At 60.2% G+C, this 113,039-nt stretch carries 104 protein-coding genes and 2 tRNA genes (1 of these 106 running past the window's edge); 43 read left to right on the top strand and 63 right to left on the bottom strand.

Translation table 11 applies throughout. From position 1 onward, the window contains the following. Positions 1-332: 332 nt before the first annotated feature. Positions 333-405 (bottom strand) — tRNA-Glu (locus NW851_RS04085). A gap of 318 nt (positions 406-723) precedes the next feature. Here NW851_RS04085 and NW851_RS04090 point away from each other — a divergent pair. Both NW851_RS04090 and NW851_RS04095 read left to right on the top strand, forming a co-directional pair. Then, complete coding sequence (locus tag NW851_RS04090; RefSeq protein ID WP_414337123.1) at positions 724-1,452, top strand: HAD family hydrolase; 729 nt, start codon at positions 724-726, stop codon at positions 1,450-1,452. 13 nt (positions 1,453-1,465) lie between these two features. After that, on the top strand, positions 1,466-3,118 hold the full coding sequence (locus NW851_RS04095; protein WP_414337124.1) for a gamma-glutamyltransferase family protein: 1,653 nt from the start codon (positions 1,466-1,468) through the stop codon (positions 3,116-3,118). Positions 3,119-3,123: 5 nt separating this feature from the next. Here NW851_RS04095 and fabG read toward each other — a convergent pair whose 3' ends face one another. The 3 genes from fabG to NW851_RS04110 form a co-directional block, all read right to left on the bottom strand. Beyond that, positions 3,124-3,867: a 3-oxoacyl-[acyl-carrier-protein] reductase gene (gene fabG / locus NW851_RS04100; RefSeq protein WP_414334828.1), complete on the bottom strand. Its 744-nt coding sequence runs from the start codon at positions 3,865-3,867 to the stop codon at positions 3,124-3,126. 306 nt (positions 3,868-4,173) lie between these two features. Then, positions 4,174-4,884: a class I SAM-dependent methyltransferase gene (locus tag NW851_RS04105; protein WP_414334816.1), complete on the bottom strand. Its 711-nt coding sequence runs from the start codon at positions 4,882-4,884 to the stop codon at positions 4,174-4,176. 49 nt (positions 4,885-4,933) lie between these two features. Beyond that, positions 4,934-5,881, bottom strand: a complete 948-nt coding sequence (locus NW851_RS04110) for a sugar phosphate nucleotidyltransferase (RefSeq protein ID WP_414334817.1) — start codon at positions 5,879-5,881, stop codon at positions 4,934-4,936. A 119-nt stretch (positions 5,882-6,000) separates the two neighbouring features. On the opposite strand from NW851_RS04110, the gene NW851_RS04115 reads away from it, so the two are divergent. Then, positions 6,001-6,924 carry an NAD(+) kinase gene (locus NW851_RS04115; protein ID WP_414334818.1) on the top strand — a complete coding sequence of 308 codons (924 nt, stop codon included), beginning with the start codon at positions 6,001-6,003 and terminating at the stop codon, positions 6,922-6,924. 14 nt (positions 6,925-6,938) lie between these two features. Here the strand turns inward: NW851_RS04115 and NW851_RS04120 are convergent, their stop codons facing one another. The 15 genes from NW851_RS04120 to NW851_RS04190 all read right to left on the bottom strand — a co-directional run bounded on the left by NW851_RS04120 (position 6,939) and on the right by NW851_RS04190 (position 22,117). After that, positions 6,939-8,078 carry a glucose-6-phosphate dehydrogenase assembly protein OpcA gene (locus NW851_RS04120; RefSeq protein WP_414334819.1) on the bottom strand — a complete coding sequence of 380 codons (1,140 nt, stop codon included), beginning with the start codon at positions 8,076-8,078 and terminating at the stop codon, positions 6,939-6,941. Between the two features lie 125 nt (positions 8,079-8,203). Then, complete coding sequence (locus NW851_RS04125) at positions 8,204-9,802, bottom strand: glucose-6-phosphate isomerase (RefSeq protein WP_414334820.1); 1,599 nt, start codon at positions 9,800-9,802, stop codon at positions 8,204-8,206. 46 nt (positions 9,803-9,848) lie between these two features. Further along, positions 9,849-10,367, bottom strand: a complete 519-nt coding sequence (gene folK / locus NW851_RS04130) for a 2-amino-4-hydroxy-6-hydroxymethyldihydropteridine diphosphokinase (RefSeq protein WP_414337125.1) — start codon at positions 10,365-10,367, stop codon at positions 9,849-9,851. Then, complete coding sequence (gene folB / locus NW851_RS04135) at positions 10,364-10,735, bottom strand: dihydroneopterin aldolase (protein ID WP_414337126.1); 372 nt, start codon at positions 10,733-10,735, stop codon at positions 10,364-10,366. Before folB ends, folK begins: the two co-directional genes overlap by 4 nt. Beyond that, positions 10,722-11,624 carry a dihydropteroate synthase gene (folP, locus tag NW851_RS04140; protein ID WP_414334823.1) on the bottom strand — a complete coding sequence of 301 codons (903 nt, stop codon included), beginning with the start codon at positions 11,622-11,624 and terminating at the stop codon, positions 10,722-10,724. Before folP ends, folB begins: the two co-directional genes overlap by 14 nt. A gap of 520 nt (positions 11,625-12,144) precedes the next feature. Beyond that, on the bottom strand, positions 12,145-13,236 hold the full coding sequence (gene ychF / locus NW851_RS04145; protein WP_414334824.1) for a redox-regulated ATPase YchF: 1,092 nt from the start codon (positions 13,234-13,236) through the stop codon (positions 12,145-12,147). 231 nt (positions 13,237-13,467) lie between these two features. Next, the gene (gene rlmD, locus NW851_RS04150) at positions 13,468-14,862 is read right to left on the bottom strand and encodes a 23S rRNA (uracil(1939)-C(5))-methyltransferase RlmD (RefSeq protein ID WP_414334825.1); all 1,395 of its coding nucleotides are present in this window, start codon (positions 14,860-14,862) and stop codon (positions 13,468-13,470) included. 22 nt (positions 14,863-14,884) lie between these two features. Continuing rightward, positions 14,885-16,072 carry a GNAT family N-acetyltransferase gene (locus NW851_RS04155; RefSeq protein WP_414337168.1) on the bottom strand — a complete coding sequence of 396 codons (1,188 nt, stop codon included), beginning with the start codon at positions 16,070-16,072 and terminating at the stop codon, positions 14,885-14,887. 210 nt (positions 16,073-16,282) lie between these two features. Further along, positions 16,283-17,341, bottom strand: coding sequence for an ATP-grasp domain-containing protein (locus NW851_RS04160; RefSeq protein ID WP_414337127.1), 1,059 nt, complete (start codon positions 17,339-17,341; stop codon positions 16,283-16,285). 45 nt (positions 17,342-17,386) lie between these two features. After that, a complete protein-coding gene (locus NW851_RS04165; protein ID WP_414337128.1) occupies positions 17,387-18,118 on the bottom strand; it encodes an alpha/beta hydrolase-fold protein in 732 nt (243 codons plus the stop codon). Between the two features lie 155 nt (positions 18,119-18,273). Next, complete coding sequence (locus tag NW851_RS04170; protein WP_414337129.1) at positions 18,274-18,924, bottom strand: LON peptidase substrate-binding domain-containing protein; 651 nt, start codon at positions 18,922-18,924, stop codon at positions 18,274-18,276. A gap of 114 nt (positions 18,925-19,038) precedes the next feature. Further along, entirely contained in the window at positions 19,039-19,557 is a 519-nt protein-coding gene (ruvC, locus tag NW851_RS04175) for a crossover junction endodeoxyribonuclease RuvC (RefSeq protein ID WP_414334759.1), read from the bottom strand. Continuing rightward, positions 19,532-20,044, bottom strand: coding sequence for a CDP-diacylglycerol--glycerol-3-phosphate 3-phosphatidyltransferase (gene pgsA, locus NW851_RS04180; protein ID WP_414337169.1), 513 nt, complete (start codon positions 20,042-20,044; stop codon positions 19,532-19,534). The genes ruvC and pgsA overlap by 26 nt, the downstream gene beginning before the upstream one ends. A 77-nt stretch (positions 20,045-20,121) precedes the next feature. After that, positions 20,122-21,054, bottom strand: coding sequence for a nucleoside hydrolase (locus NW851_RS04185; protein WP_414334757.1), 933 nt, complete (start codon positions 21,052-21,054; stop codon positions 20,122-20,124). 76 nt (positions 21,055-21,130) lie between these two features. After that, positions 21,131-22,117 carry an ABC transporter ATP-binding protein gene (locus NW851_RS04190; protein WP_414337130.1) on the bottom strand — a complete coding sequence of 329 codons (987 nt, stop codon included), beginning with the start codon at positions 22,115-22,117 and terminating at the stop codon, positions 21,131-21,133. 201 nt (positions 22,118-22,318) lie between these two features. On the opposite strand from NW851_RS04190, the gene NW851_RS04195 reads away from it, so the two are divergent. After that, positions 22,319-22,969: a CDP-alcohol phosphatidyltransferase family protein gene (locus NW851_RS04195; RefSeq protein WP_414334755.1), complete on the top strand. Its 651-nt coding sequence runs from the start codon at positions 22,319-22,321 to the stop codon at positions 22,967-22,969. Between the two features lie 113 nt (positions 22,970-23,082). On the opposite strand, the gene NW851_RS04200 is transcribed toward NW851_RS04195, so the two are convergent. Further along, on the bottom strand, positions 23,083-24,510 hold the full coding sequence (locus NW851_RS04200) for a folate/biopterin family MFS transporter (protein ID WP_414337131.1): 1,428 nt from the start codon (positions 24,508-24,510) through the stop codon (positions 23,083-23,085). 349 nt (positions 24,511-24,859) lie between these two features. On the opposite strand from NW851_RS04200, the gene NW851_RS04205 reads away from it, so the two are divergent. Beyond that, complete coding sequence (locus NW851_RS04205; RefSeq protein ID WP_414334753.1) at positions 24,860-25,771, top strand: alpha/beta fold hydrolase; 912 nt, start codon at positions 24,860-24,862, stop codon at positions 25,769-25,771. A 10-nt stretch (positions 25,772-25,781) separates the two neighbouring features. Here NW851_RS04205 and NW851_RS04210 read toward each other — a convergent pair whose 3' ends face one another. Then, complete coding sequence (locus tag NW851_RS04210; RefSeq protein WP_414334752.1) at positions 25,782-26,237, bottom strand: HHL1-like protein; 456 nt, start codon at positions 26,235-26,237, stop codon at positions 25,782-25,784. A gap of 124 nt (positions 26,238-26,361) precedes the next feature. Here NW851_RS04210 and NW851_RS04215 point away from each other — a divergent pair. From NW851_RS04215 to NW851_RS04225, 3 genes are all read left to right on the top strand, one after another. Continuing rightward, positions 26,362-26,435: transfer RNA gene (locus NW851_RS04215), tRNA-Pro, on the top strand. Between the two features lie 198 nt (positions 26,436-26,633). Next, positions 26,634-27,917: an HD domain-containing phosphohydrolase gene (locus NW851_RS04220; RefSeq protein WP_414337132.1), complete on the top strand. Its 1,284-nt coding sequence runs from the start codon at positions 26,634-26,636 to the stop codon at positions 27,915-27,917. Between the two features lie 268 nt (positions 27,918-28,185). After that, positions 28,186-29,307 carry a methyl-accepting chemotaxis protein gene (locus tag NW851_RS04225; RefSeq protein WP_414337133.1) on the top strand — a complete coding sequence of 374 codons (1,122 nt, stop codon included), beginning with the start codon at positions 28,186-28,188 and terminating at the stop codon, positions 29,305-29,307. Here the strand turns inward: NW851_RS04225 and NW851_RS04230 are convergent. Beyond that, positions 29,304-29,714, bottom strand: coding sequence for a DUF4359 domain-containing protein (locus tag NW851_RS04230; RefSeq protein WP_414337134.1), 411 nt, complete (start codon positions 29,712-29,714; stop codon positions 29,304-29,306). The two genes, NW851_RS04225 and NW851_RS04230, sit on opposite strands and share 4 nt — an antisense overlap. Before the next feature lie 242 nt (positions 29,715-29,956). On the opposite strand from NW851_RS04230, the gene prfB reads away from it, so the two are divergent. Then, positions 29,957-31,088 (top strand): peptide chain release factor 2 gene (gene prfB, locus NW851_RS04235; protein WP_414334761.1). Its coding sequence is split into 2 segments (ribosomal slippage): positions 29,957-30,028 and positions 30,030-31,088, totalling 1,131 coding nucleotides; the frame shifts between segments, so codons are not numbered across the junction. On the opposite strand, the gene NW851_RS04240 is transcribed toward prfB, so the two are convergent. Further along, positions 31,085-32,089, bottom strand: a complete 1,005-nt coding sequence (locus tag NW851_RS04240) for an o-succinylbenzoate synthase (protein WP_414334748.1) — start codon at positions 32,087-32,089, stop codon at positions 31,085-31,087. The two genes, prfB and NW851_RS04240, sit on opposite strands and share 4 nt — an antisense overlap. Before the next feature lie 230 nt (positions 32,090-32,319). Between NW851_RS04240 and NW851_RS04245 the strand changes: the two genes are divergently transcribed. From NW851_RS04245 to cynS, 4 genes are all read left to right on the top strand, one after another. After that, a complete protein-coding gene (locus tag NW851_RS04245; RefSeq protein WP_414334747.1) occupies positions 32,320-33,873 on the top strand; it encodes a CmpA/NrtA family ABC transporter substrate-binding protein in 1,554 nt (517 codons plus the stop codon). Positions 33,874-33,975: 102 nt separating this feature from the next. Then, positions 33,976-34,806 (top strand): nitrate ABC transporter permease, encoded by an 831-nt coding sequence (gene ntrB, locus NW851_RS04250; protein WP_414334746.1) that lies wholly within the window; start codon positions 33,976-33,978, stop codon positions 34,804-34,806. After that, on the top strand, positions 34,803-35,687 hold the full coding sequence (locus tag NW851_RS04255) for an ABC transporter ATP-binding protein (protein WP_414334745.1): 885 nt from the start codon (positions 34,803-34,805) through the stop codon (positions 35,685-35,687). Before ntrB ends, NW851_RS04255 begins: the two co-directional genes overlap by 4 nt. Positions 35,688-35,747: 60 nt before the next feature. Continuing rightward, positions 35,748-36,194 carry a cyanase gene (gene cynS / locus NW851_RS04260; protein ID WP_414334744.1) on the top strand — a complete coding sequence of 149 codons (447 nt, stop codon included), beginning with the start codon at positions 35,748-35,750 and terminating at the stop codon, positions 36,192-36,194. Between the two features lie 56 nt (positions 36,195-36,250). Here cynS and NW851_RS04265 read toward each other — a convergent pair whose 3' ends face one another. The 4 genes from NW851_RS04265 to NW851_RS04280 form a co-directional block, all read right to left on the bottom strand. Next, positions 36,251-36,664: a hypothetical protein gene (locus NW851_RS04265; protein WP_414337135.1), complete on the bottom strand. Its 414-nt coding sequence runs from the start codon at positions 36,662-36,664 to the stop codon at positions 36,251-36,253. A 32-nt stretch (positions 36,665-36,696) separates the two neighbouring features. Then, on the bottom strand, positions 36,697-37,986 hold the full coding sequence (locus NW851_RS04270; protein ID WP_414337136.1) for a M16 family metallopeptidase: 1,290 nt from the start codon (positions 37,984-37,986) through the stop codon (positions 36,697-36,699). Positions 37,987-38,047: 61 nt separating this feature from the next. Next, positions 38,048-39,352 carry a M16 family metallopeptidase gene (locus NW851_RS04275; protein ID WP_414337137.1) on the bottom strand — a complete coding sequence of 435 codons (1,305 nt, stop codon included), beginning with the start codon at positions 39,350-39,352 and terminating at the stop codon, positions 38,048-38,050. 84 nt (positions 39,353-39,436) lie between these two features. After that, entirely contained in the window at positions 39,437-40,651 is a 1,215-nt protein-coding gene (locus NW851_RS04280) for a site-2 protease family protein (RefSeq protein WP_414335773.1), read from the bottom strand. A gap of 325 nt (positions 40,652-40,976) precedes the next feature. Here NW851_RS04280 and nrdJ point away from each other — a divergent pair, with 325 nt between their 5' ends. Together nrdJ and pheS are read left to right on the top strand one after the other, a co-directional pair. Beyond that, entirely contained in the window at positions 40,977-44,564 is a 3,588-nt protein-coding gene (nrdJ, locus tag NW851_RS04285; protein ID WP_414337138.1) for a ribonucleoside-triphosphate reductase, adenosylcobalamin-dependent, read from the top strand. A gap of 412 nt (positions 44,565-44,976) precedes the next feature. Beyond that, positions 44,977-45,978, top strand: coding sequence for a phenylalanine--tRNA ligase subunit alpha (gene pheS / locus NW851_RS04290; protein ID WP_414335728.1), 1,002 nt, complete (start codon positions 44,977-44,979; stop codon positions 45,976-45,978). A gap of 212 nt (positions 45,979-46,190) precedes the next feature. Here pheS and NW851_RS04295 read toward each other — a convergent pair whose 3' ends face one another. From NW851_RS04295 to NW851_RS04355, 13 genes are all read right to left on the bottom strand, one after another. Then, complete coding sequence (locus NW851_RS04295; protein WP_414335729.1) at positions 46,191-46,487, bottom strand: PipX family protein; 297 nt, start codon at positions 46,485-46,487, stop codon at positions 46,191-46,193. 197 nt (positions 46,488-46,684) lie between these two features. After that, positions 46,685-47,260: a TIGR04376 family protein gene (locus NW851_RS04300; protein WP_414337139.1), complete on the bottom strand. Its 576-nt coding sequence runs from the start codon at positions 47,258-47,260 to the stop codon at positions 46,685-46,687. 82 nt (positions 47,261-47,342) lie between these two features. Beyond that, a complete protein-coding gene (locus NW851_RS04305; protein ID WP_414335732.1) occupies positions 47,343-48,098 on the bottom strand; it encodes an ABC transporter ATP-binding protein in 756 nt (251 codons plus the stop codon). Positions 48,099-48,163: 65 nt separating this feature from the next. Then, positions 48,164-49,939 carry an MBL fold metallo-hydrolase gene (locus NW851_RS04310; protein WP_414337140.1) on the bottom strand — a complete coding sequence of 592 codons (1,776 nt, stop codon included), beginning with the start codon at positions 49,937-49,939 and terminating at the stop codon, positions 48,164-48,166. A gap of 227 nt (positions 49,940-50,166) precedes the next feature. Next, positions 50,167-51,648 carry a cellulose synthase gene (locus tag NW851_RS04315; protein WP_414337141.1) on the bottom strand — a complete coding sequence of 494 codons (1,482 nt, stop codon included), beginning with the start codon at positions 51,646-51,648 and terminating at the stop codon, positions 50,167-50,169. A gap of 107 nt (positions 51,649-51,755) precedes the next feature. Then, the gene (gene rpmA / locus NW851_RS04320; protein WP_414335737.1) at positions 51,756-52,025 is read right to left on the bottom strand and encodes a 50S ribosomal protein L27; all 270 of its coding nucleotides are present in this window, start codon (positions 52,023-52,025) and stop codon (positions 51,756-51,758) included. Between the two features lie 59 nt (positions 52,026-52,084). Further along, on the bottom strand, positions 52,085-52,492 hold the full coding sequence (gene rplU / locus NW851_RS04325) for a 50S ribosomal protein L21 (protein WP_414337142.1): 408 nt from the start codon (positions 52,490-52,492) through the stop codon (positions 52,085-52,087). A gap of 251 nt (positions 52,493-52,743) precedes the next feature. Continuing rightward, on the bottom strand, positions 52,744-53,493 hold the full coding sequence (locus tag NW851_RS04330; protein WP_414337143.1) for a photosystem reaction center subunit H: 750 nt from the start codon (positions 53,491-53,493) through the stop codon (positions 52,744-52,746). A 71-nt stretch (positions 53,494-53,564) separates the two neighbouring features. Next, positions 53,565-53,846, bottom strand: coding sequence for a chaperone modulator CbpM (locus NW851_RS04335; RefSeq protein WP_414336116.1), 282 nt, complete (start codon positions 53,844-53,846; stop codon positions 53,565-53,567). Then, positions 53,843-54,775, bottom strand: a complete 933-nt coding sequence (locus NW851_RS04340) for a DnaJ C-terminal domain-containing protein (protein WP_414337144.1) — start codon at positions 54,773-54,775, stop codon at positions 53,843-53,845. The genes NW851_RS04335 and NW851_RS04340 overlap by 4 nt, the downstream gene beginning before the upstream one ends. A gap of 127 nt (positions 54,776-54,902) precedes the next feature. After that, entirely contained in the window at positions 54,903-55,664 is a 762-nt protein-coding gene (locus tag NW851_RS04345; RefSeq protein ID WP_414336120.1) for a ChaB family protein, read from the bottom strand. 327 nt (positions 55,665-55,991) lie between these two features. Then, a complete protein-coding gene (locus tag NW851_RS04350; RefSeq protein ID WP_414337145.1) occupies positions 55,992-56,846 on the bottom strand; it encodes a M28 family peptidase in 855 nt (284 codons plus the stop codon). After that, positions 56,846-57,625 carry an HAD family hydrolase gene (locus NW851_RS04355; RefSeq protein WP_414333766.1) on the bottom strand — a complete coding sequence of 260 codons (780 nt, stop codon included), beginning with the start codon at positions 57,623-57,625 and terminating at the stop codon, positions 56,846-56,848. Before NW851_RS04355 ends, NW851_RS04350 begins: the two co-directional genes overlap by 1 nt. 144 nt (positions 57,626-57,769) lie before the next feature. On the opposite strand from NW851_RS04355, the gene lpdA reads away from it, so the two are divergent. The 3 genes from lpdA (at position 57,770) to NW851_RS04370 (ending at position 61,269) form a co-directional block, all read left to right on the top strand. After that, positions 57,770-59,152, top strand: a complete 1,383-nt coding sequence (gene lpdA, locus NW851_RS04360; protein WP_414337146.1) for a dihydrolipoyl dehydrogenase — start codon at positions 57,770-57,772, stop codon at positions 59,150-59,152. A 99-nt stretch (positions 59,153-59,251) separates the two neighbouring features. Next, the gene (locus NW851_RS04365) at positions 59,252-60,559 is read left to right on the top strand and encodes a class I SAM-dependent methyltransferase (protein ID WP_414337147.1); all 1,308 of its coding nucleotides are present in this window, start codon (positions 59,252-59,254) and stop codon (positions 60,557-60,559) included. A gap of 65 nt (positions 60,560-60,624) precedes the next feature. Continuing rightward, positions 60,625-61,269, top strand: coding sequence for a DUF305 domain-containing protein (locus NW851_RS04370; protein ID WP_414333772.1), 645 nt, complete (start codon positions 60,625-60,627; stop codon positions 61,267-61,269). Positions 61,270-61,457: 188 nt separating this feature from the next. On the opposite strand, the gene NW851_RS04375 is transcribed toward NW851_RS04370, so the two are convergent. Further along, positions 61,458-61,658, bottom strand: a complete 201-nt coding sequence (locus tag NW851_RS04375; RefSeq protein ID WP_414333773.1) for a hypothetical protein — start codon at positions 61,656-61,658, stop codon at positions 61,458-61,460. Between the two features lie 458 nt (positions 61,659-62,116). Between NW851_RS04375 and NW851_RS04380 the strand changes: the two genes are divergently transcribed. The 5 genes from NW851_RS04380 (at position 62,117) to NW851_RS04400 (ending at position 68,233) form a co-directional block, all read left to right on the top strand. Then, positions 62,117-63,886, top strand: a complete 1,770-nt coding sequence (locus NW851_RS04380; protein ID WP_414337148.1) for a dipeptide ABC transporter ATP-binding protein — start codon at positions 62,117-62,119, stop codon at positions 63,884-63,886. A gap of 148 nt (positions 63,887-64,034) precedes the next feature. Next, positions 64,035-64,787: a response regulator transcription factor gene (locus tag NW851_RS04385; RefSeq protein WP_414333777.1), complete on the top strand. Its 753-nt coding sequence runs from the start codon at positions 64,035-64,037 to the stop codon at positions 64,785-64,787. Positions 64,788-64,857: 70 nt separating this feature from the next. Continuing rightward, a complete protein-coding gene (locus tag NW851_RS04390) occupies positions 64,858-66,966 on the top strand; it encodes a TIGR00300 family protein (RefSeq protein WP_414333779.1) in 2,109 nt (702 codons plus the stop codon). A gap of 85 nt (positions 66,967-67,051) precedes the next feature. Then, a complete protein-coding gene (locus NW851_RS04395) occupies positions 67,052-67,405 on the top strand; it encodes a hypothetical protein (RefSeq protein WP_414337149.1) in 354 nt (117 codons plus the stop codon). A gap of 45 nt (positions 67,406-67,450) precedes the next feature. Next, the gene (locus NW851_RS04400; protein WP_414333782.1) at positions 67,451-68,233 is read left to right on the top strand and encodes an S-adenosyl-l-methionine hydroxide adenosyltransferase family protein; all 783 of its coding nucleotides are present in this window, start codon (positions 67,451-67,453) and stop codon (positions 68,231-68,233) included. A gap of 41 nt (positions 68,234-68,274) precedes the next feature. Here NW851_RS04400 and NW851_RS04405 read toward each other — a convergent pair whose 3' ends face one another. Then, the gene (locus tag NW851_RS04405) at positions 68,275-68,721 is read right to left on the bottom strand and encodes an Hsp20/alpha crystallin family protein (RefSeq protein ID WP_414333784.1); all 447 of its coding nucleotides are present in this window, start codon (positions 68,719-68,721) and stop codon (positions 68,275-68,277) included. A 301-nt stretch (positions 68,722-69,022) separates the two neighbouring features. On the opposite strand from NW851_RS04405, the gene NW851_RS04410 reads away from it, so the two are divergent. Next, complete coding sequence (locus NW851_RS04410; protein ID WP_414333785.1) at positions 69,023-69,289, top strand: 2Fe-2S iron-sulfur cluster-binding protein; 267 nt, start codon at positions 69,023-69,025, stop codon at positions 69,287-69,289. Positions 69,290-69,492: 203 nt separating this feature from the next. Continuing rightward, complete coding sequence (locus tag NW851_RS04415) at positions 69,493-73,617, top strand: hypothetical protein (RefSeq protein ID WP_414337150.1); 4,125 nt, start codon at positions 69,493-69,495, stop codon at positions 73,615-73,617. Positions 73,618-73,630: 13 nt separating this feature from the next. Here NW851_RS04415 and NW851_RS04420 read toward each other — a convergent pair whose 3' ends face one another. Genes NW851_RS04420 through ffh form a run of 3 tightly spaced genes read right to left on the bottom strand, consistent with a single transcriptional unit; the run spans position 73,631 to position 76,665 of the window. Beyond that, positions 73,631-74,692 carry a histidinol-phosphate transaminase gene (locus NW851_RS04420; protein WP_414333788.1) on the bottom strand — a complete coding sequence of 354 codons (1,062 nt, stop codon included), beginning with the start codon at positions 74,690-74,692 and terminating at the stop codon, positions 73,631-73,633. Between the two features lie 48 nt (positions 74,693-74,740). Continuing rightward, the gene (locus NW851_RS04425) at positions 74,741-75,199 is read right to left on the bottom strand and encodes a tRNA (cytidine(34)-2'-O)-methyltransferase (protein ID WP_414333789.1); all 459 of its coding nucleotides are present in this window, start codon (positions 75,197-75,199) and stop codon (positions 74,741-74,743) included. Between the two features lie 8 nt (positions 75,200-75,207). Then, positions 75,208-76,665, bottom strand: coding sequence for a signal recognition particle protein (ffh, locus tag NW851_RS04430; protein WP_414333791.1), 1,458 nt, complete (start codon positions 76,663-76,665; stop codon positions 75,208-75,210). A gap of 158 nt (positions 76,666-76,823) precedes the next feature. Here ffh and NW851_RS04435 point away from each other — a divergent pair, with 158 nt between their 5' ends. The 3 genes from NW851_RS04435 (at position 76,824) to NW851_RS04445 (ending at position 80,132) form a co-directional block, all read left to right on the top strand. Beyond that, on the top strand, positions 76,824-78,284 hold the full coding sequence (locus NW851_RS04435) for a carotenoid oxygenase family protein (protein WP_414333793.1): 1,461 nt from the start codon (positions 76,824-76,826) through the stop codon (positions 78,282-78,284). A 593-nt stretch (positions 78,285-78,877) separates the two neighbouring features. Next, complete coding sequence (locus NW851_RS04440; RefSeq protein WP_414337151.1) at positions 78,878-79,756, top strand: hypothetical protein; 879 nt, start codon at positions 78,878-78,880, stop codon at positions 79,754-79,756. Positions 79,757-79,847: 91 nt separating this feature from the next. Next, positions 79,848-80,132 carry a hypothetical protein gene (locus NW851_RS04445; RefSeq protein WP_414333797.1) on the top strand — a complete coding sequence of 95 codons (285 nt, stop codon included), beginning with the start codon at positions 79,848-79,850 and terminating at the stop codon, positions 80,130-80,132. Between the two features lie 192 nt (positions 80,133-80,324). Here NW851_RS04445 and NW851_RS04450 read toward each other — a convergent pair whose 3' ends face one another. From NW851_RS04450 to NW851_RS04465, 4 genes are all read right to left on the bottom strand, one after another. Then, positions 80,325-81,119 (bottom strand): transporter substrate-binding domain-containing protein, encoded by a 795-nt coding sequence (locus tag NW851_RS04450; RefSeq protein WP_414337152.1) that lies wholly within the window; start codon positions 81,117-81,119, stop codon positions 80,325-80,327. A gap of 5 nt (positions 81,120-81,124) precedes the next feature. Further along, positions 81,125-81,481, bottom strand: a complete 357-nt coding sequence (gene rplT / locus NW851_RS04455) for a 50S ribosomal protein L20 (RefSeq protein ID WP_414333801.1) — start codon at positions 81,479-81,481, stop codon at positions 81,125-81,127. 123 nt (positions 81,482-81,604) lie between these two features. Next, the gene (gene rpmI, locus NW851_RS04460; protein ID WP_414333811.1) at positions 81,605-81,805 is read right to left on the bottom strand and encodes a 50S ribosomal protein L35; all 201 of its coding nucleotides are present in this window, start codon (positions 81,803-81,805) and stop codon (positions 81,605-81,607) included. 117 nt (positions 81,806-81,922) lie between these two features. Beyond that, positions 81,923-83,149 (bottom strand): class I SAM-dependent methyltransferase, encoded by a 1,227-nt coding sequence (locus tag NW851_RS04465; RefSeq protein WP_414337153.1) that lies wholly within the window; start codon positions 83,147-83,149, stop codon positions 81,923-81,925. A 71-nt stretch (positions 83,150-83,220) separates the two neighbouring features. Here NW851_RS04465 and glcD point away from each other — a divergent pair, with 71 nt between their 5' ends. Beyond that, positions 83,221-84,711, top strand: coding sequence for a glycolate oxidase subunit GlcD (glcD, locus tag NW851_RS04470; RefSeq protein ID WP_414333805.1), 1,491 nt, complete (start codon positions 83,221-83,223; stop codon positions 84,709-84,711). On the opposite strand, the gene NW851_RS04475 is transcribed toward glcD, so the two are convergent. Next, positions 84,708-86,597 carry an AAA family ATPase gene (locus NW851_RS04475; protein WP_414337154.1) on the bottom strand — a complete coding sequence of 630 codons (1,890 nt, stop codon included), beginning with the start codon at positions 86,595-86,597 and terminating at the stop codon, positions 84,708-84,710. The genes glcD and NW851_RS04475 overlap by 4 nt on opposite strands. A 141-nt stretch (positions 86,598-86,738) precedes the next feature. Next, entirely contained in the window at positions 86,739-87,302 is a 564-nt protein-coding gene (locus NW851_RS04480; protein ID WP_414337170.1) for a phycobiliprotein lyase, read from the bottom strand. 416 nt (positions 87,303-87,718) lie between these two features. Here NW851_RS04480 and NW851_RS04485 point away from each other — a divergent pair, with 416 nt between their 5' ends. Then, a complete protein-coding gene (locus tag NW851_RS04485) occupies positions 87,719-88,000 on the top strand; it encodes a hypothetical protein (RefSeq protein ID WP_414335973.1) in 282 nt (93 codons plus the stop codon). Between the two features lie 184 nt (positions 88,001-88,184). Then, entirely contained in the window at positions 88,185-89,315 is a 1,131-nt protein-coding gene (locus NW851_RS04490) for a murein hydrolase activator EnvC family protein (RefSeq protein ID WP_414335975.1), read from the top strand. Here the strand turns inward: NW851_RS04490 and NW851_RS04495 are convergent. Continuing rightward, positions 89,306-89,956, bottom strand: a complete 651-nt coding sequence (locus NW851_RS04495) for an ABC transporter ATP-binding protein (RefSeq protein WP_414335977.1) — start codon at positions 89,954-89,956, stop codon at positions 89,306-89,308. The genes NW851_RS04490 and NW851_RS04495 overlap by 10 nt on opposite strands. Before the next feature lie 166 nt (positions 89,957-90,122). On the opposite strand from NW851_RS04495, the gene NW851_RS04500 reads away from it, so the two are divergent. The 4 genes from NW851_RS04500 to NW851_RS04515 all read left to right on the top strand — a co-directional run bounded on the left by NW851_RS04500 (position 90,123) and on the right by NW851_RS04515 (position 93,366). After that, positions 90,123-90,323 (top strand): DUF3285 domain-containing protein, encoded by a 201-nt coding sequence (locus tag NW851_RS04500; protein WP_414335979.1) that lies wholly within the window; start codon positions 90,123-90,125, stop codon positions 90,321-90,323. A gap of 188 nt (positions 90,324-90,511) precedes the next feature. Then, on the top strand, positions 90,512-91,645 hold the full coding sequence (locus NW851_RS04505; RefSeq protein ID WP_414337155.1) for a histidine kinase: 1,134 nt from the start codon (positions 90,512-90,514) through the stop codon (positions 91,643-91,645). 278 nt (positions 91,646-91,923) lie between these two features. Continuing rightward, positions 91,924-93,027, top strand: coding sequence for a serine hydrolase (locus NW851_RS04510; RefSeq protein WP_414336181.1), 1,104 nt, complete (start codon positions 91,924-91,926; stop codon positions 93,025-93,027). 117 nt (positions 93,028-93,144) lie between these two features. Next, positions 93,145-93,366, top strand: coding sequence for an RNA-binding S4 domain-containing protein (locus NW851_RS04515; RefSeq protein WP_414336183.1), 222 nt, complete (start codon positions 93,145-93,147; stop codon positions 93,364-93,366). Positions 93,367-93,369: 3 nt separating this feature from the next. Here the strand turns inward: NW851_RS04515 and NW851_RS04520 are convergent, their stop codons facing one another. Beyond that, positions 93,370-93,768 carry a hypothetical protein gene (locus NW851_RS04520; protein ID WP_414337156.1) on the bottom strand — a complete coding sequence of 133 codons (399 nt, stop codon included), beginning with the start codon at positions 93,766-93,768 and terminating at the stop codon, positions 93,370-93,372. Between the two features lie 8 nt (positions 93,769-93,776). On the opposite strand from NW851_RS04520, the gene NW851_RS04525 reads away from it, so the two are divergent. The 4 genes from NW851_RS04525 to NW851_RS04540 all read left to right on the top strand — a co-directional run bounded on the left by NW851_RS04525 (position 93,777) and on the right by NW851_RS04540 (position 96,679). Further along, positions 93,777-94,526, top strand: a complete 750-nt coding sequence (locus tag NW851_RS04525) for a WecB/TagA/CpsF family glycosyltransferase (RefSeq protein ID WP_414337171.1) — start codon at positions 93,777-93,779, stop codon at positions 94,524-94,526. Between the two features lie 44 nt (positions 94,527-94,570). Beyond that, positions 94,571-95,386 (top strand): cell division ATP-binding protein FtsE, encoded by an 816-nt coding sequence (locus NW851_RS04530; protein WP_414333366.1) that lies wholly within the window; start codon positions 94,571-94,573, stop codon positions 95,384-95,386. Between the two features lie 63 nt (positions 95,387-95,449). Further along, complete coding sequence (locus tag NW851_RS04535; protein WP_414337157.1) at positions 95,450-96,361, top strand: cell division protein FtsX; 912 nt, start codon at positions 95,450-95,452, stop codon at positions 96,359-96,361. 78 nt (positions 96,362-96,439) lie between these two features. Further along, positions 96,440-96,679, top strand: a complete 240-nt coding sequence (locus NW851_RS04540) for a DNA-directed RNA polymerase subunit omega (RefSeq protein WP_414333373.1) — start codon at positions 96,440-96,442, stop codon at positions 96,677-96,679. A 20-nt stretch (positions 96,680-96,699) separates the two neighbouring features. Here the strand turns inward: NW851_RS04540 and NW851_RS04545 are convergent, their stop codons facing one another. From NW851_RS04545 to coaBC, 4 genes are all read right to left on the bottom strand, one after another. Beyond that, entirely contained in the window at positions 96,700-98,583 is a 1,884-nt protein-coding gene (locus NW851_RS04545; protein ID WP_414333362.1) for a mechanosensitive ion channel family protein, read from the bottom strand. Between the two features lie 23 nt (positions 98,584-98,606). Next, positions 98,607-99,725 carry a calcium/proton exchanger gene (gene cax / locus NW851_RS04550; protein ID WP_414333372.1) on the bottom strand — a complete coding sequence of 373 codons (1,119 nt, stop codon included), beginning with the start codon at positions 99,723-99,725 and terminating at the stop codon, positions 98,607-98,609. A 199-nt stretch (positions 99,726-99,924) separates the two neighbouring features. Beyond that, positions 99,925-100,695 (bottom strand): hypothetical protein, encoded by a 771-nt coding sequence (locus tag NW851_RS04555; protein ID WP_414333360.1) that lies wholly within the window; start codon positions 100,693-100,695, stop codon positions 99,925-99,927. Positions 100,696-100,814: 119 nt separating this feature from the next. Further along, positions 100,815-102,044 carry a bifunctional phosphopantothenoylcysteine decarboxylase/phosphopantothenate--cysteine ligase CoaBC gene (gene coaBC, locus NW851_RS04560; RefSeq protein WP_414337158.1) on the bottom strand — a complete coding sequence of 410 codons (1,230 nt, stop codon included), beginning with the start codon at positions 102,042-102,044 and terminating at the stop codon, positions 100,815-100,817. Between the two features lie 332 nt (positions 102,045-102,376). Here coaBC and NW851_RS04565 point away from each other — a divergent pair, with 332 nt between their 5' ends. The 3 genes from NW851_RS04565 to NW851_RS04575 all read left to right on the top strand — a co-directional run bounded on the left by NW851_RS04565 (position 102,377) and on the right by NW851_RS04575 (position 105,504). Next, on the top strand, positions 102,377-102,745 hold the full coding sequence (locus tag NW851_RS04565; RefSeq protein WP_011432615.1) for an AbrB family transcriptional regulator: 369 nt from the start codon (positions 102,377-102,379) through the stop codon (positions 102,743-102,745). Positions 102,746-102,995: 250 nt separating this feature from the next. Next, entirely contained in the window at positions 102,996-103,778 is a 783-nt protein-coding gene (locus NW851_RS04570) for an Ig-like domain-containing protein (protein WP_414333358.1), read from the top strand. 10 nt (positions 103,779-103,788) lie between these two features. Next, positions 103,789-105,504, top strand: a complete 1,716-nt coding sequence (locus NW851_RS04575) for a helicase HerA domain-containing protein (RefSeq protein WP_414333356.1) — start codon at positions 103,789-103,791, stop codon at positions 105,502-105,504. Here NW851_RS04575 and NW851_RS04580 read toward each other — a convergent pair. From NW851_RS04580 to NW851_RS04590, 3 genes are all read right to left on the bottom strand, one after another. Continuing rightward, on the bottom strand, positions 105,474-106,718 hold the full coding sequence (locus NW851_RS04580; protein ID WP_414337159.1) for an FAD-dependent hydroxylase: 1,245 nt from the start codon (positions 106,716-106,718) through the stop codon (positions 105,474-105,476). The two genes, NW851_RS04575 and NW851_RS04580, sit on opposite strands and share 31 nt — an antisense overlap. Positions 106,719-106,724: 6 nt before the next feature. After that, positions 106,725-107,711, bottom strand: a complete 987-nt coding sequence (locus NW851_RS04585; RefSeq protein ID WP_414333352.1) for a methyltransferase domain-containing protein — start codon at positions 107,709-107,711, stop codon at positions 106,725-106,727. Positions 107,712-108,152: 441 nt separating this feature from the next. Next, positions 108,153-109,211, bottom strand: a complete 1,059-nt coding sequence (locus tag NW851_RS04590; RefSeq protein ID WP_414333351.1) for a glucokinase — start codon at positions 109,209-109,211, stop codon at positions 108,153-108,155. Positions 109,212-109,466: 255 nt separating this feature from the next. Here NW851_RS04590 and NW851_RS04595 point away from each other — a divergent pair, with 255 nt between their 5' ends. Continuing rightward, positions 109,467-110,084, top strand: a complete 618-nt coding sequence (locus tag NW851_RS04595; RefSeq protein ID WP_414337160.1) for a DUF3120 domain-containing protein — start codon at positions 109,467-109,469, stop codon at positions 110,082-110,084. A 17-nt stretch (positions 110,085-110,101) separates the two neighbouring features. On the opposite strand, the gene NW851_RS04600 is transcribed toward NW851_RS04595, so the two are convergent. The 3 genes from NW851_RS04600 to NW851_RS04610 form a co-directional block, all read right to left on the bottom strand. Next, complete coding sequence (locus NW851_RS04600) at positions 110,102-110,713, bottom strand: hypothetical protein (protein ID WP_414333347.1); 612 nt, start codon at positions 110,711-110,713, stop codon at positions 110,102-110,104. Then, a complete protein-coding gene (gene ilvN, locus NW851_RS04605) occupies positions 110,713-111,237 on the bottom strand; it encodes an acetolactate synthase small subunit (RefSeq protein ID WP_414333369.1) in 525 nt (174 codons plus the stop codon). Before ilvN ends, NW851_RS04600 begins: the two co-directional genes overlap by 1 nt. A gap of 173 nt (positions 111,238-111,410) precedes the next feature. Beyond that, positions 111,411-113,039, bottom strand: the 3' portion of a protein-coding gene (locus NW851_RS04610; protein ID WP_414333345.1) for a DUF3656 domain-containing U32 family peptidase. 858 nt of this gene lie beyond the right edge of the window; 1,629 of the gene's 2,487 nt are visible here — the last part of the coding sequence; its start codon lies off the right edge, out of view; it ends in the stop codon at positions 111,411-111,413.

The raw sequence follows: 113,039 nt of genomic DNA on the forward strand, positions 1-113,039 counted from the left end.
AGTGCTTGTGCAAAAGCCGACAAGGTTGCCTCTAGCTTCACGGCTTGCGAAGCAGACACCTTGAGCTTGCAGGAGATGGTCAAAACTTGGGTCATGCTACAACTATACGTCGTCCGCATTCCTCCCGACCCTGACCCTACGGGTACAGGGCGGGGCTCCTGTGGTTTCTAGCTGAAAAACAAGCCGTAAGTCTCTCGCCCCCAAGTCCCAAGCGATTGGACAACCGGGTCTGGCCTCAGCTCAAGTTGCAACAGGAGGCCGAGAACTTCCCTCGGCTCCTGGGCTGCCTGGAGTTGTTGTAGGGTTCATTTTCTCCGCCGGCCATTGCGCCATACCCCCAAGGGGATTCGAACCCCTGTCGCATCCGTGAAAGGGATGTGTCCTAGGCCTCTAGACGATGGGGGCGCTCATAAATGCAGCGATCCTAATCCTAGAGAAGGAGGGACGAGCTTGTCAACTTGACACGCCCCCACCCAAACAAGAGATTCTTGCTCCTGCTTCTGCGGCTGCGCTTGGCTGTTCCAGGTCGCCTCAGGCGTTCCTCCGCTTGCCAAGGTGCGGCGGGAATTTCTCTTGGCTCCTGTGTGGGGTGATGCTGAGTTTGCAGACTACGGTGAGGATGTGAGACAGTTTCAGGCGGTGAAGTGATGGCTGCAACTGGAGCATCCCTTGCTTCATCTCTCCAGCCTACGGAGGCAGGGGACTCATGCCATTGGACTGCTTATGCAACCCAAAGTTCTATTGCTGGGCAACGCTGGCACGCACGGGAACTGCGCCGCTGACGCAACTGCCGGCCTGCTTTTGGATATGGACGGGGTAATCGTGGATTCGGAGCCGATCCACGCCCGCGCCGGAGTCATCGCCCTGCAGCGCTGTCAGATCTCTCTGGATCTAGCTCCCATCTCCCTGCAGTTTAAGGGGCGCACCGACCAGGACATGTTCGAGTATCTCGTAGAACACCTGACGGACACCCCGCCTGCGGAACGATCCCTGCTGGTGCAGCGTTTGATCGAGGAAAAGGCCAAGGCTTTTGGAGAACTACTGGGAGAGGTGCCGCTGGTGCCAGGGGTGCTGGAGTTTTTGGCGGCTAGCCGCCGCCGCTTCTCGGCCCTCGCCCTCACCACCTCGGCCACCCGTCGGGATCAAGAGCAGATTTTCCAGCGCTTTAACCTGCACCGCTGGTTCGACGCCGTGATTACTGCCGAAGATATTCGGCGGGCCAAGCCCGACCCCGAGCCCTATTTGAAAACGGCTGCCAAGGTGGGCTTGGATCCCAGCCGGTGTTTGGTGGTCGAAGACTCCACCCACGGGATCCGCGCCGCCAAGGGGGCCGGCTGCTTGGCAGTTGGCCTCACCACTGCTTTCACTGCCGAGGAACTGCGCCGGGCGGGGGCCGATGCGGTGGTGAACAGCTTTGCCGAGTTGGCAGCACTTCTGAGCTTGCCTGTATAGGGAGCACAGACCCATGCAGGAGCCTCTCTCTCCAGCACCGGTTTTTTTACGGCAGGCCCTGGATCGCTATCCATTTGCCTCGCGGCGACGGGTGGTGATGGGCAAACGGGGAGCCGTGGCCACCAGCCAACCGCTGGCAGCAATGGCGGGTATGGAGATGTTCTGGGCCGGCGGCAATGCCGTGGATGCAGCCGTGGCGATGGCGGTGGCTTTGACGGTGGTGGAGCCGACTTCCAATGGCATTGGTGGCGATGCTTTTGCGCTGGTGTGGGAGGGAGGGGAGAAGGGCCGGCTGTACGGCTTGAATGCTTCCGGTCGCAGCCCAGCTGCCCTGACGCCGGAGCGCTGTGTCGGCCAGATTCCCGCTTACGATTGGTTGGCAGTAACGGTGCCGGGGGCTGTTTCGGCTTGGCAAGCCTTGCACCGGCGCTGGGGACGGCTGCCCTTCGAGCGCCTGTTTGGGCCCGCCCTTCGCTTGGCCTGCGAGGGGTTTCCGGTTTCTCCCCGGATTGCCCAACTGTGGCAGGCGGCGGAGGCCACCTATTTGCCGCTGCCAGATCCCCGCCACGAGGCCTTCAAAGCCGTTTTTTTCCCCCAGGGGCGTGCTCCACGGGCGGGGGAGCGCTGGAGCAGCCCTCTGCATGCACAAACCCTGGCGGAGATTGCCCATAGTGGCGGCGAGAGTTTTTACCGGGGGGAGCTGGCGGAGAATCTGCTGGCTTTTTCGGATGCCACCGGCGGTCTCCTGTCCCGCGCCGACTTGGCAGAACATCGGGCCGACTGGGTAGAACCCATCCATACCGATTACCGCGGCTACACCGTCTGGGAGATCCCCCCCAATGGCCAGGGCATTGCCGCCCTGATGGCCCTCAACCTTTTGGAGGGTTTTGAGCTGGGTCGGATCCCCTACGAGGCCGGCGAGCGCTATCACCTGCAGATTGAGGCGATGAAGCTGGCTTTTGCCGATGTGAGCCGACAGGTAGCGGATCCCGACTATCTGCGGGTGAGTCCCGCCCAAATGCTGGATAAACGTTATGCCCAGCAACGGCGGCTGTTGATCGGTTCTAGGGCAATCCCCTTGGCTCAGCCAGGGCTACCTCAGGGGGGAACGGTTTACTTGGCCACAGCTGATGGCGACCTGATGGTGTCTTTGATCCAATCCAACTTCGACGGCTTCGGCAGCGGCCTGCTGGTTCCAGGGACAGGGATTGCCCTCCACAATCGCGGCACCGGATTTACCTTGGAACCCGGTCATCCCAACCAGGTGGGCCCGCGCAAGCGCCCCTACCACACGATTATCCCCGCCTTTCTTTCCAAAGATGGGATCCCCCTCGGCCCTTTCGGTGTCATGGGAGGGACGATGCAGCCCCAAGGCCATGTGCAGGTGGTGGTGAATCTGGTGGATTACGGCCTGAACCCCCAAGCGGCTCTGGATGCGCCCCGCTGGCGAGTGCTTCTCGACCAAGGGATCCCGCAGGTGGCGCTGGAGAGCACGGCCCCCCCTCAGGTGGTGGGAGAGCTTGCTGCGCGGGGCCACGCGGTGCAGGTGGTAGCTGCAGAAGAGGACTACGGCCTTTTTGGCCGGGGACAGATCATCTTTCGCGATGGGGATCACTTAATCGGGGCTTCCGAACCCCGTGCCGATGGGTTGGCCCTGGCCTGGTAGAAGGATCAGCTCATCACCATGCCACCGTCGATGGCGAAAACCTGCCCGGTGATGTAGGCTGCCGCCGGGTCGGCCGCCAAAAAGCGCACCAGCCCCGCCACTTCCGCTGGGGATCCCAGTCGCCCCAGGGGGATCTGCGCCAGGATAGGGCCGGGATCCAACTTCTCGGTCATCTGGGTGGTGATAAAGCCGGGGGCAACGGCGTTGACGGTGATGTTGCGGCTGGCCAGCTCGCGGGCTGCTGTCTTGGTCAGACCAATCACCCCTGCTTTGGCGGCGCTGTAGTTGGCCTGGCCGGCGTTGCCCACCAGGCCCACCACCGAGGTGATATTGATGATCCGCCCCTGCCGCTGCTTGACCATGATCTTGGCGGCTGCCTTCAGGCAGAGAAAGACGCCGGTGAGATTGAGATCCAGCACCGCCTGCCAATCTTCCGGCTTCATGCGCAGCAGCAGGGTGTCGCGGGCCATGCCGGCGTTGTTCACCAGCACGTTCACCCGCCCCCAGCGCTCCATCACCTGCTCGAAGAGCTGCTCCACTTCTGCCGGCTGGGAGACATCGGCGGCCACGGCCATCCCTTCTCCCCCCAGGGCGGCGATCTCCTGCACCAGCGACTCGGCCTCGGCGGCGGAGCGGGCGTAGTTGACGACCACCTTGGCGCCAATCGCCCCCAAGTGCAGGGCAACGGCCCGGCCAATGCCCCGGCTGGCTCCGGTGACCACCGCCACCTGGTTGTGGAGCGAAGGCAAGGGGAGAAGCTCAGACATAAGCGGCAGGTTCCTCGTTGTTGGGACAGCCGCAACAGTATAGGATGCTTTGGCTGTGTCTGGGGCCAGGTTTTTTGTCCACTCCCCACCCTTCTCCTGAGGGAATAGTAAACCGGGGGGCTGGGCCAGATTCAGGATAGCGCTCCGCGCCGCTGGCGCGTTCGTGACAGCGTTGCAGAGCAATAACGACGCCGCAAACTGTTTCATTGATAATTGATATTTGAAACGACTATAAAAGTTATCTCAATATCTTGCAAATGCTCGGCTACTTTCCCGCTCATGAGCATGTCAAGGTTTGCGCTGAATCCAATAGGTGGTAAACAGTTCGCCACCGGCCTGTTTCTGAATTTTGCCCCCTAAGTCTGCGATGCGTCGCTCCCACTCTGTTAGGGGAGTGAAAATCGGTTCGGTGCCTTTGAATAGCTCGATGAGACCCCATTGTTCTGCCCACACCGAGTCAGGATTGACCACTTCGATGATCACCGGCGCAGCCGGTCGCAACACCCGCAGCAACTCTGCCCAAACCGCGTCGAAGTACTCAATCGGGTAGTAGTACAAAAATCCGGTGGCGATGGCCAGATCAAACTGCTCCGGCTCGTAGTTTTCCAGATGGTGGGCGGATCCCTGTTGCATCGACTTGAATAGCTTGGAGTTGAGCTGAGGTGCTCGCGAGCGAATAAAGCGTACGATCTCGCCACTCAGCTCATGGCCGTAAAAGTGGGCTTGCCAATCGTTCCAGGGATAAGTCAGGAAGCTCACCCCACAGCCCAAATCCAGGCAGGCTTCCCGTTTTTTGGGGGCACGCAACTGCCAAAAGGGGATCCCGAGGCGCTCTTGCAGATGATCTCGCTGCTGGGCTTGCCAAAAGGGCAGTTGCTCCAGATCTGGGGGAAGTTGCCAGCCTGGCCGACCCAGTTGCATTTCCAGCTCTCGGTTGAAGCGAGCGGCTACAGAAGCCAGGTAGGGATCCCAGCGTTCCCCGGTTTGCGGTAGCTCCATCTTTGGATGGCTTTTTTGTGGATGGTTGTGGACTTAACTGGCACTTAACCTACACTACCAAGACCCTTGACCCATAGGCTCCCGGCTGCAGGGATCCATTCACCCAACTGTGGCTGCCGAGGATGGTGCCGGCGGGGACTTGAGCTTGGGATCCCAGACAGGTGTGGGCGCCGATGTAGCAGGGGGCGTGCAGTTGGGCGTTGGGATGGATCTCAGCCGTTTTGTGCACCCATATCCCCGGCGCTTGTTCTTCCACATCCTTCAGGGGAAAATCCGTCATCCGGCCCAAGAGAATGTCCAGTTGGCCGTGGTAGTAGCTGGCCGGCGTGCCCAGATCCCGCCAGTAGCCTGCATGAAGGTAGGCTTGCATTCGTTGCCCTCGCCGGAGCAAATCAGGAAAGACGCGCCGCTCGAAGCTGAGGGGATCCCCGCTGGGGTAGTCTTTGAAAATGGCCGGATCGAGGACATAGGTGCCGGCGTTGATCGTGTTGGTGGTGAGGGTGAGGGCTTCGGCAGGGGTGGGCTTTTCCCGAAAAGACTGGATCTGGCCCCCTTCCCCCACTTCCACCAGGCCATAGGCGGTGATGTCCTCCACGCGGGTGAGGGTGAGGGTGGCAACGGCCTGGCTCTGCAGGTGGCATTGCATGAGCGCCTGCAAATCCAGATCCGTGAGGATATCGGCATTGAAGACCACCAAGGGATCCCCGCTGAAATAGGGCTGGGCCAGCACCAGGGCTCCTGCTGTATCCAAAGGCGTCTCTTCGGCAAGGTAGCGGAGCTTCACCCCCCAAGCAGCGCCATCTCCCAAAGCAGCCTCAATTTGTTGGCCCAAATACCCCACGCTGAGCAAAATGTCCGTCAGGCCGGCTCGTCGGCAGCGCCCCAGCAGCCATTCCAAGAAAGGCACCTCCAAAAGGGGCAGCAAAGGCTTGGGTTGCACAAAGGTAAAAGGCCGTAAGCGAGTGCCTTTCCCGCCCGCCAAGATCACCGCCTGCATACCCCCCCTCAACCCTAATTCCCTACCTGTAATATAGAGCAGCGCTTTGTCGGCGATCTGGCCGGCAGAAGAGCCTACAGAACTGATAGAGTTTTGGCACCTCTGCCTTGCCACCGCCCATGACCAAGCCCAAAGCCGGGATCCTCTACAACGATGCCAAGCCCGCCGCCAAACGCAGCAGCGAGGCCCTCTCCCGCTGGTTTCAGGAACAAGGCTGGGAAGTCTGTGTGGCCCCCAACTGGGGCGGCATCCTCGGCTACGCCAAGCCCGATAGCCCCATCTGCCTGACCAAAGTGGATAGCCTGGCCCCGGCTGGATTTGACGAGACCATGAAATTTGCGGTGGTGCTGGGGGGAGATGGCACCGTCTTGGCAGCAGCGCGGCAACTGGCCCCCAAAGGGATCCCCCTGTTGGCGGTGAACACAGGCCACCTGGGCTTTTTGACGGAGACTTACCTTTCTCACCTAGAAGAGGCTGCCAGCGCCGCCATCGCCGGGGAGTACACCCTGGATCGCCGCAGCATGTTGCTGGTGCAAGCCTACCGAGGGCAGGAATTGCGCTGGGAGGTCTTGAGCTTAAACGAGATGGTGCTGCACCGGGAGCCTTTGACCAGCATGTGCCATTTCGAGATCACCATTGGGGATCACTCTCCCCTGGATGTAGCTGCCGACGGAGTGATTTTGGCTACCCCCACCGGCTCGACGGCCTATGCCCTCTCGGCGGGCGGGCCGGTGATCACGCCGGGGGTGCCGGTTTTGCAGTTGATCCCGATTTGCCCCCATTCCATGGCCTCGCGGGCCTTGGTCTTCCCCGATTCGGAGGAGGTGTGGATCAGCCCCGTTACTCCTCAGCCGCTGGTTTTGGTGGTAGATGGGAATGCCGGCTGCTACATCCTGCCGGAAGACCAAATTCGAGTGGTGCGTGCCCCTTACTGGACGGATCTGATGCGCCTACGCCGACCGGAGTTTTTCCGCGTCATGCGAGAGAAGTTGGGGTGGGGACTGCCCCATGCTTCTAAGCCCACATCGGTGGAGTTGCCTTGAACCAGAAGCAGATCTCAGCTTTTGCCCAGCTTCAGCATCTGATCCACCACCCCCAGCGTTTCTTCGTAGAGGTAGTCGGGGCCGGGCCGCTGCAACTCAGCGGCCAACAGGGTATCGAGGGAATCCTGCTCCAGGGGAGCCACCTGGCGAATCACACATCTCTGAGCGCCCCCCATGGCTTCCATGCGCATACACCCTGTGGTTTCCGAACACAGCACGGTACAGGCATTGGCTTCTTGATTGCTGGCGGTGAGGCGCAGCCCGATGAGATCCCCCGGCTGGCTGATTTCCGAGGCCAAGGGCACAGCGGCCAATTCCGCCATCACCTGGCCGCCCGTTTGGGTTTGAAAGCAGAGGCGGTCGATCTTGTAATCGTGTTCTTGAGCCTGAACCCGCTCTGTGGGCGTCCACCCCAGGCGACCAGCCAGCCAGCCCAAAAAAAGGAACGCCTGGCAGGGATTGCCGGCTTTGTAGTCGAGGGTCACGCGATCCACAAGGTATAGGGACTCCCGCCGGTCGGGAGGGTCAAAGGCTTGGGCGGTGAGTTCCTGCCAGGGCAGCAGCCGCCGCCAGTTAAGATCCCCGCAGTGGCGCCCCTCGCCGACCAAGAGGTGGATCTCCTGCAGATCTTCTTCTGGATTGACAAAGCCGCGCGAATCGACGATGACCCGGTTGCTGAGGGCCACCAATTTTTGAAACAGCAGGCTGTTCAAGTCCAGATCCCCTTGCCACCACAAAAAGGTGGGCAAGTTGGGGATCAGCAGGGAAGCGATGGTGCTGCAGGCCCGCACAAAGGCCGATTCCGGCGCCTTCAGGGTGATGTATTCGCAACAGACCAACGAGCTGCGCTGCTCGCGAGTTACCGGACAATAGGCGGCCACCTGGGCCTCGATGGTGTCGTCTGCGGATCCCGCCCGTTTGGCTCGCAGGTCGATGACGCGACAGGGGTTCTGGGTGGCAATGGCCTCGACGGTGGGGGAGGGCAGCAACAGCGCGTCGTCCAGAGATTCATAGACCACTAGGGTAAAGGTGGCGGCGCGGGCGGCAACGCTCTCTCCCTTAGAAGACCAGATTTTGTTCAGCTCCTGCTCAATATCCTCGATGGAGACATCTTTCGGGGTTTGCAAAGGCAGGACGGCGGTGGATTGATCCATGGTCTCCTCCTGGAGCGGGCTCTTGCTCGATTCTAAGCAGATGGGCCGGCTGGCCGGGAAGGGTTTAAGGTGGGGTACAGATTGGCCGGCTCCAGCTTCTGCACCCGATCTGCGAAACAGCAGGCTCAGGCGGGCCGGGGCTGGATGGTCAGCTCTGAGGGACGGGCGGGATCCCCTACCAACAGCACGCCGCGACCGTTGGCGTGCAGGTGCCGCACAATCCAGTACAGGGTTTCGATGCGCTCCGGGCAGCCTAGTTTTTCTGCCAACTGGGGCAAAGTCAGGGATCCCTGCTGCGCCTGTACCGTCTCCAGCACCCGCCGTTGCAGCTCCAAGACGGCGCGGGCGGCTTTTTTGCCTGCCTCTACCCCCGGTTGATGGTAGGCGTTGATCCGGATGAGAGAAGCATAGAGGCCCACGGCTCGTTCGTAGAGGGCGATCAAGGCCCCCACTGAGCGGGCATCCACCCGTGGCAGCGTCACGGTAATGGAGTCGCGCCCGTTTTCGTAGAGGGCCTGGCGGGTGCCCTGCAACAGGCCGTCCAGGTAGTCGCCGCTGGTTACCTGCGGCTCCACGAAGGGGGAAGGGATCCCGGGCTCTCGATCCTGGAGCACCTCGATGAAGGTAACAAAAAAGTTGTTCAAACCATCCCGCAACTGCTGCACGTAGGCGTGTTGATCGGTGGTGCCTTTGTTGCCGTAAACGGCGATGCCCTGCTCCACGCGGTTGCCGTTCAGATCATGGGATTTGCCCAGGGATTCCATCACCAACTGTTGTAAGTAGCGGCTAAACAGCAGCAGGCGATCCTTGTAGGGCAAAACCACCATATCTTTGCGCCCTTGGCCCTGACCGACGATGTACCAAGCCATGGCCAGCAGGGCGGCAGGATTGCGCTCCAGGTGGGGCAGGCGGGTGGCTGCGTCCATGGTGGCGGCCCCGGCCAGCAAAGCCCGGATGTCGATCCCCTGCAATGCTGCCGGCAACAGGCCCACCGCCGAAGTTTCGGAGGTGCGTCCCCCCACCCAGTCGAAGATGGGGAAGACCGCCAGCCACCCCTCTTGCCGCGCCTGTTGCTCCAATTGGCTGCCGGGCCCGGTGATGGCCACCGCATGGTCAGAAAAAGGGATCCCGGCCTTTTGGTAGGCCAGCTTCACCTCCACCAAGCCATTGCGCGGCTCTGGGGTGCCGCCGGATTTGGAGGTGGTGATCACCAGGGTTTGTCCCAGCTTGCCCGCCAGCCGTCCCAGCACCCGATCAAACCCATCGGGATCCGTATTGTCGATGAAGTGGATATTCAGAGGAGGGTGCAGAGGAGCCAGGGCCTCGGCCACAAATTGCGGCCCCAGAGCCGAGCCGCCGATGCCGATGCAGAGGAGCTCGGTGAAACGCCCCCCGCCGCTGGCCGGGATGGCTCCACGATGGATCTGTTGGGCAAAGGTTTCCACTTGCTCAATGCAATCCTGAATGGCCTGCCGGATCTCCGGGGTGGGAGCCAGCTCCGGCGCCCGCAGCCAATAGTGGCCCACCTGGCGGCCTTCGTCGGGGTTGGCGATGGCCCCGGCTTCCAAAGCCTGCATCTCGGCAAAAGCCTGGGCAAAGCGAGGCCGCAGCGCTTCCACCTGAGGAGGAGTCAAGCGGATGCGGCTGATATCGACGAAAATCTCCAGGCTGGGATGGTAGTAAAGCCAGTTGCAGTAGTGCTGCCAGAGTTGAAGGCCGTCCATGGGATCCTTTTCGCCAAAAGCCGTAACCAGCTTACCAAACCCTTCTCTACTCCCAGCCGAGGGTCGTGCGCTCCAGCCAGGATCGATCCAAACTGACCAGCGCCTCTTCGACCCCGACGCCCGTCTCAGGGTGACGCCAGTTGGGGGCGATCTCACACAAGGGAGCTAAGACAAAGGCACGTTCCATCATGCGAGGGTGGGGCAACGTCAGCTCGGGGCTATTTAGGATCCGGTTGCCCACGGCCAGCAGATCCAAATCCAGAGTTCTGGCCTCCCAGCGGATGCGCCGCACCCGCCCCGCCTCCTGCTCGATGGCCAGCAGCGCCCCAATCAACTCCAGAGGGGACTGGTAAGGGGGAAAGGGATCCAACGCCACCACGGCGTTGAGGTAGTCGGGCTGGCCGGCTGGCCCCCCTTGGGCAGGGCTGCGGTAGAGGCTGGAGCGAGCCACCACCTGGCCCAACCTGAGCAACTTCTGCCCAGCCGAGCGCAATTGCCGCAGCGGATCCCCCAGGTTGCTGCCCAGGGCAATGTAGGCCAGGTCGGGATTCATGAGGCTTCTCATCTGCTGACGGATCGCCAGCGGTCGATCTCTACGTAGACATCCCCAAACAGCCCCGGCAGGGGAGCTTGGGGCTTGTGCACCCGCACCGTCAGGGCCTCCAGTTGGGGATAGCTCCGCCACAGCCGCTCGGCAATCTGGTCTGCCAAGGTCTCGATCAAGCGGTAGCGCCGCTCGGTCACCTCTTGCCGCACCACCTCATACACTTGGGCGTAGTCCACCGTGCCAGAGAGGTCATCCTGGATCGGGGCCAGGGAAAGCTGCATCTCCACATCCACCACAAAGCGCCCGCCCAAAACCGCTTCCTCAGGGCGGTAGCCGTGGCGGGCATGAAAGACAAGACCCTGCAGCACCAACCTAGCCTGGGTCACGGTGGAGACCTTCCCAAACAGCCAGGGCGGAGACATGAGCAGGGACGTTGTGGACTCGCACCAAGGCAGCACCCTGGCTGGCGGCAAAAAGATGCACGGCCACGCTGGCGCTATCCCGCTCTTTGGGCACGGCGATGCCGGCCAGCTTGCCCACAAAACTTTTGCGGGAGGCCCCCACCAACACGGGGTAACCGCAGGCAACCAGCCGTGGCAGGGCTTTGAGCAGGGCCACATTCTGCTCGGCGGTTTTGGCAAAACCCAAGCCGGGATCCAAAACCACGCTGGGCACACCGGCCGCCAGAGCCCGCTCCGCCTGGGCCTGCAGAAAGCCAAAAACCTCCCCCTCCAGGTCGTCGTAGTCGGTCTGCTGCTGCATGGTGCGCGGCTCTCCCCGCATGTGCATGATCACCGCCGGCACCCCCTTCTCGGCGCACACCTGCATCATCTGCGGATCGCGCAGCCCGGTGACATCGTTAACGATGTGCGCTCCCGCGGCCAGGGCCGCCGCCGCCACCTCCGTTCGGCGCGTATCGACGCTGATGGGGATCCCGGATCCTTCCAGGGCCCGGATCACAGGCAAGACCCGGTCGCATTCCACCTCCACGGATACCGGCTCCGCCCCCGGACGGGTGGACTCGCCGCCGATATCCACAATCAAGGCCCCCGCCGCCGCCATGGCCCTGGCTGCCTGTACGGCTGCTTCCACGGATCCCCACTGGCCGCCGTCGCTGAAGCTGTCAGGGGTTACATTCAGCACCCCCATCACCGCCACCCCGCGCCACGAGAGGCGGTAGCCCTCGGCCACCTGTTCGGCCCTGGGCAGGGGACGCCGAGAAGTTAAGCCGGTAACACGTGTAAGCAGTAGACCATGATCCCGTGCAACAAGCATGTCGCCTTATGCTGCTGGAGCAGAGACATTTTTCTGTAGCTCAGGATACTACAGCCTAAGCTCTGCACCTGCCTGAAATCCAATAAAGCGCTTTGGCCTCTCCAGCTTTTAGGAGCAAGCTCAGGGAAGATCTCCCACCGGCTTAGGCGCGGGGGGTGGCCTGAGCCGGCAGAGAAGCTCATCCCGTTCTAGAACATGATGTCGTCTTCCGAACGACCCCAGATGCACCAAATGATAGAGGCAAAGATCGCCATGTAAACCCAGGCCATCGGGCTATATTGCAGCAGATCCATCAATACATCCCTAAAACATTTGTTTATCTAGTCCAATTATTGTGATGTTTCGTTACAGCGTCAACAGTTCTCTCAGGAAAAAGCTCCTCCTCAGGCCAGACCGGAGCTGTGCTGGGATCCCTTGCCGGAAGGGGGCTAGGTTTTTTGGCCTACAGGGTATGGGCAGATTCTCAGTGCTGAGCAAAGCCGGTTGCCTGAGAGAAAGGCAGGGGGAGCTGGACATGAGCCTAGACATTGAAGCGGAAGTGCATCACATCCCCTTCCTGCACCACGTAGTCTTTGCCCTCGCTGCGCACCAGGCCCTTCTCTCTGGCGGCATTCAGGGATCCCGCCGCCACCAGATCGGCATAGGCCACCGTCTCGGCCCGGATGAAGCCCCGCTCGAAATCGGAGTGGATCACGCCGGCTGCCTGGGGGGCTGTGGCTCCGACGGGGATCGTCCAGGCGCGGGTTTCCTTGGGGCCGGAGGTGAAGTAGGTGCGCAGGCCCAGCAGCTCGTAGGTGGCCCGGATGAGGGATTTCAGCCCGCCTTCTTTCACTCCCAACGAATCCAGATAGGCCTGTCGCTCCTCAGGGGGCAGCTCCACCAGCTCTGCTTCCACCTGGGCTGAGACCACCACCACGCCCGCCCCTTCCGCCTTGGCAAACTGGCGCACCTGCTCCACCCAGGCATTGCCGCCGGCCAGATCCGTTTCCGCCACGTTGGCAGCGTAGATCACCTTCTTGCGGGTGAGCAGCCCCAGCCCTTTGATCAACTGCTCTTCTTCCGGGCTGAGGGGCACCAGCCGGGCCGGTTTGCCCTCGTCCAGAGCGGCCTGCAGCTTCTCCAGCGCCTGCAGCTCCGCTTGGGCAGCTTTGTCGGATTTGGCCTGCTTGCGCACCCGTTCCAAGCGCCGCTCGATCTGGGCCAGATCCGCCAGGGCCAGCTCCAAGTTGATGACGCCGATATCCCGCAGAGGATCCACCGAGCCGGCCACATGCACGATGTTTTCGTCCTGGAAGCAGCGCACCACATGCACCACGGCGTCCACCTGGCGAATGTGGGAGAGAAACTGGTTGCCCAGCCCCTCTCCCTTGCTGGCCCCTGCCACCAGCCCGGCAATATCCACAAACTCGATTTGGCTGGGGACGATCTCGGCAGAGCCGCTGATCTTGGCCAGCACCTCTAGGCGCTCATCCGGCACCGCCACCCGCCCCACATTCGGCTCAATGGTGCAAAAGGGAAAGTTGGCCGCCTCGGCTTTGGCATTTTCGCAGAGGGCGTTGAACAGAGTCGATTTGCCTACATTGGGCAGGCCGACAATTCCAGCTCTGAGCATCGAGATCGCGGAGGAAAAAGCTAGGGTAACGGCAAGGGGATCCGTTGCAAAACTTTAAGATCACTATTTTGACGTTAGCATTTGTCGCCTCCGGCTGGAGCACCTTCCCCGGTGACAGATCCGCTCCCTCACCCCCAACCCCTCTCCCAGCCCTCACCCCCAGCCCTCACCCCCAGCCCCTCTCCCAAAGGGAGAGGGGGGATAGGCGGAGAGAGGTTTTTGGGGTTGCCCTTAAACCCGCTCCAGAAAGGCGACTCCCTCTACATGCCCGGTTTGGGGAAAGAAGTCGGCAGCTCGCCATTGGGTTAGGTGGTAGGATCCCTCGGCCAGCAAGATTTGTAAGTCGCGCGCCAAGGTGGCCGGGTGACAGCTAATGTAAACGAGGCGCGGTGGCCGTCGCAGCTTTAAGATCTCGAGCACTTGGCGGTCGCAGCCACGTCGCGGCGGATCCAGCACCACAATGTCGGCAGGGGGCAGGGTTGGCAAAACCTGTTCCACCGTGCCCTCGAAAAACTGGACAGCAGAGAGGTTGTTGAAGCGAGCGTTGTAGCGGGCCTGGGCCACCGCTTCCGGCAACGCTTCCACCCCCATCACCCGTTTGGCCCGTTGCGCCAGCAGCAAGGTCAGGGTGCCGATGCCACAGTAGGCGTCCAGGACGGTCTCCTCTCCCCGCAGGTTCAGTTGATCGACTATCCAGGTAAAGAAGGCCTCCGCTTGCTCGGTATTGACCTGGAAGAAAGAGGTGCTGTCGATCCAGAGGGAAAAACCGGCAAATTCTTCCCGCAGGGATCCCCGACCGGCAATCACCTCCGTTTGCGGGCCAAAGATGGCGTTGGTGCGGGCCGGATTGAGATTGAGACAGACCCCCACCAGGTCGGGGTAGCGCTGCATCCAGCGTTCAGCCCAGCTTTCCAGATGGGGCAGGTCGCGGCTGCAACTGACCAAGGTCAACAGCACTTCGCGGGTACGGCGACCGATGCGCAAGCCCAGGTGGCGGAGATGGCCCTGGTGGCGGCTTTCGTCATACACGTTCCAGCCCGTTTCCTGGAGATCCCGCTTGATCTCTCTCAGGAACACGTCCAACCGCTCATCCTGCACGGGGCATTGGTTGAGGTTCACCAGGCGGTGGCTGCCCCGTTGGTAGTAGCCCACGCGCAACGGCTGGCCTGCCGCTTTGGCAATGGGGTAGGTGACCTTGTTGCGGTAGCGCAGCGGCTGCGGGGATCCCAAAATGGGGACAGGCTCCGGCAGGGTAAGGCCGCCAATCCGTTCCAGCGCATCCCTGAGGATCTGCTGCTTGGTGGCCAGTTGCTGAGCGTAGCTGACGTGTTGCCATTGGCAGCCACCGCACTTGTCAGCCACGATGCAGGCCGGTCGCACCCGTTCGGGAGAGGGAGTCATCAACGACCGAATTCGTCCGACCAAATAGTTGCGCTTGATCTCGGTGATCTGGGCCACCACCTGATCCCCCGGCACCGCCTGGGAGACAAACACCACCCGCCCTTGTCCCAGTCCCGCCGTGTGGGCAATGCCATCTCCTTGGGGGGTCAGATCCGTGATCTCCAGGGATAGGAGAGCGCCGGGTTTAACGGGATCCAGAAAACCAGAAGGGAGCGGCTGTTCCATTAAGCTGTTTCGCTAGAGTGGCTTATTCCTGGGTCAAAGCAGACAGAGAAGGCAAAACATCCTCTCGAAAAGGAACCTCATTTTGATTGACATTCTCCAGCTCGGCCAACATGAGAGGGTTAACCCGATTCAAATAAGGCACCAAAACCTGTTGCAGCCGTGGTCGATAAAAACGGTGGTAGCTGTACACAGGCGTAGCCGGAAATCCCCGCCGGATCTTATGGGATCCGCCGGCGCCGGGATCAAAGTTGCGGATCCCTTCGCGGATGGCCAGGGCAATCGGCTCGTAATAGCAAACGTTAAAGTGCAAAAACTTCACCTCTTCCCGACAGCCCCAGTAGCGACCGAATAGGCGATCTTCTTTACGAACACAAAAAGACATCCCCAGAATTTCTGTATTTCGTTCCCCGGCCACCAGCACCAGCCGCTGCCGATAGTTGGGATAGAGAGATTCAAAAAAGCGGCGGTTGAGATATTTGCTCCAGTTCCAGAATTGAGCGCAGGTGTTGCTGTAAAAATCATACATGAGAGAGAGCAGGTGCGGCGTGATCTCCTCTCCTGTGTAGATCTTGAGTTGTATGCCGCTTTTTTCCATCGCAGCCCGCTCCCGCTTAATGTTGCGCCGCTGGTTGGCATTGAACTGGCTCAAAAAGTCCTCGTAAGAGCGGTAGCCAGGGTTGTGCCACTGGTAGTTGTGGGTGATTCGAGGCGTCAATCCATCCGATTCTAATTGGGCCCGCCAGTCCAAATCCACATAAAGTAAGCTAAACACCGAAATATCATTATCTTGGCAAAAGCGGTCGATAATGGCCAACATCAACGGCCACACTTCTGCTGCCGAGTAGTCGGGGTGGACGAGAACGCGATAGCCGGTGGCCGGCGTAAAGGGGGCCATGCCGATCAACTTTGGGTAGTAGCGTTCCCCCAGTTGGCCGGCAACCGCAGCCCATTCTTGGTCGAAGATAAACTCACCCTGGCTGTGGCTTTTCAAATACAAGGGGGCAGCGGCGATCAATTGCCCCCCCGACTCCACCAACAGGTGACAGGGCAACCAACCCTTGTTGCGGCTGGCACAACCGGAAGCCTCTAAGCTGTGCAGCCATTCGTATTCCAAAAAAGGAGAGGTGCGCTCCGTCTGCAAAGTGTGCCAGGCAACCGCCGGGATCTCGCGAATATCGTGGCACCAGCGCCATTTCAAGCCGGTTGACATTTGCCTGCCCAGATAGACCAACTCGCCCTGCAGCTGCGTCAGCTTGGCTGTCCCCATACTCCTTGCAGAGAGGATCCGCCGCCTTTAAGTTCAACACGGGACAGGATCCCTGCGCTTGCTTGCCTGCTTAACCCACATAATATGTACAAGATTGGAAAACAGAGAACTGCTCCTCGACCCGGCGCCAGAGGGTACCTTTGTTAACGTATTTTATTCGCGATCCCTGGGCTCGTAGTAGTGGTTGGCCAATTCCAGAGCCATCTGAAACTTCTGCTCACGGGTGAGGTCGGCCTGCCGGGCGATCTGGGCAAAGCGGTTGACATCTGGGGGCAAGAAGTCGAAAGGCCGCTGTTCCCGCACAATATCTACGACCAAATCGCAAAGGGCCTGCTGGTAATCGTTGTAAAAAATCTCCCCCAAAGCCTTGAGGCGGCCATCGGGCACCGGATTGTTAAAGTCAATGGCTTGCAGCTCCCCTTGCTCGTCGATAAACAGCTCCACCGAGTTCATTTCATAGCCCAACGCCCGATTGATAATCCGGCACGTATCGATAACTTTTTTGCCCATCTCTGGCGTGAGAAACTCTGGATCAAATAAGTACTCGCTGGCATCGAACTTGCGAAAGATGTATTTAATGGGGATGATCTTTCGGCCAATGCAGAGGGCGCGAATCTGCCAGGGATAGGGGCTTTTAACCTTCTCCTGGAGCATCATCACCTGGGATCCGGAGCGGTCGTAAAAGTAGAGGAGCTGCTCCATGCTATAGGCAATTTCGACCCCGATGGCCTCCCGTCCCTCCGCCGGTTTGATGACAATCGGCCAGCCGAGATCTTCTGCCATCCCCTGCCAATCGAAAAACTTGTGATACTTAAAGTCTTCTGTTTTCAAAGCCGGAGCTTCCTTGGGAGGTAGAATGTAAGTCTTTGGAATGGAGATCCCCAGCTCTTTGACCACCATGTAGGCGGCATCTTTGTTGCGCAAGTAGTAGTAAAAGCTGAAGGGGTTGTTGATGATGTATACTCCCCTGAAGGCAAAGCCCATGAACAGGCCAATTGCTTGGGGGTAAAGGTAGCTGAAGCGGTCTAGGATGAGGCGGTACTTGGTGCGGTAATCCAGGTTCACCTCGTGGATGGTGACATGTTCCGCCCGGATCTTGTAGGCTTGGCCGTTGTGGGCTTGAACGGGGGGAAGAGCGTTGAGGCGGGCCAGGGTGTCGTCCCCAAAAGGCTCGCTGAAGTGCAGGCTGCCAACCCAGTAGTCTTCGATCATCCAGGCTCCCTCATCAAAAGCTCTCTCAATCCTCTGCAAGGGATCCTACGCGAAGGCGCGGATTTGGGCTTGCCAAGTGGGCCAGTCGTGATCCCCTTCCCACACCTCCAGGTGATGGGGGATGTCGTTGCGGCGGAGGACTTCTGCCAGGCGCAGGTTGTCGTTGAGGCAGTGATCCCGGTGGGCGGTGAGCAGTTTTAGCTCGGTATTTTGCCCGCCCAGTTGATCCCAGAGTTGTCGGCTCATGTTGGACATGTAAGCCAAGGGGTTGATGAAGTACAGCTCCTGCTCCGCCTGCTGGGGATCCCAGCCGGTGATGGGGCCGAGAGCAGCCACATCGTAGGGCCCTCCCAGCGCCAGACAACGGCGCACCAGGCCGGGGTGCCGACAGGTGAGGTTGACGGCGTGGGTGGCCCCCAGAGAGAAGCCTGCCACCACCAGAAAGTCATTTTGTGCTTCTGCTTTGGCATAGGGGATCAGCTCTTCTACCCAGTGCTGCTCCAGCAACAGCCAGCGATCCCGCCGTTGGGGCACGTCCAGCTCGCGGTTGAACAAGGTCTCCCAATCCAGGGTTTCCACGCAAAAAGCCTGCAAATAGCCCTGTTCCAGATGATGGCCGAGGCTGGCGATAATGCCGCGATCTTCCAAGTCGAAAAAACGCCCGTTGCTGGTGGGCAGGCAGATGAGCGGGTAGCCGTGATGCCCAAAGTGGAGCATCTCCATTTCCCGGCCCAAGATCGGAGAGGGAAAACGCAAGTAGCGGCGAGCGTAGGACATGAAAAACGGGGAAGGGATCCTCAAAACATACCCAACTTTCTCTTCTGCGGGGGAAAAGTTGTGCCTTGCCTGGCCAAGAAAGCCAAGCTGCAACCTTAAAATCCACAAGAGTTGCCAGAACAGATGGGAGCAGAGCTGGCCGGTTGACAGGCACCTCAGGAGATTTCTGTAAACAGATCCTTGAGGGCTGTGCGGGCGGCCAGGTGCTTGCGGGTGGACTCGAGAATTTCGGCTTCGCGGCGCAGCCGGCTTTCGGTGTTGACCATTTCCAGCAGCGCTTGCTGCTCCTGAGGGGCTCCCTGGAAGTGGCTGGCCACCCAGTAGGACAACTCTACAGGGGTGGTGGGAAGCTGCTCCGGCAGCTCGGTATCGCGCTCCATCAATTTGCCCGAAAGACGCACCACGTCCTGCAGGAGAGTCGTAACCTGGCGCGCCCAGCTCTGCAGCTCCTCGGAAGAGGTGGTCGGCTCATCCTCGATCCATTCCACCAGCCCCACCCGGAAGGGCTTTTCCCGCACGTAATCCAGGACGCGGAAGCGCTGCTGCCCCAAGGTCAAAATGTCCATGCGGTCATCCGGCAACCGCTGCACCTGCAACACCTCAGCACAACAGCCTATCCGCACCGGGGATCCCGTCTGGGGATTGAACATCAGCACCCCGAAGCGGCGATCCGTCTCCAGGATGGTGTTGATCATTATGCGGTAGCGGTACTCGAAAATGTGCAGCGGCAGGGGGCGGCCCGGAAACAGTACCACCTCCGGCAAGGGAAACAGGGGCAGCTCGCGAACATCCACGGAAGAAGGCATAGGGCTTGTGCTTCTCGCTGTACTGAGTCTAGCCCATCTTGAAAGGCCTTCGGCCCGCCAGCGCGAACGGCCAATCTGGTCGCCTTTGCTGAAGTCGAACGGGGCCGGGATCCCTCAAAAGAAGCGGTGGTGCCAGACCGTGATGGCGATAGCCAGGGCATCGGCGGCATCATCCGGACGGGGCAGGTTGGGCAGGTTGAGCTCGCGGGCCACGGCGGCTTGTACGGCCTGTTTGTCGGCGCGTCCGTAGCCTGTCAGGCTTTGCTTGACTTGGGCAGGGGTAAACTCCACCGGCACCAGGTGATGTTGGGCCAAGGTGAGCAGGATCACGCCACGAGCTTGAGCGATGGCAATGGTGTTGCCCATTTTGTAGAAAAAGAGCTTTTCCAGCCCCACCTGATGCGGGCGCAGTTGGCACAGCAACTGGCTCAAGTCCTCGTACAGCGTTTGCAGCCGTTCCGGCATCGAGTGTTGGCTAGGGGTGCTGATCACCCCATAATCCACGGGTTTTAACCCGGCAGATCCCGCCAGAATGCAACCAAAACCCAAAGTTCCCAGGCCCGGATCCAACCCGAGGATGCGCTGCTCATCATAGCGCTCCGCGCCGCTATCGCGACGGGGAGGATTTGGCAACACCATCGTTGTGCAAATAGGTCAGGCCAGAGATCAGGGTGAGAACCACCGCCACCCAAAAACAAGGGATCCCGCCCGGCCACCCCAAAATCAGCAGAGCAATGGCCAGGATTTGGGTCACGGTCTTGGCTTTGCCCCAGAGATTGGCGCCGCGGATTTGGCTTTGGTTAGCCCGCCAACCGGCAATGACCAGCTCTCGCCCCACCAGCAAAAAGACTCCCCAGGCCGGGATCCGCCCCAACTCCAGCAGGCCCAGCAGGGCCGCCACCACCAGCAGCTTATCCACCAAAGGATCCAAAACTTTGCCCACATCGGTGATCAGCCCATAGCGGCGGGCCAAGTGGCCGTCCAGCCAATCGGTTGCCGCCGCCAGCAAAAACGCCCAGAGGGCCAGCCGCTCTCCCAACGGGGATCTCAGGCTCAGCCCCAGCAAAACAAAGGGGATCCCTGCCAACCGCAGCAGGGTAACGGCGGTGGGCAGGTTCACCCACGCCAGTTTGACACTTTGGACGGCGCCGGGATTGTCCACCTCAGATCTGGCCTCAAGGATAAAGTTAACCAGAATTATCGGTAACGGCCCAGGCGCTCGGTGAGCAGGTGGTAGAACCCTTCAGGATCTACTCCAAAAGCCACCTGGACATTGGCGGGACGGCCGCTGGATCCCCAGCGATCCACCACCGTCCGGCCCAGGTTCAAGGGGCTGGCCGTTTCCACCTCGACATAGCAGGGCTTGAGTTCAAACAACTGCGGCTGCAAGAGGTAGGCGATAACACAAGGGTCGTGCAAGGGCCCCCCCGGCAACCCGTAGCGCTCCACATCGACCTTACCGTAAAAGGTGAGCATGTTGGCCACCGTCTGCCCCACCTGGGTGTTGAGGGCGCGAATCCGCTCGATCCGCTCCGGCGTGCTGAGGACTTGTTGGGTGACGTGCAGACCCAGCATCACCACCTCTGGGATCCCGGCGCTGAGCACGATCTGGGCGGCGTGGGGATCGGTGAGGATGTTGAACTCGGCTGCCGGGGTGACATTGCCCTCAAAGGCAGATCCTCCCATGAACACCAGCCGCCCGATGCGCTCCACAAGCCGGGGCTGCTGCACCAGGGCCACCGCCAAGTTGGTCATCGGGCCCAGCAGCGCCAGGGTAACCGGCTCAGGGGCAGCCATCAGGGTCTCGATGAGAAATTGCACCGCGTGCCGGGATCCCAGCGGCATCTGCGGCTCCGGCAAATTGGCGCCGTCGATCCCGCTTTTGCCATGCACGTCCTCAGCAGTTTCCAGGGGGCGCAAGAGGGGGCGAGGGCAGCCGGCATAGACTCCCATCTGCGGCTGACCGGCCAACTCGCAGATCTGCCGCGCGTTGCGGCTGGTCTTCTCCACAGAGACATTGCCAGCCACCGTGGTAATGCCCAGCAACTGCAGCTCAGGTGAGGCCATCGCCAGCAGCAGGGCCACCGCATCGTCTTGGCCGGGGTCGCAATCGATGATCAGGGGCACCATAGGGATCCCGGTAGCGGCTTACTCCCCCAGTGTAGGCTTTTCTGCTGCGCTGGAGAGCAACTGGGGTGGGGCAAGTCTAGGCAGAGACGGGATGATCGCCTTCGATAGCCCGCACCTGATTGACAAAGAATTCTTCCAAAGATTGCCGCTGCCAATGCAAATCGGTCACCACCGCCCCCGCCTGGCTGAGAAGGGTCAGCAGCTCCGGCAGGGATCCGCTCCATTCCCCCGACCAATGGGATCCCTGGATCGAGAAGTGCTCGAGGCGATCGCGGAACTGGTCGATGGCGCCGCCGTGCCCTTGCACGCGGTAGCTTTTGCTTTGGCCCAGCAGCTCGTCCAAGGTTCCCTGCTGCACCAATTTGCCGCCGACGATCAGGCCGACGCGGTTGCAGATCACCTCTACATCCCCCAGGATGTGGCTGTTAAAGAACACCGTTTTGCCCTGTTGCTTGAGGGACAAGATGATCTCCCGCATCTGGTAGCGGCCCATGGGATCCAGCCCCGACATCGGCTCATCCAGAAACACCAGCTCCGGGTCGTTGATCAGGGCTTGGGCCATGCCGGTGCGCTGCAGCATGCCCTTGGAGTAGGTGCGCAGTTGTTTTTTGCGGGCCGTATCTACAGAAAGCCCCACCAGCTCCAGCAGTTGCGGGATCCGCTCCTTGAGAAGGCTATCGGGCAGGCGAAACAGCTTGCCGGCAAAATGGAGAAATTCCCATGCTGTCAGGTAATCGTAAAAATAGGGGTTCTCCGGCAAATAGCCCACCTGTTGCTTGATGGAGCGATCCCCCAAAGGTTTGCCCAAGAGCGTGCCGCTGCCGCTGGTGGGCTCCACAATCCCCAGCAGGCATTTGATCGTGGTGGTTTTGCCGGCCCCGTTGGGCCCCAACAGCCCAAAGGTCTCGCCGCGGGCCACTGTCAAAGAAAAATCCTTGAGGGGGCTGACCACCTTGTTCAACCAAAAGCCAGTGCGATAGGTTTTGGTCAAGCCGGAGATGGCGATGGCCGGTTCGGGATGGAGGTCAGTCGCCTCTAGCGCAGGAGCAAGAGTCTCGCTCATGGGGGTGTCCGGGGTCAGGGTTGCTCAGCCTTCTGGAAGCGCCACTTGCTGGGTTGACCAGTGCTTGGCCCCTTCTTTCTTAAGTTTACCCAGCGGGCTTGGCCCAGCTTAAGTCTGTCTCAGCCTACACGCTCGCCTTCTGGATCTGGGATGATGAGTTCCAAGTTAGCTCCCAACGGGCGACTCTCAAAGGAGTGTTCCTTGCTGGATAAAACCCTGAGGCAGTGGAAGGAGCGGCTCTTGGCTCCGGTGCTGCAAACCCCTCTCCAACGGGTGCATCCCCTAGTCATTACCTTGTCGGGGTTTGCGGTGGGCCTGGCCTCTGGCGCAGCAGCGGCCTACGGGGCTTATGGATGGGGGCTGGGCCTGTGGCTGCTGAACCGGTTGATGGATGGGCTAGATGGCACCTTAGCTCGGCTGCAGGGGCGGCAAAGCGATCTGGGCGGCTACCTGGATATGCTGCTGGATGTGGTGGTGTATGCGGTCGTTCCCCTGGGGCTGGCCTTTCACCAGGGATCCCTGGCAGGCTATGCATTTCTGGCCCTGATGCTGGCCAGCTTTTACATCAACCTTTGCGCTTGGATGTACCTGGCGGGGCTGCTGGAAAAACGGCGAAGGGTTGTTTGCATCAACGGGACAGAGTCCTTAGGGGAACTGACCAGCCTAACCATGCCGCCTGGGCTGATCGAGGGCAGCGAAACCATCTTTCTCTACAGTTTGTTTTTCCTTTTCCCCGAGTACATGGTGGGTTTGTTTGGGCTGATGGCGATTCTGGTGCTCTTCAGCGCTGCGCAGCGGTTGATCTGGGCGCTGGGATCCTTTTCTGCTCCAAGGTCAGACTGGCAACAGTAAAACGGTTCGTCACCCAGCTTCCTAACTCCCCTCTCCCTCTGGGAGAGGGGCTGGGGGTGAGGGAAGCGGGGCGGAGTGATTGGGGAGTGTCTTCATCAGGTTTGAAACCAACTCTAATTCAAGTCGGTTTCGACCAGAGCGACCCCTTCTATCGCCAATTCTGCCTCTTCTGCTCGCACATCCCGCAAAAAAGCTTCCAGAGAGGCTTGGGCTTCCGCCTCTGAATAGTGCTCCGCACCGCTCAGGCGATCGGCTCCTTCCGGCAGCCAGCCCAAAAACGGCAAGGGCAAGAGGGTGGAAAGGTTGGTCAGGATCAGCAGCAGCCCCAGCCGGCTGAAATCGGTCTCCGTCACCCCCAGCCCATGCATCAGCAGGGATCCCAGCTCTTGGGAGAGAAACCCCGCCAGATTAAAAGCCGACATCAGCAGGGCAAAGAGGGTGGCCTCGATCCCAGGGGGGCAAAGGCGGGCGGCCAAGACCAGCACCGGCATGAAGGCAATTTGCCCGGCCACCGTCAGCACCAAGCTGTCCCCCAAGCTAAACCAGTGATCGTCGATGCCCCAATCCCGATTGAGGTGATAGACCAAAATGAGGCTGGTCAGGCCCAATCCCGCCGAGAGCACCGTCATCCAGCCGAATAGGGGCCGCAGTGGGATCCGCCGCAGATACACCTGGAAGATCCCGACCCCCAGCAGGCTGGCCATGCTGGTTGCCAAGCGCACCTGACCCAAAAATTCCGGCCCAAAGCCGAGGTCGTTGGTAACAAAGTAAAAAAGAGCCACATCGGCGCTGGGAGTGGCCTGCCAAACGAATACAAACAGCACCGGCAGCAGAATGCTGGGCTGCCGCAGCGCCCGCCACACCTGGCGCACCTGTTGCTGCAAGGGATCCCAGCCTTGAGACAACGCCACCGGCTGATCGACAATCACCCAAGCCGCTAGAGCGATGAACAACGGCAAAAAGGCCGTCAGCCCAAACACCACCTGCGGCGAATAATGGGCCAAGAGCGCCCCTCCCAAATAGGCGGTGAGCAGGGATCCCAAGGCCGTTGCCCCCCAAGTCAAAGATTGCAGCGTGCCCGTCCCTGCCCAGTCATGGCCATGTACCCGCTCCACCACCAGCGAATCCACGATCACATCTCCCACCGCCACCGCCAGGGATCCCAAAACCATCCACAGGGTGGCCAGCCCAGCCGTCGGCGCCCACAGCGCCATGCCCAGCCAAGCCACGCACCCCAGAAGCCCAGAAAGCAAGAGGTAAGGACGACGGCGGTAGCCCGCTACGGGCACGGTATCCGACAGCAGGCCGTAGAGGGGTTTGAGGATCCAGGGACTCATGGCAACGCCCATCAACGCTGCCACCTGCGACGGGCTGAGGCCCAAGCTATCTTTCAGATAAAAGCTGGTGGCCAGCCGTGCCAAGCCCAGCGCCCCCTGCACAAAGTACACCAAGAGGATCCCGAATAGCTCTGGTGTCCAGTGGATATCCCGCAGCGGGGTCAGGGTGGAGGAGCGCAGCCGTTGCAGCAGAGGATGGAGCATGGGGGGTGCAGAGTTGCGTAGTGTTACATTTGCGCAGTGTTGCCTCGGCAACCGCAAAACCATCAGAAATCTTAACAGTCCCTTTACTCTAACCCGTCCAACCGGCTTGCGGGCACCAGGGGCCACGCTCTAAAACAACTGGACTGGTGGATACTTGCCCAGATTCCGAGCCCGCACTGGTCGGCAGCAGCCGGATGTGAGCATTTGGGAGTCATTTCTAGTCTAGAGAAGCCGTGACTTCCCTCTCTCTGGGAGAGGGGTTGGGGGGTGAGGGCCAGAAGACGAGGCTATTCCAGAGTGGCAGTAGGATGAAGGAGTAGTCTCAGAACATTTCCACCTCTTTCTGGCTGTGTTCACTGCTTCTCCTGCCGGTTGGGCGGCTGATGTCATCGCGCCTTTTGCTCCTCAAGTCTGGAGCTGGCGCGGCCATGCCATTCGCTACGTGGTGCAGGGATCCGGATCTCCGCTGGTCTTGGTGCATGGCTTTGGGGCTTCCATCGGCCATTGGCGGCACAACATCCCCGTGCTGGCTGAGGCGGGATACCGGGTCTATGCCCTGGATTTGCTGGGGTTTGGTGGCTCGGCCAAGCCTGCTCTCCCCTACAGCCTAGATCTGTGGGCGGAGTTGCTGGCGGATTTTTGGCAGCAGCACGTGCAGCAGCCGGCGGTGTTTATTGGCAATTCCATCGGGGCCCTGCTCAGCTTGATGATGGCCGCCCAACACCCTCAACTGGCCGCAGGGGCGGTGCTGCTCAACTGTGCCGGCGGCCTGAACCACCGCTCCCACGAGCTCAACCCGATTTTCCGCGTTTTCATGGCCGCCTTTACTGCCCTGGTAGCCTCTCCGGCGACCGGGCCGTGGGTGTTTGATCGGGTGCGGCAGCGGCAGCGGATCCGTGCCACCCTGAAACAGGTATATCGCAACCCCGCCGCCATTACCGATGAGCTGGTGGAGCTCCTCTATGCCCCTTCCTGTGATGTGGGCGCTCAGCAGGTGTTTGCTGCCATCCTCACCGCTCCTCCCGGCCCCACTCCCGAATCTCTGCTGCCCCAGGTGCGCTGTCCGCTGTTGGTGCTCTGGGGAGAAGAGGATCCCTGGACGCCCATTCAACGGGGATGCGGCTTTGAAAACCATGTGCAGGGGATCGACTACCAGTTTTTGCCCATTCCCAATACCGGCCATTGCCCCCATGACGAACGCCCAGAGGTGGTTAACCCTCTGATTGTGGGCTGGCTGCCCAGAGCCTTTGCGGCTGTTTGACAGGCTGTCCTCAGGTTTTTGGGGAAGTTTTTTGAGCAGATAGGCCCAACCAACTCCGTATTTTGGTCATCCAAACTTGAAGGGGCGAGGGCTGGGGCCGGATCGCCACCTGGATCGGCTCGTCTTGGAAGTCTGGATCTTTGAGGCGAAACCCAAACTCTAGGTCATCTTTCACTTTACTAAGACGGGGAAACAGCCTCACGGCTGCTTTTTTGAGCTCTTCTTCATTTTGGAAAATGGCCTGGTGAATGGCACCGGAACGCCCCACCGCCAGGGATCCCACCGGCAGCCAGGGGTTGGGCTTGCCGGGCGCGGGCTGGCGATGTCGAACAAAGATGTTGAACTCCGGCATCCCCTTGGCTTTCAGCTCGTCGTAGCGTTTGGCGGCTTCCTTGCGCTTGGCCGTGTTGGCTTTGGCCGGCTTTTTCTCCGGCCTGGATGGGCTGAAACCCTTGGACTGACTCATACCTGGCTTGACAAGAGGGGTGTTTTTGCAGCTTAGCGCAGATTGGATCCCTTCCTTCCAGGGTTGCTCCGACCGGCGTGCTATACTTATTGAGCCTTGGTGGGCGGTTGAAGAAGCCTACCAGCGGGATGTAGCGCAGCTTGGTAGCGCACTTCGTTCGGGACGAAGGGGTCGCAGGTTCGAATCCTGTCATCCCGATGGGCTTGGGCAAAATCGCGTTGGCCTCCCGGCTCCCCAGCCGGGAGAATATGTAGAGTAGACGGGCCTTGGCAAGGAGAAGGGGCAACGGCGCTTGGGGAGTGCCTCAATTGGGCTTGAGATAACCCAAGACCTGGGTGCTTTGGGTGTTGTTGGGCTGGTCTCGCCCAACGGGATTGGGGCAGCAGCAGGAGCCGCATGGCCCTGCTACCGTTCTATTGTGAACGCGCTGCTGCCAAACTCTGCCATGGAGAACCAACCGTGACCCACCTGGCCACCCCCTTCGACCTTCACCCCCGCGAAACCGGGTTTGATACCCCAGATGCCCTGCGTCTCAGCCAACGCCTCATTCAAGTGGGGATCGCCCTTTCTTCGGAAACGGATCTCAGGCGCCTGCTGGAACTGATTGTCGCCCAAGCCCGCGAGCTGACCTGCTGTGATGGCGCCAGCTTGTTCATCCGGGAGGGAGAAGAGTTGCGCTTTTTCGTGGTCAACCGCAACGAGGAGCTGCAGGATCTGCGCCTGCCCCTCACTCCTTCCAGCATTGTGGGCTATGTGGTGCTCACTGGGGAGAGCTTGAACTTGCCGGACGTCTATCGCTTGCCACCGGGCTTGCCCTATGCCTTCAACTCCCAAGTAGATCAGCAAACCGGCTACCGCACCCGCTCTTTGCTCACGGTGCCGCTGCGGGATCCCTCAGGAAACATCCTCGGCGCCCTGCAACTCTTGAACCGTCTCAGGCCGGATCGCCCTGCTGACCCAGCGCCCAACCAGGTGGCTGACTGGAGCCAGCCGTTTTCTGAGTTGGAAGTCCGGGTGGCCGAAGCCCTGGCTTCCCAGGCGGCGGTTGCCTATCAAAATGTGCGCTTGCGGGAAGAGCTGAAAGCCGCTCACCTGGAAACGATTTTCTGTCTGGCCCAGGCTGCCGAATACCGGGATCAAGACACCTCGTTTCACCTCAAGCGGATGAGCCATTATTCCCGCATTCTCGCCAAAGAGTTGGGCCTCTCCAGCCGAGAACAGGAGCTGATTTTCTACGCCAGCCCCCTGCACGATGTGGGCAAAATTGGGATCCCGGATGCCATCTTGCAAAAGCCAGGCCCCCTCACCTCTGAAGAGCGCCTGATCATGAACCGCCACCCTGAGATTGGCTACGAGATCCTCAGCAAGTCCGACTCGGAGCTGATGAAAAAAAGCGCCATCATTGCCCTCACCCACCACGAAAAGTTCGATGGCAGCGGCTACCCGCGGGGCCTCAAGGGCGAAGGGATCCCGCTGGAAGGGCGGATTGTGGCTTTGGCCGACGTGTTCGACGCCTTGGCCAGCCGCCGCCCCTACAAAGCAGCCTGGGATCTAGACGAGATCTTTCGCTTTGTGGAAAACAACAGCGGCAGCCACTTCGATCCCCACGTGGTGGCAGCTTTTAAGCACGGGCGCGGCGAAATCCTGGAGATCTACCACCGCTATCAAGAGGCTCGCTAACCCCAGATCCCCTTAGCCCCTGGGTTCAGAACAGGTTCCTCGCCTGCCCACCAATAAAGCACAAATAAATAAAGAAAGAGGATCTCTCCGCACAATCCCGTATAGGCTTGTAGCCAGCAGACAAGATCTCAAGCCAAACTAAGGGTGGCCGGCTCTGTTTGCCACCGGTTCGCTGGAAAGGCGAGCAGAGCTCTGCCTCTGTGCTCCTCTATACATAGCACATTCTTGGCCACTTGTCTCTGCCCAACCCGCGCCGAGGATCCCTGTGATGGCTACCCTGACCAATCCGCCCACTCCCACCCTCTCGATCAACACCAAGCTGCGCGATCTGGCTCTGGTCGACTTTCAGGTGAGCGAGTCCACCACCTGCGAGAACGTGGTGCGCCGCCTAGAAGATGATCCCAGCCTTTCGGGGGTCATCGTGCTGGATGAGCGGTCGCGGGTGCAGGGGATGTTGACCCGCCGCGCCATTTTGGAGTGGATGCTGAGCAAGCCCTATGGCCTAGACGTGTTTTTGAAGCGGCCCATCAGCTCCATGGTGGAGTTCCACGGACGGGGCTTTTTGCTGCTCCCCGGCGACTGCGATGTCATCGCGGCGGCCAGCCAGGCCTTCCAGCGGCCCCAGGAGACCATCTACGACCCGGTGGTGGTACAAGTTGGTTCCCAGGACTACCGCCTTTTGGATGTGCCGGTGTTGTTGGTGGCCCAGTCGCAGGTGCATCTGGCCACGCAGCGGAAGCTGCAAGAACAGCAGGAGGAGATGCAACGGATCTTGGCCGAGCTGGAGCAAGAGAAAAACCGCAGCCTTCAGTATGCCCGCGATCTGGAGCGGCAAAAGGCCGAGATCCTCAGCCAGAACATCGCTCTAGATCGGGAGCGGCGCCAGGCCCAGCAGCGCTCCGAAGAACTGGCCCGCCTCAACGCCCGCATCATCGAGATCAGCTCGGTGCTCTCGGAGAAGGGCAAATCCACCTTTGCCGCCACCTTTGCCGGAGTAGAGGCCGTTCGCCGTCTATCTCAGGAAATTGCCGACAGCAACCAGGAGCTCTCCCGCGAGCTCAAAGAAATCAACACCATCGTTGACTTGATCGTAGAGGTGGCGGGCTATATTCGCCTGCTCTCCTTTAATGCGGCTGTGGAGGCCAACCGCAGCGGCGGAGGTGGCGGTTTTGGCGCCATTGCCCAGGAGATTCGCAAATTGGCAGGGCGCACCACCGAAGCCAGCAACCGCATCCGCGGCTTGGCAGAGCGCATCCAACGCCAAAGCCAATCCACCCTGCAATCAGCCCAGGCCAGCGCCGAGATGGTGCAATCCCTTTACCAGCAGGCCCAGTCGGCCCAGGCGGCTCTGGAGGAGTTGCAAGCCCTCTTGGAGCGGGCCCAGGTTTAGCCTTTTTTGGGAGTGGTCTGGCCCTCGCGGATCTCGTAGGTGTAAAACTGCCCTGCCACCGCCAGAGTTTGGAAGTGGTAGGTGGGCAAAGAGATCCCCAGCGGGCCAAAGTTAAGCAACGACAAATCGGTGCTGTAGAGGCTGAAGAGGATGAAGTTTTGCCGGCGGGTCTGGTGCAGGAACAGCTCTGCCAACTCCGGTTGCAGCTCTTGCACAAGGGCGTGACATTCCTCAATGAGGGTGGGCAAAAAAGCCGGGAGCTGGGCGCAGTATTCCCGCGTGGCATAGGCAGCCAACTGTTCCCCTGCGTAGGCCCTGTACGCTTCCGGGGTGGGATTGGTGATGGCCAGAGCAGCCACACCCCCGGCCAGAACCAGTCCGGAAAGCAAGGAAAAGACCCTCAGCATAGCGGCCTCCGAAACAAGATTTTCCATTCTGCTACGGGCTTGAGGTGCTTCGACAGGGATCCTTCGGCAAAAGCCATCGCCTAAGGCCGCCCTGTCGCCTCCTAGAGCCGGCGCGGGATCACCCAATTGGCCAGGAATGCGGTTCACGGTGTTGCAGCAAACCTGCAAAAGAGCTGGATCCCTTGGTTGAATTGCTAGCCTACAGGCTAGGATGGGAGCCGATGCGCAGCTTGATGCTCTCTATGGAACTGGCCGATCTGAGACGCACCCTAGAATCGCTCACCTCGCGCCTGAGCAGTGCTCAGGACTATCTTTGACCTGCCCCGCCTAGAGCAACAGATCGCCATTTTGGAGCAAGAGGCGGCGCAGCCGCAGTTTTGGAACGATGCCGAGGCGGCCCGCCGCCACCTGCAACAGCTCAACAGCCTCAAGGCCTCCTGGGATCAAGTCCACCGCTGGAAGGATCGCCTGGAAGATGCCACCAGCGCCCTGGAGCTGTTGCAAGAGGATCCCGACCCGGAGCTGTTGGCGGAAGTGTCCGGATCCCTGGCGGCGGTGGAGCGGGAGCTCGGCCAATGGGAGCTGCGGCAACTGCTTTCCGGCCCCTACGACAAAAACGGCGCCATCCTCACCATTACCGCCGGCGCGGGGGGAACCGACGCTCAAGACTGGGCAGCGATGCTCCTGAAGATGTACACCCGCTGGGCGGAAAACCAGGGCTACAAGGTCAGCCTCTCGGAATACTCGGAAGGGGCAGAGGCCGGCATCAAGTCGGCCACCCTGTTGATCGAGGGGCCCTACGCCTATGGGTATCTTTCCGCCGAGAAGGGCAACCACCGCATGGAGCGCATCAGCCCCTTCAACGCCAACGGCAAGCGCCAGACCAGCTTTGCCGGCGTCGAGGTCATGCCCATCCTGGAGGAAGAGAATGAGTTCGAGCTGAGGATGGAGGATCTGGAGTTCGAGACTTCTCGTTCCGGCGGGGCAGGCGGCCAAAACGTCAACAAGGTGGAAACGGCGGTGCGTGTCATCCACAAGCCCACCGGCATTGCCGTGCGCTGCACCGAGGAGCGTTCCCAACTGCAAAATAAGGAGCGGGCCATCCAGATCCTGAAGGCGAAGCTCATCGAATTGGAGGAGGAGAAGCGCCGGCAAAAGCTGGCCGAGATCCGCGGCGAAATGGTGACCCAGGGCTTTGGGGGCCGGATCCGCACCTACACCTTCGATCCTTACAAGTTGATCAAAGACCACCGCACCAACGCCGAAACCTACAATGTCGAGGCGTTTATGAATGGCGAACCGGAGGAGCTGATGCACTTTATCCAGGCCTACCTGCGGCAGGAACATGCCAAACAGCAGGCTGCTGCAGTCTAGGGCCGGCTGTGGCGCTCCCACACCGCCTGCATCAGGGCTGCCCGCTCCGACGCCGAGATCGCGCCCAATTGAACGGGATCCCACTCTGGGAAAAACTCCCCCACCCCCCATCCCAAGGCTCTGGGATGGGCTGTTTTTGCCTGCAGGGATCCCGCCCAAACTAGGCCGTGCCAAGCGCCAATAGGGGTTTCCAGGGCCGAGGAAAACACCAGATCCAAGCCCGGGTGTTGGCTGAGGTAGTCCCTCAGGGCAAGACCGGATCCGACCAAAGAGGGCTTGACCACCAGGATCCCTTGCCAGCCCGACCGGTGGACAGCTTGCAACTGCTCCAGGCCGGCCACTGACTCATCCAGAGCAAGGGGAGTTTGAAACTCGCGGCTCAGTTGGATCAAGTCAGCGTGCTGCTCCGGGGGCAGAGGCTGCTCGAAAAACTCGATCTTGCCCGGCCACTCCTGATTGAGCTGGTCGCAGAGGGCCAGCCAGCGCCGCGCCTCGGCTAGGGTCAGCCCCCCGTTGGCATCCAGGCGCAGCCGGGCTCCGGGCGGCAGTTGCTCCAGCCAGCTTGCTAGCTTTTTCCACTCCTGCTCAAAGGCATCCACCCCCACCTTGCCTTTGTAAACCGGGTAGGAACCTACGGGGACGGCTTTTCCCAAAAGCCCACAAAACGCAAGCCCCGAGAGATCCCTGGCCAGCCAGCCGGGATCCCGACAGGCCAGCCAGGCGCATTCCAAGCCAAAGCGAGTGGCGGGCAGAGTTGCTGGGATCCCTTCAATCTGCACCTCGGATAGCTCAGCCGGCAACTGCTGGCAAAACGCCAGCGCTTGCTCCAAAGTCTCGCTGCCCAACCAGGGGAGGGGAGCAATCTCCCCATAGCCCTGCTGACCCGTCTCCAGATCCGTCAGCCGGATCAGGATCCCTTCGCGGACAGACCATAGGCCGTAGCGGGTGCGCAAGGGCTGCCGAAAAGGACGCCGGTAGAGGCAAAACTCGAAGCTCAGCACGTTTTTCTCTGCCTTTGAGGATCGTCCGGATAAGGAGCTACGGGTAAAGAAGGAATCTCAGAGCCTAGAGAGATGCTGCAAGTAAGACAGCTAGGCCCATGTTCTTACTGTAGTTGAAGCTACAGAATCAAGTTGAAGACATAACGTAACTTTCACTGAGTATCTCCTTACTACGATTGAGGTGAGGAAAGAAGCGTTGGTTCACTCTTTTGGCAGAAGAGAGAGGCTCTATGCAGTTTTCCACTGACAAAGTCTTCACCCTTGACTCACAACGGTGTCCCTGTGGTGGTTCACATGCTCCACAGGATCACAGTGAATTCCTTGCTTCCATGCCACAAAGTCCAGCGGATCTGGCGGATGACTTAATCAAGATGGGAGTTTATCGGCCGCAGGTGTTGAAGCTTGCGGATCAGATCAGCCGCACTGAGATGCTAGAGACGCTGGTCTTGGAGCGCTTTAGTCGGCGTAACCCAGAAAAGGAGCCAATTTTACGGGAGCTGATTTGGCAAGCGGGCGGTCTAGATCAAGCGATGGTAGCGGCTTTTGGACCTCAGGCAGCCGAATTTTTTACGGATACCCTTCGGACAGGGTCTTATTCGCGGCGGCGTTTTTTGACTCAGGTGTTGGTGGCAGCTTCAGTGATTGGGTTGGCAGCCACTCAAGGACAACAGGAACTGTCTGTTCAAGCTCAGGGATCCCTTGAGAAAACGGATCTGAGAATTGGGTTTATTCCCATTACCTGTGCCACCCCGATCATCATGGCCAAGCCCCTGAAGTTCTATGAGAAGCATGGGTTGAATGTGCAGTTGGTGAAAATGCCTAGTTGGGTTGCGGTGCGGGATTCTGCCATCGCCGGAGAATTAGATGCTTATCACATGCTCTCCCCAATGCCTATTGCCATTACCTTGGGCCTAGGATCTACAGCTTTCCCGATTAGGGTGGCTAGCCTCGAGAACATCAACGGCCAGGCCATTACCATTGCCAACAAGTACAAAAACACTGTGAAAGGCCCTGCTGACTTCAAAGGTTTCACAATCGGCGTTCCCTTTCCATACTCAATGCATAACCTACTGCTACGCTACTACCTAGCTGTCGGAGGTCTCAATCCCGACACCGATGTACAGATTAACCCTGTGCCGCCGCCGGATAGTGTAGCTCGCATGGCGGTAGGGGATATCGATGCCATGTTGATGCCAGACCCGTTTAACCAACGGGCGGTGTTTGAGGGAGTAGGCTTTATCCATATGCTGAGTAAAGATCTTTGGCCAGGACATCCCTGCTGTGTTTTCGCTGCTGGTCAAAGCTGGATTGATGCGAACTCAAACACCTTCCGAGCAGTGAACAAAGCGATCATCGACGCAGCCAGCTATGCCAGCCAGTCAGGAAATCGAGCCGAGATCGCCAAGGCTATTTCTCCGCGGGAGTTTCTGAATCAGCCAGAGGCGGTGGTGACTGCCGTGCTGACGGGTCAATTTGAGGATGGGTTAGGCAATAGCTTCAACATTCCTAATCGGATTGATTTTGATCCCTACCCCTGGCAGAGCTTTGCTTACTGGATCATTAGCCAATTGGTGCGCTGGAATCTCCTATCAGAGGCGGACGCAGATTATCCTCAGATCACTCAGGATATCTTCCTGACAGACTTGGCCCGTGAGCTGGCTCGAGAGCTAGGACAAAACCCGCCTACCGAAAACCTAAGGGTTGAAACCCTGAAGTTTGATACCTTCGATCCTAGTAATCCTGTCGCTTACATTCAAGCTCAAATCGAGAAGTTTGGGGTTTAGACCCTCAGATAGGGATCCCATCTGTTTAAACTGAACAGTTGATGACGATCCCATTGCACTAAAATTTTCTCTAGATTTTTTCCTTAACCCGTTGGAGGTACAATGTCCTTTCTTCCCGCTATGCCAGGGCGATGGATTCGTTCGATCCTACCGGGTACTAATCGGCAGGCATTTGCTTTGTTTATGATCTCTTTGCTTTTGATTTTGGTAGTTTGGGAGGCCGGAGCACGCGGCGGAGTATTTTCTCCATTAATTCCCCCTGCCAGTAGAACCTTGGTAACTATTTGGGGGTGGGTTTCGGATCCCTTTTACGATTATGGCCCTAACGATAGAGGCATTGGTTGGCATCTGCTGGCAAGCTTACAGCGAGTGGCGATTGGATTTACCATTGGCTCCTTGATCGCCATCCCTCTTGGAGTACTGGTGGGTCTTTCGGAGGTGACTTCACGGGCAATTGATCCCTACATTCAGTTGCTAAAGCCAGTTTCACCACTAGCGTGGCTGCCTCTGGGTTTAGGCATTCTGAAAAGCTCAGAAAGCGCCGCCTTGTTTGTCATTGCTATTACTAGCATTTGGCCCACCCTAATTAATACTAAGTTTGGGGTAAGTAATGTGGATCGAGCTTACTTGGATGTGGCTCGCTCTTTAGGGGCGTCCCGTTGGCGTACTATCCTTAAGGTAATTCTGCCTGCAGCAGCGCCAAGCATCATAACCGGCTTGCGCATCAGCATCGGTATTGCCTGGCTGGTAATCGTAGCTGCCGAAATTCTGGTGGGAGGTACTGGCCTGGGTTATTTTATCTGGAACGAATGGAATAACCTTCAAATTACCAGTATCATTACTGCAATTGTTGTTATCGGTGTTGTGGGTCTTCTGCTAGATTGGTTGTTTGTATTGTTGCAACGTTGGGTCGCATTTTGGGTGAGGTCATGAAAGTTACTTCTCCTTCCTATACCTCGAGTTCTGCTGGCTTGGAGCGGATTCCGCAGTTGCAGTTGCGCCAAGTCACCAAGATCTACCCCGGTCGTCGTGGCTTTATGGATCGGCTCATTGGTCGTGCTTCGGTTGATTACGTCGCTCTTGCACCCATCGATTTAGTGGTAGAAGCCAACACTTTTGTCTCGATTATCGGTCCTTCTGGTTGTGGTAAGTCGACATTGCTTAATATCATTGCAGGTCTCTCACAGCCCTCTACTGGACAAGTATTGATCAATGGTCAAGAGGTTCATTCCCCCGGATCTGATCGTGGCATTGTCTTTCAAAACTATGCTCTTATGCCCTGGATGACAGTAGGAGAAAACATCCGTTTTGCTGTCGAAACTGTACACCCGCAGATGACTTTGGCTCAGCAGAAGCAGTTGGTACAATCTTTCATAGACCTAGTAGGGTTGCGGGGGGCAGAAAAGAAATATCCTCACGAATTATCTGGAGGGATGAAGCAGCGGGTAGCAATTGCTCGAGCTCTGGCAACTGATCCACAAATTTTGCTCATGGATGAGCCATTTGGCGCTTTAGATGCCCTGACGCGAGGATTCCTTCAGGATGAAGTTGAGCGAATTTGGGAGTCACAACGGAAAACTGTCATCTTGATTACCCACAGCATTGAAGAAGCACTGTTGCTGTCGGATCGAATTGTCATGATGACTCGGGGGCCAGAGGCTCGCATTGCTCAGATTCTAGATGTCCCGTTTACCCGTCCTCGCCATCGAGACAGCTTAGATCAGCAGCCAGGCTATCATGCTCTCAAGGCAGCTATGGAACATCACCTTTCTCAAGAAACTCGTGCTGTTGAGGAATCACGGATCCGGGTTTGAGGAATAAACTGTAGTAGGAGCTTTCACGAAGCCGATACATCTGAAATTTAGGAGGCTACAATGAGCACAACCATCCCAGAGATTACTAAGAAGCTATTGGCCGCTAAAGCTGAGAAGGGGCTAACCTTTGCTGATTTAGAGCAGAGGATAGGCCGAGATGAGGTGTGGATTGCAGCGGTTTTTTATCGTCAGGCAAGCGCCTCTTTAGAAGAAGCGAAAAAAATTACTGAGATCTTAGAACTGGACGCTGTTGTAGCAAAAGAATTGACTGAATGCCCACTGAAAGGTCTAGGGCCAGTGGTGCCGACAGATCCTTTGATCTATCGCTTCTACGAGATTGTACAGGTATATGGCATGCCAATAAAAGCAGTAATTCATGAGAAGTTTGGCGATGGGATTATGAGCGCTATTGACTTTACCTTAGATATACAAAAGGAAGAAGACCCTAAAGGAGATCGCGTTAAAGTGATCATGTCTGGTAAGTTCCTGCCCTACAAGAAGTGGTAGAGGTAGGATACATGAGCCGAGTCTTAACTGCCTGTAAAGTCAAGCTAGTAGTTGAGCTAGGAACCTGGGGGTGCAGTTTTCCTAAAAAGCCCACAAAGAGCAAGTCCGCAGAAAGCAAGCCCGTAGAGATCCCTGGCCAGCCAGCCGGGATCCCGACAGGCCAGCCAGGCGCATTCCAAGCCAAAGCGAGTGGCGGGCAGAGTTGCTGGGATCCCTTCAATCTGCACCTCGGATAGCTCAGCCGGCAACTGCTGGCAAAACGCCAGCGCTTGCTCCAAAGTCTCGCTGCCCAACCAGGGGAGGGGAGCAATCTCCCCATAGCCCTGCTGACCCGTCTCCAGATCCGTCAGCCGGATCAGGATCCCTTCGCGGACAGACCATAGGCCGTAGCGGGTGCGCAAGGGCTGCCGAAAAGGACGCCGGTAGAGGCAAAACGCAAAGGAAAACCCCTTTTCCAACTGCCCATGCAAGACGGAGTCCCCTTTCTGGCTCGGAATTTTAATCAAAACACCAGCTCAACTTCTGCCAAGGCAGCTTCCGGCCCCACCAGGGCAATGGCCGGGTTGGTCAGATAGGTTTTCGCAGCTTGATGGAGCTGCTCTGGGGTGAGCTGCCTGACCTCTTGCAAGTACTGCTGGTCGAACTCCATGCCCAAGCCCAAAATCTCGTACCAGCCGGCCAGTTGCGCCACTTGGGCATTGGTTTGTTTGCTGAGGGCGTATTGGCCCAATAGCTTGCGCTGGGCCATTTCTATCTCTTCTGGGGGGAGCGGATTGGCCTGCAGACGGTGGATTTCTGCCTGCAGGCGCTCCAGGGCTACCTGGGTGTTCTCCGCCGCAGTGCCCATATAAACCCCAAAAGGAGCGGGATCCCGACGGGTGGCAAAAAAAGCCGAGACCTCATAGGCCAGGCCGCAGCGCTCCCGCAGCTCCACAAACAGGCGGCTGGACAGACCGCTGCCCAGGTAGGTGGCCAGCAATTTCAGGGCTGGATAATCCGCAGAAGCCGCAGGGGATCCGCGAAAGCCGATCAAGAGGGTCGTCTGCTGGGTGGGCTGGGGCAGCTTCAGCAGTTGCGGCTCCCTCAGAGGGGGTAGGGGAAGATCCAGGTCTTTTGGAGAGGGGCCGGGAACAACCCAGTCTCCCAAAGCAGCTTCCACTTGGGCAGCCATCTGCTCCGGCGGCTCTGGGCCGATCACCACCATCACCATTCCATCGGGACGACAGTGGGCCGCATGATAGGCTACCAAATCCTCGCGGGTCAGGGATCCCACCGTCTCCAGCCGTCCCAGCCCCGGTAGGGCGTAGGGGTGATCCCCGTAGAGGGCTTGCCGCACCCGATCAAAAGCCAAGCTGAAGGGCCGTTCCTGTTGGGCGCGAATGGCCTGCAGCATCAAATCCCGCTCCCGCGCCACCTCCGCCTCGGGAAAGCTGGGATCCCGCAGGAGCTCCGCCAGCAACCCCAGCAGCTCAGGAAAATCCGCAGCCACACAGCGCAGGCTGACCTCGAAACAGTCGGCAGAGCTGTCCACCCCCAGCGAGGCTCCCAGCGATTCCACCCAAGCGGCAATGGCCTGAGAGTTGTGCCGATGTGTCCCTTTGGTGAGGACAGCCGCCGTCAAGTGGCTCACCCCCGCCTGCTGCGGTCGCTCTGACCGGCTGCCGCCGCGGAAAAAGCAGTGGGCCGCCAAGATCTCCACCGTTGGGTTCTGGCCCAGCAACAGCGTGAGGCCATTGGCCAAAAGGACGCGCTGTAGACGGCCACGTTGGGTGGCAAACAGGGTAGCGTTCATGCAGGCAAGGGATCCCCGTCCAAAATCCGAAAATCAAGGGTCTGGGGCGTCGAGGTAGCGCTCAACGACAAGCCAGTTGCAGCTCCGAGACTGCCGCCGGATCCAGAGCAGTTGGCTTGAGAAGGGTGACCACATGAGCTTCCGGAGACAAGTATTGCTGGGCCAGTTCCCGGAGCTGAGCCGGGGTAAAAGATTGCAACAACTCCAGGTACTCTTGAATGCGTTGCACCCCACTCAGCGTCTCGTAGTAGCCATAGATACTCGCCAGTTGACTGGGAGACTCGGCGGAGAACAAGAACTCATGGGTGAGCATACGTCGGGTGCGATCCAACTCCGCTTGGCCGATGCCATCCTGCTGTAACTTTTCAATCTCGTGCAGGATGGTCGCCTCCACCCGCGCCACATCCTCCGGCTCCAGTTGGGCACTGATACAAAAAAGCCCTCCCTCCTTCAGCACCAGCGAAGAACAGCCAATGGCCCTCACCCAGCCCCGCTGTTCCCGCAGCAGATGAACCAGCCGCGAAGTACGGCCATCTCCCAGCACAGAAGCCAACATCTCCAAGCCACAGGCCTCTTGCCAATCGTCAATGCCGACGGTGGGCCAGGCCAATTTCAGGCGGGCTTGCTCCAAGCGGACATGGGTGCTCTCCCGGCGCAGGATCCCTTGGGGACGAGGCTGCGGCGGCATGGGGGGGCTGACCGCTGCCGGCCCGGCGGCAGAGCCACCAAACTGCTCCTCCACCAAAGCCAGCGCCTTTTCAGGTTCGAGGCCACCCGTCACCACCACCGTCATGGATTCAGGCCGATACCAGCCGCGGTGGTAGGCGCGCAGCAGCTCAGGAGTCAGTTGCATCAGGCTTTCTGGCGTGCCCAACACCGGTCGTGCATAAGGGTGCTCCCCGTAGGCGGTCTCCATCAGAAGCTGATAGGCGGTGTAGTCGGGGTTGTCGGCGGCGCGGCGAATTTCCTCCAGGACCACCTGCCGCTCCCGCTCAAACTCCTGATCCGGGATCCCGGCCCGCAAAACCACCTCTGCCAGGTAAGGCAAGGTATCGGCCAGGTCGGCAGCGGCCACCGTAATGTAGTAGTGGGTGTAGTCTTGGCTGGTGGCCGCATTGGTAACTCCCCCCCGTCCTTCAACGGCCCAGTCCAACTCACCGGGGGCCAAACGCTCGCTGCCCTTAAACACCATGTGTTCCAGAAAATGGGAGATGCCCAGGCACTCCGGCAGCTCATGGCGTGCACCTGCCCGTACCCAGACATCAACAGTAACAGAATCGGCAATCGGGATGGGATGAAGGATGACGCCTAGCCCATTGCTCAGTCGGTGGGTGTAGGCGGGCAAAAGACGAGGAGCGCGATTCAAAATTCTTAACTAATAGAGAACACTCTTAATTATAGAGGGAAAAGGTCGCCGCGAAATAGCATTTGAGACTACTTTTCTTGGCATTTAAGGCTCGTTGTGCAGATCTGGGGATCCCTGCCAAGAGAGACTGGGGGATCCCTCGCCGGCCAGATTGTCCTCCACCTGAAATCCAGGGGGCCACTCTTGGCTGTCTCGCACCCGTTGCACCACCTCTTGGGGCAGCAGAACCCCCAACTGCCGGGCAGCCATGGCCACCACATCGCCCCGATCGATCAAGCCGGCAATGGCACCGCTGGGCGTGAAGACCAAAATGCGGCGCGGTTCTGCCTGGCGCATCATCTGAATCACCTGGGGGATGGGGGTCTCCTCTCGTACCCCCTGCAGTTGCTCCATCGGCTTGAGAATGGCCTTGAGGGTGAGGCGATCCCACTGGCTGCGCTCGATGTCGTTGAGCAGTTCTGGCCTGACCAACCCGCGGTAGCGGCCGTCTTCCTCGGCGAAATAAATCTCTGCTGGCTGAGCTGGGGCTTCCGGCTTGAGGGAAGAGGGCACCAGGTAGCGATCCACAAACTCCCGCAGGCTCATGTTGGCATCCAACACCCGAAACTGGCGGGTCATCACATCGGCAGCCTTCAGGCGGGCCAACACCTGCTGGAGCTGGGCATACTGGCTGTAGCGGCGGGCGGTGTTCAAAATAAACAGTCCAATCAGTCCCAGCCAGAGGCCATTCAGGCTGCCAGCAAAGACCGCCAACAACCCTAGCCCCAACAGGCCAAAGCCGACAAATTGTCCGGCCCGAGCCGCCCAGATCATGCCCTGTTGGCGATCCCCTGTCCAACCCCAGATGGCCGCCTTGAGCATTTGCCCTCCATCCAGAGGCAGTCCCGGCAGCAGATTAAACAGGGCAATCGTCAAGTTGATGGCAGCCAAGTTGGTGAGGGTTGAGGCCAGCATCGACTCCGGCACAGCCCAAGCCCGGGCCAGGCTGAAGATGAGGAACAGGCCCAGGCTGAGGAGGGGACCTGCCACCGCCACGCAAAAAGCGCCGAGGGGACGGGGGACTTCCCGCTCAATCGCTGCCATGCCCCCAAAAATAAACAGGGTAATGGAGTTAACCCTTACTCCGTAAGCGCGGGCCACCAGGCTGTGGGCCAGCTCATGGGCCAGCAAGGAGAGAAACAGCCCCAGCGCCGTCACCACGCCGTAGGAGAGCACCAGCAACAGAGCCGCCGGAAACCAGGTGTAGTCGATGAAAAAGGGGATCCCCCACAAGCTACCGATGCGCAGGCGACTGGTCATGGCCTTCAACTCCCTACACAGCTTTTTGCCCAGGAGGGCGCAGTTTTAAGACGGCAGGCAACCCTTCTGTCTGGGGATCCCTTCCTTTCCACTCTAGCCCTTTCCAGGCCTTGGTAACGGATCCTCCCACCTTGGGGGAGCTGGGGAAGACAGCCAGAGCACACGACACCCCCTGCCCCTTGACGATTGTGATAGCCTAGTTGGGCATTTGGATGGCCGGCGGGTCGGGCAACTCCTCTGGGACAGCCCTGGCCGGCAAGGAAAATCAAAACAAAAAGCCAGTTTCGTCGGGCTCCACGGGCAGCTTTGCAGGAGGGGTGTGGCTATGGTGTCGATTTCGTCCCGCTCAAGCGAACAGAGCAAAGCGGTGCCCTTGCTACAAGGGCAAGCGCTAGATTCTGGGGGCGAGTTCCCAGCAACAGCTCCGACGGCCGCTCCAGTGTTCTACCGCACCTACAGTCGGCGGCGCCCGGATGGCAGCCGCGAGACCTGGAGCGACGTCTGCGATCGCACCCTGGCCGACATTGCCCGCCTAGGACGCTTCACTCCCCAGGAGCGGGAGCTGGTGGAACGTCTGCAGCGGCAGTTGAAAGCTTTGATCTCGGGCCGGGCCCTGTGGGTGATGGGCACCGACTGGATCCAGAAGCCGGAAAACTACTCTGGCGCCTACAACTGCACCAGCACCACCGTGGTGGACTGGCGCTCTTTTGGCCTGATGATGGATCTGGCCATGATGGGCTGCGGCACGGGGGCGGTGCTGGAGCCCCAGTTCATCAACCGCTTGCCCCCCATCCTCAACCGCCTGCAGGTACAGGTGGTGGGATCCCTCGGCGCCACGCCCCGAGAGCAGCGGCAGGAGCACACCCGCATCCAGCGGCAGGGATCCCGGGTGTATATCCAGGTGGGGGATAGCCGGCGGGGCTGGGTGGAGTCCTACCAGGCGCTGCTGGAGCTGGCGGCGGATCCCAGCTTGGGCGGCGAGGTCCAGGTGACGGTGGACTTGAGCGATGTCCGCCCTGCCGGCGAGCGGCTACAGGGGTTTGGGGGGGTGGCCAACCCCATCAAGCTGCCCGGCCTCTACGAGCGCTGTGCCGCCATCCTCAACAAAGCGGTGGGCAGACAACTGAACTCGGTGGAGTGCTGCCTGCTCATCGACGAGGCGGCGGTGACGATTGTGGCGGGGAACATTCGGCGGTGCTTACCTGAAAACGCCTTGGTGCACACCTCACAAGGTCTGGTGCCCATCAAGGATGTGCAGGTAGGCGATTGGGTTCAGACCCCTCTTGGGTTTCGTCGGGTGGTCAACAAGTTTGACCAAGGGATCCAAGAAGTTTACGAAATAGAGACCAATGCCCTTCCTTTCTTTTCAACTTTGAACCACCGCCATGCGGTTTTGGCAGACGCTCGGGGGAACATCGCATGGAAAAGTACCCACGAGTTAGTCGAGGGGGATCGTCTGCTGCACAACACCCAAGTTCTCCCCGGCACCATTACCCACCTCCCTGAGGACTTTACGGCACCTCGTCCAAGACAAAGCCCCACCGCAAAGCCCCTGCACATCCCGCCCCTGACACCAGAGGTGGCCTGGCTCATTGGGTTTACCCAGGGGGATGGGTATGTTGCGCTGGGGCGCGATCTCCACGGCAAGCCCTACGGTCACCTGGAGTGGAGTGCCAATACCCTGGATCCCGAGCTGCTTTCCCGTCTCCAAGCAAAGCTGGAGCAGGCGCTAGCCGCCTTCGGGCTGACAGCTACCTGCAGCTATGGGCCAGGGGAGAACAGGGCAAAGTTTGTGTGTTCCTGCATCCCGCTGGCGGAGTATTTCGAGCGGCACATCAAGAAACCAAAGCAACCCCTGCAAGTTCCCGACTTTATCCTGCGCGGCACCGTTGAGGTACGGTCAGCTTACCTGGCAGGCCTTATCGACAGCGATGGGTCAACCCGTAGTCATCCCCCCCAATTGCTGACAACTGTCCACCGCTCCTTTGCCCTGCAAGTGGCGGCTGTTCTCTCCAGTCTGGGTATTGCAGGCCGACTCAAAATCCTCCCCCCCCAGCAGGAGAACTGGCAGGTTCAATACAGCCTTACCCTACCGGCGTTCAAGGATCGGTACAACGCCTTGGTGGCTCCCTACTCAGCTAAAGGGAAGTTGCCCCAAGGGCTGGAGATGCATGGCTTTACGATTCCGGGTTCCCTGCTGCAGGAAGTATACAGCTACACTGAGATGCGCGGCATGGGCTGCCAAGGAGCTCGGTCGGTCGAAGCCAACTATGAACGATACTTGGCTGAGTCGGGGTTGGATTTGGATATCCCCGTTACAGTTAAGGGCCTAGGCAGCCATGACTGGGTACGAACCTACGACATTGAAGTCGAAGAGGCCCATTGCTTTTACTGCAATGGCTATCTCACCCACAACAGCGCGGGCATGCGCCAATTTGCCGCCGACGACGAGCTGGGATCCAGCGCCAAGGACAACCTCTGGCAGCAGGACGAGCAGGGCAACTGGAGAATTGACCCGGAGCGGGATGCCCTGCGCATGGCCAACCACACGCGCGTGTTCCACCGCAAGCCAACGCGAGAAGAGTGCATTGCGGCGGTGCGCAAGCAGTTTTACTCCGGCGAGGGAGCCATCCAGTGGGCGGGGGAAGCTGTGGCGCGGGCCAATGCCGACCTGCTCGCCACTCCAGAATTGAAACAGACCTTCCTCAACATCTATGCTTCCCAAGGCCCAGAGGAAGCTCGACGCTGGCTAAAACACCACTGGCCAACCCTGCCGGAGGCTGAACTGGAGCACCGGCTGCGGCGGTATGGGTTAAACCCTTGCGGCGAGATCATTGGATGCGACTTCCACTGCAACCTGGCTGAGATCCACCTCAACCGGCTGGATCCCCACAACCGCCAGGAGCAAGAGGAGGCCTTCACAGCCGGGGCCCTGACGGTGGCGGCGCTATTGCACCATCGCTTTGTCGAGCCTCGCTTCCAGCGCTCGCGGGAGTGGGATCCCATCGTCGGCGTCTCGTTTACCGGTCTGTTTGACTTTTGCGTCAAAGCCTTTGGGGTAGACTGGCTGCGCTGGTGGCAAGAAGGGAGGCCGGATACGCCCCTGGGGCGGGAGTTCAAGCAGCAGGAGCAGGAATACCTCAGCTTTTGGAAGGAAGTTGTCCACCGCGTGGTCTGGGACTACTGCGACCGCCACGGGTTGCGCCGTCCCAACCGCTGCACCACCGTGCAGCCCGCCGGCACCAAATCCCTGCTCACCAACGCCTCGCCCGGCTGGCACCCGCCCAAGGCCCAGCGCTACATCCGCCGCATCACCTTTGCCAAAAACGACCCCGTGGCCCTCGCCTGTCTGGACTACGGCTACTCGGTGGTGCCCGCCCAGTCGGACAAGGACGAAAACGGCAACCTGCTCAACGACCCCTTTGATCCCCGCTGTACCGAGTGGCTGGTGGAACTGCCGGTGGAGGTGGAGTGGGCCAACTTGCCCGGCGCCGAGGAGATTGAGATTGAGCGCTTCTCCGCCCTGGCCCAGTTTGACTTTTACATGCAGGTGCAAAAGTACTACACCACCCACAACACCTCAGCTACCCTTGAGCTGCGGGAGGACGAGATCGAAGCGCTGGGATCCCGCATTTACGAGGCCATCCGCGACGACGAGGGCTACATCAGCGCAGCGCTGTTGGCCCGCTTCGACGCCCCCTTCCCCCGCCTGCCCTTCGAGAAAATCGACAAGGCCACCTACGAGCGGCTGGTGGCCGAGGTCAACACGAGACGAAGGACAGACGACTTCTTCGCGGCCCTGGCCCGCCATGACCACCACCTCGCCCTGGCAGCAGAGGGGCCGGCAGGGTGTGATGCTTTGGGGTGTCTGTTGCCAGATACGGACTCCGCCCCGCTATCGCCAACCAATTAAGGAGTAGGTAGCCCTTTGCAACACGGTGGAGTAGCTTGGTAGCCCCGTACTAAGCGCTCCGCGCCGCTGACGCGAGTAGTGCGGGGCGGAAAAGCCCGTTCGCGTTAGCGGGACGTAGTCCTTGAGCGACTTGAGTCGCTTGCCAATGCTATAGTCGTTGCTAAGCAAGCACCTACCCCGGTGAAAAACCCGGACAGTGCTGTAAGTCAACAAGTAAGCGGAACCTCAAGGCTTTGCCTTTAGGAACCGTCTAGGGGCGTCTTGACAGCGCCTTTGCGAGTCCATCTATGGACTGCGTAAGAATCCCTCGACTTTAGTTGGGGGAGTGTCAAGACCGGGCTTCCTCCTGTGATACTTTTGTAGGGACTTATTCAGCCCTTCGGGGATCCCTTCTGCCCTTGGAATTGGCCCCATGCAAGACGCAAAAGACACGCTCCGCCAGCAGCTTCTCACCCTGCAAAGTGAGGCGCTTGCCCAAGTGGAACAAGCCGCCGATCTGGAGGCTCTGGAGCAGCTCCGCATCGACTACCTGGGCAAAAAGGGCAAGCTCTCCAAGATCTTGGGAGGAATGGGGAAGCTGCCCCCAGAAGAACGGCCTGCGATTGGCGCTTTGGCCAACACCTTCAAAGAGTCTCTCCAATCCAGCCTGGAGCAGCGCAAGCAGGCCCTTGGCGAAGCTCAACTGCTGCAGCGCCTAGAAGCAGAGCGGCTGGATGTCACCATGCCGGGGCCGCGTCGGCCTCTGGGGCGGATCCACCCTTTGCAGGCCACCATCGACCGCATGCTGGATATTTTTGTGGGGATGGGCTACACGGTGGTGCACGGCCCGGAGATCGAGACGGAGTACTACAACTTCGAGGCCCTCAACACCCCTGCCGACCACCCGGCGCGGGACATGCAGGATACCCTCTACCTAGAAAAGGGCTATCTGATGCGCACCCAAACCTCTTCGGTGCAGGTGCGCTACATGGAGCAGCACCAGCCGCCGCTGCGCATTGTCCATGCCGGGCGAGTGATGCGCCGCGATACCGTCGATGCCACCCACTCTGCCGTATTTCACCAGATGGAAATTTTGGCGGTGGGCGAGAACCTCACCTTTTGCGACCTGAAGGGTACCCTCAAGGAGTTCGTCACTCGCCTGTTGGGCCAGCGAGAAACCCGCTTTCGCCCCAGCTATTTTCCCTTCACCGAGCCTTCCGCCGAGATGGACGTGCGCTTTGGCTCCAAGTGGCTGGAGATTTTCGGCTGTGGCATGGTGGATCCCAATGTGTTTCAGGCGGTGGGCTATGACCCGGAGCGCTACACCGGGTTTGCGGCAGGGATCGGCATCGAGCGAATGGCCATGCTCCTACACGGCATTCAAGATATCCGGCTGTTCTACAGCAGCGACCTGCGCTTTCTGTCCCAGTTTTAGGTTTTATCGTCATTTCAAGGCTTCGTTTGCGCCAGCGACGCGGGGCGCTATTCTCGACTCCCCTCTCCCTCAGGGAGAGGGGCTGGGGGTGAGGGGAGTGGCGAGGGACGCGTGGGAAGTGTCTTAATCTAGTTTGAAGTGGCCATAAGCGGCTGTCTGGGGGGACGTAACCCTTGCCCTAAGGTCATGCCAGACTCTCAGAAGGAGCCCCGCTAGGAAAAGGTTTGCTTATAGATCAACTGCAGTTGTTCTAGCTCGTCTTGACGAGCGGCGCGGCGCAGCAGGCGCATCTGCTCTTCGATGAGTTGGCGAGCCTCGTTACGGCTAATCGGATCAAAGACCAGCTCCTCCACGGCAGCAGGATCCCCGTTGTTATCCGGCGGCTTGAAGTAAACCCGAAAAAAGAGCCTTTGAGCATAAAGGGTGGTGAAGATGGCCTGACTTTCGTCAACCCGACACAGGCTGTAGAGCAAACCAAATGTGGGGTGATTCAGATACAACTCATTCATGCCCAATAGCGTATCACTCTTGGTGGAGAAGAGGGGCTTTCCTTCTCGTTCGGTGGCGGAGCAAGTCTCCGAAGCGATTTTGCTCCGGCTCTTAAGACCGAGAGCTGAAATTATAGGTTCCACCCAGCTTGATTTTGGTTTGGCTGTTGCAACTGGATTCGAGGTTAACAAAGTTTTTCTGGGCACAGGTCGGGCTGCTACCGCCGCTGCTGTTCCCCCACCTTTTTCTTCATGTCATCCAATTCCTTATCTACCGCCAGCCGCATCTCCAGCCGACGAAATTCTTCCTCCAATTTATCCTCCTCAAACAGCTTTTCCCAGGGGCTAACCCGCTCGGCGGCAGTTTTGGCTTGTGCGGCTTTGACTTCTTGTAGCTTGGTTTGTACCTCTTGGCGGCGCTGGGCAATTTGCGGCAGTAGAGCTTCCAGTTGCCGGATTTTCTCCTCTAGGGACTTCCCTTGGTTGAACAACCGGCTCCCTTGCTGCAGCAGTTCGGCTTCGCGTCGGCGTGCCCCTTCGGCCAGATCGGGGCGGTTGGCCTGCTCAGCTTTTTCGATGCGAAAGTGCCAGGTCTTGATCTCCTCGCCCAGCTTGGCGAGAGCTTCGCTGAGGGCCTGCTTCTGAGCGCGGCTTTCCTGCAACAGCCGTCGAGTTTCTTCTTCCTGCTGGCGCAACTGCTCGTCGAGGGCTTGCAACTCGATCTCGGGGTGGGCCCTGAGGAATTCCTCTAGGCGGGTTTCCAAAAATCGGATGATATCTTCGATGAATTTCATGGGCCGATCCTGCCGAGCGCTCAGTTGCGTTTAGGCTAGCGCAAGCCGGCTCGTTCCCGATAGGCCCCCCTTGGATCCCGGCCTAGGCCAGCAAATGCCCATCGGCAACTCGGATGATGCGCTGGGCGACCTGGGCCACTTTCAGGTCATGGGTAACCACGACAAGGGTAATGCCCTGGCGGTGGAGCTCGGCAAAAAGGTTGAGCACTTCCTGACCGGTGTGGCTGTCCAGGGCTCCTGTGGGCTCGTCAGCCAACAACAGTTGCGGTCGGTTGACGACGGCCCGGGCAATGGCCACCCGCTGCTGCTGGCCCCCAGAGAGCTGGGCTGGGCGCTGGTGCAGTTTGCTCCCCAAGCCCACTTGTTCTAAAGCTTGCTTGGCCCGCCGGCGCTGTTCTGGCTCCGGGATCCCGGCATAGGCCAAGGGGAGCATGACGTTTTCCAGTGCTGTCAGAACAGGCAGCAGATGAAACTGCTGGAAGACAAAGCCGATCTTTTGGTTGCGAATCCGGGCCAGCTCCCGATCCGTCAGGGTAGAGACTTCCACGCCGTCCAGCCAGTAGCGCCCTGAGCTGGGCCGATCCAAACAGCCCATGAGGTTCATCAGGGTGGACTTGCCGGAGCCCGAGGGCCCCATGATGGCGCAATACTCTCTCGGCCAGATCGTTAGGTTGATGTCGTAGAGGGCCTGAAAGCTGCCTTCCGGCAGCGAGTAGACCTTGTTCACCCCAGCCATCTGCACCACGGGCGGGCGGGGTGGGATCAAGGCGTCGGCTGATCGCTCCAGGGATCCGACCGGCCCCTGACGACGAGCTGCCCAGGGTTGTTGCTCAGGCATGGTGGCTACCGCGACTTGTCCCATTCTAGCCTTTGGGCTGCTGTGGCTTCGGGGCTTGTTGGAAGCTAACCGGAAGAGCGGATTTCCAGCGGCTGATGGTAAGGACAGCTTCCTTGCGGATCCACCCGGAGGCGGTAGAGGGGAGAGCGCTCTTGGTCGCAGCGAAAGGCTTGGGCTTGTGAGGTCAAGATCTGGCGGGCAAAGCGGCAGTTCTGGCACTTTCTGCCACCGTTATGGGTGGAGGCAGAAGTCTGTTTTGGACGCGACATGATTCCTGCTGGGGCGGGGGCAGCCTCTGCCGGACGGATCAGCTCCCGTGGAGCAAGGCCGCGCAGCACCAGTTCGGATCCCTGCCAGCGGGCTTCCACCAGGCCGGTATCGGCCCAGGCGGCCCAGCGGGGATCCTGGGCGATCTGGGGCGGCAGACGCACCTGCACTCCGGCCAAGGCGCGGGGCGGGCCCTGTTCCTGCCAAATTTCTTCCACCTCCCCCTCGTAGCGCACCGCGGGATCCCTGACCTCGGCAGGAGCATCCGGGGGCTGGATCGGGGTTTGCAGGCGCCCGTCGGCCAGCTCTAGCCAATGGCCAGACTGGGGGCAGTGGACATGGTAGCGATTGCACAGCTCTGGCAGATCCGCCAGATCCTGCGCTTGCTGGGGGCTGGCGTGCACCAAAACCAGATGTTGGGGGCGAAAGGTGTGGATGATCTGGGTGAGATGCCCGACATCGTTGTGGCTGTGCCAGGTCATCCATTCCACCGCCAGGCGGGAGCGCAGCGGTGCCGGCCAACGCTCAAACGGGGTGGCCAGCTCCACTTCCGGCAGCCGCAGCAGCAGACAGGAGCGCTGCGGTTGGGCCAACAACCTCGACCAAATGGGATCCCAGGCCTTGGGATCAGCATCGGCATCGTACAGCAGCAGGCCTTGGGGCAGAGGATCCGCCTCCGTGAGGGGCTGCACCTGTGGCTGTAGGCGGTCTTCCCAAAACAAGGGCTGGTAGGTGGCGAAGTTGCGCACCGGCTCCGGCAGGTAGGGGAGCAAGCGTTCGTAGAGCTCGCAGCCTGCCGCCAAACCCGGCGCCACCCACACCTTCAGTGCTTGGGGAGATTGGGTAAAGCGGTGGTGGGCCTTGAGGAGAAAGATCAGCTCCTGCCCCAGCCCCAACACCGGCAGCGGCAACAGCACCGTTTGCCCCGCTTCCAGGGCGCTGAGCAACCGCTCCACCAGGCGATTTTCCAGATGACGACGGGGCGGATGGCGGGTGGATCCCAGCGAGGCTTCGATGAGCAGCACGTCCGGCTGCCAGTGGCGCAAAGCGGCGAGATCCAGGCCGGGGGCAAAGCGAGTTGAGGCCAGGGAACAGTCGCCGGTGTACACGCAGGTTTGGGCTGGAGTGGTCTGGGTATTTTGCAGCAGGGTTGCCGCCGCCCCTGGCAGGTGCCCGGCCGCAAAGAAAGTAAGCATCAGGTGGGGCAAGATCTCCCGCGCCCGGCCAAAGGGCAGCGCCCGAAAAGGGGGAAAGCGAATATCCCGGTCGTAGCCTGGCCAAACACCGCGCTCCCACAACCCGCCGGCCAAATGAGCCGTCACCGGGGTGGCGTAGAGGGGCACCTGCGGGTAGCGACGATGAAAGGCGGGCAGCCCCTGCAGATGGTCAAAGTGAGCGTGGCTGCAGATCACCGCGTCCGGGATCCCTGGCAGGGCCTTGAAGAGGGAGGAAGCAGGCAAACCGCAATCGAGGAGCAAGCGGTGGGATCCCATCTCCAGCCAGTAGGCACAGCCTTGCTGCCGGGGATCTGTGCCCAGGGGAAACAGTCGAAGGGGGGGTCTTTCTGACTCCACAGGTGTGCCGTTCTTAAACCCAGAAAACTGCGTTCAATTCTGCAAACATCAGGGGCAACTTGGCCAGGGATCCCGCCTCTCCACCGGTACGCCTCCCCGGAGAGTTGGGGGCAACCTGTGCCGAGTCAATCGTTGTATGTTTCTCACAGCATAGCGTTTGCCCACCAGCCGCTGCGGCAGCCTGCAATTCCATCTCTGCAGCAGCCAATGGATGTTGGCTGGGCAGTTTAGGGGTTGGCGCTCTCTTCCGTCGCCGCACTGCTGCTGGACAGGGCAAAGCCGGCAAAATCGTGATCGTCGGGGCGCACTGTCAGGATCATCAGGTTGTAGAAGGCCCAAACCAAGCCAAAGATCAGCTCCGGCCAGCTCGGATCCCAGTTGCCGGCAAAGCGCAGGGATCCCACCCCCATCGCCAGCAAGGTCAGCACAATAGCCAGCGCCTGCGGGCCGAGGGAAAGCTGGGACGGCTGTTCAGGATAGGGGATCCCGCCTCGCAAGCTCTGCACCAGCGCCTGGATAGACTGGAAGAACTGGCTGCCCGTCTGCCGTTCTGACCGCCACGCGGCCCCCCACAGCGAGGGGGGAAAGGCCAGCAGCCAGGTGATCCGCCCCAGCAGGGCATAGGGCAAAAACCAGGCGAAAAAGACCCTGTCAAAGGCCGGCACCGGCATCCAGCCCGTGCAGAGAAAGAGGATGGGCACCGCCAAATAGGCCAGCTCCGCCACCCCGCCGGCGGCCCAGAGGGCCAGCCACAGGTACTGGAAGCGCTGCTGCTGCGTGGTGGCCTTGCCCCAGAAGGGGTTTTCCCGCAAGGCCGAAAAAATCGCCAGCAGAGCCACGCGGCGGTTGCGCAAGGGCAACAAAACGCCGGTGACCTGGGCCTGGCGCACCAGGTGGGACTGCCAGCCGCGGCAGTGCATCTGACACCCCAACTGCACAGGGCGGCGGATATCGATCTGCGGGATCCCCTCCAAAGCCGCCCGCCGAATGAGACAGCCGGATCCCAGCAGCGGTGCCGCCTGGTAGCCTTGGGATCCCACCGCCAAAAGCTGCTGTAGGGGGTGGACGGCCTGGGGCCGGCCCAGGGTGCGCAGCATCGCCTGCACAAAGCCGGTGGCATTGGCGATGGGAGCCCGCTCTGGCGAGTCGTAAAACAGGGGCAACGTCTGCCACAAAAAATCCGGCTCGACAAAATGGCCCGGCTGCAACAGGAGCAGATACTCCCCTTGGATCTGGCCGCATCCCAGCATGTAAGCCAGGGGATCCAGGGTTGGCCTGGGGCAAGGCCAGTACTCGCAGGGGATGGCCCGCGCCACCTTGGCCATCTCCGCATCTTCCACCCGATCCACAACATGGACAAACAGCCGCTCCCAGGGGTAATCCAGGCGCAGGGCCGAGAGCACCGCCTGCCGGGTCGCTTCCACAGAATCCCGCTGGCGCATCACCAGCACATCCACCCGCGGCAGTTGAAAAAACGCCCGCCGCAGCACCTCCGGCGTCGGCACTCCCTTTCGCGGCACCTGGGGATAGCGGCTGAGGATAAAGCCCACCGCCGCCAGCCAAACGTACAGCTCGGCCCCCCAAAATACAAGGGATCCCAGACCGGTCAGCCCGGCTGTGATGCGCCAGTAGAGGTATGCCACCCCGGCAATGAGGTGGAGCAACCCCACGCCACGAAACAAGTACACCCGCACAGCCCCAGATCTCACAGGCGCTCCACACAGAATTGGGCATTGGGCCAAGCTGGGATCCCTCTGTTGGCTTGGGGGGGATGGGACAAATGGGCTGTCCTGGCCAGAACGGGAAGAAAGGCCACCTATTGGGCAGCCGCCTCAGCCGGGTAAACGCTCACCTTCTGCCGCCGTTTGCCGTAGCGCTCAAAGGTGACAATGCCGGTGGCTACCGCAAACAAAGTGTCATCGCCGCCGATGCGCACGTTCACCCCTGGGTGAAACTTGGTGCCCCGCTGTCTCACCAGGATGTAGCCGGGATGCACCAGCTCGCCGCCAAAGCACTTCACCCCCAGCCGCTTGGCATTGGAGTCGCGGCCGTTGCGGGTGCTGCCGGTTCCTTTCTTGTGAGCCATAATGCCTCCTGTGCAAGTGTGTCGTCGCCGAAGATAAGTTGGGATCCTAAGTTTAGGGTCTATTCCTTCGCCTCGGGGATCCCGGCTGCAGCAATTGCCATCTCAGAAGTGGATGGCGAGGCAGCCTGAGCGGCGGCCAGTGGCGCCCCGTTGAGTTCGATGGACTCGATCAGCACACGGGTGAGCGGCTGCCGATGGCCTCTTTTCTTGCGGGTCTTTTTCTTCGGCCGCATCTTGTAGACGATGATTTTGTTGCCGCGGCGGTGCTGCAGAACCCGCGCCCTGACCACGGCCTCGGCAATATAGGGATGGCCTAGGGTCACCTGTCCCTCATGGTTAATCAACAACACCTGGGACAGGGTCAAAGGGCTGTTCTCTTCTGTGCCGGGCAGGCGATCGATGTCGTAAAAGCGCCCCGGCTCTACCCAAAGCTGCTTGCCACTGGTTTCCACAATCGCGTAGGTCATGCCTTTTCCTTGCCGTACAGGTGCCCCTGCGGGTCTTGAAACCTGATCCGAGCATTGACAGCGACCTTTAATGCTAGCGGAAAAACCTGCCCTCTGTCAGCTGGGGCTATTCCCTCACCCCTATCCCCTCTCCCAAAGGGAGTCAGCCCAAGCGCTCCGCGCCGCTCACGCGAACACCCCCGGCCCCTCTCCCAAAGGGAGTGCTCCCTCACCCCCGCCCCCTCTCCCAAAGGGAGAGGGGAGTTGGAGCATCACTCGGTTAGCTTCTCCCAGGCGGCCTGAAGGGCAGCTTGCATGCGCTGGGCGGCGCGGCTGAGGCGCTGCTGCCAGGTTGTCCATTTTTGCTGCAAAAACTCTGCCGCCTCATCCAGCAGGGAGAGGTCGAACTTGCCCCCTTTGGCCAGCTCGTCCCGCACCTGCTTGACCTTGACGCGCACCACCTCCGGCGGATCCTGGGGGCCGACCAGGGCTTTGAGGCGCTCCCCCATGCGCTGGATGAGCTGCTTGACTTGGCGGGATTTTTCGCTCCAAAAGTTCTTTAGGCCCTCAGTCTCCGATTTGAGGCGCTGGGGAGCATCTTCCTTGACCACCACCGCGTCCACGTCGATGGCCTCTACATCCTCAGGTAAGAGGACGGCGCGCCCTCCCCAGGGCTCAGCAATGCTGCCCCCCAGGATGTAAGCAGCAATGGATCCGGTCTCCCAGTCGAAGAGAAAATCCTCGATCCAACCCACCGGCTGATCCCCAATGCGCACCGTTCGCCGGTAGAGGGAGCTGAGGGGCGTTGCCGGGGTGGCGAAAACGGCGGAGTAGGTCAGCAGCGCGTCCGGCCCGATGAGCGAGATCTGCTCCAGGGGAGTGTAGCCCTGCTGGCTGGTGAAGTAGCAGACCCGTCCCTGGGGATCGACCCAGATTTCTTCGACGGTGCCCAGGGCCGTGGCGGTGCTGCCATCCAGGGCCAGCAGGCCCACCACTTGGCTGCGTCGGATGATCTGTTCCATGAGGAGTTCTCCTTAATTAAAGTTGACAAGGAGCAGGGTTCAGTGGGGTTGTCGTAGGGGTTCCGGGATCCTCAAAACCCGCGGTAGTGGTGGAGCTGCGCCCTGAGGCGGGCAATTTCCTGGGCCATGTCCAAAACCATCGCCGCCCCAACCCAGTTGAGGCCCAAGTCGCGATGCAGACGGATCATCTGGAGCAGGCGCCTGAGCTGCTGGGGGGTGAGGTAGCTGCTTTCGGCTTCCACCAAACCGTGGGCCAGCAGCCACTCCAAGAGGTGGGGCGGGATCCCAGCTACTTCGCTGGCCTGCTCAAAGGTATAGAGGCGTTCTTCCAACCGCACAATGGCCAAGCTCATAGCCTCACCTCCTGCAAGTAGGCGCGGGGATCCCAGCTCCGATTTTGCCGCAGTTTCTCGTAAAGATCCCGCTCAGTGGGGGAGAGGGATTTGGGCGTGACAACCTTTAGCCGCACCAGCAGGTCGCCTCGCTGCCCTTGGGGATCCCGCCAGCCTTGGCCGCGCAGCCGCAGGGTTTGGCCGCTATCGACGCCGGCAGGGATCTTCAGTTGCACCCGACCGGTGGGGGTGGGCACTTCCGCCGTGCCGCCCAAAACCGCCTCATCGGGCGTGATGGGCAGCTCGCAGAGCAGGTTGTCGCCGTCAAAGCGGAAGAAGGGGTGGGGAGGCAGCTCCAGGGTGAGGTAGAGATCCCCCCTCGGCCCGCCGAAGGGGCTATATTGGCCTTTGCCCTTGACGCGGATGCGGCTGCCGGGTTTGGCGCCGGCAGGGATACGGATGGTGAGGGTTTCGCCATCCACGCTCAGCCGCTTTTGGGTGCCGTGGAAGGCTTCTGCCCAGGTGAGGCCTAGCGTGGCTTCTACGTCTTGCCCTGGCAGATCCACCGAGACAAACGGCCCAAACCCGGTGGTGAAACCCTGGAAGCCGCCGCGGCGGGATCCCATGCGGCCCAGCAGCTCGTTGATAAAGTCCTCGAAGGTGGCGTACTGGGCAAATCCCTCCATGCCCGGCCCTGCCGCCGCACCGCTGCCCACCCGTTGCCAGTACTGGCCAAACTGGTCGTAGCGCCGCCGCTTGTCCGGATCCGAGAGCACCTCGTAGGCTTCGTTGATCTCCTTGAAGCGCTCCTCGGCTGCCTTGTTGCCGGGGTTAACGTCGGGGTGATACTGGCGAGCCAGCTTGCGATAGGCGCGCTTGATCTCCTCTAAAGAAGCATCTCGGCTGACGCCCAGGATCTGGTAGTAGTCCTTGAAATCGCTCGCAGCCATAAGCTCACCCCTACGAAATCAGGTTAAGGCTTTTCAGGATACTTCTCAGAATGTAAAGTGGGTATTGAAGAGACGGAGCCACGGCGGGGCAGTTGGCTCTGCCCCTGCTGTTGAGAAGCTATCTGGGCTAGGGCTTGCGCCTGGAAAAGATCCCCTTGTCGTCCCTTGTGAAAACTTGTTTAACCTTTTCCCAAGCCTTGAGCAGCGCTTGGGCGACGGGGTTGCCCTCTGCCTTGGCCTGGTTATAGGCTTCCACAAAGGTTTGCTGGGCTTCTTCTGAGAGATCGGCGCGGATTTCTGGGGAGATGGTCTCCGGCGTCAGGTTGCCTTCTGGCTCACTGGGCAAGTTCAAGTCGGCAGTGGCCACCTCTTCGCCGCCGGCACTTTGCAACAGCAAGTAGATTTCGCCGGCTTTTTCCTCCGGCACCTGCACCACCAAGAGGAACTCACCTGCTTGCACCCGGGTTTGGTAGATGGCAGCTTTCTCCTGCGGCATGCCCAGGGCAATGAGGGCGGATCCCAGCCCCGCTCCCAGCGCCCCGTAGAGAGCGCCACCGGTTGCCCCCAGCAGCGCCGCTCCCAAGGGCCCGGCGGCCACCACCGCTCCCAAAAAGGGAATAAACAGCACCCCTACCCCTGTAAGTAGCCCCAACAGGGATCCAAACAGGGATCCATAAATGGCGCCGCTGGTCAACCCGTCGAGAACCACATCCTTGCGGGTGATAAAGCCGCTGATTTTGGCTTCCGTTTGAAAATTGCGGCCAATGATGGAGATGCGATCGTTGGGGATGCCGCGGTTGAGCAGGCGCTGGATGCACTCTTGGACTTTGGCTTCTTCTTTGAAAACGGCAGAGACGCACTTTTTGGGGGCTTGGGCGAAGGCACTCATAAAAGCTCCTGGGAAAGTTTTGGCCGAGAAGGTTGAGGGCAGCTTTTGGCAAGCTTTTCCCCTCTTTGCCCATGCCGCCCATTATCTCCCTCTGCCGCCTCAGGGGAAGTCGAGGGATCGCGAAACTCCTGGAGCGATCTCCGTACTGAGGAGGCCTGCCCAAGCGCCCCGCGCCGCTGGCCTTCACCCCCAGCCCCTCTCCCTCAGGGACATCCCAAGCGCTCCGCGCCGCTCACGCGACCACCCCCAGCCCCTCTCCCTCAGGGACATCCCTCACCCCCAGCCCCTCTCCCTCAGGGAGAGGGGAGTTGGGAATCGAGGTCGCGGCTAGAGGGATCCAAGACCTTGCCTCAAGCCCTGGCAGACCCCCAGTAAAAAGTCAAGATCTAGGGTCTCAAGGGTGTCGCTGAGCTTGTGGTAGTGGGGGTTGCGCAAGAAGGCGGTGTCGGTCACCATAACCGCGGGGTAGCCTACATCCCAAAAGGGGGAGTGGTCGCTAAGGCGGGTAAGCGGCAGGATCAAACCCCGCTGGCCGGCTGGCAACCAGCAACACGGGATCCCCGCCTGCTGAAAACTGTGCTGTAGCCTCAGCAGATTCCCCAGGGCGGGCCAGTTGCCAATCAGGCCAATGTAATCCCCCCGGTCAGGGTAGAGCCGCTCCAGGCCGGCGGGGTAGCGCTGGGATCCGGGCGTGGGATCGCGGTAGCCCAGCATCTCCAGAGAGAGCATCAGCCGCAGGGGTTGGCGCTGTTGTCTAAGAAAGCGCGCGTAGGCCTTGCTCCCCAGCAGGCCCCGCTCTTCTAGGTCAAAGGCCACTAGCCACAGGGAGGAAAGGGCGGGATGGGTGGCAAAATGGCGGGCCAGCTCCAGCAGCACCGCCACACCGCTGGCGTTGTCGTCGGCTCCAGGGGTGGCCGGGGCAGCGTCAAAATGAGCCCCGACCAGAACGGGCGATCGGCGGGGATGGGATCCCGGCAATTTCAAGATCCAGTTGCGGTGCTGGCAGCCCCGAGCCTCGAAGGAGAAAGATTCCACAGGGCCATAGCGGGAAAGCTCCTCTTGGATGTAGCGCTCCACCTGGCTGTGGCCCAGGGGCGACCAGTCGGGATCCCGCGGCTGGGCCACCTGTCGCAGATGGGCTTCTAGGCGCTGCTGCAGGTCTTCGCTCCCTGCCTCCGGCATTAGTTTTCTACCTCAGAGTGGATGGCTTGGGCATGAACCTGGCGGGCCAGCTCCAGGGTGAAGTAGCGGTGGGATCCCGCCCTTCCCGCCAGCACCTGAAACGGCAACTCAGGCTCCCCCAGGTGATCCAGCACCAAGGCTGCTCCGGAAAAGTCTTGCTCCCGGGTGTAATCGTTAACCGTCACCACGGCGGGGATGCCCGCCTGCTGGGCCGAGCGCAGCCCGTTCTCAGAGTCCTCAAAGGCCAGGCACTCCTGGGGGCGCAGCCCCATCTGTTCCAGCGTGTAGAAGTAGATGTCGGGGGCGGGCTTTTTGGCGGGGACAATATCGCCGGCAGCGATCACCTCAAACCAGCTCAGGCTCTCCGGCAGGGTGTGCTCCAGAAGGGCCGTCACGTTTTCGGGCGTGGTGGTGGTGGCGATGGCCAGGCGGATCCCGGCGGCTCTGGCCTCCTGCAAGAGGCGCTTGACTCCGGGGCGCAAGGGGATCCCTCCTTGGGCTAGCAGAGCTGTGTAGTGGCGGGTCTTGGCCTGGTGCAGCCGGGCTATTAGGGCCGTCAGGTCTTCCCCGGCAGGCAGCGGCGGCTGACAGGTCTCGACGAAGTGGCGAATGCGCTCTTTGCCGCCCGTAATAGCCAGGAGCTGGCCGTAGAGCTCCACCGACCAGTGCCAGTCCAAGCCTGCCTCGGCAAAGGCGGCGTTGAAGGCCACGCGGTGCCCATCCCGCTCCGTATCCGCCAGCGTGCCATCCACGTCGAAAATCAAAGCTTGCAGTTCCATGCGCACCCCCCGTTCCCACCCCGCCAGCCTCCTGTCAACTGGGCAGGCGACCCTATGCTACCTCATGGTTTGGATGCTCTCAGCCAGGTTCCTGGGAAGGCCAACAAGATGAGAAAATGAGGCACCGGTTATCCAAGTCTCGCCATGAGCTTCGATTTTGACTTGATCATCATTGGTGCCGGCGTCGGCGGCCACGGCGCGGCGCTGCATGCCGTCGAATCCGGCCTCAAAACCGCCATCGTCGAAGGTGCGGAAATGGGCGGCACCTGTATCAACCGCGGCTGCATCCCCTCCAAGGCTCTGCTGGCCGCCTCCGGCCGCCTGCGGGAACTGCAACACAGCGCTGGGCTGGGCATCCAAGTGGGATCCGTCCAGGCTGACCGGGGGGCGATTGCCAATCACGCCACCCAGGTGGTGGAGAAGATCCGCGCCGACATGACTCGCTCCCTGGAGAAGCTGGGGGTAACAATCCTGCGAGGGCGGGGCAGGCTGGCGGGATCCCAAATGGTTGAAGTCCAGGAAGAGAAGGGATCTCGAACCTACACGGCGCGGGATGTGATTCTGGCCACAGGTTCCCGACCCTTTGTGCCGCCGGGGATCCAAGTAGATGGCCGCACGGTCTTTACCAGCGACGAGGCGGTGCGGTTGGAGTGGATCCCGGAGCGGCTGGCCATCATCGGCAGCGGCTACATTGGCCAGGAGTTTGCCGACGTCTACACGGCGCTGGGATCCCAGGTCATTCTCATCGAGGCCCTGGAGACCCTGATGCCGGCCTTTGACCCCGACATTGCCCGCCTGGCCCAGCGGGTGCTGATCAAACCCAGGCAAATCCAGACCTATGTGGGCGTGCTGGCCAAGCAGGTGATCCCTGGCCAGCCGGTGACGATCCACCTCTCTAATGGCGAGACACTGCAGGTGGATGGCTGCCTGGTGGCCGCCGGTCGGATCCCGGTCTCAGAAGGGCTGGGCCTGGCGGAGCTGGGGGTTATCACGGACAAGCGCGGCTTTGTACCCGTAGATAGCCGCATGGCCACCGAATTGCCCCACCTCTGGGCCATTGGCGATGTGACGGGCAAGCTGATGCTGGCCCACGCGGCGGCAGCCCAGGGGCGGGTGGCGGTGGAAAACATCTGTGGCCGCTCCGCCTATATGGATTACTTGAGCATCCCGGCGGCGGTGTTCACCCACCCGGAGATGGGCTTTGTGGGGCTAACCGAGCCGCAGGCCAAAGCCGAGGGCTACAGCGTGGGCACGGTGCGCACCTACTTTGGTGGCAACTCCAAGGCCATCGCCTCTGGCGAGACGGAGGGCATGGTCAAGCTGGTCTTCGATAAGGAGGCAGGGCTTTTGCTGGGATCCCACATCTTTGGGCCGCATGCTGCGGATCTCATCCACGAGGCGGCCCAGGCCATCGCCCGCCGCGCCACGGTGCAAGAGCTGGCCCGCCTGGTGCACGTTCACCCCACTCTGGCAGAGACGCTGGAGGAAGCCTACCGGCGAGCTGCCCACAGTTTGACCGCAGCCTAGCCGTGCCCTGCTGCCGACCGACACGGGCCGACTTGACGGCCAAAACCGGTCTAAAAACCTACAAAGACTCTTAGGATAGGGGGGAAGAGGTGGGAGGACGTGGCTTTGGCCAACGAAGCGGAGATCACCCAGGCGGTGCAAGCCCAGTACGAGGCGTTTCCCTACCCGCCCGTTCCCTACGACCGGCCCTTTGAGGGCTTTTCCAGTCTGGGCAGCTACATCCTCGCCCAATATGCTCGCACCCGCACCTTGCAAGAGCCCAGCGGGGCCAGGTTTTTGGTGGCCGGCTGCGGCACCGGCTGGGAGGTGCACGGCATTGCCGCCAGCAACCCCGGCTACGGCGCCGTGGTCGGGATCGATCTCAGCCGCCCGGCTCTGGAGATCGCCCAAAAACGGATCAAGTACCACGGCCTGCGCAACTGCTCAGTGCACTATGGGGATCTGATGGATCCCTCCACTTGGCCGGAGGGGAGCTTCGACATGATCAGCTCCTATGGGGTGATCCACCACACCGCCGATCCGGTCAAGGCTTTGAGAAACTTGGCCTCGCGCCTAGCTCCCGAGGGGGTAATGGCGCTGATGCTCTACAACCGTTCTGGCCGTTGGCACCTCTACCGCATTCGCCGCGCTCTGGAGCTGCTGGGGATTACTCCGCCGGCCACCCCGGAAAAGATCGAATTTGTGCGGCAATTGTTAAAGGCAGCCCATCCCAGTTCCATGCTGGCCCGGCATGCCAAGGCCCACGAGGAATACTACTTACCAGATGAGAACATCGTCGATAACTTCTTCCATGCCAACGACATTCCTTTTGACATCGGCGAGATCCCCGACCTTTTGGCCCAGGCGGGTCTGGAGTTTATCGATGTTGCCCCCTACTTGGACTATTGGAATGCCAAGCCCTTAATTGCCGCCACCCACCCGGAGTTCCACCGCCGCTACGAGGCCCTCGCCCGCATTGATCAACTGCGGGTCATCGAGTACTTGGAGCCCCTCTACCACACGCAAAATCTCTTTTGGTGCTGCCACCAGGGCAAGAAGGTGGCCAACTGGGATCCCTTCACAGCCGAGTTTTTCCGTAGCTCCCGTTGGCAGCTTAACCCCCTCTTTCTCCAGCACGGCCAGGTGCGCTACTGGGATCAAAAGATCCCCCTTTCGGATCTGCTGGGCAAGGTGGATCCGGCCCAGATTGTGACCCAAAAGATGGACATCTTCTGGCCCATTGCTCGGATCCCTGGCAAGATGATCGCCTCCAGCCGCCACCAGGTGGTGGAGCTGCTGCTGCCTCTGGCCAACCAAGCCCGCTCCGGCAGCGAGATTTTGGATCAGCACGCCGAGAGAGCCGAGCACGTCCTTCATCTGTTTCAACAGTGGGAAGCCGACCGCTTAGTTCTCCGAGTTGCTTCCTAACTCCCCAAAGGGAGTAGGGGAGAGGCTGTAGAATACAAGGCCGTTGTCGCCAGGAAGAAATAGCGATGCTCTTCAACAAGACTGCCCGTGGTCTGCTCCTTGCCGGCGCATTTGTCCTCAGCACTCCGTGGGTTGGCGGGGGGGTGAGGACAGAGGCCGCTTCCCACGACACCAATAGGGATCCCTCTGTCCCCATGGCTCACCTGATGAGCCTCGGCCCTGCAGATGAATCCTTTGATCTGCGCTTCCTCGACGCCATGATCCTCCATCATGAGGGAGCTGTGAGCATGGCTGAAGAAGCCCTGCAAAAATCCCGGCGGCGGGAAATTCGTCAATTGGCAGAGGCTATCTTGACGGCCCAAAGCCAAGAAATCGAGCAAATGCGGGCGTGGCGGCTGAGCTGGTACCCACAAGCTCCACAGGATCCCATGATGTGGCACGAGGAAATGGGGCACCTGATGGCCATGACCCCAGAAATGATCTCCCACATGCGCATGGATACAGACCTGGGATCCGCCGACCGAGAGTTTGACCGGCGATTTCTGCAGGCGATGATCCAGCACCACGAGGGGGCTTTGAGCATGGCCGGAGAGGCACTGAAGAAATCCAAGCGCCCCGAGATCCGTCAACTGGCAGAGGCGATTGCGGTTACCCAGCAGACGGAGATCCAGCAGATGCGCGCTTGGCAAAAGCAGTGGTATCCGCAGTAGGGTAGGGCTAGCTACAGGGATCCCTGCCCCATCCGTAGATCTATCCCAGAAGGCTGGACAGGACGGGGGCACCCTCTCAAGGGGTTCAAGCTCGTCACCATGCGGGGGGCGGAGACGGCTCTCTTGAGGGCTCTTCCGCCCCCCACTAAACTACAGGGCAAGTTCTAGACCCGATCTGGGCACTGTCTTCAATCAAGGCCGGGCTTTTTACAAGGATCGGAAGTAGCCTTCACCTCTTGGCGCAGAATGGCTTCAACCAGCTCGTCCAGAGCTTCTAGGTCGGATGGATCATAGCTTCTTTCCCAGAGGATTTGGTTAATGCTGGACTCCTGCTGTGGAGTTAGAATCGAGGATTTTAAAACTTCATCGAGGATCTCCGGAATGCTCATCTTAACCTCGCCATCTGAAGTCAGAATTTATAAACCTAGCCTATAGAATGCCGGAAGTGCCCTTGGATAGCCATCGCGAGGATCACGTATTTTGACGATCAAAATCCGGGGTGATCCATGCAAAGCTTTCGAGGAAATCGCCAATGGTAGTTTTACCGAGTTTGGCTATGGGTGCTGTCTAAATCTACGAGCTTCTCAGGATCTTCTCCGATAAGCGTGTCTAGCGATGAGGGCAGCTTGTGCCTCACAATCTAACCTATATATCTATATCTCTCTATAATCTCTCTATACTATCGACACTTCCTGGACACCTGCTGAAATCTCTCATTTGAGTTCTTAAAAGGCAAGCCTGCTGCAAACCCCAAAGCCCTCAACCTCCCCTTGGGAACTGGAGAGAACTTGGGCAGCCGGGGTCAGTGGTCTATAATCCTGCCAATCCTCCTATTGCCATAGTCGCCATGGCTGATGCTGCTCTTGTTGCCGAGGCTGCCCTGTTGACTGTACAAGGGCTACGGGTTTTCTTGCCCAGCCGCCCGGTTGGTCTTGGCAGGACAGAGGTGGTGGATGGGCTGTCTTTTCGGATAGGGATCGGCCAGACTCTGGGCCTGGTGGGGGAGTCGGGATCCGGCAAAACCATGACTGCCCTGACGCTGATCGATCTGTTGCCCAGCTCGGCCCGGGTGGAAGGCAAAATCCTCTTCAGGGGCCCCAACGGCACGGTGGACTGGCTGCGGTTGGATCCCCAGGAACGGCGGCGCTACCGCGGAGCCCAGATCGCCATGATCTTCCAAGAGCCGAGCACCGCCCTCAACCCCCTCTACACCTGTGGCCAGCAATTGCAGGAAACCCTGCGGGCCAACACCTCCCTAACCCCGACGGAGATCCGCGCCCAAGCCGTCCGCCTGTTTGAGGAGGTGCAGCTTTCTCCCCAGATGCTGGAGCGCTACCCCCATCAGCTCTCTGGCGGCCAAATTCAACGGGCGGCTATTGCCTGTGCCATCGCCTCCAACCCCAAACTGTTGATTGCTGATGAGCCGACCACCGCTCTGGATGTAACGGTACAAGCCGAGATCTTGCGCCTGCTCCGGGATCTGCAACAGCAGCGGCAGATGGCGATCCTCTTCATCACCCACGACCTCAATTTGGTGGCGGAATTGGCAGATCAGGTGGTGGTGATGTGCCGCGGCCAAGCTGTGGAACAAGGATCGGTGGAGCAGATCTTTGGCAATCCCCAGCACCCCTACACCCGCGGCCTGCTGGCCTGCCGCCCGGTGTCGGAGCGGCGGTTGCGGCGACTGCCCACCGTCCAGGATTTTCAGGAGAAGGGGGGATCCCTCGAGGAGCGGTGGCAGCAACTGGAGATCCCAGCCGCCGAAGAGGAAGAACGGCTGCGCCGGATAGGCAGCCAGCCCCCTCTGTTGCAGGTGCGGGATCTGCGCACCCACTATGCCGTCCGTCGCGGGCCATTGGGCCGGCAGGTGGGCGAGATCCGGGCTGTGGACGGGATCAGCTTCGACCTGTATCCGGGGGAAACCCTGGGGGTGGTGGGAGAGTCCGGCTGCGGCAAAACCACCCTGGGGCGAACCCTGCTGCGCCTGATCCGCGCCAGCTCCGGCCAGGTAATCTACAACGGGGAGGATTGGCTCCGCCTGCCGCCTCAACGCTTACGCCGCCGCCGCCGCGAGATTCAGCTTATCTTTCAGGATCCGGCGGCTGCCTTGGACCCGCGCATGAGTGTGGGAGCCAGCGTCATGGAGCCGATGGCGCTGCACGGGATTGGGAGAAACGCCGCCGAGCGCCGGGCACGAGCCCAACGCCTGTTTGAACGAGTTGGGTTGGATCCCGAGGCGCTGGATCGGCTGCCCCACCAATTTTCGGGAGGACAGCGGCAGCGGATCTGTATTGCCCGCGCCCTGGCCTCAGAGCCGCGCCTGGTCGTCTGCGATGAGGCGGTGTCTTCCCTGGATGTCTCCGTGCAGGCCCAGGTGCTGAACTTGCTCAAGGATCTGCAGGAGGAACTGGGGCTGACCTACCTGTTCATCTCCCACGACTTGAGTGTGGTCAAGTTCATGAGCGACCGCATCCTGGTCATGAACCGAGGCCGCATCGAAGAAATCGGCCCTGCTTTCCAGATCTACCGGCAGCCGCAGCAGGACTACACCCGCCGCCTTATCGCCGCCATTCCCAAAGGGGATCCGAAAAAGCGTGGTGCCCGCCAAGCCGGATGAAGGGTTTCCCCTGGAGCCGCACCCACGCACCTCCCGGCCAGATTTGCAATGAGGCTAGAATTAAGTAAACTTTGAGTCGTAAAGCTTTGGACTCCTTGTTAGCTGATTTAACAAAACGTTTTATCCGCAGTGTGGGCTGCAACCGGCTATGGCTCGCATACTCATCATTGAGGACGACCCTTCGATTCTGGATATTCTGCGTATCAATCTGGAGTTGGCGGGCTACGAGGTCGTGAAGGCCACCGATGGGGTACGCGGACAAGCACTGGCTCTGCAGGTTCTCCCGGATCTCATCATTCTCGACCTGATGCTGCCCCAGGTGGATGGCCTGACGGTTTGCCAGCGCTTGCGGCGGGAGGAGCGCACCAGCGAGATCCCGATCCTGATGCTCACCGCCCTTGGCCAAACCCAAGATAAGATCGAAGGCTTCAATGCCGGTGCCGACGACTACCTAACCAAGCCTTTTGAGGTGCAGGAGCTGCTGGTGCGGGTGCGGGCCCTGTTGCGTCGCTCGGATCGGATCCCACAGGCGGCCAAGCACGGCGAGATCCTCACCTATGGCCCTCTCACGCTGGTGCCGGAGCGGTTTGAGGCGCTGTGGTTCGGCAAAACCATCAAGCTCACCCACCTGGAGTTTGATCTGCTCCACTGCCTGATGCAGCGACATGGCCAGACGGTTTCCCCCAGCGAAATCCTGCAGGAGGTGTGGGGCTACGAGCCTGACGACGACATCGAGACCATCCGCGTCCATATCCGCCACCTGCGCACCAAGCTGGAGCCGGATCCGCGCCACCCCCAGTACATCAAGACCGTCTATGGGGCGGGCTACTGTCTGGAGCTGCCCAACATCGCCGATCCCGGCCCACCGCAGCCAGAACTGGCGAAAGAGTCCCTCAAGTAATGCTTGAGGATGTTGCTCACACAACTGCTAATCTAGGGGATGCCCTGCTGCGGATTGCGGTCTGAGGTTTATGTCTGGTGCAATTCAGTATCTGATGTGCCCACCCGACCATTACGAGGTGGACTACGTGATCAATCCCTGGATGGTGGGAAATGTCCACCGCTCTTCGCGAGAACGGGCGCTGCAGCAGTGGCAGGCTCTCTATCGGCATCTCTCGCAGCGGGCGGAGGTGAAACTGATCCAGCCGGTGCCAGGATGGCCGGATATGGTCTTTACGGCGAATGCTGGGCTCATCCTCGGATCCACGGTGGTGCTGAGCCGTTTTTATCACCCGGAGCGGCAGGGGGAACAGCCCTATTTCAAGGCCTGGTTTGAGGAACAGGGCTACACCGTCCATGAGCTGCCGCCGGCCCTGGCTTTTGAGGGGGCGGGAGATGCTCTGCTGGATCGGGCAGGGCGCTGGCTGTGGGCGGGCTATGGCTTTCGCTCCATGCTGGAGTCCCATCCTTACCTGGCCAAGTGGCTGGGGATCGAGGTGTTGTCTTTGCGGCTGGTGGACGAGCGGTTTTACCATCTGGACACCTGCTTTTGCCCTCTCTCCGAGGGCTATTTGCTCTACTACCCGCCGGCCTTCGATGCCTATTCCAACCGCCTGATCGAGATGCGGGTGCCCCCCGAAAAGCGGATCCCGGTTCAGGAAGCGGATGCCGTTCACTTTGCCTGCAACGCCGTGGATGTGAACGGCACGATCCTGGTGAACCGGGTCAGCCCAGAGCTGGAAGCCACCCTACAGGAGCGGGGCTTTACGGTGGTGCAGACGGAGCTGACGGAGTTCCTCAAGGCTGGCGGGGCGGCCAAGTGTCTGACGCTGCGCCTGGACGAGACGGTGGCTCCGCAAAGTGAGCCGGTAGCCACGGTGCTCAGCCGGACGGTGACCCTGGAGGGACACTTGGTGGACAGCGACCTGCTCACCCGCGCCGTCGATTGCATTGTGGACAATGGCGGCAGCTTCCAGATCCTCAAGTTTCAGCTTGGGGAAAAGCGGCAGAGCACTTCCAGAGTAGAGCTGGCCGTTTCGGCTCCCACCGAGGAGGCGCTGGATACCATTCTCAGCGCCTTGATCGAGCGGGGGGGGCGCCTGTCGGACGAGACCTTGCAGGATGCCCGCCTGGAACGGGTGGAGAAGGCGGGGGTGGCTCCCGACGATTTTTATGTCACCACCATCTACCCGACACAGGTGCGGGTGGCCGGCCAGTGGATCCCGGTGCAGCGGCAGCGCATGGATGGGGTGATCGTGGTCAAGGGCTCCACAGCCTATTGCACCCTGATTCGCGATCTGCAGGTGGGGGATGCGGTGGTCTGCGGGGTGGAAGGGATCCGCACCGTGCGCCAGGCCAGCAAAGAGCGCTCTTCCCAGGAGTTTACCTTTATGGGATCGGGGGTCTCCAGCGAGCGGCGGGTGGAGCTTCTGGTGGAGCAGATCGCCTGGGAGCTGCGGCAGATCAAAGAGCGGGGCGGCAAAACGGTGGTGGTGGCAGGGCCGGTGGTCATTCACACCGGCGGCGGCTCCCATTTGGCTACCCTCATCCGCGAGGGCTATGTACAGGCCCTGTTGGGGGGCAATGCCATTGCCGTTCACGACCTGGAGCAAAATCTCTACGGCACCTCGCTGGGGGTGGATCTGTCGCGGGGCACCCCGGTCAAGGGCGGCCATAAGCATCACCTCAAAACCATTAACCTCATCCGCAAGTACGGCAGCATTCGGGCCGCCGTGGAAGCGGGCGTGATTACCGGCGGGGTGTTCTACGAGTGCATTCGCGCCCAGGTGCCTTTCTCGCTGGCCGGATCCATCCGCGACGATGGGCCGCTGCCGGATACGGAGATGGATCTGATCAAGGCCCAAGAGGATTACGCACGGCTGCTACAGGGGGCCGACATGGTGCTGATGCTCTCCAGCATGTTGCACTCGATCGGGGCCGGGAACATGACGCCTGCCGGGGTCAAGTTGATCTGTGTGGACATCAACCCGGCGGTGGTGACCAAGCTGGCGGATCGGGGATCCCTGGAGTCGGTGGGGATCGTCACCGATGTTGGCCTGTTCTTGAGCCTGCTGGTGCAGCAGTTGGCCCGTCTGGGACAGGTGTACAAGCGACCAGAACCCGCCCTTGCCGCCCGCTAGCCACCCCATCCCCAATGGCTGCTACCCTGTAGGTGTCTTTGCCGAAGTTTCAATTGGCCTTGGTTAATTTCAATGAGGAGACCCTATGCCGCTGCCTCCGGATGCTGGAGCTTGGTGGTGGGTATTGTTGGCCTCTGTAGCGGCTTGTATTCCTCTATTCTTTCCGGGGTTTTGGCTGACCAACTTTTATTCCAACCTGTTCAAAGCCTGGTTTGGACACGCCTTTGCCGAGGGGTTGGGACTGGGGGGCCTGTTTCTCACGATAGTGCTGAGTGTTCTCTATCCTCTGGGATTCTTTTGGGGATACTTGGCGATGTTGCCGCTGCGTTCTTTGGGATCCTGGGTGTGGGGAGTGGGGATCCTGGTGGCCAGCCTGTGGACGCTGTTGGTGTTTGCTCTGTTGTACTTTGACGCTCTGGATCAGGCGCGTCGATTGTAGGCAGAGGTCAACGCTCGAGATCTTTAATCTTTTTTTCTTTAAAGTATGCCTTTCGTTAGCCTGCTGACGGATTTTGGCCTGCAGGATCCCTATGTGGGCATCCTGAAAGGGGTGATCTGGGGGATCGCTCCCCAAGCCCAACTGATCGACCTCAGCCACGGGATCCCGCCCCAGGATGTGGCGGCAGCCCGCTTTGCCCTGATGACCGCCTATCCCCATTTGCCTTCTGGAACCATTCACCTGGCGGTGGTGGATCCGGGGGTGGGGAGCCATCGCCGGGCGGTGGCCATCCAAACTCAAGAGGGCTATTTGGTCGGCCCCGACAACGGCCTCTTCAGCGGCGTTTTGGAGCAATCTCCACCTCTGGCTGCTGTGGAACTCAACCGGCCCCGCTATTGGCGCACCCTTTCCCCCAGCCGCACCTTTCACGGGCGGGATATTTTTGCCCCCGTGGCCGCCCACCTGGCCAACGGGATCCCGCTTCTGGAGCTGGGAGATCCCTTCGATGTGGCGGAGCTAACTCCCTGGAATTGGCCCCAGCCTCAGGAGGAGCCCAACGGCTGGCGCGGCCTCATCCAAGCCATCGACCACTTCGGCAACGGCATCACCAACCTGCCCGGCCACTGGGTGGAAGGTCGAAGCTGGAGTGCCTGGATCAAAGGGATCCCTGTCCGCTCCGCGGCCACCTTCGCCGAGGGAAGGCAAGGGGAGCTGCTGGCCCTGGTGGGCAGCTCCGGCTGGGTGGAGATCGTGCAAAATGGGGGCAACGCCAGCCGCAGCCTCGATTTCAAAGTAGGGGATGAGGTGCGCCTGCAGTGGAATGGCTAGCTCCCTCACCCCCGACCCCTCTCCCAGAGGGAGAGGGGAGACTAGGCAGGTTGGCTTTCCACCGTCACCGCTTCCGAGGGGGTTGAAGTGCCCACTTGAACTTTGACCACCCGCGCGGCATCGGCCTTGGGCAGGGTGAGGGTGAGAATGCCGTCGCGGTAGGTAGCCGAGACTTTTTCCGGCTGAATAGTTTTGCTCAGTTTGAGGGTGCGTTGAAAAGGTTGCGCTTCTACCTCTTGATAGAGCAATTCGGCACCTTCAGGGCCATGAACCTGGAGCTCGCCGCTGATGGAAAGCTGCTGGGCTGTGGCCTCAATGTGGAAACGCTCTCGATCGGCGCCGGGCGCCCACAACTGGACGGTGTAGGCCTCGCCGCTCTCCCAAACCTGCAGCGGTGTAGGGAAGACTGGGCGAGGTCGCTCTCTCGAGCTCTGCTGCCTTGGTTGCAGCCGCACGTCGAGCACCGGTGCAAAGTAAACCAATGCCATAGCCCCTCCTTGCGTAACAGGGTAAATAGATAGACAACCCAACAGGAACAGCGCTTCGGATCCCGCCGCTCGACGAACCCCCCACCTGGAAAAGCCGCCATCCAATGGGATCCAAAGCCAATCCTGCTCCAATCATCCAAGAAAGCCATTTGAACGAGGGCGGGCAAACCGATCTGCGAGAGACAGGATCCCCTCACCTCATGGAAAAGCGGCATGAGAAGCAACGGAACCATCCATTGTCCATGTAAAACATCTTGGTCAAAACAGATGAGGTAGAGGTGAGTCAAAAAAGAGGACCGTCATGGATCCTGCTCCCATCCCCATCCGATTTCAGTGCGGCTTTTGCACGCCCGGGGTGATCCTGACTGCCCGCTGGCTTTGGGAGCAAGGGATCCCTGCTGGCTCCGCAACGCTGACACCCAAGGAGGCAGAATTGTGGGATCAATTGCGGGGCAACCTTTGCCGCTGCACGGGCTATCAAGCGATTTTGGAGAGCATTCAAGGGATCCAATCCAGCATTTGCTTAAGCGTTGCGGAGCAATATGGCACCTCAGCCCGTTCGCGCTAGCGGCGCGGAGCGCCAACCTAGCTCCTAGCTCAATCAGAATTGCAAATAGTTTCACAAAAACTTAAATCAAGATAACCTGATTGATTCATAGATTTTTATGGGCGATAAGCGGAGCGCAAAAAAATTAAGACTTTTGGCATACGGATCATTCCCAATGCTTGACCGGCACTAGGATAGTTATCAGGTATACCTGGCGAGATCCCATGTACGTCTACTGCACAAGAGAAGTTCTGGAAGAGGGCGCTCAATATGATCTGAAGGTATTGATAGAACGGCTGGAGCAGGGGGATCGCACGCTTTTGAGCCAGTTGTTCGACGTTCGTTATCCTTACTGGAAGCGCAACCTGCGCGACAACATTCGCTTGGTGGGCGAGCTGCGCCATCTGGGAGAGGAGTCGGTTTTGGTCTTGTTTGGCCTCTGGCCAAGAGGTAGCCATGAGTACCAGGAATTTTTAGATCGGCGGGAGGCTCGCGACTATCAAGAGCGGGTGAGAAACTGGGCTCCTGACGGCCAGTTGCAGGATTGGCTGGCAGAAAGGCGGTGTAAAAAATTACAAGAGGAAAATGGACAAAACCGGCTTCCTCCTTTGCCCGATGAGCTGTATGAATGGACACAGTTTTTGAATGCTCCCAATCGGCAGGAGCGGCTGGTCTTGGAAAGTGGGGAATGGGTGTGGCAAGTGCAAGCCCTTTCTCCAGAGCAGCGGCGCCAGGTTTATCGGGCGGTGGCCGAGTTTGTTGCCAATGAGACAGGCGAGATCTACCGCCAGCTCCCCAGCTTTTATCCAGGGGCAGAGGTTAAATGCTGGCAAGAGGGATCCCTGCATCTGGTCCTCAGCCTGGTGCGGCTGTGCGAGCAGCAAGGGGTCTTCTTTCCATTTCTCGTCGGGGTTTACGACCATAGCCCAGAGCAAAAAGAACGGTTTGAGCTGGGAGGTCGAACCTGCCTCTTTGGGATGGGGGCCAAGCAGCCGGATATTCTCCAGCACCCACAACCGTTGGAGGTATGGAAGCGGTACGCCCGTCGCGCCTACCCGGACTACATCGTGGCGGATGAGACCCTTTGGCTGGAAATGCAGGAGAGCACAGAGGGAAACCTGGCTTTGTCCATGGAGGAGGAAGAAATCCTGCAAAGCACATCTATGCCCCTGCTGATCAACGGGCGAGCCGGCAGCGGCAAGTCTTTGATGTTGTACTATCGCTTTGCCGACTATTGTAGCCACTACCTCAAAACTTCAAGGCAGGGAACTTCTCCCTACCACCCTCTCTTTTTGACCTATAGCGCCAGTTTGGTGCAGCAAGCTCGCGACAGGGTGAGCACAATTTTGCGCATTAGCCATCGCTATCGTGAGGAGGGCTATAGCTTTTCAGCCGAAGAAATTCGGCAGTGTCGAGCTTTTTTTAGGACTTTTCAGGATTACCTGTTGGGCTGTCTTCCCCCTGAGCGACAGGAACGCTACCAGCCGGATCAGTATATCAATTTTTATCGATTTCAGAACTGGTATCGCTGTCGCCATGATGTGGATCTAGAGTTGGCTTGGCACACCATTCGCACCCTGATCAAAGGCTATGAGGTAAGCGATTACTTGGATCCCGATGGCTATCGGGAAGTGCCCGAGGCCGACCGCAGTGTGGATGAAAGATCCTTTGAGCAGATTTACAAAGGGATTTGGCCAAGCTATCAGGAACGCATCACTCGCGAGGGCTACTGGGATGATCAAGACTTAGCTAGAGATGTGTTGCAAAATGGCACGCTTAACCCCATCCATCCGGTCATCTTTTGCGATGAGGTTCAGGACTTTACCCAACTTGAGCTGAATATTATTTTCTGTTTATCCCCTTGGGGGAAATACAAGTTAGATTGGGCCGTTGAGCGCCTGCCCTACGCCTTTGCCGGGGATCCCTTACAAACCATTAACCCAACAGGATTTCGTTGGGCTGCCCTGAAAAAATATCTCTACGAGCATATCCGCGCCTACCTATTGCCAACCCATCCCTTTAAGATCGAGGATCCTCAAGAGCTGAAAAATAACTATCGTAGCAACCCCCAAATTACTCGTTTTAGCAATGTGGTCAATCTATGGCGGCGGGTCCTCAGCGGCAATCGAGAAATCTATCCCCAGCAGCCCTGGCGTTCTCAAGAGCAAGGTATACCAGTTCAACAATTTGTGCTGGATGGCCAGGAAAAAAATTTAATTGAAAGTGAATTGAGAAATATGCTTAGCGACCTCACAGGAACAGTTTGTGTCTTACCCTGTTCTACAGGGGATGAGCTAAACTATGTGAGGCGGGATCCCGAACTTCAAAAAGTCTATGCCGAGGAGTTAGAGCAGAATCTCAAACCACCTCTTCTACAAACTGTTACAGCCGTCAAGGGAATGGAGTTCAAAAAAGTTATTCTCTACAAATTTGGAGACTACTACCGGCAGAAATTCGATCAAAACCTTAAACATTACACCCGGAGAGGCAGAGGAGAGCTGGGCTTACAGTACTTTCTCAACCAATTGTATGTTGGTATTACCCGCCCCACTCAGGCTTTGGCTATTGTGGACACTTCTGCTGGTTGGCGGGAATTCTGGAACCCGAGCTTAGAACTTAACTTTTGGCTCGATCATCCTTCTCTGGAAGAGGATTGGTCAAAATGGAACACTGATCCGCCACTGCTGGGCTGCCCCGTCAAAGCCATGAATATCCAATACTGGACAAATACCAGCCTGAAAGATTTGCTGGAGTCGGCTCTTGAGCTACTTGGGCGCGGCGTAGAAGAAGGTAACCTTTCGCTGCTTGAGGATGTTCAAACTCTGGTGCAGAAAGCAGATAACCCGCAATTAGAGCAAGAATGTCGGGCTTGGATCTTCAAGCTCCGGAAGGAATATCTTGCAGCAGGACAACAGTTCCTGAGCTTGGAGAAGTCGGCTCTGCCTGGTAAAAATCTCAAACGAGAAGCCTGGGAGTGCTTCTGGAGAGCAAGGGCTTGGTCGGAGCTGCAGCAGCACACTGCCACCCACTTTGCCGGGTGCCCTGGGATCCCAGACTACAGTCCTCTGGTGGATTGGATGGTGGTGACTCAAAAAACCTCTGCCAAGCCTGTGGAGCGCTTCCGACAACTGGTGCGGGTGCGAGATTGGCTGAGCACTGAAGTCATCCCCAAGAACAACGACTCCGTCCCGCTTACGCGAACAGATCCCACTTGGAAAGCCTGTGTGGAGAAGTTTTTGGCGGAACTCCAAGAAGTCCTGGACAATTTGCAAACGTTTTGTCCTGAGGTGGAGGCCCGCAGCCGGTTTTTGCAAGAGACGCTCGCGGCTTTGGGGGGAAACTTGGCCTTTCTCGGCCAGCGGCAGCCGTCTGCGGATCGGTATTACCGGATTTGGGGCACCTGTCATTTTCAGCAAGGGCAATTTAAAGAGGCAGTTGCCATTTGGGATCAAGGTGGCCAAACGGAGCATTCCCGCTACTACCGGGCCAAGATCCAACTGGAACCTTTTCCCGGCAAGGTGAGGTGGCTATCCAAAGACCGGCAGGACGCAGCAGTGGTGAGCAAATGGCAGGAGGCGGGACGTCCCCTCGCGGGCGAGTGGGAGGAGTACATCGACGATGTCATCCTCAGCCTGGAACGCTTGAAAGAGTGGCCGCTGCTGCTGCGAGTCCTGATCCGGCGCCGCCAGTGGGAGAAGCTCTGGAAAGCGGTACAGGCCCACCCGCAGGCGTGGCAGCGGGGACACGATTACGAGCTGGTGGCCTGTATGGCTCGAGATCTCCAGACCAACTGGGAAGAGCTGAGGCGGAAATCCCCTGGGCTGCGAGATTTTCTTCAGGAAGTGGTAAGCAGTGTGCGCGGGGAGCACGCTTGGTGGCTGCAGCCGCTGGAGGTGGGCCTGGCCTACGAGCGACTGGGCCGCTACCGAGACGCGCTCAGGTTTTATGAGCGCTTCACCGAAGGCAGAATCGGTAGAATCCCAAGATGGCAACGCTCTCAGATTCGGCAGCGCTGGCTTCTGGTTCACAAGAAGTATCGAGATTCTCTGCAGGCGGAGGGGCGACCGACCGATCTTTTGGCGGAGGAGTTTAGCCGCGCTCAAGAGCGCTGGCGTGAGCAACTGCCCCAGGCAGAGCCTGAGCTGGAGGAACGGGATCCCTGGGCCTATGACTTTCTTGAGTACCCCAGCCCTGTTCAAAGTTGGCTGCTGCAGCAGGCTCAAACCGACGCCCAGAGACGACTCAGAGCGGAAATTGCCCAAGCGCTGGAGCAACTGGACGAACGACAATTGCAGCAGGTGCAAAGCTGGATCCAGCGCTTCTTGTCCATAGATCCACCCCGGCTCTAGAGGCAGGTTAGAGCTATGGCAAGAGCTGCCGCAGGCGCTCCAGGGCGCGTCGGTTTTCTGCGGGGGTGCCCACCGTCAGGCGCAGCCCGCCGCCGGTACAGCGCACGCAAGTTCCCAGCTCTTGCCAGGCCCGTTGTAAATCTTGGGGATCCCATCCTGCCACCCGGAAGTAGAGAAAATTGGCCTGGCTAGGCCACACCCGCACTCCCGGCAGCTCCTGCAGGGCTTGGTAGAGGGCTTCCCGCTCCTGACGGATAAGGGGTAGGTCGGCCAAAAACTCCTCGGCATGTTCCAGGGCGATCTGAACGGCCCACTGGGAGATGGCCGAGAGATTGTAGGGCAGGCGGATGGCATCCAGCACCCGGACGAGCTGCGGGTGGCCGATGGCATAGCCCACCCGGTGGGCCGCCAGGCGAAAGGCTTTGGAGAAGGTGCGCAAGATAACCCAGTTGGGGTGCTCCGCCAGCTTGGGCAGGGCCGTGTGTTGGCTGAACTCGAAATAGGCCTCATCGAGGATCACCAAAATCTCGGCGGGCAACCCTTCCACCCAGGCCCACTCGGCAGTGCTCAGGCCGTTGCCGGTGGGCGAATTGGGATCCACCAAACACACCACCCGCACCCGCTGCTCCACTACGGCCTGTTGACACCGCTCCAGATCCAGGGCAAAGGTCTCGGCATGGCGCGGCACCCGCACCACCGGGATCCCCAGGCTCTGGGCCAGGATGGCGTACATGGAGAAGGTGGGCTCGGCAACCAAAATGCCGCCCCGCCCGCCCACACAGGTGGCGATGAGCAGCGAACGGATCAGTTCATCTGACCCATTGCCCAGGCTGATTTGGTCAGGATCGGCCCCGGCATAGGCGGCAATGGCCTGCTTGAGGCCCCGGTGCTGGGCATCGGGGTAGCGGTTGCTCGGGATCCCTTTTTCCCAGAGCAGCGAGAGCTTTTGCTTGAACCCTTCCGGCCAATCGAGGGGAAACTCATTGGCGTCCAGCTTGTCGGCAGCCGGGGTGGGCACGGCGTCGTAGGGCTTGAGATGAAGCAAATCGGGACGCAGATACTGCAAAGCACACATCTTCCTGACGGAGAGAAGCTCTGATCATAACAGGATCGGCCCGACCCCTCATGCCTTTGTCAGGGATCCCTGTTGACGTAATGCCTCAAAAAGGGCAATGGCCACGGCATTGCTGAGGTTGAGGCTGCGCACCGGCCCCCGCAGCGGGATGCGCACGCTGGGATAGGTTTCCAAGAACACGGGATCCAACCCCCGGCTTTCGCTGCCGAACACCAGCCAATCTCCCGGCTGATAGGACACCTCGGTGTAGAGGGCCTGGCCGCGCACGCTAAAGCACCAGAAACGAGCCTCAGGATGGGCCTGCAGCAAAGCCGACCAGGAGGGGTAGCGATAGAGCTGGACGTGCTGCCAGTAGTCCAGCCCCGCCCGCTTGAGATAGCGATCCGAGAGGCGAAACCCCAAAGGATCTACCAGATGGAGAGGGGTATCGGTGGCTGCACAGGTGCGGGCGATGTTTCCCGTGTTGGCCGGGATCTCTGGGGCAACCAAAACAACGTGGAAGGGCATGTCTTATTTTACTTGCCCCCAAAGCCGCGGTTACTGCCCCCTTTTTTGCCTCCACCTTTGCCCGGTTTGCGGCTGGGCTGTGGCCGGGCAGGAGGGGCTGTCGAACGTCCGCGCCAACTGGGATCCCCGCCGGGAAGAGGGGTGCGCCCGCCCCCCCACCCGGGAAAACCACCGCCCATGCCCATGTTGCGCATCATGTCGCGCATGCGCTGGAAATCGCTCACCAGTCGGCTGACATCCTCCAGCTTATGGCCAGATCCACGGGCCACCCGTCGTTTGCGGCTGACACTGCGGGCCAACAGGTCGGGATTGCGGCGCTCTTCGGGCGTCATGGAGTTGATCATGGCCTCGGCGCGGGCCAGTTGGTCTTGCCCCTTTTGCAATTGTTCCTCGCTGATTTTGCCCATCCCCGGCATCAGCCGCAACAGCCCCGCCAGGGATCCCATGCGTTTGATCAGGCGCATCTGCTTGAGGAAATCGGTGAAATCAAACTGGGCGGTCATCATCTTCTCCGCCATGCTGGCGGCATCGCCCAGGTCGATCTCTTCTTGGGCTTTTTCCACCAAGCTGAGGATATCCCCCATACCCAAAATGCGCGAGGCCATGCGATCTGGGTAAAAGGGATCCAGCGCTTCCACTTTTTCGCCGACACCGACGAACTTGATCGGCTGGCCGGAAACTTGGCGAATGGAGAGGGCCGCCCCGCCACGAGTATCCCCATCCAGCTTGGTGAGGATGGCGCCGGTGATGCCCAGGCGCTCGTGGAAGGCTTGGGTAAGGCTGGCCGCCTCTTGGCCGATCATGGCGTCCACCACCAGCAAGATCTCGTGCGGCTGCACCGCCGCCTTAATCCGCTCCAGCTCGGCCATCATCTCCAGGTCGATCTGCAGACGACCGGCAGTATCTAAAATTACATAGTCGTAGCCCTGTTCCCGCGCGGCTGCTACCCCCTGCCGGGCGATCTCCACGGGATCCGTCTTGCCCAGATCGAAAACGGGGATCTGAATTTGCTGGCCCAGAGTTTTGAGCTGGTCGATAGCCGCCGGACGGTAGATATCCCCGGCCACCAGGAGGGACTTTTTGCCCTGCTTGCGCAAATACAAAGCCAGCTTGGCGCAGGTGGTGGTTTTGCCGGATCCCTGCAGGCCGGCCATGAGCACAATGGTGGGGGGCTGCTCCGCTTGGGCGATGGGCACGTTGGCCTCTCCCATCACCTTGACCAGCTCGTCATGGACGATCTTGATGAACTGCTGATCCGGCGTCACCCCCAGGATCACCTCGGAGCCCAGGGCAGCTTCCCGCACATCCTCGATAAACTGCTTCACCACCTGCAGATTGACATCCGCATCCAGAAGGGCGCGCCGCACCTCCCGCAGAGCTTCCTGAATGTTGGTTTCGGTGATTTTGTCCTGGCCGCGCAGCTTTCTCCAGGCCAATTCCAACTTCTCGGAGAGGGCATCAAACATGGGTGCTGTTTATCCTGTCAGGCGCTTCTGGGGCATTTCCTACCATAGTCCAGTTGGGGCAACTTCAGCTTGGGGATCCCAAGCGAGGCTGACCCAGAAAAACTGGTAACTTTACAAAAGTTTAAGCAACAATAGAAGGCGTTGCTTGCCGATCTCCCATGGTCAGTATCGCTTCTCTCTCCTACAGCAGCACCGACTGGCAGTTGGGCTATCGCTCTTTGCGCCAGGAGTACGACTATTGGATTACGGAGATCGAGGGGCGGATCCCGGAGCGGCTGCGGGGAACCCTATTTCGCAATGGCCCCGGCAAGCTGGAGGCGGGATCCCAGCGCTACGGCCATCCTTTTGACGGCGACGGCATGATCTGTGCCATCACCTTTGTGGCGGGGAAGGTTCATTTTCGCAACCGGTTTGTGCGCACCCCTGAGTTTGAGGCAGAGGAGAAGGCGGGCCGGGTGCTCTACCGCGGCGTGTTTGGCACCCAGAAGCCGGGAGGCTGGTGGGCCAATTTTTTGGATCTGAAATGGAAGAACCCCGCCAACACCAACGTCCTCTGCCTGGGCGACAAGCTGCTGGCGCTGTGGGAGGCCAGCGCCCCCTACCGCCTGAACCCGGCCACCTTGGCCACGGAGGGGATCGAAACATTTGCCGGCGGGATCTCCGCCAGCCAGCCTTTTACCGCCCATCCCCGGCGGGATCCCCACACGGGAGATCTCATCGCCTTCGGGGTGCGAGCTGCCCTCAACTCCACCTTGTTGCTGTACCGTCTGGATGCGCGCGGGCGCTTGCTGGAACAGCGGGACTACCGCCTGCCGGGCTTTGCCTTCCTGCACGATTTTGTCTGGACACCCCGCTACCGCATCTTTTTCCAAAATCCGGTGGTCTTCAACCCCCTGCCGTTTGTGTTGGGCTGGCAGCCGGCGGGCACCTGTCTGACCTTGAAGCCCGGAGAACCGACCCGCATCTGGCTCTTTCCCCAAGAGGGCGAGCCCCTGCAACTGGAAACAGAGCCGGGGTTTGTGTTCCATTTTGTCAACGGCTACGAAGTCGGGGAGCAGGTGGTGGTGGATGCCGTCCTCTATGAGAACTATCCTGCCCTGGAGCCAGATGCCGACTACCTGCAGATCGACTTTGCCCAGGTGCCAGCCGGCAAGCTGTGGCGGTTTGAGCTGGATCCCAAGGCGGGCAGTGTGAGGCGGGAACTGCTGCTGGATCGCTCGGTGGAGTTTCCGGCCATCCACCCAGCTCAAATGGGGGGATCCCACCGCTACATCTACATTGGAGCCACCCATGCGCCTGGCCCCAATGCTCCCCTACAGGCCATTCTCAAGTTGGATACCGCCACAGGCCGCACGCAGCAGTACAGCTTTGCCCCGCGCGGCTTTGTGGGAGAGCCGGTGTTCATCCCGGATCCGGAGAACCCAGCAGAAGAGGCGGGGTGGATCGTGACGGTGGTTTTTGATGCGGCCAGCCAGCGCTCTCAGGTGGTGATCCTGGATGCCTCAGACCTGGCTGCCGGCCCGGTGGCGCGGATCCCGTTGCGGCACCACATTCCCTATGGCCTACATGGCAGTTTTACTCCCCAGGTGTGGGTAGATGCCGATCCGAACAAAGGATAGGGGAGCGATCTGGGGATGGTTAAATCGATTTCTCTGGCTAAGTAGGGCACTGGGCGAGGCCAGGCAAGAGCTCTGCTCAGCAGATAGAGTTATGGCAAACAGCCATGGAACAGCTTGCTGGTTGAGCTCTAGCTCCCCTCTCCCACAAGGGGAGAGGGGGCGAAGCGTCTTAATTTTGCTTGCAACGACTATATTGCTTTTCCTTTTCCTGGAGCAGTTGCTATTATCTTCAGCTACGCTGGTGACAACAACAGCCGTTCTTTTGGCTGACAAACGCCTCCGACGCGAGCGAATGTGGGTTGGCCGACTGAGACGAACCAGGAAAAGCGTTGTTAGGCTGGGTGGTGTGTTGGGCAGGTCTTGGGTCGAGGGCAGAAGTAGGGCCTGTTTTTGCAACAGCAAATGTCTTGCGCTGCCAGACGAGCATCACTGCCCCTTCTTGAGCACTTGAGTTAACCTTCTGGATCGATTGCAACGGAACCGTCACAATGTCCTCAGAGCTAAGACCTCCCTTTCGATCTGTGCGGCCCCCCAGACCCAGCTCAACTGGCGAGGCCAGGGCCTCCTCCCTGCCGGGAAAAGCTGAGGATTCGGTGTCAACCGCTGGCTCTGCTCGCGGTAGCGGGACGGAGTCTTTGCAGCCTGTTGTCGGTACCACTGCTACTTTGGCGACGACGAAAGCGGCGGAAAGAGAGCGAGTCTGTTTGGAACCCATCCCGCCGCCTGGGGAGAAGATGCAATACCGGGCGATTGGCCTCATCGAGGGACAGTACATTCCTTCCCCTGGGCACTTTACCCGCGGGGTCTTACGTACCTCAGATGGCTTGGAGCTGAATGCCGTATTGCTGGGCCGGGTGATGAGTCTGGTACGTAAGCACCTACAGCCAGACCGCAACTACCTGTGGGTGGTCTATCCTCGCACCCGCGACAAGAGCGAAGATCTGCACGTGCAGCTGATGGGGGTGTGGGCCCCCGAAGAAATGGGGCAGACGCTCCCTGAGGGCTCCCGTCCGGCGGTGGTGCCGGATTGGTTTTCCATTCGGGGCGAGGTTGTTTTTCAGTCCCAGGAGAAAGGGTTTATCATCGTCAAAATCCGCCAATCGGGCAAAAAAACCTCTGCCAGCCCTTCTTCTCAGCGGAGCAAGGATCCCGTCCCGCCTACCCGAATAGCTCCCAAGCCCCAAGCCTTCAAATTGCGCCTGATCGGCTCCCTGCCGGGCAAGGAGGTAGGCAATTTCTGGGATCTACAGGTGCGTCGCCGCGGATCCCTGCTCTACGTGGAGGCGGGAACTCCCATCGGCCCTGTGCTCAAAGCGCCGCCGCGCCCCCGCCTGAAGCACTCAACGCACCGCCCCAAAGTCAAGAAGGGCTCTCTTCCCTCGTCTTCAGGTCAGCAGTCTATTTCAGATCAACTTTATCCGCCGCGGGATCCGGCCAAAGTTCCCAAACCGGTCAAGAAAAAGCGTCCATAATCTCTTCTATAGATTCTTCTCTGGATTAGAGCTCAGTAGAGTTCCCCTCCCAATCTTCCGGTTTTAATAGCCCTTTTATCTTGGTTGTGCCGTGACAGAGTCAAACCTACCCCCCAACAAAGATGAGTTTATTTCGCCTCGCTATCCCTACTGGGGCGAGGTGAGACCCCAGAATTTGGTTTTCGATGCCAATTTACAAGAATTCAGCAACAGGGTGTCTTTGATCTGTGGCCTGGAAACGGGGGGCAAGATCACCCCGGAGGAAGCCTATCGGCAGATCAAACAGCTCTGGAAACAGCTCAAAGAAACCAAGAAAGCCATCTTGGACGACCCGCAGTGGCAGGAGCCTCCCCCCGAATTGCCGGAGGAAGAGTAGCCGGCTGGATCCCTTGGCTCGCAACCCCTGCTGGCTAACTGCAAACGGCGTCTGGTGGGCGCGGAGCCCTTGCCATTGCCAACAAGACAACGCTCAAGCGCTCTGTGCCGCTGAGACCATCACTTTCAGCTTCTCTCCCAAAAGGAGGGGAGAGTTGGAAGCCCAGGGCTGTGAAGGGTGTCTGTAACTGGCCTAGGGCAGGCCCCAAGCTCTCGCCTGCTCCGCCAGCCAGCCCTCGGCGCGCAGGTTCTCCAGTTCTCGGCGCACCCGCAGCCGCAATTCAGCATGCTCCAGCCCCTTGGGCAGGGCAATGCCCAGCCCCACCGTCGCCAACGGGGATCCCAGAAACTGAAACTGGGGGTGCTCCGCCAGCCACCCCGCCAGCACCGAGCGATCCGCTGCCCAGGCCTGCACCGCCCCTTTTAGGAGCAATTCTGCCCCTTCCTGGTAGGAATCCACCGCCACCAACTCAACCCCTGGGAGGTAGCGCTGGAGGTGGGGAATGGCGGCCGATCCGCGCAGGACGGCAATCCGCGCGCCGCGCAGCTCTGACCAGCTCGTCCAGTTTTGGGAACGGGCCACAACCAGGCTGGGGCCATCCGGGTAGTAGGCCGAGGTGAACTCCACCTGGCGCGCCCGATCCGGTGTGATGCCGATCTGAGCGATGGCCAGATCCACTTCCCCCGCAGTCAGCACCTGTAGCCGCTCCACATTGGCCACTGGCACCAGCTCCACCGCCGCCGGGGATCCCAGCAGCCGGGATCCCAGCTCGCGGGCTAGGTCAATCTCAAACCCCTGCAGCTTGCCTTCGGCATCGCGAAACCCCAACGGCCTGAGGTTGTCTTTGACTGCAACTCGCAACTGACCCGAACGAACAATCTCTGACCAGGGACGGGCAGCGGCAGGGATCCCTAGGCAAACTAAGGCCAGGCTGGCCGCCCAGCAAGACCTCTGGATCGCCGAGGCCAACGGAGACCGAGATCCCATCCCCTTCAGGCGGTGCGGGACTGGCGGGCCGCAGCCACCACTTGGGTGAAGGCTTCGGGATCCAGGAAAGCCAAGCGGGCCAACATTTTGCGATTGAGCTGGATATTGGCTTTTTTGAGGCCGTCGATGAACTCGCTGTAGCGCAGGCCCTGGGCGCGGGTGGCGGCATTGATGCGGGCAATCCAGAGGCGGCGAAAATCCCGCTTCTTGCGGCGGCGATCCCGGTAGGCACTGCGCAGGGCCTTCATCACCTGCTGGTTGGCGGTGCGGAACAGCTTAGAGCCGGCTCCGCGAAAGCCTTTGGCCAGCTTGAGGATCTTCTTGCGACGCTTGCGGGCAACATTGCCCCGTTTGACTCTCATGGCGGTAACTCAATACAGACAGATGGATACAAGGGCGAACAAGCCTTGAGACTTTTGGCCTGCCGTGGCGATCGGCTCACCCTAGGCTGAGGGAGTGGAGGAAGCGGCGCAACGGGATCCCACCTAGTGGGTGTTGGGCAGCATCAGGCGCACGTTGGCCAGATCCCGTTCATCCACCAGGGCCACGCCGGCCAATTTGCGTTTGCGGTTGGTGGTTTTGTGCTCAAGCAAGTGGTTGTGCCCGGCCCGGCGACGCATGAACTTGCCGCTGCCGGTGAGGCGAAAGCGCTTGGCGGCTGCCTTGCGAGTTTTGATTTTGGGCATGGCAATAACCCCAGAAATGGCCAGGGGAAAGGTCACAGTCTTCTAGCATAAGCTAGGGAAGACCAAGAAAGCAAATGCCGCAATGGCCTCTTCCTGTCTCAAAGCCGCCAAGAGCCCTCAAAAACTGTTCTCTTGCGGCTCCAAAAGCAACACTTGCCAGCGCAGCAACTGCTGCAACTGCGGCCAGCTCAGGGGAGAGTCTAGGCTTTCTTGAAGGGCTTGGACGGTGCGGATCCCGTCCACCTGCTGCAGGAAGGCGAAGGCTTCCTCGCTGAGGGAGATGGCCTCATAGGCGTAGTTGAAGAGGCTCCGCCCCGGCCACAGGCCCAGGCAGGGGCTGAGGTGGGCAACTGCCGCGGCCACATCCTCTGGATGGATCCATTCCCAGCGGCGAATAGGGGGCTTGCCGAGAAAGAGCTCGTAGTGGGCCACCACCGGATCCAACAGCTCGATTAGGCGGTAGCGCTCCGGCTCCGGCAGTTGGGCTGCCTGGGCCAGTAGGGTTTCATCTTTGCCCAACACCCGCTCCAGCCGCCAGAACTCTGGGTTGGAAAAGCGCAAAAACTGCAGCTCTGAAGCCTGAATTAGCTCAAACAGCGTCTCGATGGTGTAGTCCACTTCCTGCGGGTGCAGGTACATATCGGCAAAGCATTCGTCGTCCACGTTTTCGATGGCCCAGCGGGCGCGTTCCTGCTGCTGGATGCGGTTGCTGTCTGGCAAAATCTGGAAAAGGCGGCGGCCCACCTGGAGCCCTTGCTGTAGGTGTTCTGCGGAAGCTAGCGGCTGATGCTCTGAGCCAGTGACCAAGAGGCGGATGGCCTTCTGCATCAGGCGGATCTCGTGGCGGCCCAGCTCGCCGTACACAAATAGGTGCAGGATCCCGCCGGGAGCCAGCTTGTTTGCCAGAGCCTGCAGCCCCGCCACCGGATCCGGGAGGTGGTGGAGCATGCCTACGCAGTTGATGAAGTCGAACTGCCCCGGCAGTTGGTCGATGTCGTAAACGTTGAGCTGGCGAAAGTGCACCGGTGGTGCCTGGGAAGCCCGGCAGCGGGCCTCGGCAATCTCCAGGGCGCGGCTGCTCAGGTCAAAAGCCCAGATTTCGGCGTTGGGGTTTTGGTGGGCGATATACTCCGTCCCCACCCCAGAGCCGCAGCCGGCGTCCAGGATGCGCACTGGGCGGCGGCCTGGATGAGCACCTGTGCAAAAGGCATAGGCCTGGGGCCAGCTCCAGCGCCAGTTCCACCCCGGCGGGGAAACGGTGCCGATGGGCTGTGGCGGGAAGGGGTAGAGGTCGTAGAGCTGCCGCACTTGTTTGAGAATCTGTTCGGCGCTGCGGGACTGCATAGGCTCTCCAGCCAGACTATCCAGACTATAGTGACGATATCTCCCCTAAGCACATTTCTCGCCAACGCTCTATGGTTGTCCGCGCTTCCCATCCTCTGCAAGCTGGCCTCACCTTCGACTGGATCAAGCTGACGGCTGAGCTCAAAAAAATTCTCGATCCCCGGCGAGTGATCAGCAAGCCGGAGGAGCTGTTGGTTTACGAGTGTGACGGGCTGACCAGCTACCGGCAAAGGCCGGCTTTGGTGGTGTTGCCGCGCACCACAGAAGAGGTGGCGCAGGTGGTGAAGCTGTGCAGCCGCTACCAGGTGCCCTTTGTGGCGCGGGGATCCGGCACTGGCCTTTCGGGAGGGGCGCTACCCCTGGAAAATAGCGTCGTCATTGCCACCACCCTGATGAAACAGATCCTGGAGATTGACCTAGACAACCGCTGCATGGTGGTGCAGCCGGGGGTGATCAACGCCTGGATTACCCAAGCGGTGGCCGACCAGGGCTATTTTTATGCGCCGGATCCCTCTAGCCAGTCGGTTTGCTCCATCGGCGGCAATGTGGCGGAAAACTCCGGCGGCGTCCACTGCCTCAAGTACGGGGTAACAGCCAACCACATCCTCGGCTTGACGGTGGTGCTGCCGGATGGGGAAGTGGTGCGCTGGGGGGGCAAGATCCCGGAGATGCCCGGCTACGACTGGGTAGGTCTGTTTGTCGGTTCCGAGGGCACCCTGGGCATCGCTACCGAGATTACCCTGCGCCTGCTGAAAACCCCGGCCCAGGTTCAGGTTTTGCTGGCGGACTTCGACAGTGTAGAAGCAGCGGGATCCGCCGTCTCTGACATTATCGCTGCCGGGATCATCCCCGCCGGCCTGGAGATCATGGACAACTTCAGCATCAACGCCGTCGAGGATGTGGTGCAGTTGGGCTGCTACCCGCGGGATGCGGCGGCCATCTTGCTGGTGGAGGTGGACGGGCTGGAGCTGGAGGTGGAGGAAGCCGGCCAACAGGTGAGGGCGCTGTGCCTCAAAAACGGGGCCCGCCAGGTGCAAGTGGCAGCCGGCCCAGAAGAGCGGGCGCGGCTATGGAAGGGGCGCAAGGCGGCCTTTGCTGCAATGGGCAAGCTCAGCCCCAACTACTACGTCCAGGATGGGGTGATCCCCCGCAGCCAGCTAGCCTATGTCCTCAAAGAAATCGAGCGCCTCAGCCGCGAATACGGCTACCCGGTGGCCAATGTGTTCCATGCCGGCGACGGCAATCTCCATCCGCTGATCCTCTACGACGAGTCGGTGCCGGGATCCCTGGAGCAGGTGGAGAAGCTGGGGGGCGAGATTCTCAAACTCTGTGTGCGCCTGGGGGGTAGCCTTTCTGGCGAGCACGGCATCGGGGCGGAGAAACGCTGCTACATGTCGGAGATGTTTACGCCCACGGATTTGGAGAGCATGCAGTGGGTGCGGCAGGTATTTGACCCGCAGCACATCGCCAACCCCGACAAGATCTTTCCCACTCCCCGCACCTGCGGCGAGGCGGCCCACGCCCACCGGCGGCCGGAATGGCAAGCGATCCCTGTCTTCTAGCTGGCCTGCCGCTGCTGCTGCAGCTCGGCAAAGGCCTGGGCAAAGTCTTCCTGGCAGATGACCAGGGTTTTGGCATCCACCGTCTCGGCAGTGGCGCGGTGGCGGCGGATGGCGGCAATGGCGGCACGGTTGCTCAATAGAGCCAGATCGGCACCGCTCCAACCTTGGGTCTGCTCGGCCCACCCCTGTAAATCCACATCCGGCCCCAGGGGACGCTTGCGGTTATGTACAGATAAGATTTCCCACCGCCCGGCGCGATCCGGCAGCTCCACACTCAGGTGCAGCTCCAGCCGTCCGGCACGGGTGAGGGCGGGATCCAAACTGGCTTTGCGATTGGTGGCCGCCACCACCAGCACCCCCTGGCTGGGGCGGATCCCGTCCAGTTCGGCCAGGAGTTGCCCCAGGACACGGTCGCTGACGCCACTATCGCCGGAGTAGCTGCCTCGCGCGGGAGCGAGGGTGTCGATCTCATCGATGAAGATGACGCAAGGGGCACACTGGCGGGCGCGGGCAAAGAGTTCCCGCACCGCCTGCTCGGAGGATCCCACCCATTTGCTGAGCAGCTCCGGGCCGGAGACGGCGATGAAATTGGCCTTGGCCTCGGAGGCGATGGCCTTGGCCAGCAGCGTCTTGCCGGTGCCGGGGGGCCCGCTGAGGAGGATCCCTTTGGGGGCCTGGGCCTGGGCCTGCTCGTACAGCTCCGGGTGCAGCAGGGATCCCTCGATGGCCTCCTGCAAAATCTGCTTGGCGTGCTCCAGGCCGCCGATCTGATCCCAGCTCACCTGGGGCGACTCAATTTCCACCGAGCGCAACACCGCCGGCTTTACCTGTTGCAGAGCCTGCTGAAAGTCCGCTGCTGTGACTTTTAGGGATTCGGGAATGGGGGATTCCAAATCCGGCACCTGGCGCCGCAAAGCTGCATAGGCTGCCGCCTGGCACAGGCCGCGCAGATCCGCCCCCACAAAGCCTAGCGTCTGATCCGCCAGGCTGTCCAAATCCACATCCTCCGCCAGCGGCATGCCGCGGGTGTGAATGGCCAGGATCTCCCGCCGCCCCTCCCGATCCGGCACCTTAAAGATGATCTCCCGGTCAAAGCGCCCCGGTCGCCGCAGGGCCGGATCCAGGGCCTCAGGCCGGTTGGTGGCCGCCAGCACCACAACACCTTTTTGAGCCGCAAACCCGTCCATCAGCCCCAGCATTTGAGCCACCAGGCGTTTTTCTACCTCCCCCTCGACAGTGGCGCGGTTGGGGACAAGAGCATCGATTTCGTCGATGAACACCAGACAGGGGGCAGACTTAGCCGCCTTCTCAAATAGCTGCCGCAGGCGCGCCTCCGCCTCCCCGTAATACTTGCCGATCAGTTCCGGGCCGACAACGGCAATGTAGTTCACCCCCAGGCTCTCGGCCAGGGCGCGGGCAGTCAGAGTCTTGCCGGTGCCTGGGGCTCCCACCAACAGCACGCCACGGGGCGGATCCAGTCCCAGCTTGGCCAGCAGATCGGGCCGCTTGAGGGGGATCTCGACCATTTCCCGCAAAGCTTGGAGCTGTTCCCTCAGCCCCCCCACATCCCTGAGGCGCGGCCCTGGGCCGGATTCCGTCCCGCTGAGGCGGTCAGCGGCCAAATCAGGCGAAGGAGCGGCCTTGGGCTGTTCGCGCCAGCTTGCTGTGGACATCACCTGAGGCTCGCTGCTCCAGGAGGGATCCCCCGTCTGGGCGCTGCTGCGGCGACGGGGGATGGAGCCGGAAGGGGGGATAGAGCTGCCCAAAGGACGGGCCTGGATGCGCACCTCGGTTCGCAGCTCCCCCGTGTTTCTTTTCTCGTCCAGTTTCTGGGCTAGCTCGATAAGCTGCTCAATACCCTGGATAAAATCGCTTAGATCCGCCACAGCCGGGGTTTTCCGTCTACAAATAACCCACCAACAGAGGTTTTAGCCCATCCCTTGCCGGCTGAGGCTCTCCCCAGACCCAAAAGCAGGCAACTTTCAGCCAGGGATCCGGCGCCGGCGAGCTTTCTGGTCAGCACACGCCTAGGGAGAGCGGGACTCGGCCATGGCCGAGAGGGGGGAAGGGCTGGCCGAAAGTTTGCGCACCTCAGAGCAGAAAGAAGCCATGCTAAAGCCACCAAAGCGCTTGACGGTGCTGGCCCGCAGGCGCAGGTTCGGGCTGGCAAACCAGATGCGCTCCTCTGACTCGGTCATCTCATATTCGGTGTAGAGGGTGAGGGCGCCGTCGGATCCCATCACATAGGTACCGGCCACCGGTATTTTTTCGGCATAGCCCTGATCCCGCAGCAATTGCCCGCGCATGGGATCGACCTCATCGGGGATGGGAACCAGCACCACATCGCCTTTGTACTCTTCGTTGTCCCACTCCTGCTCGCCATCCCACCGCACCCGCGCTGCTCCCACAGCTCGCTGCGGATCCACCTTGAACAGCTCACAAACCCGGATGACGGCTGGATCGGTTGGCGCAAGCGTGGCAATCTGGACTTTCGACCTCCCTCCCTCAGAGCGGCGAAAAGCCAAGTGATGGCTGGTGCGCTGGCACATCCACTCCCCAGCACTGAGGGCGAAAAACTCCATTACGGTCATCATGGCCGACGCGGATCCTCTATCGATAGACAGGATTTGCCGATCTTAGCTTGCGTGGCAACTCACCCTTAACTCTCAATTTAGCTTTTAAGGGGTTCGGGGAGCTCTCAGTCCTGCGCTCTGGCATTCCCCATGGCACGCTACGCCAACCGTGGGGTTGGGCCAGACCAATCCACCTCATGTTGCTCACGCCCGCAGCGACTTCCATTGCCAAACCGCACCTAAACTTTGCCCTCAGGCCCAGACCACGAAACCCAACAGGGATGTGGGGCAGCCGACGTCGTACCGCTGGCGGTCGGTGAGGGGAGAATGGCGCTTAGAATCCAGAAATAACAAAACCGGCTTGTCGGCAAAACAAGAATAAATTGTAACCAAGAATAAATTGTAAAAATTCCCTTTTGGGAGAAGGTTAACAGATGAACAGAGAACGGGCAAAGCTGGTGTTTATGGGAGCAACTGTTTGTGCGTTTACAGCACTGGTTGGAGCGTTTGCTTTTCCCATTCTTTCGTGGCGTCGCTGGTTCCTCCTTTTATCAGCCATCTGTGGCCTTGTTGTCTCTCTAGCCAATATTGAACTGGGCAGAGAGGAGGAAGAAGCCCCCCAGACTCGCAAGTGGCGCATGGTGTCCCGTTTGTATGAGATGGCTCTTGGGTCGATTTTTGTCATTCTCGTATTATTTTTACTATTTTTAGCCTGAAGTTTTGCCGATAGGCGGGCGGCCAGCCCATCGCCATTTGGAGTAGCGAGACCGGGGGGCAACAATCCAGTTGGGCTCGGTCAGATCCTGGCAAATCTTTGTATCCTTAGGGTCGGTAGGTCTGTTGCAGAGGGTGTGGGGAGTGACAAGTCTGAGTCGTGTGGCACACAGGCTGAAAGGGTGGATGGTGTTCGGATTGCTCGCCCTCTGTCTGCTGCTGTGGGAAATGGCCCCGTCTCAGGCGCAGAATGTTAACCAACTGCAGCAGCGCCAGCAGCAGATCCAGCAACAAATCCAGAGCACTCAGCGCCGCCTCGGAGAAGTGCGCCAGGCCGAAGAAGAGGCCCGCCGCCGCATGGGATCCCTGCGCCAAAACATTCGCCAAACCGAAGCCAGCCTGCGCGACAACCAATATCGTCTGGAACAGGCCCAGAAGGCCCTAGAGCAAGCGCAGCAAGAGCTCCAGGAGCTGCAAGACCGCCTGAGGCGGCAGCAGCAGGGCACGGCCGCCCGCTTGCGCTACATGCAGCGGCAGGGGGCAGAACATTGGTGGGCTTTGCTGCTCACCAGCCGCGACCTGAACGAGTTTTTCGATCGCCGCCACCAGTTGCAATTGCTGATCGAGGCCGACCGGCAGTTGATCCGGGAGCTACAGGCGATGGCTGAGGAGGTGGAGCAGCAGCGCGTTGCTCTGGAGATGCAGCGCAACGAGATTTCTTTGATTTTGCAGGAGCTGGCCGCCCAGAAAAACCAACTGCAGCAGCAGGCTGCCGCCCAAGAGCAACTGGTGGGCCGCCTGGCCAACGAGCGCGCTGCCTATGAAGCAGCCCAACGGCGTTTGGAAGCCGATTCTCAACAGTTGACCGTCCTCATCCAGCAACTGATCGCCCAGCAGGCTCAGCAGCGAGGGGGTGGGGATCCGGTTCAGGGGACGGGCCGGTTGATCCCACCGGTGCGCGGGCCGATCACCAGTGGCTTCGGCTGGCGGGTTCACCCCCTCTATCGCAGCCGCCGCTTTCATGCGGGGATCGACTTCGGTGTGCCCACCGGCACGCCAGTTCGGGCATCAGACCGGGGCACGGTCATCTACGCCGGTTGGTACGGCGGCTACGGCTACACGGTGATTGTGAACCACGGCGGCGGCATCACCACCCTCTATGCCCACAACAGCCGCGTCGCCGTCGGGGTGGGCCAGCAGGTACAGCGGGGGCAGGCCATTGCCGCTTCTGGCTCCACCGGCCTCTCCACCGGGCCTCATGTTCACTTTGAAGTGCGGGTCAACGGCCAACCGGTGGATCCGCGCCGCTACTTGTGAAGCAGCGCCTCTGCCGGCACCGGCTGTAGGGATCCCGCCTGCAACGTCCACTGCACATCGGCAATAGAGGACAGCTCCTCCGGGTCGTGGGAAACCACCAACACCGTCCAGGTGGATTTCAGCCGGGCCAACAGCTCGATCAACTGCCGCCGCACGGACCAATCCAGCCCCGCCGTCGGCTCGTCCAGCAGCAGCAGAAACGGGCCGCGAATGAGCTGCACCGCCAGGGCCAAGCGCCGCTGTTGCCCGCCGCTGAGGTGGTTGGGGAAGGTATGCAGAGGGATCCCTGCCAATCCCACCTGCTGGAGGACATTCTCGATCTCCTTTTGCTGCAGTTCCGGGTGGCCGAAGCGCATTTCCTCCAGCACCGTCAAGCCACAAAAGTGCCGCTCCGGGAACTGAAACACCAACCCCGCCAGGCTGCGCAACTGGTTGAGGGAGAGCTCCGTCCCGCCCCAGGCAATCCGTCCCTGGGTGGGCCGCGCCAAGCCGGCCAAGATTTCCAGCAGGGTGCTCTTGCCGGCCCCACTTTTGCCCACGATCAGCCCCAACTGGTTCGGGCCCAGCTCAAAGGAGAGATCCTTGAGAATCGGCTGGGAAACGGCTGCCGGATGGTAGGAAAGATGCTGAACCTGCAACATAAGCGCCAAGGAGGGGGATGCTGTCGTTATTTTGGCACCGGAAGATCCCCGCCCAACAGCCATCGCTTCGCTGCAATCGGCAGGTTACCCCAAAACGATGCCGATGTCTGGCAGGCAGATTGAGCTAGCCTGGAGACAGGGTTAAGTTATTGCTCTGGTCATTCGGATGGCGCAGCCTTCTTCTGCAGATTCTTCTTCGACCGGCATTCGCGCAAGCGTTGCGGAGCAGCAGGGATCCCCCCCGAGCTATACCCGCCTGGCCATGCGCAACATGGTGCGCAAAGGCAGGACCTCTCTGCTTCACTTCACCCTGACAGCGGTGGGGTTGGTGGCCCTGCTGGTGGGGTTGGCCTACCTGTTTCACTGAGTTCCACGGTTGTCAGTTGGGCGGAAAAGGTGCACTCTGGGGGTCTCTCGCTACGTTCGCTGTTCCTTTTCAGCTTTTCCCCAAGGTTAAGTGTTAGGAAAGAACAAGCAGCAGTGGATCCCACAGCTCGAGCAGATGGCAATCCCGGCTGCTGAAACGCCAACCTCTGGCCTTTTGGATTTCGGCCTATGCAGACTTCGCCAGATCTCACCTCCGCTCGTTCTGTCATTCGCCTGCTGTTGTTTGCCAAGAGTCGAACCGTCGTTGCTGAACTTGAGAAGCATCTGCTTCAGCACATCCAGGGGTTACCCGGCCAATACCCTGCCCAACTAAAAGTGGTGCCGCTGGAGGAGCACCCCTACCTGGCGGAGCATTACAAGTTGGTGGCGACTCCAGCTCTGGTCAAGGCCGAACCTCTGCCCGCTCAGGTCTTGGCGGGGGCCGACTTGGCAACACAGTTGGAAGTGTGGTGGCCCCGTTGGCAGGGCCAGGCGGCCTTGGCCTCCCAACAAGAAGGTGCAGGACAGGATCCCACCCCTCCCCCGACCACCGAGGCGCTGTTGCAAATGTCGGAAGAGGTGTTTTTGCTGCGGCAGGAACGGGCCCAATTGCAGGAGCAGTTGGACTTCAAAGACCGCGTTCTGGCCATGTTGGTACACGATTTGCGCAGCCCCCTGACGGCCACGGCTCTGGCGGTCGAAACCCTCCAGCAGGGGCGCGAGGGATCCCTGGACAAAGCGCTGGAGCGGCAGTTGTTCGACCACGCCCGCCAGCAACTGCGCAAGATGGACAGCATGATCACCGATATTCTCGAGTCAGCCCGGGGCGCCGCCTCGGAGCTGAGGATTCGAGCCGTAGAAACCCAGTTGCCCAGCCTGTGTCAGCCGGTGATCGAAGAGCTACAGCCGCGCATGCAAGCCAAGCGGCTGCAGTTTCAAGCGGATATTCCCGTCGATCTGCCTTCTGTTCATGTGGATCCCGACAAGATCCGCCAAGTTCTGTTCAACCTGCTGGATAACGCCATCAAGTACACCCCTGCCGAGGGATCCATCCGCCTCGATGTCCTCCATCGCACCAGCCAAAAGGTGCAGGTGACCGTCAGCGATACCGGCCCCGGGATCCCGGAAGCCGACCAGGAGAGCATCTTCTCCGATTCCGTTCGTCTGTCCCGGGATCAACAGCAGGAGGGCTATGGCATCGGCCTTTCCCTCTGCCGGCGGATTGTGCGCGCCCACTATGGCCAGATTTGGGTGGAATCTGTCCTGGGCAAAGGCAGCAGCTTTCATTTCACCTTGCCGGTATACCGGCTCTGCAAGCGCTAGCCAAAGGCCCCGGCAGGCAAGCAGATATCTGGCAACAAGGACTCCGTCTCTGCCGGGGTTGAGGCCGCAACGGTTTGATTGATGTCTGGGTCGGGTCAGGTTGGCCAATTTGTGTGTTTAATTAAACCGAGCCACCAGAGCTGGTAAAACTGTCAACATCTTTACGCAAGCCTTGTGTGGGAGCAGTTGTTCTCATGGCCGGAGCAAGGGAGAGGAGACCAACGCCCAAGAAGCCTCGGGATCCCCGCCGCCCCTCACGATCCGCTAAGGATGCCCTATTGGGGGGTTCTGGGCGCCTGCTTCCTGCCCCGGCTGCCTCCCACCCTCAGCCGCTGCGTCTGGCCCGCCAAAAAGCCATCGCCCGTCTGCGCCAACGGGCTGTCCAGCCTCGCCGCCCAGGACGTTCTCCGGCCCTCGGAGAAGTGTTGCTCAGGGGCCTGAGCTTCAGTCTCATCCTGGGCCTGACAATGGCCGGCCTCTCGCAACTGCTGCAATCAACCCCCACTGGACAGACAGAACCTGCCACGACGCAGCTTGGGGATCCAGGGCCGAGCGATACCCTGCAGGGAGAGGCGATCCCGGCTTTGCAGGAGCGCCTAGCCGCTTTGGCCGACCAACCGGGGTTGACGGCAGGGGCCCTGTTTTGGGAGGTGGAAAGCGGCGCCTTTGCCGGCGTCAGGCCGGATCAGGCTTTTCCTGCCGCCAGCGTAATCAAGATCCCCATTCTCTTGGCCTTTTTCCAGGCCGTGGAAACCGGGCAGGTGCGGCTGGATGAACCGCTCGCCCTGCGGGAAGATCTCAAGGCAGGAGGAGCGGGCGTGCTCCAAACCCGTCCCCTGGGATCCCAGGTCTCTGCCCTGGAGGCGGCCACCCTGATGAGCACCCTCAGCGACAACTTCGCCACCAATCTGATCATCGATCGCCTGGGTGGACAGGAGGCTCTCAACCAAAAATTTCGTCAGTGGGGGCTACAGCACACGCAAATTTCCTGGTGGCTACCGGATCTGGAGGGCACCAACACCAGCAGCCCACGCGACATGGTTTGGTTGCTCAGCCAAGTGGAACAGGGGCGCATGCTTAGCCGCCGCAGCCGCGACCGCTTTTTGGACATTCTCTGGCGTACCCAACGGCCTTCCTACTTTCGACCCCACCTGGGCCAGGAGGTGCGCATTGCCCACAAGACGGGAACCCTGCGCTCGGTGGTGGGAGATGCCGGGATCCTGGATTTGCCCAACGGGCGACGCTATGTGGCGGCGGTGTGGGTGAAGCGAGAAACCCCCAACGACCCCAGAGCCGAAGAGCTGATCGCCAGCCTGTCGCAAGCCGCTTATGAGTTCTGGGCCGGGGATCCAACGGCAACCACGAGCAGCTTGCAACCCTGATCCCAAACATCACCAATTTTTCTCTCCCGAGCCCCATTCCGGGCAGAATGCAAATGCCAGAGTGGAGAAACAGGCAATGGGACAACTGGTCGATGTCAAAACCCTTTGGGTGCAGTGATGGCGACAGATCCCGTGATTAAGCTGGATCAGTTTCTCAAGTGGGCGGGGGTTGTGTCCACCGGTGGGCAGGCCAAGCAGTTGATCCAAGCCGGACAGGTGCAGGTCAATGGCGAGGTGGAAACCCGCCGCGGGCGCAAATTGCGCCTTGGGGATGAGGTGAGGGCGCTGGGCCAAGTCTGGCAGGTGCACCTGGATAAGGCCTCAGAGGGAGATCAGTGAGATCTATCGAGATCCATGCAGCGGGATCAGAAGCAGCATGGCCAAAGCCCCGATCCCCCCTGCCACCGCATACTGCCACTCCAGCCCCCACAGCAGGCAGGCAACTCCGGCCAAGATCTGGATCCCACCGGTGATCCAGTAGGGAAGGCGCGGCGGATCCACCAGGCCGTTGAGCCAGTGGCCCAACCCCATTTGCCACAGCCAAAACACCCCCAGATATTGGCTCAAAGCCGCTAGAGGGGTACGACCGACAAAAGGCAGCACCGAGAGAATCATGCCCAGGGCGATCACCAGTGTCCAGACCAAGCCCACGAAGTAAAGATGGGCCAATCCGGCAGCTCGAAACTCCGGCAGCGCCGTCTGCCGCACCATATAGCCCAAGCCAATAAGAGAAATCAGCAACGGTGGTGGTGTCGTTAGCAAGCCATTCAATTCTGGGTGTGAACCTACACCTGGCTCTGCCAGAAGCCAGTCTACAGAGCTATGCCACCTGGATCGAGGCGCGTATTCAGGAGAGGCAGGGCGCCCAGGTGGTTACTTGTAACCCAGAGATGATCATGCAGGCGCAGCGGGATCCGGCCTTTGCCCAGGTGCTACAACGAGCAGAGCTGGTGATCCCAGATGGGGCGGGGGTGGTGTGGGCTTTGCGGCGGCAGGGGATCCGCGTCCAGCGGGTGCCGGGGATCGAGCTGGCCGAAGCCCTGATCGCGCTGGCGGCAGAACGGGGGTGGCGCTTGGCCTTGGTGGGGGGAAGGCCGGAAGTCAACCGGGCAGCGATTCAACATTGGCACGCTTGCTTTCCCTCTCTGTCCATTTGGGGCTACCACGGCTACTTCTCCCCTGCCGAGGAAGAAAACCTGCTGCACACTCTCCAGGACTTCCAGCCGCAACTGGTGTGGGTGGGGCTGGGCTCCCCGCGCCAGGAGCTGTGGATCCAGAGATGGCGCAGCCTCTTGCCCCAGGCCATCTGGATGGGGGTGGGGGGCAGCTTCGACATTTGGGCCGGCCAAAAACGGCGAGCCCCCCGCTGGTGGCGTGACCATCACCTGGAATGGTTGTATCGTCTCTATCAGGAACCTTGGCGCTGGCGACGCATGTTGGCTTTGCCCAGGTTTGCCTGGCGGGTGCTGTGGGATCCCGCTTCTCGCTGGCGCCCCTAGCCTGCCGGCGCTTCCTCGTCTTCCTCTTTTGTAGGCGCTTCCTTATGATGCTTGGTCAGCACATCGGCTATTCCCCTCGCGTTCACCGTTGGGCCGGTACAGCTCCCACTCCTCATCTGGCCCCCTTGAGCTTGTACAGCAGCACCCAGCCGGGATCTTTGCAGGCCCCAGCCAGCATGGTGTCCCTGCGGGGCGTGAGCAAGGTCTTCCCCAACGGCAACTTGATTTTTCAGGATGTGAACCTGGAGGTGCGCCGCGGCGAGTTCGTGTTTGTTACCGGCGTGTCGGGAGCGGGCAAGTCCACCCTCTTGCGACTGCTCTACGGGGACGAACAGGCCACCGAGGGCACGGTTGTGGTGGATCAGGTGTGCCTATGTTCTTCGGAAGGGCGGCGGCCCTACCGCATTCCACCCCGTCCGCTGGCGATGCTGCGGCGGCGCTTGGGGGTGGTCTTTCAAGACTATCGCCTGTTGGCCAACCGCACCCTGGCGGAAAATGTGGCCTTTGTGCTGCGCGCCCAAGGGCTCTCCCCCGCCGAAATCCGCCGCCGCATCGGGCCGACTTTGAAGATGGTGGGGCTGACCGAAAAGCGGGATCGCTTTCCCCATGAGCTTTCGGGAGGAGAACAGCAGCGCCTCAGCCTGGCCCGTGCCATTGTTAACATGCCGGTGCTGCTGCTGGCAGACGAGCCGACGGGGAACCTGGATCCGGAAAACTCGCTCTTGGTTCTCCAGATTTTGGAGCGGCTCAATTCTTTTGGGGTGACTGTCATCATGACCAGCCACGACCCCCATCTGGTGGAGCGGGCCGGCCACCGGGTGGTGCGCATGGAAGGAGGACGCCTGTATGATCTGCGCTGAGGCGCTGCATAGGGCGGGAATCCCGAAGATTGGGTTTACTGGCAGTGTTGGGCGGTAAACAGCATGCAATCTCTCTCCCGATTTCTCAACAAGATTCGCTATCTCCTGCAAGAGACTTTTTTGGGGTTGCGGCGGGGAGGCTGGCTGAACTGGGCGGCGGTGAGCACCCTGCTGGTGTTGCTGTTTTTGGTGGGGATCGGCGTGGAGCTGTCTTGGGGGGTGGATGCGACGGTGCGATCCCTGGGGGAGCAACTGGAGATCTCCGTCTATCTGGAGCCGGAACGCCAAGGGGTGGAGTTGCAGTCCCAGGTCGCCCAATTGCCCCACGTGGTGGCGGTGAAGGTCATCACCAAAGACCAAGCTTGGCGCACCCTCCTCATCGAGATGGGGATCCAGGATGAGGCGGCGATGGAAACCCAGTTGGGGGAGAACCCTTTGGTGGATGCCCTGCGGGTCAAGGCGGATTCCGCCGAAGCCCTGGGGGAGGTGGCGGCACAGATTCGCCAATTGGAAGGGGTAGACGAGGTGTACTACGGCAGCCGCATCGTGGAACAACTGGCCCAAATTCAGGAGATGCTGCGGCTGGGATCCCTGGGCATCACCGGGGTGTTGGCCCTGACGGCGGTGGCTGTGATCACCACCACCATTCGGCTGATCGTCATGGCGCGGCGGCGGGAGATCGAGGTGATGCAACTGGTGGGGGCAACGGCAGCTTGGATTTACTTGCCCTTTATTTTGCAGGGCTGCCTGTTCGGGGTGATCAGCGCGCTAGGGGCTTGGGGCTTGGTTCTGGGATCCCGACAGTTGCTGCAGGAGGTGCTGGAGCGGTTGATCGCCTTGCCCTTTCTCAAGGTGATGCAGGCGGATCCCGGCCAACTGGAGTTTTGGTTCTTGCCGCTGCTGCTGTTGGGGATGGGGGTTTTTCTGGGCACCGGCAGCAGCTTGATCGCAGTGCGTAAGTCGGTCGGGCGCTGAGCAAGGGAAGGATTGGCCGGTTCTCTGCTAAAATCAGGATCCCCTGTAACAATAGATGCCAAGGTTAAAACTGCGATGATGGCCCCACGCAAGCATCAACTGGCTATCGACAACGACGAGCTGATGCGTCGGGTAGAGGCTCTGATCAACGCCTCCAAAAATCGCTACCGCATCACAGTACAGGTGGCCAACCGGGCCAAGCGCCGTCGCTACGACGATCCCGACGATCTGGAAGATGGCTGGATGAAGCCCATCCGCCGCGCCGTCATCGAGATGTCGGATGAACTGACTGAGCCGGAAATCATCGGCGACGAGTAGCTTGCAGGCCAGCCGGGCGGCTAAGGGCGATGAAGACCCTCGGCAGGAACCTGGTCTGTGAGGTCTTCTGGATCAAGATCCCTTTCCCGCGGACGGGCCTCCAGCCGCGACTCCATCAGGCGCAGCAGGCGGTGGGTCTCCTCTGGGCTGAGGCCCTGGATGCGCATCTCCAAGGGGCTGTGGAACCAGAGGGTTTGCTGCGGAAACGGAATCCGGATCCCGGCTTGGTCGAAGGCATGTTTGAGGCGACGGCGATATTCCCGCGCCACCCGCCACTGCTGCAGGGGCTGCACCTTGATCCAGATGCGCAGGGTGATCCCCCGCTCCCCCAGGTCATCGACGCCGTGCATCTCGGGGGGCTCGAGGATCTTGTCCCGCCAAGCCGGCTCCCGGTACATCTGGAGCGCCACCTGCTCGGTGATGCGGATGGCCTGTTCCAGGTCGTTTTCGTAGGCGATCACGATCCCCAAATCCACCCGCGACCAGCCGTTGGAGAGGTTCTCCACCACCCGAATGGCGCTGTTGGGAATGGAGATCAGGCTGCCTTCGGTGTTGCGCAACTGGGTTAGCCGCAGATCCATGTGTTCCACCAGGCCGCCCCGCCCATCCACCACGATCACATCTCCTTCGGCAAATTGGTCTTCCAGCAAAATCAACAGCCCGTTGATCACGTCTTTGATCAAATCCTGGGCAGCCAGGGAAATCCCCAGCCCGATAAAGCCCAGGCTGGCCACCAAAGGGCCGATATTCACCCCCACCGAGGCCAAGCCGACCAGGGATCCCAGCAAAACCAGCGCGGTGGCTGTCACTCCTTTGGAGACACCGGCAAAGGTGCTGAGGCGTTTGCTGAGGCGATAGGTGGGGGCATTTTGCCACTGCTCCTGGCGCAAGGCGGCGAAGAGGCCGTCCAGCAGCAGGCTGCTCAGCCAAACACTGCCATAAGTCGCCAGGCCCACCCCTGCCAAGCGCAGCAGAGGGCCGCGCAGCGAGACCAGGAGAAACGTTTGCAAGGGTCGTGTTTGGGGGAAAAGGCCCAAACTCACCCCAACGCCGCCCGTCCACAGGCCAACCTGCACCAGGCGCAGCAGACGAATGTGCAGCTCCAAATAGGATGCCTGCCGTTTGCGCCCTGCCTGTTGTTCGACCAAGACGGGATCCTCGCCCGGCTCCCCCTGGAGGCGCTCCTGCACCTCTGCTTGGATGGCCTGGTACTCCGCCTGCAGGGCATCGCGTTTTTGCTGCAGCCGTCGTCGTTCTCGTTGACAAAGCCGGCTCAGGCTTGCCGCTGCTGCCAGAATGGCGAGGGCTATCAGGGCTTGGCGGCGCAAAAACTGGGGCTGTCGCTCCCGCTGCCAGGTGCGCAGGGCCTCCTCGACAATGCCCGCCACCTGTTCGGCCCAATCCATCGGCTGGCTGCCCTGAAGCTGAGCATCCAGAGAGGTGATGGTCATCAAATGGCGTCCATTCACCCGGATCACCGGCTGATTGGTTTGGCTGTCGAGGACGACCTCCACCCGCAGTGTTTCCGGGTCAAGGCCCGACTGGGCCAACTGGCGCAGGGTTTGTTCGATGGAGCGGGCCCGCTGCGACACCGGCGGCACGCTGCCGGGATCCCCCTGCAGCGCGGCGACCAAAAACAGCCGCCGCCCATCCAGCGTCACGGCCTCCGTTTGGATGGAGGTGGTGGGCAGGCTGAGCGCCTGCCGCAGCTCTTCCAGGGCATCCAAGCGGTTGAGCAAAGGCAGGTTGGAGGCGGTGCCGTTGTTTTGAGAAGTTTCCTGACCCCATGCCGGCTCGATGGCCGGGGATAGGGCGAGGGAAGTGCCGAAAAAAAGGAGCGGCCAAAGCAGGGATCCCGCTGTTCCCCGCCTCGATCTACTTGAAGCTTGCAGATTGTGCGGCATGAGCCGATGCTAAAGTTCTTCCATCAATCTAAGAAGAAGAAAGCAATGCCGAGAATGGCATAGGTGGCCAAGAGCAACAGCCCCTCCAGCCAGTTGGAGCGCCCGTCGCTGCTGACGGAGTTGACCAGCAACACCGAGACGGCGATCGCCACCAGCTCCACCATGCCGAAGTTAAAGTTCATCGGCTGGCCCAGCAGGTCACCGGCCAGGACCAGCAGGGGCGCCACGAACAGGGCAATTTGCATCGTCGAGCCCAGAGATACTGAGAAGGAGAGATCCATCTTGTCTTTCATGGCCACCGTAATTGCCGTCGCATGTTCGGCCGCATTGCCGATGATCGGCAGCAAGATCACCCCCATAAACAGCGAGGTAATGTGCCAATGCTCCAGAGTGTGCTCCAAGGTGCTCACCAACAGTTCCGACTCCAGTGCCACCAACACCGTCAACCCCAAAAGGGCCAACACCCAAGGCCATAGCCCAGGCTGCTCGGGCGGGGCCGTCAACACTTGGGGAATGGAGCCCTCCGCCTGCAAAACCGGATTGGGGGCCAGGCGATTGGCCGCCTCATTCTCTGCGGCTGCGGCCTCGTGAAGAGCGTAGAGGTAACTGTGGGTTTTGAGGGAAAACAGCAAGGTGAGGCCGTAAACCCCGATCAGCACCAGAGCCACCGCCGTGGACAGCTCTTGGATGGAGAGCGCTCCCAAGTTGGCATCGGCATAGGTGACCACACTGGGCAAGATCAAGGCCACCACCGCCAGGTTCATCACCGAGGCATTCATGCGAGCCACTTCGGGCCGAAAGCTCTGCTCGCGAAACTTAATGCCGCCCAAAAACATGGCCAGCCCGGCCACCAGCAGCAGGTTGCTGATGATCGAGCCGGTGATCGAGGCTTTCACCACCTCCACCAGCCCCGCCCGCAGCGCCACCAAGCCGATGATCAATTCTGCCGCATTGCCAAAAGTGGCGTTGATCAACCCCCCTATGGTCGGCCCGGTCAAGGCGGCAATCTCCTCGGTGGCTTGACCCATAAACTTGGCCAAGGCCACCACCGCCAAGGCGGCACAGAGGAAGACCAGATTGGGATCCCAGCCTCGGAAGTGCCCCACCCAAGATAGAGGAACTCCCGCCAGCAGCAGGAACATCAGGCCGTTCAAACCTCTCTGCCAACCTGCTGCAGAGCGATCCGGAGAACCCAGAGAATTTGCATTAGCCAGAGTCATGGTTGCACAAAAAGGGAGCGCCAATAGATGCCGTTTGGGTTTTGGAGAGCAGTACCCCCACCGATGGGGCCATCTCCAAGAGTCTAACGGCTGCGAGGGGCAGTTGGATAGGTGCGTCTGGCTAGAGGGAGATAACCCGGTTGCGCTGCAACTGCCGGGCGATCTCGGCTCCCAATTGATCCGACAGGCGCTGCGGATCGGCAATTTTCAAAAAACTGCTGCCCTCCACCTCGAAAGGAAAGGATCCCTCGATGTCGTCGCGGGGCAGTTGTACCAGCAGCAATTGCTCGGGGCGCTTCGCTTGCAGGGCATAGCCCAACTCCAAACAGACCTGGGGACTGGGCAGAGGCCGTCCTCGGCCATTCACCTGCACCGGGGTGACATCGGCCACCACCAGTAGCGCGTGCTTGAGCTTGCGAATCAGGGCCGCGTCGATTAGAGGTGTCTCGCTTTCGCTGGGCAGGGATCCCTGCAGTTGCAGCGGAAGAACCGGTTGGTGATGGCGGTTAATGGTCTCCACCACCGCCTGCAACGCCTGGTGCAGCGTGGCGCTGGAGTCGGGGTAATCCGCTTGGCCACAAAAGTAGATGACCGGCTCCGTCATGTTCAGGGTGGCCCGCTTATTAAAGTAGATCTCGCGGCTGATCAAATCGAGGTTGGAGATGCTGTAGGCGCCGCTGCCCTCGATGTAAAACTCCACCAGCTCCCCTTCCAAGTAGCGCTGCCACCAGACAGAAGCCTTCACCTGCTCCACATCGTCGAGGAAATCGGCTCGCATCGCCGTTTTCAAGAGGCCGGTACGGCTTAGGCGCAGATCGGGAGCCCTCTGTTGAACTTGGGAGGCAGACAACACCGAATCCAAATACCAGGCTTTCAAAACGATGATCGCCATCGGATCCCTCTGCGCTTAGCCTCAAAGGTACCTGATTTTGGCCTGATTTTGGTCCGATCGCCGGGAGAACCGTTACCCTCGCAGCCGAGATACGAAGCCAAAACAGTGAGGCCTCGGGGTCAGCTCGGCTCCAGCTGCAGGGCCAGATCCAGCAGCCGGTGGGCCAGGGTGGCCTTGGTTGTCCAAGGCAGCCGTTCTGGGCTGCCCTGCCGCGGGATCCAGTAGCCTTGGTTGTGGCTGCTGCCAAAGCCGCTCTCCGGCTGGTCGATGGGATTGGCCACAATGGCGTCCAGCCCTTTCTGCTGCAGCTTCTCCTTGGCTGAGGGGAGGGGATCCCCGCTCTGGGCGGCAAAGCCGATAAGAAGCTGACCGGGACGTCGGTGGCGGGCCAGGGCTGCCACCAGGTCAGGGACAGGCTCCAAGGGCAGCATGGGGGGCAGATCGCCTTTTGGCAGTTTCCCCGCGTAAACCTGGGCGGGGCGCACATCCCCCACAGCGGCAGCCATCCACAAAAGATCCACCTGGGGAAATTCCGCCTGCAAAACTCTCTCCAGTTGGGCTGCCGTCTCCACCGGCATGGCCCGAATGGCGAAGGGTGCTGGATCAAAGGGGATCCCCAGCGGCCCATGCACCAGCGTGACTTCGGCCCCCCGACAGGCGGCTGCCACCGCCAGCGCCACCCCCATCCGCCCACTGGCAGGGTTGCCGATAAAGCGCACCGCGTCGATGGGCTCGCGGGTGCCTCCTGCCGTCACCAACACCCGCTTCCCTTGCCAGTCTTTTTTCCCCCCTGTCCAGAGCAGAGCCCGCACATACTCCTGCAGCGCCTCTGGCTCCAACATACGCCCTTCCCCCACCGCATCACAGGCCAGGCGGCCCCTGGCAGTGGGCAAGGCCCAGAAGCGGGGATCCCGTTGCAGCCGCTGCCAATTCTCGGCCACCGCTTCAGCCTTCCACATGTGGGTATTCATGGCCGGCGCCAGGGCCACCGGACAGTGGCAAGCCAAAACCACATTGGTGAGCAAATTGTCCGCCAGCCCCTGGGCCACCTTGCCCAAGGTGTTGGCCGAAAGCGGCGCAATCAGAAGAGCCTCGGCCCATTCCCCCAGCTCGATGTGCAGCGGCCGTCCCCGCGTGGCTTGCCAAAACTCGGCATCCGTGAAAGCTGGCTGGCGAGACACGGTGGCAAATGTCAGCGGGGAGATAAACTGTTCTGCAGCTTTCGTCAAAACCACCCTCACCTCTGCCCCCTGCTGGGCCAGAGCAGATACCAAAACCGCCGTTTTGTAGGCAGCAATCCCCCCGCTCACCCCAACCAGAAGACGCCGTCCCGACCAAAAGAGATCCATATCGAGTGACACTCAAACAGCCTTGTTTCCAGTTTCCCTGCTTTTGCTCAACTCCGGTGCCGCAGCGGGGATCCAGCGTCTAGAGACACTCAAAGACACTTTTATATGCCCTTGGCCCTGAGGGCCTGTCCCTTCCGCGAAAGTCTCCCCCACAGGTTCTGGCCTCTAGAGAAAATTCTCCACTACTGTTTTGCGCAATCACCCTTCAATCCCATTGCAGCCGCCGAACCTATTCTCTCTAATAGGAAGGTAAAGAGGAATTGGAGGAACCTCTATTGCAATCGCTGTTTGTTTCTGGCTACACTAACTGTTGTCCTTAAAACCACCTTGATATGGCTACAACCAGTAAACCAAAACCACTCACTGGCCAAGAGCTCCTCGACAAAGTAACTTCAATGGGAAATGCGGATCGCAAGGAAAAAGCTCGCGCCTGTGGCTATGTCACCTACACCAAGAATGGTCAGGAGCGAGTGAATCTGATGCAGTTTAACAATGCCCTGCTGAAGGCTGTTGGCGTGGATCTCGGTGCCAGTGACGAAAATGGATCTCGTGGCCGCGCTCCTACCTTCCGGGTTTCGGTTCATAAGAATGGCAATCTCCTAATTGGAGCTGCCTACACCAAGAAGATGGGCCTCAAGCCCGGAGATGAGTTCGAGATCAAGTTGGGCCACCACAACATCAAGCTGGAGCGCGTCAACTGATTGGCTGTCTCCCTGTACTGCTTCTCCCTGCTGGTGATCTCCTATCAGCTTGGGTGAAGCCCTCAATATGATTTTCAGCCTTTGGGAGCAGCAGCCTCTTCTTTTTGCTCCGGCGTTCATTGTTCGTCTACTCTACCAGACAAGGGATCCTCATGATCCGCTGGGGATCCCTGACGATCTGTATCTCATCAACGGCTGAAGCATGGATTAAGTTCGCTATTCTGACAACAGTAGAATTGGGTCTGCGGCAATGAACACTCCGACCGTACAGAATATCTTTCGCCACTGGGGACGGTGGCGAACTTGGGCGGGGCTGTTGTTGTTGGCAGCAATGTTCTTTATCAGCGGGTCTCATCCGTGGGTTTGGTCCCAGTCGAATGCGTCTTTACAGTGGGTCTCTTCTCAACCTGCCCCTGAACAGCAGGATGTTTTGATAGATGGAGTCATTCGGCTGCAATTCGATCGACCGCTGGATCCCAATCTACAACGGCTGGCGGTTCAGTTGGAGCCGCCGGCAGCGGTCATTTTCGACGTGCAGGGAGACGAGTTGTTGCTTAAGCCTCGAGATCCCTTGCGCTTCAGCACCGACTACACCCTTACGATTGCCCCCCAAGAGGGGCTGCCGCTGGAGCAGGCCATCCAACTGCGCTTTCGCACCGAGCCGCAGTTTACCTACGAGCGGGACATCAAACCGCTGCTGGAGGCCAGTTGTGTCGGCTGTCACCAGCCGGCGGGGCGACAGCGCACCCAGTTGCTGGATAGCTACGAGGCGGTTCTGGCCTACGTCAAGCCAGGGGATCCCAAGAGCGAGTTGATCGATCCCCGCTGGACGCGCCGCCACGCCACTATTCTCAACGCCAACAATCCCAACCGCTCTCAGGCCCGCGGCGGATCCCCGGAGATCGCCTACATCCAGGCCCGCGGGCTGCCCCTCTCCCGTCTGGGCTTTTGGACGCCGGAGGAGGTGGAGATCGTCCGCACCTGGATCGTGCAGGATGGCGCCCCCCGCACCAGCGCCCGTGCCCAGAACTAGTCTCACCGCCATGACCGCTTCCCAACCTTTGGCCACGGTGATTCAGGGATCCCTGAGTCGGGGCTTGGAAGCTCGCCTCAACCCCGGTGTTTCGGTAGAAGACCTGCGGGTGGGCAAGTTTGTGGTGATTCAAGGGGAGCGCCACCGCTTCTTCGGTCTGCTCACCGACGTTACGTTAGCAACCAGCAACCCCCAGATCCTGGTCAACCCCCCCCGCCCGGAAGAGACCCTGCTGCAGGAGGTGCTGGCAGGTACCGGCACCTACGGGGTTATCGCCCTCACGCCGATGCTGATGCTGGTGCCGCGGCAGACGGAAGGGGAAAGGCTGTACCCCCTCATTGATCCCAAGCGGCCAGAAGATGGCGGCCCAGCCCTTCCTGGTGCCGAGGCGATGGAGCTGTTGCCGGTGAAAACGGTGCCGGCCCATTTTTCCCAGGTGTACGAGGCGCGGGAGCTGGACTTTCGCACCGTCTTCGGCTGGGAAGAGGACCCAACTCGGCGCAACTTCGCCATCGGTCAGCCCTTGGACATGGCGGTGCCCATTTGCCTAGATTTGGATCGCTGGGTGGAGCGCAGCAACGGCATCTTCGGCAAGTCCGGTACCGGCAAATCCTTCCTGGCCCGCCTGCTCCTGGCGGGCATCATCCGCAAACGGGCGGCGGTGAACCTAATTTTTGATATGCACTCCGAGTACGGCTGGGAGGCGGCCAGCGAGGATAGGCAGGCCACCACTGTCAAGGGGCTGCGGCAGCTCTTCCCCGGCCAGGTACAAATCTATACCTTGGATCCCGATTCCACCCGGCGGCGAGGGGTGCGGGATGCCCGCGAACTGTTTATTGCCTACAACCAGATCGAGGTGGAAGATCTGGCCCTGTTGGCGGAGGAGCTCAACCTCTCGGAGGCCAGCCTGGAAAACGCCATTATCCTGCGCAACGAGTTTGGCCGCGACTGGATCAGCCGGCTCTTGAGCCTCTCCAACGCCGAGGTTCAAGAGTTTTGCGAACAGAAGATGGGCAACAAGGCCTCGATCCTGGCCCTGCAGCGCAAGCTCACCCGCCTCGACGACCTCAAGTACATCCGCAACAGCTTGCCCCACAACTACATCGGCGAGATCTTGGAGGCCCTCAGCCGCGGCATCCACGTGGTCATCGAGTTCGGATCCCAGTCCAACCTGCTCTCCTACATGTTGGCAGCCAACGTCATCACCCGCCGCATCCACCAGGCCTATGTGCAGCAGACAGAGCGGTACCTGCAGTCCAAAAATCCCCTCGACCGGCCCCGGCAACTGTGCATCACCATCGAGGAAGCGCACCGCTTTCTGGATCCGCGGGCGGCCAAGCAGACCATTTTCGGCACTATTGCCCGCGAGATGCGCAAGTACTTTGTCACGCTGCTGGTGGTGGATCAGCGCCCTTCCAGTATCGACAGCGAGGTGATGTCGCAGTTGGGCACCCGCATCACGGCCCTCCTCAACGACGACCAAGATATCGAGGCCGTGTTCACAGGGGTAGCCGGCAGCCAGAACTTGAAAACAGTGCTGGCCAAGCTGGATTCCAAACAGCAGGCCCTGATCCTCGGCCATGCCGTGCCCATGCCGGTGGTGGTGCAAACCCGCTCCTACGACCCCAGGTTCTACGCCGAGATCGCCGATCCCGACTGGTCCCAGGCCGCCGATGCGGAGGTGCTTTGGGCAGCTCAGAAGGCCAAGGAGGAACTGGGGTTGTAGGGAGGGCTTCCCCACAAGCCAGTCATCAGGCGCAGCAAAAAGCAGCGCAGGGGCGGAAAGGCCATCATCCCGCTCAGGATCCAGCGCCGCAAGACCACCAGGGGCCAGTAGGAGTTGGAGAAGGTGCGGGTGAGTAGATCCGTGAAGAGCAGCACCAGCCAGTTTTCCCAACGGCGACGGCGACCGTAGCGGCGCAGGACTTTGACATCTCCCAGATCCTCGTGCCGTTGCCAAGCAGCCAACAGCACCTGGGCCAAGGCAGCGGCATCGCGGATGCCGAGGTTCAGCCCTTGGCCGGCCACCGGATGGCAGTGGTGAGCAGCATCTCCCACCAACGCCAAGCGGTGCTGATAGTAGCGGCGGCTCTGGCGCAGACGGGCCGGGAAGACTTGGGGCGGGTTCAGCAAGGTGAGGCAGCCGCCCTGGACGCCGTAGTAGCGCTGCATCTCGGCCAAGAAGTCGGCCTGAGAAAGGGCCAGCGTGGCTTTGGCCTGCTCGTGGGGCAGGATCCAGACCACCTGGCAGCGATTGCCGGGCAGGGGCAGGATGGCGAAGGGGCCAGCAGGCCAGAAGCGTTCGTAGGCGATGTTTTGGTGGTCTTGGGCAGGGGCCACCAGGGCGGTGATACACGACTGCCAGTAGTCCCAGCCGTCGCTAGGGATCCCTGCCCGCTGCCGCACGGGAGAGCGCAGGCCGTCCGCAGCCACCACCAGAGCGGCGGCCAGTCGGCGCCGGCCCTGTGTCATTTCCAGCTCTACCTCGGCGGCAACCTTCCCGTAGGTTACCCTCTCCACCCTGGCTTCGTAGTAGCAGGTGATCTTGGGATCGGCGGCTACTTGCTCCTGGAGCACCTGCTGCAGCCGAGCATGTTCGCCGCAGTAGAAAACCGCCGTTTCCCCCACATCCTCCGGCCTAAATGTCACCCGCTGGGGAGCGTTGGCGTCGGTCAGAATCACCTGGGCAAAGGGCGTGATGTGGGGAGCCAGCGCCTCCCACACCCCGATGGCCCGAAAGATGCGGATCGACAGCGGCGAAAGGGCATAGGCCAAGGGGCGCTGCCTGACTGCCTCAGCCGACTGGGCCTCGATGAGGGCCAAGCGCAGGCCGGAGCCCTGCAGGGCACAAGCTAGAGTCAGGCCCGCAATGCCGCCGCCGACGATGATCACGTCGTAGAGGGCGTCCAGGGTATCCGGAGTGGGAGCAAGGATCGTCATTGTCTCTTATTGGGTGCTGTGGCCAACTACTTCTGGGGAGGCGGAGTTTGCCGGCGTGGCGGCCCGCACCGCCCGGAACATGCCAAAGCGGCAGAGGCCGGTGCCGAAGGCCAGGCGCATGAGCAAGAAGGTGGGCACCTCCCGCAGCGACTTAATCAAGCCTACCAAGCCAAACTTCAGCAAGCCCTCGGGACGGACAATGCCCTGCCAGATGGAATCCAGCCAAGAAGGAAGGGTTTCTTGCGTCCAGTCGGCGGTTTCCACCTGCCCTTCCACCAGCCCGGTGGCTTGCAACTGTTCGGCAAACCCCTCGATGCTGGAAAAAGCGGGGTGCGACCACTGATCCAACAACTGCCGCATCACCAGCCGCTCCCAAAAGTTGAGGGGCTTTTGACGGTCGTCCCGCTGGTTCCAGTCCGCCACCACCAAGATGCCTCCCGGCTTGAGCACCCGCAGCATCTCGCTGGCGTAGCGGGCCTTGTCCGGCATGTGGGGCCCCGCTTCGATGGACCAGACCACATCAAAGCTGGCGTCGGGAAAGGGCAGATTGAGGGCATCGGCCACCTGAAACCGGACGGGCAGATCGGGGGGGGTGAGCTCTTGGGCCCGCTGCACCTGCTGTGGGCTAATGGTGATGCCGGTTACGACAAAGCCGTAGTCGCGGGCCAAGATGCGACAACTACCGCCGATGCCGCAACCTACATCCAGCACCGTCGTCCCCGGCGGCAACCGATCCAGCCCGCCCCAGCGCACCATCTCGTGGACAAAGTCGTGCTTGGCCTGGATGAAGTTCTTCCGCCGCGGCGGGGATCCGTAGTGGCCGAGGTGAATATGCTCGCCCCAGTAGAACTCCAGGATCCCGTCGCGGGTCCACTCGTCGTAAGACTTAGCCACGGATGCGGGAGACTCGTATTTGCGAGCAGTCAACAGGTAGGCTGCCAGACCCACGGCCAGCAGCAGAGCTATGCTCAAAGCCCAGAGGATTGGATTCATCGGATTATAGTCGTTTCAAACAAGATTAAGACACTTTGCCGCCGACCCAAGCGCTCCGGGCCTCTACCCTCACCCCCAACCCCTCTCCCAGAGGTGCCCAAGCGCTCCGCGCCGCTAACGCGACCACCCCCAACCCCTCTCCCAGAGGGAGAGGGGAGTTAGGGATAGCGCTCCGCGCCGCCGGCGCGTTCGCGACAGCGTTGCGTAGAAATAACGACGTAGAGAAACGTTTCATTGCTACTTGGTAGTGACTATAACTGTGCTGAGGGACGGCGATCATCGGTTGGATGGCGGCTGCCCGCTATTGGGAAGTCTAACAATGCGGCAAAGATCCAATCCCATTTTGCCCCATCCGCCAAGGGATGAAGTTTAGGATCCCGACGAGGGACGGCTGGACAAGATTGTCCAGCATGATTCCAGCATCAATGGGGATCGTTGCCATCATCCGCTGGGCTGGGTGGTCTTGCCAGACAAAAGGGTGGCGGCATAGCGAGCAGCTCCCTTCAACCCCACCTGCGCATTCACCACCACCTGCACCGACAGTTGCTCCAGGAGAGGACGCATCCGCCCTTTGTCCAAAAACGAGGACAAAAACTCTCCTTGGTGCAAGAGGCGCAAGAGCTTGGGCGCGATCCCACCGGCGATGAACAGGCCCCCGCGAGGCAGCAGTTGCAGGGCGAAGTTCCCGACCGCAGCTCCGTACAAGCTGATAAAAAGCCGCAGACACTCCACTGCCAGCGGATCCCGTGCTTCCATGGCGGCATTGGCAATTTGGGCTGCCGGGTCAACAGGCTCGGCCCCCTTTTCCCAAGCCTCAATTTGGGCCAGCAACTGTTCTTCCCCTTGCCCCCACCGACTATCCCGCAAAAATTGATAGATGGCAACAATTCCCTGCCCTGAGACCACCCGCTCGGTGGAGACACGCCCGTGCCGTTTTTGCAAATACCTCAAAAGCTCCCACTCTAAAGGGGTGCGCGGGGAAAAATCCACATGCCCTCCCTCGCTGGCATGAACCTGGTAGCCGCCTTCTCCCCAGGTGAGGTAAGCCTGCCCCAAACCCGTACCTGCTCCCATCACGCCAATCGGAGCCCGGGGTTGACGCTCACCCACTTGCAAGGTGTCCAGATCTTGATCGCCCAGGGCAAGCAGGCCATACCCCACAGCGCTGAAGTCGTTGATCAAGGCTACGCGCGGGATCCCCAGCTCTGCGGCCAATTGGCTTGACTGCAGATCCCAAGGCAAGTTGGTGATCTTGGCGGTCTGTACCCTTGCTCGCTCCATCACCGGGCCGGCCACCGCAAAACAGGCAGCAGCAGGCTGTGGATCTCGACCCAGCTCCTGCCGAGCCTGGGCCAGAAACTCTCCCACCATCGGGGCGAGGCTGACGAAATCTTGGCTGGCGTAGCGGCAATGATAAAGGCTGTGCTCGGGATCCTCGGCATTGACAAGGCTGAGGCTGGTTTTGGTGCCCCCGATATCTGCGGCCAACAGCAAGTCCATACGGTTTCCTCCGGCCAGCACATCGTTTCCACCCTGGCATCTCTGGAGAGGGAATGCCCATTTCGGCCTCCCGGAGCTTTCCTGCTCCTGTCACGGCGAAGAAGGTGCTATGTTAACTGATGTAAAGGTTTTTAATGTTGCATTTTGTCTTCCACACCTTTTTTGCCCCCTCTCCCAAATGAGCCTCTGCTGTCATCTGAGCATCGCCCTCTCCCAATTCAAAGGCGTTTCGGATCCCACCATGCCATTGGGGGAATGGCGGCTCTGCTCGTCTGCCTGCCCGTTTTTGTGCAAGCGCCCCTGGTGCGATATGCCCCCTGGGTGAGCTTGGTGATGTCTTTGGGCTGGTTGGGCCTCAGTTTGCATCTCTACTCGCAGCTCCGTACCCGCCTGTGGGGAGATTTGCTCTACGGCTTTACCCTGACTTGGCTGGCGGGATCCCTGTATTGGGGCTGGCTGCGCTTTGAGCCTCTTTGGCACATGCCCGTGGAAGCTTTGGGGATCCCGATTGTCTGGTGGGGGACACGGCAGCGGTTTGCCCGCATCGGCTCCTGGTTTTATCTCGGTTCCCTGTGGGGCACGGCGATTACCGATCTTTACATTCACTCGGTGGGCTTGCTGCCGGAGTGGCGACAGGCGATGCAGTTCGACCGCTTGGATCAGGCGGTTGTCCCTTTCATGGCCGCTCTTGACAAAATGGCTACCCCCTGGGGCCTGAGTTGGGGCATCGGCCTGGGCCTTCTCTTGCTGGGCGCTGGGTTGTGGATGATTCGGGGATCCCGCCGCCTGCACCATTGGGCCTTTGCCGGAGCAGTGCTAAATACCCTGTTGGTGGATGGTCTTTTTGCCTGGGGGGCGGCTTTGCTGCGGTGAGCGGCGGCAGGTTTGCATCAGGCTGCCGGGATGGCCGGTTCTGGCTCGGCAGGAGGCAACTCCGGTGCCGGTGCGGGCTGAGGCAGAAAGTCGATGACCCTCCAGGTCTTAGCATCAGGCGAGCCGTAGGCCAGTAGCCACCGTTCGGGCACGGTTTGGGGCTCTGCGTCAGGCGAGCGCTGCGTAGCAACAGTTTGTGCCTTTTGGTGGGCCAAGGTGAGCTGAAAGGGATCCCCTTTGCGGCGATAAGGACGGCGGGATCCCGGCGGCTTCACGATCAGGGTGTAGGTACCGCTGAGGTGATGGCCTTCCAGCGTTTCTCCTGTTCTTGCGGAGCAACAGGCCAACAGCAAAGGTTCACGGCGATCCCGACGGATTTTCACATCTTGCACTTCCAGCCGGGCCGACAACTGCTCACTGCCCACCAAGGAGGCCACCGGCTCGGACAAATGAGCGATCTGATAGGCAAGGGCCTGCTGCACAATCGGCTTGGGCGGCCTGGGGCCGCAGCCGGCCAGCAGCCCCACCAGCACAATGGCCACAAGGCCGAGGATCCTGCGAATTCCGCCGCGCCAAGCCGATCCCCGCCACCTCTCCCCCGGTTGTGGCATCGCTTCTCGTAAGGCCATCAGATGGTCACTAAGGTGGGGTGTTGCTTCAAGTATTCCGTATTCACGCCAGACTCGCGGGTGAGGGCCACCAGACCGGTACGGGCGATCTCGCGGATGCCAAAGCTGGTCAACATCTTGATGATCGCCACCATTTTGCCCGGATCCCCGGTCACCTCGAGGGTCAAAGACTCCTCCGCCACATCCACAATCCGGGCACGAAACATTTGGGCGACATCCATGATGGCGGAGCGGGTCTCGGGGCTGGCATTCACCTTGACCAGCATCAGCTCCCGTTCCACACAGGGGACGTGGGTGATATCGGTAACTTTTAGCACATCGATGAGCTTGTAGAGCTGCTTCGTCATCTGCTCCACGTCGTGCTCATCTCCCTGCACCACCATGGTGATGCGAGAGATCCCCGGTCGTTCGGTGGGGCCGACGGTGAGGCTGTCGATGTTAAAGCCGCGACGGGCAAACATCCCCGCGATGCGGGTTAAAACGCCAGGCTGATCCTGCACAAGGGCGCTGAGGGTGTGTTTCACGGTAACCAAAGAGAGAGCTACGCAGAGGATAGGGAAGCAAAAGAAAGCTTGGGAAACGACCATGCCCTGAGGAAATTTTACGCCAATTTTGCGGGAGTGTTTTTTCTATTGCTCTGCCCACCCGGCCTCGGCAACCGCAGAGAATACAGAGGGTATGTAAGGCCGCGCAGCCTCTAACTCTGCAAAGACCCGCGCGTAACCCCCAATTGGCTATGTAGCTTCAGCTCGCGCCACAGCTGGGATCCGCTCATCCGGCCTTGGAGAAGCTGTTGATAGCAGCGCAAGGTTTGCCGGATCTGCTCGGGGGATTCCTGCAAGAACTCAATGCGCAGATATCGCAACCCCAGATCCAGCAGTTTTGGCACATGCTCGGCCCCGGTTTGGGCTTTGCCGTTGTAGAGAGTGTTGCGGCAGCCGGCATCGGCTTTCAAAATGTGCTCGACATTGGCCCTATCCCTCAGCCTCACCTCGTGTTTTTCGCAGGGACGGCCACAATTGGTGTAGTCGGTGCCGCGGGACAAAAAAGCGCAGAAGACACAGTGCTCCATGTGGAACATGGGCATGTGCTGGTGGATGGTGACCTCGTACCAGTGGGCGGGGCCGGCCTGGAGCAGGGATCCCAGTTGCTCGTGGTTGAGGTCATAGGAGGCCGTCAGGCGCTCCAAGGGGTAGCGGCTTTTGAAATAGTGGGCGGTGATGGGGTTGGCCACGTTCAAGGAAAAATCGCCGATGCAGCGCTGGCCGGCAAAAAAGCGCAGGTGGTCGTAGTTGCGCACCAGATAGCCATCGGCTCCTGCTGCCAACACCTGTTTGAGGATCCAGCTTTCTCCCGGCTTGGTGATGCGGGGCGGGGCCGCCCACAGCTCCACCTCAGGGTGAGCGGCCTTGGTGGCGCGGATAACTTCCCGGTAGCGGCGGGGATCCTCCAACTCCAGGTAGATCTGCCGGATGCCACAGGCAATTGCCGCCGGCAACTGCTCTGGATCCCGCACCAGCACCACCAGTTGGGGCGATCCCCTTTCCGGTTGCTCCGGGGCGGGCAGCAGATCTGGCCAGCGAGCTTCAGGGTTGAGCTGCCAGCGGCGGGGCCGAGCCCACAGCGCCTGCAACTGCTCCACGGCTTGGCGCCGCATTTGGTTGAGGACGCTCAGCGGCAGCATCACCTCTCCTTCCAGGGCATTGTGCAGGGATCCCAACTTGAACGGGGTGGAACCCAAACGACCCAGTTGCTGCCGCAGCTTCTCGTCGGTGAGGGGTTGGTGATGGGCAGGCTGCAAAGGCACCGGCGAATCCACCCGCACCACGTGGCCCTCTTCATCCCGCAGGATCAGCGTCAGGGGCAAGCCGGCCTGGCCGTGAACTTCCAGGTGGACGGGGCGTTGAAAGCGAGGCTGATCCCCGGCATAGCTCTGGCGCAGGCGTTTCTCCAGCTCCGGGTCGCTGGTCTTCCAGAGGCGATCCCCTGGCCGCAGGCGTTTGAGGTCAATGGCCCCCTGGGCAAAGCCAAGCCAGGCCAGCCCCTGCTTCTTGTGCACGCGGTAAACCCGCCCCCCCTGCTCCGGCTCTCCCTGGTCGAACACCACGCCATCGCCCGGCTTGAGGGGAGCCTGCAGGCGCACCCCCACCTGATCCCCTTCGATCCGCAGCACCTGCCCCAGGTAAACCCCCCGCTTCTTGCCAAAACGGGCATGCACCAGCTCTTGGTTGTTGATGCCCCGCAGCCAGCCGGTATACAGCCCGCGGGAAAAGCTCATCTCCAGCTCATACCACTCCTGAGCTGAGGGCTGCCACGCCTGCCCTGC

Source organism: Synechococcus sp. H55.7 (assembly GCF_047462395.1).
In the GTDB taxonomy this organism is placed as follows: domain Bacteria; phylum Cyanobacteriota; class Cyanobacteriia; order Thermostichales; family Thermostichaceae; genus Thermostichus.

Excerpts from the sequence above, each read along its gene's own strand:
- NW851_RS04090 (WP_414337123.1), top strand. The coding sequence starts at position 724 with ATGCAACCCAAAGTTCTATTGCTGGGCAACGCTGGCACGCACGGGAAC.
- NW851_RS04095 (WP_414337124.1), top strand. The coding sequence starts at position 1,466 with ATGCAGGAGCCTCTCTCTCCAGCACCGGTTTTTTTACGGCAGGCCCTG.
- NW851_RS04105 (WP_414334816.1), bottom strand. The coding sequence starts at position 4,884 with ATGGAGCTACCGCAAACCGGGGAACGCTGGGATCCCTACCTGGCTTCT.
- NW851_RS04110 (WP_414334817.1), bottom strand. The coding sequence starts at position 5,881 with ATGCAGGCGGTGATCTTGGCGGGCGGGAAAGGCACTCGCTTACGGCCT.
- NW851_RS04115 (WP_414334818.1), top strand. The coding sequence starts at position 6,001 with ATGACCAAGCCCAAAGCCGGGATCCTCTACAACGATGCCAAGCCCGCC.
- NW851_RS04120 (WP_414334819.1), bottom strand. The coding sequence starts at position 8,078 with ATGGATCAATCCACCGCCGTCCTGCCTTTGCAAACCCCGAAAGATGTC.
- NW851_RS04125 (WP_414334820.1), bottom strand. The coding sequence starts at position 9,802 with ATGGACGGCCTTCAACTCTGGCAGCACTACTGCAACTGGCTTTACTAC.
- folK (WP_414337125.1), bottom strand. The coding sequence starts at position 10,367 with ATGAGAAGCCTCATGAATCCCGACCTGGCCTACATTGCCCTGGGCAGC.
- folP (WP_414334823.1), bottom strand. The coding sequence starts at position 11,624 with ATGCTTGTTGCACGGGATCATGGTCTACTGCTTACACGTGTTACCGGC.
- ychF (WP_414334824.1), bottom strand. The coding sequence starts at position 13,236 with ATGCTCAGAGCTGGAATTGTCGGCCTGCCCAATGTAGGCAAATCGACT.
- rlmD (WP_414334825.1), bottom strand. The coding sequence starts at position 14,862 with ATGGAACAGCCGCTCCCTTCTGGTTTTCTGGATCCCGTTAAACCCGGC.
- NW851_RS04155 (WP_414337168.1), bottom strand. The coding sequence starts at position 16,072 with ATGTCAACCGGCTTGAAATGGCGCTGGTGCCACGATATTCGCGAGATC.
- NW851_RS04160 (WP_414337127.1), bottom strand. The coding sequence starts at position 17,341 with ATGATCGAAGACTACTGGGTTGGCAGCCTGCACTTCAGCGAGCCTTTT.
- NW851_RS04165 (WP_414337128.1), bottom strand. The coding sequence starts at position 18,118 with ATGTCCTACGCTCGCCGCTACTTGCGTTTTCCCTCTCCGATCTTGGGC.
- NW851_RS04170 (WP_414337129.1), bottom strand. The coding sequence starts at position 18,924 with ATGCCTTCTTCCGTGGATGTTCGCGAGCTGCCCCTGTTTCCCTTGCCG.
- NW851_RS04185 (WP_414334757.1), bottom strand. The coding sequence starts at position 21,054 with ATGGTGCCCCTGATCATCGATTGCGACCCCGGCCAAGACGATGCGGTG.
- NW851_RS04190 (WP_414337130.1), bottom strand. The coding sequence starts at position 22,117 with ATGAGCGAGACTCTTGCTCCTGCGCTAGAGGCGACTGACCTCCATCCC.
- NW851_RS04200 (WP_414337131.1), bottom strand. The coding sequence starts at position 24,510 with ATGCTCCATCCTCTGCTGCAACGGCTGCGCTCCTCCACCCTGACCCCG.
- NW851_RS04210 (WP_414334752.1), bottom strand. The coding sequence starts at position 26,237 with ATGAGTCAGTCCAAGGGTTTCAGCCCATCCAGGCCGGAGAAAAAGCCG.
- NW851_RS04220 (WP_414337132.1), top strand. The coding sequence starts at position 26,634 with ATGGCCCTGCTACCGTTCTATTGTGAACGCGCTGCTGCCAAACTCTGC.
- NW851_RS04225 (WP_414337133.1), top strand. The coding sequence starts at position 28,186 with ATGGCTACCCTGACCAATCCGCCCACTCCCACCCTCTCGATCAACACC.
- NW851_RS04230 (WP_414337134.1), bottom strand. The coding sequence starts at position 29,714 with ATGCTGAGGGTCTTTTCCTTGCTTTCCGGACTGGTTCTGGCCGGGGGT.
- NW851_RS04245 (WP_414334747.1), top strand. The coding sequence starts at position 32,320 with ATGCAGTTTTCCACTGACAAAGTCTTCACCCTTGACTCACAACGGTGT.
- ntrB (WP_414334746.1), top strand. The coding sequence starts at position 33,976 with ATGTCCTTTCTTCCCGCTATGCCAGGGCGATGGATTCGTTCGATCCTA.
- NW851_RS04255 (WP_414334745.1), top strand. The coding sequence starts at position 34,803 with ATGAAAGTTACTTCTCCTTCCTATACCTCGAGTTCTGCTGGCTTGGAG.
- cynS (WP_414334744.1), top strand. The coding sequence starts at position 35,748 with ATGAGCACAACCATCCCAGAGATTACTAAGAAGCTATTGGCCGCTAAA.
- NW851_RS04270 (WP_414337136.1), bottom strand. The coding sequence starts at position 37,986 with ATGAACGCTACCCTGTTTGCCACCCAACGTGGCCGTCTACAGCGCGTC.
- NW851_RS04280 (WP_414335773.1), bottom strand. The coding sequence starts at position 40,651 with ATGACCAGTCGCCTGCGCATCGGTAGCTTGTGGGGGATCCCCTTTTTC.
- nrdJ (WP_414337138.1), top strand. The coding sequence starts at position 40,977 with ATGGTGTCGATTTCGTCCCGCTCAAGCGAACAGAGCAAAGCGGTGCCC.
- pheS (WP_414335728.1), top strand. The coding sequence starts at position 44,977 with ATGCAAGACGCAAAAGACACGCTCCGCCAGCAGCTTCTCACCCTGCAA.
- NW851_RS04295 (WP_414335729.1), bottom strand. The coding sequence starts at position 46,487 with ATGAATGAGTTGTATCTGAATCACCCCACATTTGGTTTGCTCTACAGC.
- NW851_RS04300 (WP_414337139.1), bottom strand. The coding sequence starts at position 47,260 with ATGAAATTCATCGAAGATATCATCCGATTTTTGGAAACCCGCCTAGAG.
- NW851_RS04305 (WP_414335732.1), bottom strand. The coding sequence starts at position 48,098 with ATGCCTGAGCAACAACCCTGGGCAGCTCGTCGTCAGGGGCCGGTCGGA.
- rpmA (WP_414335737.1), bottom strand. The coding sequence starts at position 52,025 with ATGGCTCACAAGAAAGGAACCGGCAGCACCCGCAACGGCCGCGACTCC.
- rplU (WP_414337142.1), bottom strand. The coding sequence starts at position 52,492 with ATGACCTACGCGATTGTGGAAACCAGTGGCAAGCAGCTTTGGGTAGAG.
- NW851_RS04330 (WP_414337143.1), bottom strand. The coding sequence starts at position 53,493 with ATGGAACAGATCATCCGACGCAGCCAAGTGGTGGGCCTGCTGGCCCTG.
- NW851_RS04335 (WP_414336116.1), bottom strand. The coding sequence starts at position 53,846 with ATGAGCTTGGCCATTGTGCGGTTGGAAGAACGCCTCTATACCTTTGAG.
- NW851_RS04340 (WP_414337144.1), bottom strand. The coding sequence starts at position 54,775 with ATGGCTGCGAGCGATTTCAAGGACTACTACCAGATCCTGGGCGTCAGC.
- NW851_RS04345 (WP_414336120.1), bottom strand. The coding sequence starts at position 55,664 with ATGAGTGCCTTCGCCCAAGCCCCCAAAAAGTGCGTCTCTGCCGTTTTC.
- NW851_RS04350 (WP_414337145.1), bottom strand. The coding sequence starts at position 56,846 with ATGCCGGAGGCAGGGAGCGAAGACCTGCAGCAGCGCCTAGAAGCCCAT.
- NW851_RS04355 (WP_414333766.1), bottom strand. The coding sequence starts at position 57,625 with ATGGAACTGCAAGCTTTGATTTTCGACGTGGATGGCACGCTGGCGGAT.
- lpdA (WP_414337146.1), top strand. The coding sequence starts at position 57,770 with ATGAGCTTCGATTTTGACTTGATCATCATTGGTGCCGGCGTCGGCGGC.
- NW851_RS04370 (WP_414333772.1), top strand. The coding sequence starts at position 60,625 with ATGCTCTTCAACAAGACTGCCCGTGGTCTGCTCCTTGCCGGCGCATTT.
- NW851_RS04375 (WP_414333773.1), bottom strand. The coding sequence starts at position 61,658 with ATGAGCATTCCGGAGATCCTCGATGAAGTTTTAAAATCCTCGATTCTA.
- NW851_RS04380 (WP_414337148.1), top strand. The coding sequence starts at position 62,117 with ATGGCTGATGCTGCTCTTGTTGCCGAGGCTGCCCTGTTGACTGTACAA.
- NW851_RS04385 (WP_414333777.1), top strand. The coding sequence starts at position 64,035 with ATGGCTCGCATACTCATCATTGAGGACGACCCTTCGATTCTGGATATT.
- NW851_RS04390 (WP_414333779.1), top strand. The coding sequence starts at position 64,858 with ATGTCTGGTGCAATTCAGTATCTGATGTGCCCACCCGACCATTACGAG.
- NW851_RS04395 (WP_414337149.1), top strand. The coding sequence starts at position 67,052 with ATGCCGCTGCCTCCGGATGCTGGAGCTTGGTGGTGGGTATTGTTGGCC.
- NW851_RS04400 (WP_414333782.1), top strand. The coding sequence starts at position 67,451 with ATGCCTTTCGTTAGCCTGCTGACGGATTTTGGCCTGCAGGATCCCTAT.
- NW851_RS04405 (WP_414333784.1), bottom strand. The coding sequence starts at position 68,721 with ATGGCATTGGTTTACTTTGCACCGGTGCTCGACGTGCGGCTGCAACCA.
- NW851_RS04410 (WP_414333785.1), top strand. The coding sequence starts at position 69,023 with ATGGATCCTGCTCCCATCCCCATCCGATTTCAGTGCGGCTTTTGCACG.
- NW851_RS04415 (WP_414337150.1), top strand. The coding sequence starts at position 69,493 with ATGTACGTCTACTGCACAAGAGAAGTTCTGGAAGAGGGCGCTCAATAT.
- NW851_RS04420 (WP_414333788.1), bottom strand. The coding sequence starts at position 74,692 with ATGTGTGCTTTGCAGTATCTGCGTCCCGATTTGCTTCATCTCAAGCCC.
- NW851_RS04425 (WP_414333789.1), bottom strand. The coding sequence starts at position 75,199 with ATGCCCTTCCACGTTGTTTTGGTTGCCCCAGAGATCCCGGCCAACACG.
- ffh (WP_414333791.1), bottom strand. The coding sequence starts at position 76,665 with ATGTTTGATGCCCTCTCCGAGAAGTTGGAATTGGCCTGGAGAAAGCTG.
- NW851_RS04435 (WP_414333793.1), top strand. The coding sequence starts at position 76,824 with ATGGTCAGTATCGCTTCTCTCTCCTACAGCAGCACCGACTGGCAGTTG.
- NW851_RS04450 (WP_414337152.1), bottom strand. The coding sequence starts at position 81,119 with ATGGGATCTCGGTCTCCGTTGGCCTCGGCGATCCAGAGGTCTTGCTGG.
- rplT (WP_414333801.1), bottom strand. The coding sequence starts at position 81,481 with ATGAGAGTCAAACGGGGCAATGTTGCCCGCAAGCGTCGCAAGAAGATC.
- rpmI (WP_414333811.1), bottom strand. The coding sequence starts at position 81,805 with ATGCCCAAAATCAAAACTCGCAAGGCAGCCGCCAAGCGCTTTCGCCTC.
- NW851_RS04465 (WP_414337153.1), bottom strand. The coding sequence starts at position 83,149 with ATGCAGTCCCGCAGCGCCGAACAGATTCTCAAACAAGTGCGGCAGCTC.
- glcD (WP_414333805.1), top strand. The coding sequence starts at position 83,221 with ATGGTTGTCCGCGCTTCCCATCCTCTGCAAGCTGGCCTCACCTTCGAC.
- NW851_RS04480 (WP_414337170.1), bottom strand. The coding sequence starts at position 87,302 with ATGACCGTAATGGAGTTTTTCGCCCTCAGTGCTGGGGAGTGGATGTGC.
- NW851_RS04485 (WP_414335973.1), top strand. The coding sequence starts at position 87,719 with ATGAACAGAGAACGGGCAAAGCTGGTGTTTATGGGAGCAACTGTTTGT.
- NW851_RS04490 (WP_414335975.1), top strand. The coding sequence starts at position 88,185 with ATGGTGTTCGGATTGCTCGCCCTCTGTCTGCTGCTGTGGGAAATGGCC.
- NW851_RS04495 (WP_414335977.1), bottom strand. The coding sequence starts at position 89,956 with ATGTTGCAGGTTCAGCATCTTTCCTACCATCCGGCAGCCGTTTCCCAG.
- NW851_RS04500 (WP_414335979.1), top strand. The coding sequence starts at position 90,123 with ATGGCGCAGCCTTCTTCTGCAGATTCTTCTTCGACCGGCATTCGCGCA.
- NW851_RS04505 (WP_414337155.1), top strand. The coding sequence starts at position 90,512 with ATGCAGACTTCGCCAGATCTCACCTCCGCTCGTTCTGTCATTCGCCTG.
- NW851_RS04515 (WP_414336183.1), top strand. The coding sequence starts at position 93,145 with ATGGCGACAGATCCCGTGATTAAGCTGGATCAGTTTCTCAAGTGGGCG.
- NW851_RS04530 (WP_414333366.1), top strand. The coding sequence starts at position 94,571 with ATGATGCTTGGTCAGCACATCGGCTATTCCCCTCGCGTTCACCGTTGG.
- NW851_RS04535 (WP_414337157.1), top strand. The coding sequence starts at position 95,450 with ATGCAATCTCTCTCCCGATTTCTCAACAAGATTCGCTATCTCCTGCAA.
- NW851_RS04540 (WP_414333373.1), top strand. The coding sequence starts at position 96,440 with ATGGCCCCACGCAAGCATCAACTGGCTATCGACAACGACGAGCTGATG.
- NW851_RS04545 (WP_414333362.1), bottom strand. The coding sequence starts at position 98,583 with ATGCCGCACAATCTGCAAGCTTCAAGTAGATCGAGGCGGGGAACAGCG.
- cax (WP_414333372.1), bottom strand. The coding sequence starts at position 99,725 with ATGTTCCTGCTGCTGGCGGGAGTTCCTCTATCTTGGGTGGGGCACTTC.
- NW851_RS04555 (WP_414333360.1), bottom strand. The coding sequence starts at position 100,695 with ATGGCGATCATCGTTTTGAAAGCCTGGTATTTGGATTCGGTGTTGTCT.
- coaBC (WP_414337158.1), bottom strand. The coding sequence starts at position 102,044 with ATGGATCTCTTTTGGTCGGGACGGCGTCTTCTGGTTGGGGTGAGCGGG.
- NW851_RS04565 (WP_011432615.1), top strand. The coding sequence starts at position 102,377 with ATGGCTACAACCAGTAAACCAAAACCACTCACTGGCCAAGAGCTCCTC.
- NW851_RS04570 (WP_414333358.1), top strand. The coding sequence starts at position 102,996 with ATGAACACTCCGACCGTACAGAATATCTTTCGCCACTGGGGACGGTGG.
- NW851_RS04575 (WP_414333356.1), top strand. The coding sequence starts at position 103,789 with ATGACCGCTTCCCAACCTTTGGCCACGGTGATTCAGGGATCCCTGAGT.
- NW851_RS04580 (WP_414337159.1), bottom strand. The coding sequence starts at position 106,718 with ATGACGATCCTTGCTCCCACTCCGGATACCCTGGACGCCCTCTACGAC.
- NW851_RS04585 (WP_414333352.1), bottom strand. The coding sequence starts at position 107,711 with ATGAATCCAATCCTCTGGGCTTTGAGCATAGCTCTGCTGCTGGCCGTG.
- NW851_RS04590 (WP_414333351.1), bottom strand. The coding sequence starts at position 109,211 with ATGGACTTGCTGTTGGCCGCAGATATCGGGGGCACCAAAACCAGCCTC.
- NW851_RS04595 (WP_414337160.1), top strand. The coding sequence starts at position 109,467 with ATGGCGGCTCTGCTCGTCTGCCTGCCCGTTTTTGTGCAAGCGCCCCTG.
- NW851_RS04600 (WP_414333347.1), bottom strand. The coding sequence starts at position 110,713 with ATGGCCTTACGAGAAGCGATGCCACAACCGGGGGAGAGGTGGCGGGGA.